This is a genomic window from Cetobacterium sp. (assembly GCF_051658645.1).
In the GTDB taxonomy this organism is placed as follows: Bacteria; Fusobacteriota; Fusobacteriia; order Fusobacteriales; family Fusobacteriaceae; genus Cetobacterium_A.
This window is the reverse complement of record NZ_JBOFMZ010000044.1, coordinates 57,672-170,033: the sequence shown is the minus strand read 5'-3', so window position 1 is coordinate 170,033 and position 112,362 is coordinate 57,672. Positions and strand designations below refer to the sequence as shown.

Here is a 112,362-nt window from a genome sequence, read left to right as displayed (position 1 = left end):
AAGAAAATAAAAAATATTGATTGGCAACGATAGCTATGGAGGTACACCCAGTAACATTTCGAACCTGGAAGTTAAGCCCATAAACGCTGAAAGTACTTGGGGGGCAGCCCCCTGGGAGGATAGGAAGTTGCCAATCTTTTTTTATTTTTTGTAAAAAAAAATTGGATAAAAAATAAAATTATCTAACTAATTCTTATTTTTAAAATATATAAATTAAATGACATAATTTAGTCACAAATATTTAATATAATATTTTTATAAAGAAAGAATTGAGTTGGAGGAAGTAAAATGAAGAAAATGAGTATAATGATGTTAATGGGAACTTTATTTATAGGAACACTAAGTTTTGCAGAAAGAGAAGTATCTTTTGATTATGAAAAAAATTTAAAACAAAGAAATGAAACAGACCAAAACAATATAAAAAAGTATGCAGAAAAAAATAAAGTTTCAATAGAAGTTTCTACAAAATTGTATAAAGAAAGATTAGAAAAAGAATTTAAAGAGAATGAAGTTATAAGACAAGAGATGATGATGAGTAATCTCTCAGATTAATCTTTAAAATCGTATTGTTTGACGATCAAATTTTTGTAAAAAAAATGTATTTTTTCCAATCAATTTATCTTGACTTTTTTCATTTAATTCTGTATATTAAATACAGAAACATAAAAAAATCAGGAGGTATATATTGTGCATATAATAGATAAAGACACTTGTATTGGTTGTGGAGCTTGTGAAGGAACTTGTCCAGTATCAGCAATATCAGCTGACGCTAACGGGAAATATGAAATTGCAGACGCTTGCGTAGATTGTGGAGCTTGTGCAGGAGTTTGTCCAGTATCAGCAATAACAGCGTAATTGAGTTAATGAAATTTTAAAGCTTAGGTTAAACCTAGGCTTTATTTTTTTTGCCTAATAAAATTAAAAAGGTGGTTGTTTATGAGTTTAAATGAAAGTCAAAAAGAAGCAGTTCAAAGTGTAGATGGCCCTTTATTGATAATAGCAGGTCCTGGCTCTGGAAAGACAAAAACTTTAGTAGAGAGAATGGTTTATATGATTAAAGAAAAAAATATAAAACCAGAAGAAATATTGGTTTCAACATTCACAGAAAGAGCTGCAAGAGAGCTATCAACAAGAATTGTAAATAGATTAAAAGAGGAAGAATTTCATTTGGAGGGGCTTTATATAGGAACAATTCATTCAATTTGCTTAAAAATTATTGATGAAAATATAGAGTTTTCAAATTTAAAAAAAGGTTATAGAGTTTTAGATAATATAGATCAAAAATTCTTTGTTTTTTCAAAATTAAAATATTTTAAAACTTTAGAACACTTTCAAAAATTCTTTGAAAAAAAACAATGCTTAAGTAGTTGGAAAATTGGTGAAACCCTTATTAAATGGTTTAATAAATTTAGCGAAGAAGGGCTTGAATTATTAGATGATAGTTTTTTATCAAAAAGTTATGAATTATATAAAAAAATGTTATACGAAGATAATGTAATAGATTTTTCAATGATTCAAAAAGAAGCACATTCAATATTAAAAAACAATGAAAAAGCTCTTCAGAAATTGAATGAAAAGATAAAATACATAATGATAGATGAATATCAAGATACAAATACAATTCAAGAAAAATTAATTTTTTTAATAGGAAACGAAAAAAAAAATATATGTGTTGTAGGTGATGACGATCAAGGGATTTATAGATTTAGAGGTGCTACAATTAGAAATATACTACAATTCGAAGAGAGAGTTGGTAAAAATTGTAAAGTTATAAAATTAGAAATAAACTATAGGTCAGAAAAAGATATTGTTAAATTTTGTAAAGAATGGATTCATAGTTTATATTGGGATAATTTCAGACATTCTAAAGAATTAGTTGTTCCTTTAGAAAAAGATAACAATGAAAAGAGAGTTGTAAGATTATCAGTAGAAGATTCTGAAACTAAGTGGCAAGAAAGAATAGCAAATTTTTTAATTTTTCTTAAAAGTTCTAAAAAAATAGTTGATTATAATCAGGTAGCATTTTTATTTAGATCTGTTAAAAATAAAAAGATAGTTTCTTTGGCCCATTATTTAGAATACAAAGGGATAGGAGTTTATTCTCCTAGATCTAATTTGTTTTTTAACAGAAGTGAAGTAATGAATGTAATAGGATTTTTATTATATATATTGATAAAACCAGAAAGTAAGATACACAATAATGAATATAAATTAGATATTTTAGATTATTATAAAAAATGTCTTAATATAATAGAGAAAAAAATTGTAACAGATTTAATTTTAAAAGAAGAAATTAAATTATTAAAAAAAGAATATGAAGAAATAAAGGAAGAGGTAGGTGGTCTACTGAATCTCTATTATAAAATAATAGGTTTAAGTATGTTTAAAGAAGGATTTCAGAAAAAAAGTGAAGGAGTTTTAGAAAATAGAGAACTTTACAATCTTGGAATCTTATCTAAAATAATTGGGAAAGCAGATAGTATATCTAAAGTAAGTAATTTAACTGATGAAAATATATTGAAAATTGGAGATTACTTTTTTACAATGCATTTAAAGTTTTTAAAACAAAATGGCGTTGATGAATATGAAGATATAAAAGAGTATGCTCCAGAAGGAGCAGTATCCTTTTTAACAATACATCAATCGAAAGGATTGGAGTTCCCAATAGTTATAGTTGGTTCTTTAGAAAGTGTACCTGAAGGAGAAAGAGTTGATGAAGAAGATATAGAAAAAGAATATATACCTTACAATGATTTTGAACCTAATTATAGAATAAAAGATTTTGACTTTTGGCGACTTTATTATACAGCTTTTTCAAGAGCTAAAAATTTATTGGTATTAACTTGTATTGAAACAAATAAAAGTAAAAAACAAATTCCATCACTACCTTTTAAAAGAGTGTATGAAGCTATTCCAGATATTCTTTCGGGAGAATTAGATTTTTCAAAATTAGAGATAGAGAAAACAAATAGTATAGATATAAAATGTAGTTATTCTTATACAGGAGGTTTGCTTAAATATAAAGAATGCCCATACAGATATAGATTAAATAAAATTTTAGATTTTCAAAGAATTAAAACTTCAGAAAATTTTTATGGAACGTTGGTTCATGAAGTTTTAGAATTAATCAATAAAAATATTATTAATAACGTAATATTGGATGATGACATTATAAAGATGAAATATTTTGAAATATATGAAATGATGAAAAAAAGAGATGGACTATCTCTAAAAAAAGATATTTTAGAAGTGGGATTAAAACAGATATTAAAATATTTTAAAAGTGATTTTATAAAAAGAAAATTTATATCAGCAGAAAAAAATATTTTTGTCTTAAGAGGAGATTATACAATAGAAGGAACGTTAGATTTAATTTTAGAAGAAAATGATCATTTGAAAATAGTAGATTTTAAAACAGGGATTGATAGTTTAGATACAGAAAATTTAGAAAAGTATATTTTACAGATAAAGTTATATTGTTATTTATTATCTTTAAATAGTTCAAAAAAAGTAGTTGGTGGAGAGATATACTTTATAAAAACTGAAAAAAAAATAGAGATTAAATACTCTATTGGAGATGAAAGTGAAATTTTAAAAGAGTTTGATAATATATCTCAAAAAATATTACAAGGTGAATTCTCTGAAAAAAGTACATCTAAAGAAAAATGTTTGAAATGTGAATTTAAAAAGCACTGTTTTGGTATAAATATGATATAATAATAATAAAAAAAATCAGGTGATAAGAATGTATATAGTGTTAAAGGAAAGTGCTACATATGAAGAGATTTTAAAATTAAAAAAGTTTATAAAAGAAACAGGACATGGAGCTTTAGAAATTTTAGATGGAAGTATAAAAAAAATTGGGATTATGGGAAGAAAAAGCGGGCTTACAAAAGAATCTTTGAAAGAATTTGGAATAGTAGAGAATGTATTACAAATAGCAAAACCTTTTAAATTTGTAAGTAGAGAATTCAAAAATGAAGATACAGTAATAGAGATAAAAGGTAGAAAAATAGGAAGTACAGATTTAGTTTTAATGGCAGGACCTTGTTCGATAGAGAATAGAGAAATGATAATTGAAATTGCAAGAATTGTTAAAGAGAATGGTGGAGAGTATTTAAGAGGTGGAGCTTTTAAACCAAGAACGTCACCCTATGATTTTCAAGGTTTAGGAGAAGAAGGATTGAAATATATGAGAGAAGCTTGTGATATTTATGATCTTTTAATGGTTACAGAAGTAATGGATACAAGAGATATTGAAATAATTGAAAAATATACAGATATATTTCAAGTTGGTGCTAGAAATATGCAAAATTTTAGTTTGTTAAAAGAACTTGGAAAAACTAAAAAACCAGTTTTATTAAAAAGAGGATTGAGTGCCACGATAAGAGATTTTTTAATGGCAGCAGAATATATCGTTGCTTTTGGTAACAAAGAAGTTATTCTTTGTGAAAGAGGAATAAGAACATTTGAGATTGCAACTAGAAATACTGTAGATATAAATGGAATAGCTTTATTAAAAGAAAAGACACACTTGCCAATTATAATAGATGCAAGTCATGGAACAGGAAAAAGGTCTTTAGTAGAACCAGTTACATTAGGATGTGTTTTAGCAGGAGCAGATGGAGCAATGGTTGAAGTTCATAAAAACCCTTCTTGTGCTTTATCAGATGGAGACCAAACTTTAACATTTGAAGAGTTTATAATTCTTTGTAAAAAGCTTAAAAAAACATTAGAATTTAAAGAAAGTTTAAAATGTTTGTAGAAAAAGATTTTTACTTTGAAGTTAAGGAACTAAAAGAAAAGGGTTTAAAAGCTATCTATACAAAAAAAGATTTTTGTGATGTAAAGTTAGATAGTGATAGAAAAAAGATTTTAGAATTATTAGGTATATCTCAAAAAAAAATATATTCTGGATTTCAAACTCATTCTTCAAATATAACTATAATAAAAAAAGATACATCGCAGTATTTGGAAGATACAGATGGCTTTTTAACAGATAGAGATGATGTTGTAATATTTACAAAATATGCAGATTGTTTACCAATATATTTTTATGATAAAATAAATAAAGCCTATGGATGTGTTCATTCAGGTTGGATGGGCAGTTTTAAGAAAATAGGAGAGAATGCTATAAAAATTTTAGAAACTAATTTTCATAGCAAATTGGAAAATATAATAGTTGTATTTGGAATTGGAATTTCTATTCAAAATTATGAAGTCTCTCAAGAATTTTATGAAAAGTTCAAAAAAGAATTTTCTGAAAATTTGTTGAAAGATGTATTTGTAAAAAAAGAAAAAAAATACTACTTTGATAATCAGAAATTTAATTATAATTTAATGATAAATTGTGGAATTAAAAAAGAAAATATTATCTCGAATACATTATGCACATTTGATGGGAATTTTCATTCTTATAGAAGAGAAAAAGAGAGTTCTGGTAGAAATGGAGCGTATATATTTATTGACAATTAAAGAGAATAATGGTACAATTATTTGCTAATAAAATGCACATTGATTATTTCTAAACAAGGTGCCCTTAGGGGATGTTTAGTTTTGAGATCAGTGGAAGAAAAAACCAAAAACTAGGAGGAATTAAAAATGGCAGTAATCACTATGAAACAATTACTTGAAGCTGGAGTTCACTTTGGACACCAAGCTAAAAGATGGAATCCAAAGATGTCTAGATACATATTCACTGAGAGAAACGGAATTCATGTAATCGATTTACACAAATCTTTAAAGAAAATAGAGGAAGCTTATGCTGTAATGAGAGAAATCGCATCTAACGGTGGAAAAGTTCTTTTCGTAGGAACTAAAAAGCAAGCTCAAGAAGCTGTAAAGGATCAAGCTGAGAGATCAGGAATGTACTATGTAAACAACAGATGGTTAGGTGGAATGTTAACAAACTACAAAACTATCGCAACTAGAGTACAAAGATTAAAAGAATTAGAAAAAATGGAAGCTGATGGAACTTTAGATACAGCTTACACTAAGAAAGAAGCTGCTAATTTCAGAAAAGAATTAGTTAAACTTTCTAAGAACTTATCTGGAATTAAAGAGATGAAACAAGCTCCTGCTGCTATATTCGTAGTAGACGTTAAGAAAGAAACTCTAGCAGTAGTAGAAGCTGCTAAATTAGGAATCCCTGTATTCGCTATGATCGATACAAACGTAGATCCTGATTTAATAACTTACCCAATTCCTGCAAATGATGATGCTATCAGATCAGTAAAATTAATCGCTTCAGTTATGGCTAACGCTATAATCGAAGGAAACCAAGGTAAAGAAACTGCAGCAGTTGCTTCTGACGAAATCGTTGTTGAAGAAGGATCAGCTAAGTAATTAATATTTAAATTTAGGAATTGAGTGCTAGCACTCAATTCTTTATACTATATAGATGTGAAGAATTCTAAAAAATTAGGAGGAAAAAATGGTAGAGATTACAGCAAAATTAGTAAAAGAACTAAGAGATAGAACTGGTGCTGGTATGATGGATTGTAAAAAAGCATTAGGAGAAACAAACGGAGATATCGAAAAAGCGATAGACTTACTAAGAGAGAAAGGAATTGCTAAGGCTGCTAAAAAGTCAGGAAGAATAGCTGCTGAAGGCTTAATATTCGAAGGTGTTTCTGCTGATAATAAAACAGCAGTAGTATTAGAGTTCAACTCTGAGACAGACTTCGTTGCTAAAAATGATGAGTTTAGAGCTTTAGGACAAGCAATGGTAGAAATAGCTTTAAGAGCTGGAATCAATACTGTTGAAGAGTTAAAAGCTACTGATTTAAATGGAGTTACAGTTGAAACAACAATAGCTAACTTAATCGCAAAAATTGGAGAAAATATGTCTCTAAGAAGATTTGATAAAGTATCTGCTGAAGGGTTTGTAACTACTTACAATCATTTAGGAGGAAAGTTAGGAGTTATTGTTGAAATGACTGGAGAAGCAACAGAGGCTAACGTAGCAAAAGCTAAAGATATCGCGATGCACGTAGCAGCTATGGATCCTAAATATGTAGATAGAGCACTTGTAACTACAGATGATTTAGATAGAGAAAGAGAAATTTCTAGAAAGCAATTAGAAGCTGAAGGAAAACCAGCTCAAATTATTGAAAAGATATTAGTTGGAAAAATGAATAAATTCTATGAAGAAAATTGTTTAGTTGACCAAATTTTCGTTAAAGCTGAAAATAAAGAAACAGTTGCAGCATACGCAGGAGATATTAAAGTAGTTTCATTCTCTAGATATAAAGTTGGAGAAGGAATCGAAAAGGGAGAGGTTGACTTCGCAGCAGAAGTTGCAGCTCAACTTAACGCGTAATTACAACAAAAAGTATAGGGGTGCGACTAAGCACCCCCTTTTTTTAAGCTAAACTAAGATAATCAAAGGAGAGTTTTGAAATGAAGCCAGTTTATAATAGAATTCTATTGAAATTAAGTGGAGAAGCTTTAATGGGAGATCAAGAATTTGGAATCTCTTCAGAAACGATAACTTCTTATGCAAGACAAATAAAAGAGATTGTAGAATTAGGAGTAGAAGTAGGAATTGTAATCGGTGGTGGAAATATCTTTAGAGGTTTATCTGGAACTGAGCAAGGAATAGATAGAGTAACTGGAGACCATATGGGAATGTTAGCAACAGTTATAAACTCATTGGCTCTTCAAAACTCAATTGAACTATTAGGGGTACCTACAAGAGTACAAACTGCAATTGAAATTCCAAAGGTAGCAGAACCTTTTATTAAAAGAAAAGCTCAAAGACATCTTGAAAAAGGTAGAGTTGTTATATTTGGTGGTGGAACAGGAAATCCATATTTCACAACAGATACAGCAGCAGCTTTAAGAGCTATTGAAATAAATGCTGATGTTGTTATAAAAGCAACTAAAGTTGATGGAATTTATGATATGGATCCTGTAAAGTTTGCCGATGCAAAAAAATACGCAGAGGTTACTTATACAGAAGTTCTAAATAAAGATTTGAAAGTTATGGATGCAACAGCAATCTCTTTATGTAGAGAAAATAACTTACCAATCGTTGTATTCGATTCAATAACAGAAGGAAATATAAAAAGAGTTGTTTTAGGTGAAAAAATCGGAACAACTGTAATAAACGGATAATTTTTAGGAGGATAAAAATGAGTTCACAAGTAATAATGAATGAATGTAAAGAAAAAATGACTAGAGCTATTGAATCTACAAAAGCTAAGTTTACAACTATAAGAGCAGGAAGAGCTTCGGTTTCAATGTTGGATGGAATTAAAGTTGAGCAATATGGATCTTTAATGCCTTTAAATCAATTAGGAACAGTATCAGCTCCAGAAGCTAGATTGTTGGTAATTGATCCTTGGGATAAGTCAGTTATACCTTTAATCGAAAAAATCATAATGACTTCAAACTTAGGATTAACTCCAAACAATGATGGAAAAGTTATAAGACTTGTAATTCCTGAGTTAACAGCTGATAGAAGAAAAGATTACGTTAAGTTTGCTAAATCAGAAGCTGAAAGTGGTAAAGTAGCAGCTAGAAATATCAGAAAAGATATGAATAACGCTCTAAGAAAGTTAGAAAAAGATGGAGAAATAACTGAGGACGATTTGAAGAGATTTGAAGATGACGTTCAAAAGTTAACAGATGCAACTATCAAAACAATTGATGAATTATTAGCTTTAAAAGAAAAAGAAATTACAACTGTATAGTTATAGATTTAAAGAGAGCTTTCAGCTCTCTTTTTTTGTTACTAAAATATATAATAATAGAAATAAACTACTAAAAATTAAAAGTAAGACTAAAATATTATTTGCAAGAATGTAATCTCCAGATTCAATAGCTGAATATAAAGCTAAAGGAAGAGTCTGAGTTTTTCCAGGGATATTTCCTGCAATTAAAATAGTAGCTCCAAACTCTCCAAAAGCTCTTCCAGCTCCTAATATAACTCCTGATAATATTTTTTTATAACCCATAGGGATATAGATATATCTAATCATATTTATAGTAGATATTCCAAGACATTGAGCTGTTTCGATATATACTTTGTCAATACTATCGAAAGTCACTCTAATACTTTGATAGATAATTGGCATAGATACTATAATTGCTGCTAAAGTAGCTCCTTCAAAAGAAAAAATAAATCTAAAATTAAAAAGTTGATAAAAAATTTTGCCTAAAAAACTATTTCTTCCGAGTTCAATAATTAAGATATAGCCAATAACAGATGGTGGAAGAAAAATAGGCAAAGTAACTATGAACTCTATAATTTTTTTTAACTTATTTTTTTTGTTAAAAAAGAAATAAATTATAATGCTAAATAAAATATTCCAAATAATAGAAATAGAAACAATAGATAAAGATATCTTTAATGAGTTAATCATTCCAATTTTTTCCTTTTAAAAACTTTATAAAGTTTTTAGCTTCTTCTTTATTTTTAGATGAACTTGAAATACCAATAGAATATTCTATTGGTGTGTGTAAATTTTTGTCAAATATTTGAATGACTTTAGAGTTTTTAAGAAATCTTGTATCAGTTAAATAAACAATTCCTAAATCAGCTTCTCCTAATTCGACATAAGATAGTACGCTTCGAACATCTTTTCCATAAACTAAAGAGTAATTGTTTAAAGAGTTATTTTTTAAAACTTCAGTAGCATAAGATCCAGCAGGAACATATTTTGGATCTCCAATAGCTAGAATTGGATTGCTTTTATTGCTATTTTTATTTTCTATTAAAGCTAAAGAATTTTCTAAAACAACCTCTTCATTTAGAATATATTTGTTGTTTTTTAAATCAATCATATACTTTCTATTTGCAAGAAAAATTATATCAACATCTCCACCTCTTTCGAGTTGTTTTTTTAGTGTGCCAGATCCACCTAGATTTAAAAATATATTCAGAGTAGGATTTATATTTTTATATTCTTTTATATTTTTTTCTAAGTATTCTTTTAAAGAAGCAGCACCACTAATTAAAATATCTTTAGAAAAACTATATTGAAAAGCAAAAATGAATAATAATAAAATAATTTTCATAAAATTCTCCTAAGTTATATGTTCATATGATAAAGAGTAAAAAGACCTCTTAAACTAAGCTCAGGACAATATTCATTAATTTCTTGAATTTCAGCTAAAAGAATTTTTCCAAGGCCACCAGTAGCAATGATATAAGGGTCAGGAACTATTTTTTTAATTTCTTCAATTATATTTTTTAATTGTCCAGCATATCCATAGAAAACACCTGCTTGTATTTGTTCAGCAGTGTTTTTTCCGAGAACGCTTTCTGGAGTACTAAATTTAACTTTAGGAAGTTTAGCAGTGTTTCCGAATAATGCGTTGATAGACATCTCTATTCCAGGTAGTATACCACCTCCGATATAAATACCGTCCTTAAGTACTTCGTAAGTTGTTGCAGTCCCTAAATCGAAGATAACAAGGTTTTTGTTTGGATGATCGACAACAGATTGTGCAATATCAATTATTCTGTCAGCTCCAAAACCATTAACTTGAAGATTTTTAGCAAATGTGAATGGAAGTTTTAAAGTTAAGTCGATTATCATAGGCTCAATTTTAAAATATTTTCTTCCTAAAAATTGAAATATTCCAATTAAGTTAGGAACAACAGATGAAATAACAATTCCATTTAATTTCTTTATCTCAACACCATTGAAGTCACAGATGTTTTTTAAATACGAAAAATATTCATCTTCAGTTAATTTTTCGTTAGAAGATACTCTAAAACTTAGTAGTACATCTCCGTTTGAATCAAGTAATCCAGTAACAATATGAGTATTTCCAATATCTACAGCTAAAAGCATATAATTCACCACCTAATAAAATTTATATAATCGATATTATAAACTATATTTTGAAAAATGTAAATTTTTCTCGGATAAATTATTAAAATTTCATATAATATAAGAAATAATAAAATGAGGTGTTTATATGAAAAAAGCAGTAGGTATAATAGTAGAGTATAATCCTTTCCACAATGGACACAAATATCATTGCTTGAAAGCTAGAGAACATGGAGATGTAGTAATAGCAGTTATGAGTGGAGACTTTGTCCAAAGAGGGGAACCTGCATTAATAAATAGGTGGGATAGAGCAGAGTTAGCATTAAAAAATGGAGTAGATATAGTGGTTGAGTTACCAGTATTTTATTCAACTCAAAGTGCAGAAATATTTTCTAGAGGAGCGGTAGGAATTTTAAATCAAATGAACGTGGATAAAATTGTTTTTGGATCAGAAATAGGAGATGTAAAAAGTCTAACAGATAGAGCAGACTTAGAAGAGAAAGAAGAGTTTAAAGATGAGTTAAAGAAACAGTTAAAAGAGGGGTATTCTTATCCGACAGCTTATTCAAATACTTTAAAAAAGTTAGAAGTAAACAAAGAATTAAATTCAAATGATATTTTGGGTGTTGAGTATATAAAAGCTTTGAAATTTTGGAATAGTAGTATAAAACCAGTTGCTATAAAAAGAGAAAAAAGTGGATATTATTCAGAAGGAATAGAAGATGGAATATCAAGTGCCACTGGAATTAGAAAAAAACTTCAATCTGGAGAAGATATTAAAGAAGTTGTTCCACATACAACTTATGAAGTTTTAAAAAATGCTTTAAATGAAAATAGATTCGCAAAAATCGAAGATTTTTATTCACTCATAAGACATAGAATTTTATTGGAGAGAGAAAATTTAAAAAATATTCAAGATGTTGAAATAGGATTTGAAAATAGATTATATGAAGCTGCTTTTTCAAGTTTAGATTTTGAAAGTTTTTTTCAAAAGATACAAACTAAAAGATACACATTAGGAAGAACACAAAGAATTCTAATACATATACTTTTAAATATAAAAAAAGAAGCAACAGAAGTAGTAAAAGTAAAAGTTCCCTATATAAGAGTTTTAGGATTTACAAAAGATGGTCAAAATTATTTAAAAAAGTTAAAAGAGAAAGAAATTATTATTTTAACAGCTTTAAAAAATATTCAAAAATTATTAAGTAAAGATGAATTGAGATTTTTAGAACAAAATGAAACAGGAAGTAAGATATATTCAATGATAAATTACTATCAAGAAAGAAAAGTCCCAATAATTATAAGGTAAGTGACATGAAAAAAATAAAATTAGTTGATGAAGTAAAGTGGGTTTTAAAAAAATTAAACCAATACGGAAAAGGATATGTAGTTGGAGGATATATTAGAGACTATCTTTTAGGAATAGAACCTAAAGACTGTGATTTTTGTACAGACATAGAGTATGAAAAATTAAAGGATATATTTAAAGAAAATTCTCCAAAAGAGATTGGAAAAGCTTTTGGAATAATACAGATAAAACATAAGGAAAAAAGTTATGAGATAGCTAAATTAAGAAAAGATATATCTTTTACAAAAGAGAGAAATGTTACAGAGGTAGAGTTTGTAAATGATATATATAAAGATTTAAAAAGAAGAGATTTTACAATTAATGCAATAGCATTTGATGGAAAAAAAATAATATATTCATCAAATAAATCTAAAGAGGATATAGAAAATAAAATTTTGAGATTTGTTGGAAATGCTAAAACACGAATTGAAGAGGACCCTCTTAGAATTTTAAGAGGTGTTAGAATAGCAGGAGAGAAGAAATTGAAAATTTTAAAAGAAACTGAAATTGCGATGAAAGCAAAAAAAGATGAAATAAAAAGAGTTTCAATTGAAAGAATTCAGGATGAATTTTTTAAAATTTTGAAAGGTAAGAATTCAAAAAAATCTTTTTCAATTTTAAATCAGATTGGAGTATTTGAAGAAATATTTCCAGAAACATATAAGAAAAATGAAATGTCTAAAATTCTAGATATTCTCAAAAAAATGGATACTTTAAAAGAAAAAAAAATAGGAAATAGTCTCAATATAAAATTAGCTGTTATTTTTGCTAAAACAAAAGAAGAGCTATCAACATTGAAGTTGGACAATAAAAGTAAAAAATCAATATTGAATATAATAGAAAATAAAGATAAGATAAAAGAAATTTCTGATAAATATAGTCTTAAAAAAATCATATTAAAAATAGGGATAGAGGATTTTAAAAATATATTAGTATTAGAAGAGTTAAGTAGTAATGTTTCTAATGTAAGAGATCTACTAGAGGAGATAATTTCAAAAAAAGAAGCTATATTTTTAAAAGATTTAGAAATTTCAGGAAAAGATTTAATAGATTTAGAAATTAAAGATAGAAAAAGATTTAAAATAATTTTAGATAAAATTTTAGATTTAGTTTTGAAAAATCCAGATTATAATAAAAAAGATTACTTAATAAAATTGATAGAGGGGGAAAAAATTTGAAACGAAGAATACCTTTAGCAACACAAATATTTTATGGAGTTGGGGTAAGTTATGCAATTGTAGATCAAATATTTGCGCAGTGGATACTTTACTTCTATCTTCCGCCAGAAAATTCTGGATTAAAACCATTTTTAACACCAGTTTTAATATCTTTAGCTTTGGCTATCTCGAGAGTTGTTGATATGATTTCAGATCCAGTTGTGGGATATTTATCAGATAAATTTGATAGTAGATGGGGAAGAAGAATACCTTTTATAGCTGTGGGAGCAATTCCACTAGGAATATCTACAATAGCATTTTTTTATCCACCGACATCAAGTGAAAGTGCTGCATTTATCTACTTGGCAATGGTAGGATCACTGTTTTTTACATTTTATACAATAGTAGGAGCACCTTATAATGCCTTAATTCCTGAGATTGGAGAAAATTCAGAGGAAAGATTAAATTTATCTACTTGGCAGTCTGTATTTAGATTAATATATAGTGCAATAGCTATGATATTACCAGGAATACTAATAAAGTTTTTTGGAAAAGGAGATACTTTAGTTGGTATTAGAGGAATGGTTATATCATTAAGTTTATTATGTGTTTTAGGAAGTTTTGTAACTGTATTTTTAGTACCAGAAAAAAAATATTCAAAACCTGTTCAAAATGTAGGAGCTATTAAAGATATTTTAAAAGAAGTTATAAAGGACAAAAATTTTAAATATTATCTTTTAGGATTGTTGTTCTTTTTTGTAGGATTTAACTCTCTTAGAGCGATGATGAATTATTATGTTGAAGATATTATGGGATATGGAAAAGAAACAATGACAATAGCCTCAGCATTATTATTTGGAGCCTCAGCATTATTTTTTTATCCAATTAACAAATTATCTAGAAAATTTGGATACAGAAAAATTATGCTGGCATCATTAATAGGATTGGTTATATTAACAATAGCGTTAGCTTTGTTAGGGAAAATTATTCCAGTGAAATATGGATTTTTAATATTTGGATTGTTAGGAATACCTATTTCAGGTGCAGCATTTATATTTCCACCAGCTATGATGAGCGATATAAGTGAAAAAATTAGTAAAAGAATAAATAATAGAATTGAAGGTGTTTGTTTTGGAATTCAAGGATTTTTTCTTAAAATGGCGTTTTTATTATCAATAGTAACGTTACCTTTAATGCTAGTTTTAGGAGGAAATGGAGAGGTAACAAAGTTTGGAATATACTCATCTGCAATATTTTCAGCAGTATCTTTTGTAATCTCATATATATTTTATTTTAAATATAGTGAATAGGAGAAGCAATTGAAAAAAATAGAAATTAGTACAATTGTTATAATTTTTATTACAATTTTCATATTTAGATTAAATTGGGTAAGTTTTAAAGGAGGTGTTGAGGTTGGTGATATAGTTCAAATTGTAGGTAGAGTAGATGCAGGAAATGGTCGAATTGAATCTATAAATGGAAAATATCCATCTCAATATATATATTTTATTGTTGATAAAGTTGAAGATGGAAATGTTAATATTTTAGGAACGATAAACAAAATAAATTATTCAAAATGGGGAACGAATTATAAAATTAATGTTGAAGAAATAAAAAATGTTGATAGTTTTTTTAAAGAATTTTTGATAAAAAAACTTAAAAGAATGACAAAAGAATACTCAATTGATTTATTGAATTTTTTAAGAGGAACACTATTAGGAGAAGGATACTTAATAGATGATCACTTGAAAGAAAGTTTTAGATATACTGGAACAGCTCATATATTAGTTATATCAGGTTTACATATAGGTGTAATAATATCAGGAGTATCATATGCATTGATGAAATTTAAAATACCAAAAAAAGAAAGGTGTATGTTAGTATTAATTATACTAACATTGTATGTTTTTTCTATAGGGAAAACACCTTCGGTATTTAGAGCTTATATAATGGCAGTTATATATTTGCTTGGAAATATTCTTTATGAAAAAGTTAACACAAAGAAATCTTTGATAGTAGCTTTTGTGATATCTCTTTTAATATATCCGACATGGATATATACAATATCTTTTTGGATGTCTTATACAGCAGTGTTTTCAATAGTGTTTATATATGATAAAATTCCTAAAATTAAAAGATTTAAAAAACAATATATAAATAATTTTATTAATACAATTTCACTAACTTTAGTGATTCAAATTTGTATGACACCAATATTTTATATTTATTTTAGCAATATTCCATTTTTGTCTTTTTTTAGTAATTTAATTGTAATTCCTATAGCTTCAGCATTTATAATAATTAGTTTTTTAACAATGTTATTATCGAATTTATATTTAGAGTTTTTAACAATGCCTTTGCTAAATATAAGTTATATATTTTTAATTGAAGTAGTTCAATTGTTGAGTGAAATTCCGTATTTGACTTTAGAATTATAGAAATGCTAAACTATTTAGGAGGTGGATTCGGATGTTTGTATTTAAAGTTATAATTTTATTATTTTCTTTAGTGTTGCATGAATTAGCACATGGATATATGGCTCTTTTTTGTGGAGATAAAACAGCTAAAATGTCGGGGAGATTATCTTTGAATCCTTTAAAACATTTAGATCCAGTGGGAGCTTTGATTCCAATTATTATGTTATTTAGTGGTAGTAATTTTATATTTGGATGGGCAAAACCAGTTCCAGTGAATTATTTTGCTTTTAAAAATGGTCGATTTGGAGAATTTTTAGTTGCAATAGCAGGAGTTTTAACAAATTACTCTTTAATGATATTAGGAGCTTTATTAATAAAATTTGAAATTGTTCCTTTTAATGATTTATCAGTTTACTTTATACTTATAAATATGGCTTTGGGAACATTTAATCTTTTACCAATCCCTCCTTTAGATGGATCAAGAGTTATAGCTTCGTTTTTAAATGATGAAAGTAGAATAAAATTATTTACAATAGATAGTTATGGAATAATAATTATATTAGGATTAAGTTATTTAGGAATTTTAAGTAAAGTAATGTCTCCTATATATAATTTTATGATAGGAGTTATAGAATTTATAATTAGGAGTTAGTAAGATGAAAAGTATAAAAAATGCAGTAAAAATAGAATTTGAAGAAAGGAAATCAAAATTTATAGGTTATGCAAAGCCTATTTCAACAAAAAAAGAAGCAGAAAAGTTTATAAATATAATTAGAGAAATGCATCATGATGCAACTCACAATTGTACTGTATATAGAGTTACAGATTGTGGGCAGGAATATTTTAAAGCAGATGATGATGGTGAACCAAGTGGAACAGCTGGAAAACCTATGGGAGAAGTATTAACTTATATGGATGTAAATAATATTGTTGTTGTTGCAACGAGATATTTTGGTGGAATAAAACTAGGTGCTGGTGGATTAGTAAGAAATTATGCTAAAACAGCAAAATTAGCAGTTTTAGAGGGTGAGATTATAGAGTTTGTAGAAAGATATGAGTGTTTAATAGATTTTTCTTATGAAAAAATAAACGAAATAGAAGCTATTCTTATAGCAGGAAAAGATGAATTACTTAACAAAGATTTTAATGAAAGAGTAACTTATAGAGTTAAAGTTTCTTCGGAAACCTTAGAAATATTACAAGAATTAAAAGATACACTAGTTATCATATAAAAAAAAAGCAGTTAAGGATTTTAACTGCTTTTTTTTGAAGATTTTTTTTTGAAAAAGAATAATAATAGTAATGTTAATATTATATAGATAACTTCAACAACTATTATATAATAAGGCCATTTGCCGAAAAAGTCTAAAGGCGACTTAAATGTTGGTTTTCTATTAATATATAGATAATTCGTTCCAAGTACACCATTAACGAAAAACACAGCAGACATAATAAGATTTATCCCTAAAAAACAAGCTGTCCAAGATTCTAAAGATACTTTTAATTTAAAAATTTTATGCTCAATAAAAGCAACAAAAATTATATAAAAATGAGTTGAAAAAAAGCTGATATTAAAAAAGCTAGGAAATGGTTCTCTAACCTCTGGTGTAAGAACAGCAAATAGTGCTCCAAATGACCAGAAAAATGTAGCGTATAAAAATGGTGTAAATCTAAAGATACTACCTAAAGCAGCAAAGATAAGAGTAATGTTGCAAAGGTGTAATGGAAGAAGCTCATACCAAGCTTCTCCAATTAGTTTATATCTAATAAAAAGTTCACCACATTTAATTAATAAAATAATAGAAGATATTATTCTCATAATTTTTTGAGCTTCTATTTTCTTATTTTCTCTACTCTCAGAATTAGATTTATAAATAATACTTAGATATAAAAAAGCAAAAACTAAAGAGTATCCTAAAAGGTAAAAAATATGTAAACTATCAAACAATTCAAACTCCATACAATCCCCCCTAAAACTATTTGTGAAAACCTAAATCTGCAGGATTAATATCTCCAGAGACATGTTTAATTAAACCACCAAGTTTCTCAAATTGCTCTCTTCTTATAGAAATTTTTTTTATCAGATTTATAGTTTTTTCATTTAAAGATGTTTTGTTATAGTGTCCTCTAGACCAGTAATCTATAATAAGTTTACTATCTCCAAAAATCTGTAAGTTTCTTTTTTTAATAGCAATATCTATAGCTAAATATGCTCCAATAAGTTCACCATAATTATTTGTACTTCCTTCTGGAGCCAAGTAGTTACCAAATTCATTGATCATTGTTTCGGGCATAATAACATCTAATAGAGAAAAACCAGATTTGTCAGTTACTCTAACTTCCACTCCAATTCCTCTACCTGTTCCAGCGTCAAAATAAATTCCATCAGTCAATTTTTCTTTAGCATCTTTAATTTTTTGTTTTTTATCTTCATAGATGCCACCATTAGCTAGCCATTCTTTAGCTTCTTTTTCAGTTTTAAAAGATTTATATCTTGCACTTTTATTTTTTATTAACCGTTGACATTCAGGCCAAGATGTAACAATAGCAGAGTAATTATCTCTGTCAATAATGAAAGCATAATATTTTGTAGCCATAATTCCCCTTTTATATTTTATTTATATTTTATTTATATTTTATCATAATTTTTTAAAAAAAAGAAAAAAAATAAGTTTTTTTTTTTCTTAACTATCAAAAAAGTGTTGCAAATCTCAAAAATTTATGATAAAATCTTTACGATAAATAGAAAGATTTTAGGGAAGGTGACAATAATGAAAAAGGGAATACATCCTGATTACAAACTAATAACTGTTGACTGTACTTGTGGAAATAGGTTCGTAACAAGATCAACAATGAAGGCAAAAGAAGATGAGCTTAAACTAGCTGTATGTTCAAACTGCCACCCATTCTACACTGGAAAAGCTAAGTTTAACGATGCTGCTGGAAGAGTAGAACAATTCAACAAAAAGTTTGGTATAAAGAAGTCATAAATAAAAAACGGGACTATGTCCTGTTTTTTTTTAAAACGCAAACAAATTGGAGGTCAAAATGGCTGTAATAGAGGTAAATCATCCGTTAATACAACATAAATTAACGATTTTAAGAAATAAAACTACTGATACAAAAGCATTTAGAGAAAGTTTAACTGAAATTTCTAAATTAATGACTTATGAAGTAACAAAAAACTTAGTTTTAGATGAAATAGAAGTTGAAACTCCTTTAATGAAAACAACTGGGTATGTATTGGGGACGAATATAGCAGTTGTACCTATTTTAAGAGCAGGATTAGGAATGGTGGATGGAATAGTTTCATTAATACCTACAGCTAAAATAGGGCATATAGGAGTTTATAGAGATGAAGAAACTTTGGAACCTGTATACTATTACTGCAAATTGCCTGTAGATATAGAAAGTAAGCAAGTGATATTAGTTGATCCAATGTTAGCAACAGGAGGATCGGCAATTTATGCTATAGATTACTTAAAGAAATCAGGTGTTAAAAATATAGTTTTCATGTGTTTAGTAGCTGCTCCAGAAGGAATTGCAAAAGTATTACAAACGCATCCAGATGTTGCAATATATGCGGCTAAAATAGATCAAGGCTTAGATTCAAATGGGTATATTTATCCTGGTCTTGGAGATTGTGGAGATAGAATTTTTGGAACTAAATAAATTATAAACGGGTGGTCTTATGTCCACCCGTTTATAATTTATTTAAATTTAAAAAAAAACTTAGAATTGCGGAGGCAAAATGTTAAGTGTTATAATTCCAGCTTATAATGTAGAGAAATATATAAAAAGATGCGTATATTCTGTTTTGAATCAAACTTTAAAAGAGATTGAAATCATAATAATAGATGATGGCTCAACTGATAGAACTTCTGAGATATGTTATGAATTAGTAGCTGAGAATAGTAAAATAATATATAAAAAAGTAGTTAATGGTGGATGTAGTAGGGCTAGGAATTTAGGTATAGAGGTTGCAAAAGGAGATTATATAGCTTTTTTAGATTCGGATGATTGGGTTGATGAAGATATGTATAAAGATATGTTAAATAAAGCAAAAAAAGAAAAAGCAGATATTGTAATCTGTGGATTTAAAAAACTTAATGAAACAGAAAAAATCTTATCAATAGTTGAAGTTCCCGAAAGAGATAGTAGTGAAAGCTATACTGATAGCAAAACAGAGTGGTTCTCTTCTCCTTGTAATAAAATATACAAAAAAGAAATAATAAAAATAAATACAATTAAATTCTTGTTGAATATTTATACTGGTGAAGATATGTTTTTTAATTTTATGTGTTTTTTCTTTAGTAGAAAGGTTGTATCTATTAATAAAACGTATTATAATTACTTTATGAATAGTAATTCTATTTCAAATAACTATAAAAATAGAACGGATATTTATATAGTTATAGATGAATTAGTATCTTTTTATAAAAAAAATGAAGTATATTATAAGAATATAGATAAGATTAGGGAATGTTTTAAGTACCATGGTATAATATATCCTTTTGATGTACTTCAAAAATTGAATGAAAATAAAATCAAAGATTGGCAGCAATTTTATAAAATTGTCAAAAAAAATATAAATAGATTTAAAAACTTAAAAACTTTAGATATACAATTGTGTTATTATTACAGAATTATAAGATTAAGAATGATTTTTTTAAAGAAATATAAGAAAATATTGATAAGGGAATAGGGTGAGGGAGATTGAAAAAAATATTAGTAAAAGCATATGCACACTTAAACTTAGGAGATGATCTTTTTATAAAAATGCTTTGTGAAAGATATGAGGAAACTCAATTTTATCTTTATGCTACTCCAGGATATGAAGAATTAAAGGGAATAGATAGTAATAATTTAAATTTGTTAACTAATAATACTTTTATAAAAAAGATATTATTTCGTTTGGGAAGAAAAATTGGGATTTCAAATATATTAGAAGATTATAAATCTAAAGAGTTAGATGGAGTTGTAAATATAGGGGGATCTATATTTATAGAAAATGATTTTTCTGAAGAAGATTTAAAAATTAGAGAGAGAAATTTGAAGTTTGGAAAGAATTATTTTATTTTAGGAGCTAATTTTGGTCCATATAAAAATGAAGAGTTTAAAGAAACATATACAGAATTTTTTAAGAAATGTAAAGATGTATGTTTTAGAGAAAAATATTCATATGAATTATTCAAAGACTTAGAAAATATTAGATGTGGCAGTGACATAGTCTTTAGTTTAAAGAAAGAAGAAGTTGAAAAAGAAAACTATGTATTGTTTTCTATAGTTCTTCCTTCAGGAAGACCAGGATTTAAAGGAGTAGAATCAGAATATTTCAATAGATTAAAAAGTTTAATTTTAGATATGATAAAAGATCAAAAAAAAGTTAAGTTGATGTCTTTCTGTCAAGAAGAAAGAGATGAAGAAGCAATTATAAAGCTTTTAAATATGATTCCTAATCAGCACCATAAAAATATATCAAAATATTTTTATAGAGGAGACATAAATGAAGCGATAGAAATCATTAATAAAGCAGAAAGTATTGTTGCAACAAGATTTCATGCTATGATTTTAGGCTTTGTATTGAAAAAACCAGTTTTTCCAATTGCCTATAGTAAAAAAATGACAAATGTTTTAGAAGATTTAGAATTTAAAGGTAATTTTGCATCATTAGATAATCTAAAAAATTTAAATTATGAAAAATTTAAAGAAAATGGTGTTTTGGAAGAACAATCTTTATTAAAAGCATCTCAAGATGGAGAAAAACATTTTTTTAAATTAGATGAATTTATAAATAAATAGAGGTTTGTATGAAAAAAAATGAATTAAAAATAGGAACATTATTATCTTTAGTAACTGTAATATTAAGCTCTTTAATTCAAATTATTTATACACCAATGTATATGAAGTATTTAGGACCAGGAGATTATGGAATTAATTCATTAGTTCAATCTATAATGGGTTATATATCTATTTTGAATTTAGGACTAGGAAATACTATGTTAAGATATACAGTCAGATATAGAGCAGAAGGTAAAATTGAAGAGGAAAAATCTTTAAATGGAATGTTTTTAACAATTTTTTCAATACTAATGCTATTTTCTTTAGCTATAGGAATATATATATATATAAATATATATAATTTTTTTGGAAGTAAATTCACATTTCAAGAATTAGAAAAAACAAAATCGATTTTTATAATAATGTTTTTAAATGTGGTTTTATCATTTCCATTAAGTATTTTTTCAACAAATATAACTTCAAGAGAAAAGTTTATATATCAAAGAGGAATAAAATTAATAACAATCATATTAAATCCTCTTCTGGGTGTATTTTTGATGTTAAATGGATTTGGATTATTAGAATTAACAATTTCAACTCTTATTTTTACACTTATATCTTATGGATTTGATATAATTTATTCAATATATTTAGGAATGAGAATAAAGTTTTCTAAATTTAATATGAGCATTTTAAAAGAAATTTTTACATATTCGTTTTTTATTTTTTTAAATGTACTAATAGATCAAATATATTGGGGAACAGATAGGGTTATTATAGGTAAATATGTTGGTATTGCTGGGATAGCAGTTTATTCGATAGGTGGTATTTTCAATACACTCTATATGGGGTTTGCAGCAGCAATATCAGGAGTTTTATTTCCAAGAATAAATAGATTGATAGTTGAAGGAAAAAATAAAGAGATAGACGAGATGTTTTTAAAAATAGGAAGATTACAATATATTGTTTTAGGATTAATATCTTCTGGATTTATACTTTTTGGTAAAGATTTTATAACTTTATGGGTAGGAAAAGATTATATAGAGGCGTACAAAATCGCTCTTTGGATTATGATTCCATTAACAATACCTTTGATTCAGAGCACTGGAGTAGCAATAATACAAGCTAAAAATATGCATCAATTTAGATCCATTATCTACTTAGTTATTGCTTTTTTAAATTTAGCTTTAAGTATTTTATTTGTGAAAAAATATGGAGCAATCGGTTGTGCTGTAGCTACAGGAATATCTTTTATACTTGGTCAAATTATTATTATGAATATATATTATAAAGTTGTAATAAAGCTTAATATTATAAGATTTTGGAAAAATATTTTAAAAATGACAATACCAATTGTTATAGCAATGTTATTTGGATATGTTTTAAATTTGTACTTGAGTGAAATAAAGTATTTAAACTTTATATTAAAAACAAGTTTATACACTTTTATTTACGGAATATTACTTTGGAATTTAGGGTTAAACTCTTATGAAAAATCTCAGATAAGATTATTTAGAAGATGAATATAAAGTGAAGTGATGATTAATCATCACTTTTTTTTATGTTTATATATTCTTCTGTTAAAAAGTGTATTCCTAAGAATAAAATATACCATCCAAAAACAATATAAACAGCTTTATCTGTAAGTAGAGGGAGAGTAATAATTAAAGATCCAAATAAAAAATGTAGAAGACCTTTAATAATAACAATAATTTTAATTTTAGCTTTTGTATTTTCCCAAGATGTGAGTTTATTATCTCTACCTAATATTAAAATTAATCCTTTTAAACAAAGTAAAATACCGATATAACTAGTAAAAAATAATTCATTGGTGAAAGTATTGAGAATGATAACAGCAACTGATATAAGTTCAATAACACCTTCTGCTAAAACAATTCCCCAATGAAAATATGGATCTTTTCTATTTGTTGTAGAATAAAAAAGATGATAAACTCCATTTAAAAATAAAATTGTACTTAAGATATATTCAATATTTTTATTGAAAAATCCTACACTACTAATACCTAAAGCTCCAATTAAAACATAAAAAATTCCTAATGATAAGAAGATTGATTTTAAATTTAATTTCATATTAAGTTCTCCTTTAAAGAATAGTTCTTGATATAATTATACTAAAGTTTAGATAACTATTCAATCAAAAAAAAACTTCACATAATTCTCATAGATTGATATAATATTAGAAAAAAGTTTGCCTAGGAGGGACAGATGTTTTCTAAAAATATTCAAAACTTAAAAACATCTCCAGTGAGAGAATTAATACCATATTCAAAAAAAGCCAAAGAAATGGGGATAGATATAATACATTTAAATATAGGACAACCAGACTTAGAAACTCCAAAAGAGTTTTTTAAAGCTATAAGTCATTTTAAAGAGGAAACAATAGCATATTCAGATTCTTCTGGAAGAAAAGAATTGATAGAATCAATCAAAAAATATTATGCAAATTTAGGGATGGATTATTTGAATGAAGAAATACTAATAACAGCTGGGGGAAGCGAAGCATTATTATTTACTCTAATGACACTTTTTAATGAAGGTGAAGAGGTTCTAATTCCAGAACCATATTATGCAAACTATAATAGTTTTTTTGCAATGTTAGGAATAAAAGTTGTAGGAATACCAACTAAATTTGAAGAAAACTTTAAATTGCCTAGTAAAGAAATAATTGAAACTTTAGTTACTGAAAAAACAAGAGCAATAATGTTTTCAAATCCAGGAAATCCTACGGGATCAGTTTATTCAAGAGAAGAGTTGTTAATGCTAAATGAAATTTCTAAAGAAAGAGATATATTTTTAATTAGCGATGAAGTTTATAGAGAATTTATTTATGATGGAAAAGATACAGTAAGTTGTGGTACATTTGTAGATAACTTAGAAAGAATAATATTGATAGATTCAATATCAAAAAGATTCTCAACTTGTGGAGCTAGAGTTGGAACTATTTTAAATAAAAATAAAGAGTTTATGAGCTATATTTTGAAATTATGTCAATCAAGACTTTCAATTTCAACATTAGATATGATAGGAGCAGAAGCTCTTTATAGATGTAAAGATAAAAGCTATTATAATGCTGTAAATAAAAAATATACTGAAAGAAGAGATTTTTTATTTGAAGGATTAAAAAATATAGAAGGTATAGTTCTTAATAAACCAGAAGGAGCATTTTATTGTATTGTACAGCTACCTGTAGAAGATGCAACAGAGTTTTCAAAATGGTTATTAGGGGAATTTTCATATGAAAATTATACAGTGATGCTAACACCAGCAAAAGGATTTTATCAAAGAGAAGAATTAGGATTAAATAAAGTTAGAATATCTTATGCATTAGATTTAGATATATTAGAAAAAGCTGTAAAAATTATAAAATTAGGTTTACAAAAATATAACAAAAAATAAAACAAAGGGTGACTAGAATAAATTCCTAGCACCTTTTGTTTTATTTTTTTAATAAAAGTTCTTGAAATTCTTTTGCAGTCATTCTATTACTTTTAACTTCTTTTTCTATTTTAACATTAACTGAAACTTTAGGAGTGTATAAAGAGTTAGTAAGAGAATTAATATGTGTTATTGCAACAGCGATAGCATCAGCTGCATCATCTGGTTTTGGAATTTCATCTAATTTCAATATTTTTTGAACCATTGATTGAACTTGTTTTTTATCAGCTTTACCATATCCAGTAATCCCCATTTTAACTTGAAGTGGAGTATAACTTTCAATTTTAAGATTTTTTTTTCTTCCTGCAAGGATAAGAACTCCTCTCGCTTGTCCAACACTAACAATAGTTTTATTATTTTTAAAGAAAAAAAGATCTTCAATAGCCATATGCTCTGGTGAATATAAATCAATAATTTTTTCTAGTTCGTCAAAAATTTGTAAAAGTCTATCTTCCATAAGAAGATTTTTATCTGTAAAAATACAACCATATTTTATAAGATTAATTTTATTTTTTGTGTAATCAACAATTGAATATCCGACAATAGCTGTACCTGGATCAATACCTAAAACTCTCAAAAAAATCACCTCTTAATATTTTATCATGTTCAAAGAAAAAAAACTAGCACATGTACATAAGCTTTAAAAATTATGGTATAATAAAAATAAAATTAAGGTTACAGGAGAGAAAGGTATGATTTTAAAAAGAGCTATAGCACAAGAGTTGATAGAAGAATTAAAAAAGCAAAATAAAAAAGTAGTATTTACAAATGGTTGTTTTGATATTTTACATGTAGGACACTTAACTTATTTAAATGAAGCAAAAAAACAGGGAGATATATTAATTGTTGGAGTAAATTCAGATGCTTCAGTAAGGAGATTAAAAGGCGAATCAAGACCAATAAATGGAGAGATGGATAGAGCAGAAATGCTTTGTGGACTAAAAGCAGTTGATTATACAGTTATATTTGAAGAGGATACTCCTTGTGAGCTTTTAGATGATCTAAAGCCATCGATACATGTAAAAGGAGGAGACTATACTAAAGATGATTTACCCGAAACTAAAATTGTAGAAAAAAATGGTGGAGAAGTTAGAATTTTAGGTTTTGTAGAAGGGAAATCAACAACGAATATAGTTAATAAAATCCAAGGGTAGGTGAGTTTTTTATGAAGAAAGTATTAACGTTTGAAGAGATAAATAGATTAGCAAAAAAATTAGCAAATTATGTTTCACCAAATACAGTAGTAGCATTGATAGGTGATTTAGGAACAGGAAAAACAACATTTACTAAAAATTTTGCAAAAGAATTAGGAATAGAAGAAAATTTAAAAAGTCCAACATTTAATTATGTATTAGAATATTTAGATGGAAGACTACCATTGTATCACTTTGATGTTTATAGACTTGGAAGTTCAGAAGAAATTTATGAAATAGGATATGAAGACTATATAAACAATGATGGAGTTGCATTAATAGAGTGGGCAAATATAATAGAGAGCGAACTACCTAAAAAATATATAAAAATAGAATTTCAATATTCTTTAGTAGATGATGATTTAGAGGTAAGAGCTTTAGATTTACAATATATAGGAGATAAAGAAAAAGAGGAGGAGATGTTAAAGTATGTTGATTTTAGCAATTGATACATCTACAAATATAGGGACGGTAGCTTTGTATGATGACAAAATAGGAATGGTTGGAGAGATAACTTTAAATGTGAAGCAGAATCATTCTGCAATAACAATGACAACAATAGATACTTTATTTAAATTAAGCTCAGTAGATAAAAAATCTGTGGATAAAATAGCTGTAAGTACAGGACCAGGATCATTTACAGGAATAAGAATAGGTGTAGGTTTAGCAAAAGGTTTAGCATATGCATTAAAAAAACCAATAGCAGGAATAAATGAACTAGATTTATTAGCTCAAATATACACTGGAGATAAAAAAGTAATCTCTATGTTAGATGCCAGAAAGGAAAGAGTTTTTTGTGGAGTATATAGGAAGCATGAAGATGCGTTTGTTTTAGATGGTGATTATATGGCTGAAGATTTAGAAAATATATTGATTTCTGTAGAAGAGGCGACTGTTTTTGTTGGAGATGGAGCTATTGTTTACGAGGAATTAATAAAAAATAGACTGGGTGAAAAGGCAATTTTTATTAAGAAATCATTAAATGTATCAAGAGCTTCATTATTGGCTGAACTAGCAGTAATTAAAGAGGATAACTTATTCACTCTAGAACCATATTATGTAACAAAATCACAAGCTGAAAGAGAAAAAGAAGCTAAATAGAAAAAGTGAGGTGAAGAATGAAATCGTTTAAACTAAAAAAAGATATCCATTGGGTAGGTTCTTTAAATCCAGATTTAAAAGTATTTGATGTAATAATGGAAACAGAATTTGGAACAACTTACAACTCATATTTAGTAAAGGGTGATAAGAAAACAGCTCTTTTTGAAACAGTAAAAGAGGTGAAATTTCCAGAATTTTTAGAAAGACTAAAAACATGTATAGATGATATAAAGTCTATAGATTATATAGTTTTAAACCATACAGAACCGGATCATTCAGGATCTGTTGGAAAACTTTTAGACTTAGCTCCTAATGCGAAAGTTGTAGGTTCTAAAAATACGATTCAATTTTTAAAAGAAATACTAAACAAGGATTTTGCTTATATAGTTGTTGACCAAGGAGATATAATATCTTTAGGAAATAAAACTCTTAAATTTATAATGGCTCCATTTTTACATTGGCCAGATTCTATGTATACATATATAGAAGAGGATAAAATATTAGTTACTTGCGATTCATTTGGATCTCATTATAGTTTTGAAGAACTTTTAATTTCAAAACTACCAGTAGAAAAACAAAAAGACTATAAAGTTGCATTAAGATATTATTACATGTCCATATTTTCACCATTTAGAAAATATGTGTTAGAAGGCATCGAGAAAATTAAAGGTTTGAAATTAGAAATGATTCTTCCAGGTCATGGTCCTATTTTAGATATTGATATAGAGAAAATTCTAGAAACATATAAAAATTGGTCAACAGTAAAAAATCCAAATGAATTTAAAAGTGTAATAATACCATATGTGACATCTTATGGATATACAAGAGAGTTGGCTTGTGAAATAGAGAAAGGAATTAAAGATTATAACAGCACAATTGAAGTAAAAATGTATGATTTAGATGTACAAAATTTTCCTAAGTTAGAGGGAGAGATTTTAAGAGAATTTCTTTGGGCAGATGGAATAATATTTGGAAGTTGTACTATAAATGGAGATACGCTTCCAATAATATGGGATTTATTAGCATCATTAAATCCGATTGTTCATGGAGGGAAATATGTATCAGCATTTGGAAGCTATGGATGGAGTGGAGAAGCTGTTCAGAATATAATAGATAGATTGAACCAATTAAGAATGAATGTTATTGATGGATTTAAAGTTAATTTTAGAGCTTCACGTAAAGACTTAGATTTAGCATTTCAATTTGGAAGAGAGTATGCAAAACATATGATTTTAAAAACAATTCCAGAAAAAAAACATAGTTTTAGAATTGAAAATTTAAATCCAGATAAAAAAGTTATGAAATGGACTTGTAGTGTTTGTGGGCAATCATATACTCAAATAGATGCACCAGATATATGCCCAGCTTGTGGAGTAGGGAAAGAATTTTTTATACCTTCTTCTTTGGAAACAAAGTTAGAAAAGGTAGTAAATAAAGAAAATATAATAATAATTGGTGGAGGAATAGCTGCTTTGTCAGCTGCCAAAATAATTAGAGAACGAAGTGAAGAATCAAAAATAACAATTTTATCAGATGAAAAAGAATATCCTTATTACAGAACTCTTTTATCAGAAATGATAGGTGAAGAGATATCTAGAACTAAGTTTTTAGTTAAGCCAGAAAATTGGTATAAAGACAAGAATATCAATATAAAGCTAAATGTTACTATTGAAAATATTGTGACAACAGATAAAAAAATTAGAACTTCAGATGGTGACTATATAAACTATGATAAATTGATAATTGCTACTGGAGCAAGATCAATGGTCCCAAGTATAGGGAATTCACACTTAGATGGTATTTTTACAGTTAGAAATGAAAAAGATATTGATAAAATAAAAAAATATTGTATTGGAAAAAGAAAAGCAGTAGTTATAGGTGGTGGAGTTTTAGGATTAGAATCAGCTTGTGGACTTCAAAAATTAGGGATGGATGTATCTGTAATTGAAATGATGCAAAGAATATTACCGAGACAGCTTGATGAAGAAGGATCAAAATTATTTGAAACTTGTATAAGTAATAGTGAGATAAAATTATATAAAAACTCTAAAGCAGAAAGATTTACAGGAACTGAAATGGTAGAAGGAATATACTTAGACAGTGGTGAATTGATTAAGACAGATGTTGTTATAATAAGTTCTGGAATAATACCAAATAAAGAGTTGGCTCATTCTGCTGGAATAAAAATTAATAGAGGTATTGTAGTAGATGAGAAGATGAAAACATCAGAAGAATTTATATATGCATGTGGAGATGTTGCAGAATATAAAGGAAATGTAATCGGTCTTTGGCAGGTTTCGTCTGACCAAGGGAAAATAGCAGGATTAAATTCAATAGGAATAGATGAAAAATACGAAGATAAAATTCAACCTGTGACTTTTGAAGGTGCAGGAACAAAGATATTTTCAGTAGGTGGTATTTTAGAAAGTGGAGATTTTATTTCAGAAACTTCATCAGAAGAGCTATCATATAAAAGATTAAATTTTAAAGATGGTGAAATAACTTCTGGAATTTTAATAGGCGATGTCGAAAAAGGAGCCTTACTTATTAAATCTTTAAAAGATAAAGAGAAAAAAGGAAATATATTAAAAAGCTTCTATAAATAGATAACAAATTAAAATTGACAAAATAGAGTCGTTTATGTTAAAGTACAAATATATTTAAGGGAGTGTTCTCCATCTTGAGGAGGTTAAAATGGGAAAAGTATTAAGTTTAAACAATTCAAATTTCAAAAATGAAGTAACAGAATCTAAAGGAATAGTTTTAGTTGATTTCTGGGCTGATTGGTGCGGACCTTGTAAAATGTTAGCTCCAATTTTAGAGGAGTTATCAGAAGACACAATAGCTAAAATATGTAAAATAAATGTAGATGAGAGTGGAGATTTAGCTGGAGACTATGGAATAAGAAGTATTCCGACAATGATTGTTTTTAAAGATGGAATTAAAGTAGATCAAATTGTTGGATTAAGACAAAAATCAGAGCTTTTAGAAAAATTAAATTCTTACTAAAATAATAAATAAAAGGGTTGCTGCTAGTGGCAACCTTTTTTGTTTTATGGTATAATTGAACTCAATATAAAAGTGAAGATGGGAGGGCTGATGAAAAGAAAAATCTATTTAATTTTAGCTTTAATGGTTGTCGCTGTCACAAATTTAAAAGCAGAAATACAAAATTCTGAAGATATACAAAACGAAGTTGATATAGATTTAAACTCCAATACTATGACTTCAATAGATGGAGTAAATGTTAGATATGGATCATTAAAGTTAAAAGCTTTTGAAGTTAGAGTAGATAGAGATAAAAATAAAGCTTATGTTCCAGGGGAATTTTTCTTAGAGGTTGATGAGCCTACAGGAAAATTAAAAATTGATTCATCAAATGGAGAGTTTGACACTGAAAAAAATATAGGTAATTTTGGAAAGAGTTTTGGTTATCTAGAAATAGGTCAAGTAACAGGAGCTGAAAAACCAAATGATAGAATATATTTTGGCGGAAACAAAACTGAATACTTAGATGGAAAAACTTATTTAAGAGACGCATGGTTTACTACAGATCCCAAAATTATTGAAACTAGAAATCCTGCAGAAGTTGGATATCATTTACAATCAGATACTATAGTAATAGAAGCTGATAAGCAGGTAACTTTTAAAAATACAAATTTATTAATAGGCCAAACTGATATAATTCCATTTTCATTGCCATGGTATAGATTTAATATAAGGCAAGGATCAGAGGTACCTCTATTTCCAAGTTGGGGTTCTGATGATGACTATGGTTGGTATATAACTTCAGGAGTTTTATGGGGTGATAAAGATAGTAAATTTAAAGGTGGAATATCTCCGAAATTTGGAGATAGAATTGGACTTTTAATTGGGAGAATGGAAAATTGGTATGATTTAGGTAGTTATGGAAGTGGACAATTGAATGTGAACGATTGGCTTATACATAAAAAAGCAGATGAAGATGAAATAGAAAGAAACTTTAATAGATGGGATACAAATTATAATCATAACTACTCAGGAGAGTATGGATTCTTAAATTTAAACTATCAAAATTCAACATATAATATGATTTCAACTTTAGATGACGGAATTGATAATTATTTTGGTGGAAAGAAAAATGAAGATTGGCAATATGTAGATGATGTGCCAAATAAAGGTGGAAATTTAGGATTTTATAATCTAGATACAGAGCTTACAAATTTAGGGAGCGATGGAGATATAACTTTAAAAGCGAAACTAAATTTAGTTTCAGATAAAGAAACATATGGAGTAATAGTAGCTGAGCAGCTTGATGATATGGATTATGGATCATCAGCAGATTATGATTTAAGTAGTGATGTTTCAATAAATAAAGAGAATGATAGATATTCAATGGGAGCTTATTATAATTATCTTTATGATATGGATCCTGGTTCTACGAAAAAGGATTTGCAATCTAGAGCAGAAAATTTTGGATTTAACTTTAATGACAAAGAGAATAAAATTTCACTTTCTTATGATGATAAATCAGGAGATAAATTTAGAGAACTAAACTCTTGGGAAAGAGACCCTAATTTTAGTAAGTTAAATAGAGAAGGATTCTATGGAATAGAGTTTGACTATACTCCTTGGACAGTTTCACAGTATGATATCTATGATAGTAAAGATTTAAAAACTTCACTTGGGGAGTATCATCTATATAAGAATTTGTTCTATAAAGTTGGATACGATTATAGTGAGTTTGAGTATAAGTTAAATCTTCAAAGTGATCAATTTAGAAAAACAGCTTTGATCGAAGGAAAAACTAGCAACTATAGAGATACTCAATATAATAGATACGAAAATATAATTTACAATAGAACTATAGAAAATAGAGGTTACATAGATTTTATTTATGATAACTATAAATTTACTGTAGCTGGTGGTAATACGAAAGAGGAAATCTGGGATAGAGAAGGAATTTATAATATTTATAGTGACTCTGATAGAATTCTAGATAGAGAAGCATATAGAGTTTATAGAAATGAATCAGATTTCTATGAAGTAGGATTATCTAATGAGAAGCTAGCTTTAGGAACTTTGGGAGATTTAGAGTTGTATGGAAACCTTAGATTTGATCAGTATGATAAAGGCTATGACGATGAAAAATCAAAAGAGCTATCAACAGATGATAAATCGACGAGAATTAGAGCTGGATTTGCACATGATATGACATTGTTTGATAATAGTGATAATAAAAATAGATCTACAGACTTAGCTTTAAATAATAGATTTACATATATGTATCAAGATTATTCTTATAGCTCTGATTCTAAGATGATGAGTGATAGAAGAATGTTCCATAAAGAAAATGTAAATGAAGTATCAGATATGTTAACATTTGATTTAGGAAATACACAAACTATCTATACAGTTGATTACAAAGATGTTAAAAGAGCAAGTAATGATAATAAAAAAGGTGAGATTTTAAATCAAAATTTAGAGTTCTTGATTGATGATGAAAATAGTTTTGGTCTAAACTATGGTTTAGATAAGAGGTTCACAGATATTAATACAGAAAAAGAGAATCATAATGATTTAACACTTCAAAACTACGGAACAAATTATAGATATAGTAATAATAATTTTTATTATAAAAATCGTAGAATAGAATCGAGCATATGGAATATTGATAAAATAAGTGATGCTGAAGAAAAAATTAGAGAAGATGTTTATGGATATACATATGACTTTGGTAAAAATAAGTTAAACTTAGAATATATTCAAGGTAGAGATGAAAGAGAAGAAGTAAGTTCTAAAGTAATAGATACTAAGAATAGAACATACTCGGTATCATACTCGGTAGGTGGAGATGTAGAACATCTATACAGGGCTAGTTATGAAGATTATAAAAATGCTGGAGAATGGAATAGTTCGTTATCAAACTATAACTCAGATGTAGTTTATTTATCTTATACTTATAAAGATAAAAGATTTACAGATACAGAGTTAGTTTCATATGCAGCTTCTGAATATAAAAAAACACCAGATCAACTATCACAAGTTGAAATAGATAGAATAAGACAAGTTTTAGAAGATAGAGAAAATTCTAGAGTTAAAACATTTAATCTAAATAGAATTGTAGATGATAGAACTTATTTTGGTGATTACAAAAGAGGATTTAATACATCACTTATGATGCAAAGAAACGATAAAAGATATGAAGAAACTGGAGATTATTTAAAATCTTTAGAAGAATTAGAAGGAAGATTATTCTATTCTTATAATAGAATAGGATTGGGATATATCTATAATCAAAAATCAGCTTTCGGAGATTATAGCAATTTAAGTACTTGGAAAGATACAGAAAGAGAGCATGAATTTAGTTTAAATGCAAAAATTGGAAAACCAAGTGAAGGATGGAGAACAAAAGCATATGTTAAATTCTATGATCAATTAGATGGAGAGTCAGGAGAAAATGGAAGAAGTGCTTTTGATGGATTTGGTGTAGAGTTAGGAAAAGAGTTTGGGTACTATGAATGGGCTGTTGCTTATGAAAGAGATTATTCATATAAAACAAAAGATTATGAATGGAGTATGGCACTTCAATTTAGATTGTTAACATTCCCAAATGCCAATATATTTGGATTAGGAGCATCAACTGATAAAGATAAAAAGACGTCCCCTGATACATATCTATTTAATGGAATAAAAATAGATGATTTAGAGGATTAATATAATTATTTGAAAAGAGGAGAGAGAAATGAGAATAACATTACCAAGCGGAGATATAAAAGAATTTGAAAACAGTGTGAACATGTTTGAAATTGCAAAATCAATAAGTAATTCTTTAGCTAAAAAAGCTATAGGAGCAAAAGTAGATGGAAAAGAAGTAGATATGAGCTACTTATTAGATAGAGATGCTGATATTGAAATAATAACTCCCGAGAGTGAGAAGGGAGAAGAGATCATAAAACATTCAACTGCTCATTTATTAGGACAAGCAGTTACAAGATTATTTCCAGGAACAAAGGTAGCTATAGGACCTTCAATTGAAAATGGATTCTATTATGATTTTGATCCTGAAAATCAATTTACAGATGAAGATATACAAAATATTGAACTTGAAATGAAAAAGATTGTAAAAGAAAATATAAAAATTGAAAGAATAGAGATGGTTAGAGAAGAGGCTATAGAGCACTTTAAGAACTTAGGTGAAACTTATAAAGTAGAGATAATAGAAAGTATTCCAGCTAATGAAATGTTAACATTTTATAAGCAAGGCGATTTTATAGACTTGTGTAGAGGACCACACGTACCATCTACATCTTATTTAAAAGCTTTTAAACTGAAATCAGTAGCGGGTGCATATTGGAGAGGGGATTCTAATAACAAGATGTTACAAAGAATCTATGGTTTTGCATTTGCAACTGAGCATGAACTAAAAGCACATTTAAAGTTTTTAGAAGAAGCAGAAAAAAGAGATCATAGAAGATTAGGTAAAGAGTTAGATTTATTCTTTACAAGTGATTTTGGGCCAGGATTCCCATTCTTTTTACCGAATGGTATGAAAATGAGAAATGTTTTAACTGATCTATGGAGAAAAGAACATGAAAAAGCTGGATATGAAATGATACAAACTCCAATTATGTTAAACAAAGAGCTTTGGGAAACATCTGGTCATTGGATGAACTATAGAGAACATATGTATACTTCAGAAATAGATCAGGGTGAATTCGCTATAAAACCTATGAATTGTCCAGGTGGAATTTTAGTTTATAAACATGGAAAGCATTCATACAAAGATTTGCCAATAAGAGCTGGTGAGTTAGGAATAGTTCATAGACACGAGTTTTCAGGAGCTCTTCATGGACTTATGAGAGTAAGAAACTTTACTCAAGATGATGCACATATATTTATGACGCCAGATCAAATTGAAGATGAAATTGTAGGAGTAGTAAACTTAATTGATAAATTCTATAGAGGATTATTTGGATTTGAATATTCAATTGAATTATCAACAAGACCAGAAAAAGCTATTGGCTCTAAAGAGATTTGGGATAAGGCTGAATCAGCTTTGGAAGGAGCTCTAAAAAAATTAGGAAGAAACTACAAACTAAATCCAGGAGATGGAGCTTTTTATGGTCCTAAATTAGACTTTAAAATAAAAGATGCTATTGGAAGAACTTGGCAATGTGGAACTATTCAATTGGACTTTAACTTACCTGAGAGATTTGATGTTTCTTATATAGGAGAAGATGGAGAAAAGCATAGACCAGTAATGATTCATAGAGTTGTTTATGGTTCACTAGAAAGATTTATGGGTATTTTAATAGAGCACTATGCAGGAGCATTCCCTACTTGGTTAGCACCATGTCAAGTTAAAGTATTAACTATAAATGACGAAGTAATTCCTTATGCAAAAGAGTTAGTAGCTATATTAAAATCAGAAGGAATTAGAGTTGAAATGGATACAAGAGCTGAATCTATTGGATATAAAATAAGAGAAGCAAATGGAAAATATAAAATACCAGTTCAATTAATCATTGGTAAAAGTGAAGTAGAAAATAGAGAAGTGAATATTAGAAGAATTGGTTCTCAAAACCAGGAATCTATGTCGTTAGAAAATTTTGTAGCTATGATAAAAAAAGAAGCAGCACCAAAATTTAACAACTAATTATAAAGGGATTGAGCAGGATTTTTTCCTGCTCTTTTCTATATTTAAGTAAGGAGAAAAAATGGGAATTAGATATAGTAAAATTGAAAATAAAAATAAAAGAGAGATTGTATTATTAAAAGGATTACCATGTAAATATGGAAAGTGTAAATTTTGTAATTATATAGAGGATAATTCAACAAATTTAGAAGAAATAGATCGGGTTAATAAAGTAACGTTAGAAGAAGTAACAGGAGAATTTGGAGCTTTAGAAATTATAAACTCAGGATCAGTATTTGAATTACCAGAATCAACATTAGAAAGAATTAGAGAAGTTGTGAAAAAAAAGAAGATTAAGTTAATTTATTTTGAAATTTATTATGGTTATAAAAATAGATTAGATGAAATAAAAGATTTTTTTAAAGGTGTAGATATTAGATTTAGAATGGGAATGGAAACCTTTGATGATGAATTTAGAATTAATTCATATGGAAAAAACTTTAAATTAACAAAAATAGATTTAGAAGATTTGAGTGATAAATTATATTCGATTTGTCTTTTAATTTGTGTTAAAGGTCAAACGAAAGAGATGATTCAAAATGATATTGAATTAGGATTGAAATATTTTAAAAGTATAACAATAAATATTTTTATAAATAATGGAACTGAAGTTGAAAGAGATGAAGAGTTAGTAAAATGGTTTGTAGATAAATATGCATACTTACAAGAAGATTTGAGAGTGGAGTTATTAATAGATAACAAAGATTTGGGAGTCTTTGAGCAATAAATTTTACGTTCTAAAATAAAAAAATATAAATTAGGAGGAAAAAAATGAAAGTAGTAATTGCAATTGATTCATTCAAAGGAAGTTTAAGTTCAGCAGAGTTGGGAGAAGCAATAGAACAAGGAGTAAAAAAAGTTTATCCAGAAGTAGAAATAGTTAAAGTTCCTATAGCTGATGGTGGAGAAGGAACTGTATCTTCTTTAGTTGAAGGAACAGCTGGAAAATTAATAAAAGTTATTGTTAATAATCCACTAATGGAGAAAATAGAGGCAACATATGGAATAATGGGAGATGAAACAGCTGTAATAGAAATGGCGGAAGCATCTGGATTACCATTGTTAAGCTTAGAAAGAAGAAATCCAATGAAAGCTACAACTTACGGAACAGGTGAATTAATAAAAGATGCAATTTTAAAAGGGTGTCGTGAATTTATAATAGGAATTGGTGGAAGTGCTACAAACGATGCAGGTCTTGGAATGTTACAAGCATTAGGGTTTAAGTTTTTAGATGAAAATAGAAAAGAACTAGGTTATGGTGGAGAAATTTTATCTAAAGTTAAATACATAGATTCTTCGATGAAAATGTCTCAGCTGAATGAATGTAAATTTTTAGTAGCTTGTGATGTTGACAATCCTTTTTATGGATCAAAAGGAGCAGCCGAGATATACTCAAGACAAAAAGGTGCAACAGAAGAGATGGTAAAAGAGTTGGATAAAGGATTAAAAGATTTATCTGAAGTTATAAAAAAAGAGTTAGGAATAGATATCTCTAATCTTTCTGGTTCTGGAGCAGCAGGAGGATTAGGTGGAGGATTAGTAGCATTCTTAAAAGGAGAATTAGCTCCAGGAATAGATATGATTTTAGAAAAAGTTGGCTTAGAAAAAGAACTTTCAAATGCAGATTTTGTTATAACAGGAGAGGGAAGGCTGGATCATCAAACAGCTATGGGAAAAGCTCCAGTTGGCGTTTCAAAGATAGCTAAGAAGTTTAATATACCAGTTATAGCATTAGCAGGAGGATTAACAGATGAAGCTTCACAAACTCATGAAAAAGGAATAGATAGTTTCTTTTCAATAATAAATTATCCAATTACATTAGAAGAAGCTATGAAAAAAGAGACAGCCCATAAATTTGTAAAAGGAAATGCAGAAGAAATATTTAGATTAATAAAAGTTTGTGAAAAAAAATATTCAAAGTAATTAGGAGGGTAAAATGACAGCAATAGGGGCAGTATTAGGTTTGGTAATAGCAATAATATTAATTATTAGAAAAGCAAATCCAGCATATAGTTTAATTTTAGGAGCGATATTAGGTGGAATAATAGGTGGGGTTTCACTTTCTGAAACTGTTAATCTGATGATAAGTGGAGTAAAAGATGTAACTCCAGCTATAGTTAGAATTTTGACAGCTGGAGTTTTAGCTGGGATTTTGATAAAAACAGAAGCAGCAACAAAAATAGCAGAAACAATAATAGATACTTTAGGTGAAAAAAGAGCTATTTTAGCATTGGCTTTATCAGCTCTTATTTTAACATCAATAGGTGTATTTGTAGACGTTGCAGTAATAACAGTTTCTCCAATAGCATTAGCTATTGCAAGAAAATTAAAAATGTCAAAAATGTCAATGTTACTAGCTATGGTAGGTGGAGGAAAATGTGGAAATATAATCTCTCCAAATCCAAATACAATATCAGCAGCAGAGAATTTTGGAGCTTCGTTATCATCAGTTATGTGGGTAAATATAGTACCTGCAATAATTGGATTAATAGCGACTGTTTTTATAGCTAATCTTTTAGTTGAAAAAGGAGAAAAGGTTTTAGATGTAGAAAACGTAGAAGAAAAGACTGATTTACCTAGTTTTTTTGGAAGTATAATAGGTCCAGTTGTAACAATTTTACTTTTATCATTAAGACCAATAGCAGGAATAAATATTGATCCTTTAATAGCTTTACCTGTTGGAGGATTAGTTGGAATAATTATCATGGGTAAAACAAAAAAATTAAAAGAATCGATGGAGTATGGGTTACAAAAAATGTCAGGAGTAGCAATCTTATTAGTTGGTACAGGAACAGTAGCGGGGATTATAAAAAATTCGACATTAAAAGATGTAATTCTTTCTGTTTTAGAGAAAACTCATATTAATGAACATTTAATAGCACCAATAGCAGGGGCTTTGATGTCAGGAGCAACAGCTTCAACAACAGCGGGAGCAACAATAGCTTCAGCAACATTCTCAGGAGCTATTTTAGCTGCAGGAGTAAGTGCTGTATGGGGAGCTGCGATGGTAAATTCAGGGTCTACAGTTTTAGATCATCTTCCACACGGATCGTTTTTTCATAGTACTTGTGGTGCAAGCAATATGAGTCTAGAAGAAAGATTAAAATTAATACCTTATGAATCTGCAATAGGATTAATAATTGCAGTATCATCATTTTTAACATATTTAGTAGTAGGATAAAAAAAAACTGGAGAAAAATTTCTCCAGTTTTTTTAAATTTCTATATCTTCTCGAGATATCTCTTTTACTTCACCAGGAAGCATACCTTCTAAAGTAAGATTTCCAAAAGTAACTCTTTTTAAATATACAACTTTATTTTTTACAGCCTTAAGCATTTTTTTTACCTGATGATATTTTCCCTCTGTAATTGTTAAGTAAATACTTTTTGAAGATATATATTCCACTTTACTAGGTAGAGATGTATAATCAGTATCTAATTTAACACCTGATTCTAAAGAGATGATATCATCTTTTGAAATATCTTTATCAAGTTCAACATAATAAGTTTTCTCCATATTTCTATCGGGGTGTGCCATAGCATGGCTTAAATCACCATCACTTGTGAAAAGTAATAATCCCTCTGTATCTTTATCTAATCTTCCAACTGGGGCAACAGAATTTTTATTAATATAATCAGGTAAAAGTTCAGCAACAGTTTTTTTATTGTCATCCCACATAGCTGTAATATATCCTGAAGTTTTGTACATGATATAATATTTTAATTCTTTTTTCTCAGGAATAAGCCCGTCAAAAGTAATAATATCTATATTCCATTCAACTTCGGTTGCATCATTTACTTCAATAGCACCATTAACAGTTACTCTACCTTCAGCAATAGCTTTTTTAATTTTTCGTCTACTACATACACCACATTCAACTAAGTATTTTTCTAATCTTAATTTCAACTTTAATTTCAACCTCACCTTTTTTGTTTTCTTTTTATAAAGATGTTAACATATTTATCATATTTTTGCAAAACTAGCTATTTTTTTAGAAAGAATTGTGTTAATTTATAGTAGGAGTAAAAAAAAGTAATTCAGGAGGAAAAATGAGTTTTTTATTAGAGAAATTTTTAGAATACGTAAAAATTGATACAACAGCAGATTCAAAGAGTAAAACATGTCCAAGTACAGATATTCAGTGGGATTTAGCAAAAATTATAGTTAAAGACTTAGAAGAGATAGGATTAATGGATATAACTTTAGATGAAAATGGATATATAATGGCGACATTAAAATCAAATTCAAAAAAAGATATTCCTACAATAGGATTTATTGCACATATGGATACAGCACCATCTTTTAATGGAACTAACGTGAAGCCAAGAATAATAGAGAACTATAATGGAACTGATATTGTTTTAAATAAAGAACTCAATATAGTTATGCATACAAAAGATTTTCCAGAATTAAAAAAATATATTAATCAAGATTTAATAGTAACTGATGGAACAACTCTTTTAGGAGCAGATAATAAAGCTGGAATAGTCGAAATTATGACTGCTTTAAAATATTTAAAAGAAAATCCACAGATAGAGCATGGAGAGATTAAAATAGGAATAACTCCTGATGAAGAGATTGGTAGAGGGGCAAATTTGTTTAATATAGAAAAATTTGGAGCTGAATTTGCATATACAATCGATGGCGGAGAGTTAGGAGAGTTAGAATTTGAAAACTTCAATGCAGCATCAGCAAATATAGTTATAAAAGGAAGAGATATTCATCCAGGAGCGTCAAAAAATAAAATGATAAATGCAATGCTTTTAGGAATGGAGCTAAACTCAATGTTGCCTGTAAATGAAAGGCCTGAATATACTGATGAATACGAAGGTTTTTTCCTATTAACTAATTTTAAAGGAACAATTGAATTAACAGAGATAGATTATATAATAAGAGATCATTCAAAAGAAAAATTTTTAGAGAAAAAAGAATTGATATCTAATGCAACAAAATATTTACAGAAAAAGTATTGTGATGCAGAGTTAGTTTTAACTTTAACAGATAGCTATTATAATATGAAAGAGATGATTGAACCAGTTTATCATATAGTTGATTTAGCGAAAAAAGCTATGTTAGAATTAGAGATAGAACCCATAATAAAACCTATAAGAGGTGGAACTGATGGAGCTAGATTATCATTTAAAGGATTACCTTGTCCAAATGTTTTTACAGGTGGACATAATTTTCATGGAAAATTTGAATTTATTCCAATTCAATCAATGGAAAAATCTGTAAAAGTAATTTTAAAAATAGTTGAAATTATTTCAAGATAATATTCTGAGGTGGCGAATGAAGACATATCATTTTATAATTAAAGGTAAAGTTCAAGGTGTTGGCTATAGAATAACAACTCAGCTTAATGCCCAAAGATTTGGAATTAAAGGAAGTGTTAGTAATTTGCTTAATGGAGATGTTGAAATTTTTGCTCAAGGTGATGAAATTATAATTAAAAATTTTAAAAAGTATTTAAAAATAGGCTCAATAATGAGTAAAGTAGAGATTGTAGAAGAATCAATTTTGGACAAAGATAATTTTGAAAACTTTAAAATAATTTATTGAGAAAGTGGTGATAGAAATATTCTGTCACCACTTTATTATTATTCTGGAAATAAGATATTGTTTAAAAGCATAGCTAAATCAGCTGCACTACATTCAACAATATGAGCCATAATTATTTCATTATTATCACTCTCTATATTTAAGAAAACTCTATTATTTTGTAAAAGAATGTCTTTGACTATACCTGCTCCAACTTTATAAGATCCTGAAGCTTTAGAGATAGCTAAAACCTCATACTCTTCATCTAAGATACTTAAAGATTCAAGATTTAAATTTTGTAAATGTTCTCTGATTAATTCTTCTGACTGGATATAAAAATTTTCTAAGATTCCAACATATTTATCTTTTTTTATCAATTTGTCAACTAAAACAGCTAAAGAGAAAGAATGAAAAATATCTTCAATGTTATATGCAGAAGGAGTTTCTTCTTTGTTTTTTAAAAAGATTTCGATCCCATTATCACCCTGTTTAATTGTTTCTATAATAGGGGTTTTGGTACCATCTAAATAATCAATAACATCAACTTCTAAGTTAAGAACAGAGAGTTTTTTCGCCTTTTCTTTTTTTATAAGCATTTCAAATTCAAGTTCAATCTTTTCGTAAAAATTAACAATAAAATCCTTAAAAAAGTTTTGTTTCATAAATTAATCACCACCATAATTTTTAGGATATTATAACATAAAAACTGTGATATAATATATAAAAGATAAAAAAAGTGAGGTATATAAAATGATAGTTTGTCCTGTTTGTAGTAAGAAAATGCAAAAAATTGAAAGAAAATATATATGTGAGGGAAATCATAATTTTGATATTTCAAAGTTTAATCATGTAAACTTATTGCTATCTAGTCAAAAAAATAGTAAACTCCCAGGAGATAATAAAGAGATGGTTCTGAGCAGAAAAAATTATTTAGAGAAAGGTTATTATAAAGGAATATCTGACGCTATAAATGAAATTGTAAATAAAAATTTAAAAGGATTAAAAGAAGTTAATATTTTAGATATTGGTTGTGGTGAAGGATATTATACAAGCAGATTAAAAAATAACTTAGATGATTTAGGTGTTGAAAGTAATATAATAGGAATCGATATATCGAAAGAAGCAATTATATCAGCAGCAAAATCATACAAAAAAATAGAATGGATTGTAGCTAGCGCAAGCTCATTACCAATAGAAGATGAATCTTTAGACTTTATAGTATGTATGTTTGCAAAAATAATTCCAGAAGAAAAAATGAGGACTTTAAAAAAAGGTGGAAAATTAATAATAGTTTCAACAGGAGAAAATCATTTGCTTCAATTAAAAGAGATTGTTTATGAAACTGTTAGAAAAGATTATTATTCTCCAGTGGAAGATTTAAATATATTTAGCCATTTAGAAACTTTAAATGTAAAATATGATAAAGAAATTTTAGAGAAAGATAGCATTGAAAATTTGTTTAATATGACACCATATAGATGGAGAAGCCCTCAATCAGGAGTTGAAAAGTTATTCTCTTTAGATAAATTAAAAACAACAATTGAAGTAAATATAGATGTTTTTGAAAAAAATAAAAAAAATAAAACTTTTATCAACTTATTCTCGTCAAAAAAGTGTAATTAGAAAATAAGAAGTTTTGTAATTGCATGAAACTTTATACAAATAATAAAAGTGTTATTTAATCCCCCCCTGTAAACGACCTTCTACCCCCCCAGAAGGTCGTTTGTTTTTTTTGAAAAAATTAATACAACATAAAATTTTAGAAGTGTTTTTTTTTAGTAAATTCTATTGTATAATATAGTTAAAAATAAAAACCATTCAGAGGAGGAATTAATGAATAAAAACTTTGTTCACTTACATTTACATACAGAGTACAGTCTTCTAGATGGGGTTGGAAAGATTGATGAATATTTAGATAGAGCTAAAGAATTAAAAATGAAAGCTATGGCAATAACAGATCATGGAAATATGTATGGAGCTATAGAATTTTATAAAAGTGCAATGGCTAGAGGGATAAAACCAATTATAGGAATTGAAGCATATATTTCAGAGTTTGAAATGACTAAAAAAGAGGGTAGAAATTTTCATTTGGTGTTATTAGCAAAAAACTTAATTGGTTATAAAAATCTTTTGAAAATTTCATCAAGTGGTTTTTTAAATGGATTTTACTACAGACCTCGTGTGGATAAAGATTTTTTAAAAAAACATAGTGAAGGAATAATTGCTTTATCTGCTTGTATGCAAGGTGAAGTTTCAAGAGCAATATTAGAGAATGAATCCGAAGAGATAATAAACGAAAAAATAAATAGTTATATAGAAATATTTGGGAAAGAGAATTTTTATTTAGAAATACAAGGAAATGGTATAGATGGACAAAAAGAATTAAATAAAGAACTTTTTAGTTATGCTAAAAAACATTCTATTCAATGTAGTGCAACAAATGATACACACTATGTTTATGAAGGTGATCATATATTACAAGACTTGGTGATCTGTATTCAGACTGGAGCGAAGGTTTCAGATAATAATAGAATGAAGATAGATACAAAAGAACTTTTTTTTAAAAGTAGAAGTGAAATGATAATTTCTTTGGGTGAAGAGTTTATAGATGCAATTAATACAACAGAAGATATAGCAAATAGGTGCAATTTAGAGTTAGAATTTGGAAAATTAAAATTTCCAGAATATGAAATTCCTAATTGTGTAGAAAGTTCTGCAGATTTTTTAAGAAAAATAGTATATAAAGGTTTAGCAGAGAGATATCCCGCAGGATTAACTGAAGAGTTGTTAAAAAGAATAGAATATGAATTAGATGTAATTTTAAAAATGGGATATGAACAATATTTTATAGTTGTATGGGACTTTATAACTTATGCGAAAGGTATAAATATACCTATAGGGCCAGGGAGAGGTTCAGCAGCAGGAAGTTTAGTTGCCTATTCGTTACGAATAACAGATTTAGATCCAATAAAATATAATCTTATTTTTGAAAGGTTTTTAAATCCCGAAAGAATTTCAATGCCAGATATAGATATAGATATTTGTCAAGAGAGAAGAGGAGAGGTAATAGAGTATGTAACTAAAAAATATGGTGAAGATAAAGTTGCTCAAATAATAACATTTGGAAGAATGAAAGCAAGAGCGGCTTTGAGAGATGTTGGAAGAGTTTTAGATATTAATTTAGCTAAGATTGATAGAATAACAAAATTAATTCCTGCATTTTCAACTTTAGCAGAAGCCTTAAAAGAAAATACAGAGTTTAGAGAGATGTATACAGAAGATTTAGAAGTAAGGAATTTAGTTGATTTATCTCAGCGTTTAGAAAATAAAGTGAGACACGCATCAATACACGCAGCGGGAGTAGTAATAACTAAAGATCCTTTGACAGATATAGTTCCTTTATATGGAGACAATAAAACAAGAGCAATTTCTACTCAATACCAGATGAAAGAATTAGAAGATTTAGGATTGTTAAAAATGGATTTTTTAGGTTTAAGAAATTTAACAAATCTTCAAAGGACAATTGATTATATAAAAGAAAGTAAAGAAAAAAACATAAAATTAGATGACATACCTTTAAATGAAAAATTGGTTTATGAAATGTTATCAAAAGGGGATAGTTTAGGAGTATTTCAATTAGAATCAGCAGGAATAAGAAGAATATTAATTCAATTAAAGCCAACTCATTTTGAAGATGTAATCGCATTATTAGCTCTTTATAGACCTGGTCCATTAGGGTCAGGTATGGTAGAAAACTTTATAAATTGTAAAAATGGTTTAGAAGAGATAAAATATCCACATCCAAGTTTAGAGAAGGTTTTAAAAGAAACTTATGGTGTCATTCTTTATCAAGAACAAGTAATGAAAATAGCCAATATAATGGCGAGTTATTCTTTGGGAGAAGCAGATTTGCTGAGAAGAGCTATGGGAAAAAAAGAAGCTTCTACAATGGATGAAAATAGAGAAAAATTTGTAAAAAGATCTGAAGGAAATGGATATTCAAAAGAAAAAGCAGAAGAGATATTTTTCTTGATAGATAAATTTGCAGGATACGGATTTAATAAGTCGCATTCAGCTGCCTACGCATTAATAGCTTATTGGACAGCCTACTTCAAATGTTTTTATCCAGAGGAGTATTATGCAGCTATAATGACCTCTGAAAAAAGTAATGTAGAGAATGTTGCTTTTTATATAGAAGATGCTAAAGCTCATAAAATTAAATTGAAATTGTCAGATGTAAATAATCCCGAATCAAAGTTTACTATAGAGAATGGTGGAATAAGATTCTCTTTAGCAGCTATAAAAAATGTAGGTGAAAGTTTAGCTCAAAAAATAAAAATCGAATTTGAAAAAAATGGGAATTTTTTCAGATATGAAGATTTTATCTACAGAATGAGAGGGCAAGGTTTAAATAAAAAAAATATAGAAGCTTTAATTTATGCAGGAGCTTTAGATTCACTATCAGGAAGTCGTAAACAGAAGATAGAATCTATTGAACAAGTAATAGATTATACAAACAAAAAAATAAAAGAAGATGATATTCAACAGATGAATCTTTTCGGTGGTGCAAAGTCAGAGGTAGTAAATTTTGCATTTCCAGAAGTGACAGATTTTACTTCTGAAGAAAAATTAGATGGCGAAAAAGAATATTTAGGATTTTATTATAGTGCTCATCCTTTAGATAAATATAGTTGGATAAGTAGAACATATAAAATGAACAAAATTTTAGATATAAAATTAGAAAATTCACTGCATATAGTGAAAACTTATGGTATACTAAGAGATGTAAAAAAAATATTAACAAAGAAAAATAGAGAGCCTATGTGTACTTTTATTCTAGAAGATTACTATGATAAAATATCTGGAATTGTTTTTCCTAGAGAATACAAAACACTACTAAATATAGAGTTAGAAGGAAAAGCAGTAATAATAGATGGCACTATTCAAGTAGATTATTTTAATGGTAATGAAACTAAGAAATTAGTTGTAAAAAATATTAAATTTTTAAATTCAATTGAGTTTAATGAAAAAAATCGAGTTTATATTTTAATAAATGATAAATCAAAGGATAAATATAGTCGGTTGAAGGAACTATTATTAAGTTCTAAAGGTGAAGTGCCATTAAGTTTTGCTATAGATATAGATGGAATTAAAGAAGTTAAAAAATCAAAAATAACTATAGAGATAACTGCTGATTTAATAAAAAAAATAAAATATTTATTAGGAGAAGAGAGCATAGTTATCAGGTAATATAACGCATGTTATCTTGATTCATTTTTTAAATTATGTTAGAATAGGTTATAAAAAATGATGGAGGAGTTATGAAAAAAGATGAGCTTCAAATAGAAGATTTAATTAATATACTTAGTGAGTCTGGACTTACAGAGATTTGTTATGAAGAAAATGAAAATATAAAAATAAATATAAAAAAATTACCACACAAAAAAAATGTTGTACCAAAAGAAATTCTACAAGTAAAAAAAGAAATTAAAAAAGTTGAAGAAAATATAAAAATGATAACATCTCCAGGGATAGGAAAATATTTTTATACTAACTCTGTAGAAGTTGGCAACAAAATAAAGGTTGGACAGGATCTTGGATATATTTATGTAATGGGATTAAAAACTCCTTTAAAAGCTACAGTTACTGGTGAAATAATAGAAATAACAGTACAAGATGGTGGAGTGGTTGATTATGGAAAAGTATTACTTAAAGTAAAAGCTATAGCAAGATAATTGGGAGGATTTTATGTTTAAAAAGATATTAATTGCTAACAGAGGTGAAATAGCTGTTAGAATAATAAGAGCTGCAAAAGAGCTAGGAATAAAGACAGTTGCTGTTTATTCTGAAGCTGATAAAGAAAGTTTACACGTAAGATTAGCTGATGAAGCTGTTTGTATTGGTGGGCCTTTAAGTACAGATTCATATTTAAAAATTCCAAATATATTAGCAGCAGCAGAAATAACAGGAGCAAATGCAATTCATCCAGGATATGGATTTTTATCTGAAAATGCTAGGTTTGCAAGAATATGCCAAACACATAATATAACTTTCATAGGACCAAGTCCAGAAGCAATTGAAAGTATGGGTGATAAAGCTACAGCAAGAAAAACTGCTATTGAAAATTCAGTTCCACTTACAAATGGAACAGGAATTATTAGAAGTATAGAGGAAGCTAGAAAAGAAGTAGAAGAAAGAATTGGGTATCCAGTAATGATTAAAGCTACTGCTGGTGGCGGTGGAAAAGGTATGAGATTTGCTAGAACTGAAGAGGAGTTAGAAAGTAAAATAATAGCTGCCCAAACAGAAGCAGAAGCGGCGTTTGGAAATCCAGACGTATATATAGAGAAGTTTGTTGAAAATCCTAGACATGTTGAAATTCAAATAATTGGAGATAAGCATGGAAATGTTATTCATTTAGGAGAGAGAGATTGCTCTATTCAAAGAAGACATCAAAAATTAATTGAAGAAGCTCCTTCTTATAAATTACCATCAAAGGTTAGAAAAGCTATGGGAGAAGCAGCTGTAAAATTAGCTAAGTCAATTAGTTATGATTCAGTAGGAACATTAGAATTTTTAGTTGATAAAGATGATAACTACTACTTTATGGAAATGAATACAAGAGTTCAAGTTGAACATACTGTTACAGAAATGGTGACAGGAATAGATATTATTAAATTACAAATTAAAGTTGCAGAAGGTGAAAGAATAAATATATCTCAAGAAGATGTTGTTTTATTTGGGCATGCAATTGAATGTAGAATAAATGCAGAAGATACAAAATCAGGATTTTTACCCTCGCCAGGAATACTTGAAACTTATATAGTTCCAGGTGGACCAGGAGTGAGAGTAGACTCTCATTCATATCAAGGATATGAAATTTCACCTTATTATGATTCGATGATTGGAAAGCTTATTGTCCATGGAATTACTAGAGAAGAAGCTATTGAAAAAATGAAAAGAGCATTGAATGAGTTCATTATAGAGGGCATAGATACAACTATTCCATTTCACTTAGAAGTTTTAGATAATAAAATTTATAGAGCAGGAAGAGTTACAACAAAGTTTATTGAAGATAATTTTGAAAAAAATTAAATAAATAGCTAGGAAAAAAATTAAATAAATGTAATAATATATGTATAATATCTACGGAGGTGTTTTATATGAACGAATTAGGAAATATAAAAATAGCAGATGATGTAGTAAAGACAATATCAGCAAAGGCAGCACAGGATGTTTCTGGAGTTTATAAGCTAGCTGGTGGAGTAGCAGATGAAGTTAGTAAGATGCTAGGAAAGAAAAGGCTTACAAACGGTGTCAAAGTAGAAGTTGGAGAAAAAGAATGTAGTGTTGAAGTATATATAATAGTTGAATATGGTTATCAAATATCTGAAGTAGCTCAAAATGTTCAAAAGAATGTTTTAGCAGCAGTAAGTACAATGACTGGCTTAAAAGTAGTAGAGATAAATGTATTTGTACAAGATGTAAAAATTTTAGAAGAAGAACAAGAAGATAATCAAGAAAATATAGATATAATATAATTAATAAAAAAGAGGCGTTTTATTACGCCTCTAATCTTTCTTTACAGGGGTGAGTTTATTGATAAAAAAAATAGTGTTTTTCTTTGCATGGTTGGGTATGTTTACTATATCTTCATTAGGTATAGGTTATGTTACAATGCCACAATATTTTTCAACAATAGATACAAGCTCACTTATGTTTAAAGTAGTAATTTTTAATATATGTTTAGCTTATATATGTGTAACAATATTAAAATTATTATCTAATTTTTCAAAACAAAAAGATTATGTTATAAAAAATGATCATGGATCAGTGCATATTTCAACAGATACAGTAAAAAATCTAATTAGAGAAATATTATCAAAAGATAATGATATAAAGGGTTTAAGAATAGATTGTGGAAATAGAGGTAGTAAGTATTTTGTTAAGTTAAATTTAGATATGATATCAAATAATAATTTATCTATAAAAACTGTAGATATTCAGAATTTAGTAAAAAATTCATTGGAAGAAAAACTCGATTTAAAAGTTGATTATATAGAGGTAAAAATTTCAAAATTATCAATAAAAAAAGATGTAGTTGGATAATAGGGGGCAAATATGATGTTAGAAAAGATTATTGAAAACTTTATTCTTAATTTCAAAAAATATCTATATGCTGTCTTGGGTTTAATATGTGGAGTTCTTTTAGTGCAATATGGATTATTAAAAACAATATTTATATTGCTTTTAATGGTCATAGGGTATAAACTAGGAGATAGAGATTTTCAAAATAAGTTAAAAAAACAAATATTAAATAGATTAAAAGAATAGAAAGGAAATAATAATAATGAGTAGAAGAGTAGCGAGAGAAGAATTGTTTAAAATAGTATTTGAAGCGGAGTTGACTGAAGTTAAGATAAACGAAACTTTAGAAAGTTACCTATTAAGAGATGAAACTAATTTAAACACAAATGAGAAAGAGTTTATAGAAAAATACTGTAATGGTATGACTTTAAACGATGAAAAAGTTGTAGAGACTTTAAAAAGTAATATAACAGGATGGAACTTAGAAAGAATTGGAAATGTAGAAAAGGCTTTATTAAAAATATCTACATATGAGCTTTTATTTGAAGAAGTTCCAGAAGAAATAATTGTAAATGAAGTTGTAGAATTAGCTAAAAAATACGGTGATGATAAATCACACGAATTCATAAATGGAGTTTTAGCTAAAATAGTTGTAGAAAAAAATAGCTAAGAATTAAAAAAGAGGATAACATTTTATAAAATGTTATCCTCTTTTTTAATTTTTTCTAAAACTGAGAGCTTCTAACAGATGTTTTTTTTCAATATTAGGAGCATTATCTAAATCAGCAATAGTTCTAGCTACTTTTAATATTTTATGATATGTTCTCATAGATAAATTTAAGCTTCGGATAGATGTTCTAATTGTATTTTCACATTCATCATTTAAAAAGCAGAAGGTTTCAATATCATTATTGTTCATATCTCGATTTAGTTTATCAGATGAAAACCTAGATTTTTGTATTTCTCTTGCTTTAATAACTCTTTCTTTTATTATTTTTGATGAATCACCGACCTCTTTATCTAAAATTTCTCTATCATCTAATCTGTTAATTTGAACATACAAATCAATTCTATCTATTATTGGACCCGATAATTTTTTAGTGTATCTTCTTAAATCATAAGGAGTACAGGTGCATAACTCTTCATTAAATTTATTTCCACAAGAACATGGATTACAAGCAGCAACAAATATTAATTTAGCAGGGAATTCCATTTTACCTAAGCTTCGAGTAATTGAAATTCGTTTTTCTTCAAGTGGTTCTCTTAAGCTTTCAATAACAACTCGATCAAACTCTGTAAATTCATCTAAAAAAAGTACGCCATTATTTGCTAAGCTAATCTCACCAGGTTTTGGAGTTCGGCCACCACCAATTATAGAGGTAGTTGTTGAAGTGTGGTGTGGATCTCTGAATGGTCGATTTATAACAATCGGAATTCTTTCATTTAATTCGCCAGCGATGCTATATATTTTAGTAGTTTCAATAATTTCATCTTCAGACATAGATGGTAATATTGTAGGAATTCTTTTAGCAAGCATTGATTTACCACTTCCAGGGGCACCAACCATTATAATGTTATGCCCACCTGCTGCAACAATTTCTAGAGCTCTTTTACCAAGAATTTGAGCTTTAACATCTAACATATCTAAATTGTTTTTAATTTCATTAATAGGATTAATAACTCGTTTACTTCTGATTGTTCCTTCTTCAATAAATTTAACGACATCTCTTAAATTTTTAACAGGAATTATATCAATATTTTTGATAATAGATGCTTCTTCTAAGTTTTCTTCAGGAATAATAACTCCTTTAAATCCCTTGCTCTTTGCTAATAAAACACCACTAATAATTCCATCAGCTCTTCTAATTTCTCCAGTTAAAGAAAGCTCTCCCATTAATAAATAATCTTTTAATATTCCTCGATAATCAGATATGAATCTCATACCTATCATAATTCCTATAGCAATTGGTAAATCAAAATGGGATCCTCTTTTTTTTATATTAGCAGGAGTTAAATTCACAACAATTCTTCGAGGTTCTAAAAGATATCCCATATTTTTTATTCCTGACCGAATACGATCTCTACTTTCGGATATAGTTGCGTCACCTAATCCTACAATATTAAAAATTGGTAATCCATTTGTTACATCAACTTCAACCTCAACCAAAAATGGTTCAATACCCAAATAACTTGAACTTAATACTTGAACTAACATAAAACCTCCTTGTTATAAAAAATAAACTTACTTATTAGAAATAATAGTTATTTTATTGTATGTACTCAGGATTCATTTCTTTCTTTTTTTTAACTTAAAAAACAAATAAAAAAGATTTGACATATTTTCAAAAAAGGTGTATATTATATTTATAAACAAATTTGTAACAATTACAAATAAGTAATGGAAACAATTAAATGAAAATTAAGTGTATTATATATAGAAATCGAGGAGGATTAAAATGTCAAAAGTAAAATGTACAGTATGTGGAGAAGTATTTGAAGAGGCTTTAGGAGCTTGCCCTTTATGTAAAGTAGGATTAGATAAATGTGTTCCATTTGATGAAACAGCAGGAAGAGTATGGGCTACTGAACATAAAGTTGGAGAAGGTCTATCTTGCGGAGATCAAGAAATAATCGAAGGATTGAGAGCAAATTTCAATGGTGAATGTATGGAAGTTGGAATGTACTTAGCGATGGCTAGAGTAGCAGACAGAGAAGGGTATCCAGAAGTAGCAGAAGCTTACACAAGAATAGCTTTTGAAGAAGCTGGTCATGCTGCAAGATTTGCAGAATTATTAGGAGAAGTAGTAACTGATTCTACAGAAGAAAACTTAAAAAGAAGAGTAGAAGCTGAATATGGAGCAACTTCAGGAAAGTTTGACCTTGCAAAAAGAGCAAAACAATTAGGATTAGATGCAGTACATGATACAGTTCATGAAATGGCAAAAGATGAAGCTAGACATGGAAGAGCTTTCTTAGGTTTATTAGAGAGACATTTCCAAAAAAAATAGATAAAAAAGTAGAGTGCTTGATTTAATCAAGCACTCTTTTTCGTTTATTGAAGTTTTGGTAATATTATGGTACTATTAAAGTATTATAAGGGATAAAGGTGATAAATTTGGGAAGAATAACATATGTTACAGGTGGGGCAAGAAGCGGAAAAAGTTATTTTGCTGAAAAAAAGGTTTTTGAAACTAAAAAAGAAAGAATATATATAGCAACAGCTTTGTCTTTTGATGATGAAATGAAAGAAAGAGTTCATTTGCACAAACTTCAAAGAGGTGAAAAGTGGATAACAATAGAAAAATATAAAAACATCACCGAATTATTGGAAGAGTATAAAGAATCAGATAAAATTATTCTTTTGGATTGTTTAACTAATTTAGTAAGTAACAATATGATTATGGATAGAGAAATAGATTGGGATAATTTTCCTCAAAAAGAAGTTCAGAATTTAGAGAGTGAAATAAAAATAGAAGTTCAAAAATTAATAAAATTTATAAAAGAAAGTAATCTTGATATGGTTATAGTTTCAAATGAAGTTGGAATGGGATTAGTTCCAGCATATGCTTTAGGAAGATGTTTTAGAGATATCGCTGGAAGAATAAACCAGTTAGTAGCAAAAGAAAGCGATGAAGCTTATCTTATAGTTTCAGGACTAGAATTAAAATTAAAATAGAATTGGAGGAAAACATGAACGGTTTAGCATTACTTTTTAAATTTATGACAAGATTACCATTTCCTGGAGGAAATAGATTTGATTCAAAAGCTTTAGGAAATTCTATAAAATGGTTTCCAATAGTTGGATTAGCAATAGGTATCATAAATTTATTTACAGCATCAGTATTAGAGTTGATTATTCCATCCCCTCTTTTAATAGGTATAATATTGGTTACGTTAGATGTAATAATAACAGGTGGACTACATTTGGATGGGTTAGCTGATACTTTTGATGGAATATTTAGCTATAGAAGTAAACACAAAATGTTAGAGATAATGAAAGATTCTAGAGTAGGAACAAATGGAGTTTTAGTATTAGTTCTTTATTTTATATTTAAAATAGCATTTTTAGTTGAAACATCAGAATTGCTTGGAATAAATCAAGGGGTAATAATGTTGTTAGTTCCAATTTTATCTAGAATAGTTGGAGTTGTAAATTGTGCTTTCGAACCATATGCAAGAGCAACTGGAATGGGAAAAACATTTGTAGAAAATACAAATAAAAATGGAGTTTTAATATCTTATATGACAATATTAATTATTTTATTTGGAGTATCTAATTATTATGGACTATCTTTTAAAAATTTATTTATTATTTTAAATATTTTAATGATATCTGCTTTTTTATTTGGGAAATTAATGACAAGAAAGATAGGTGGAATAACAGGTGATACTTTAGGAGCTTTATTAGAATTATCTTCAGTATTATCATTAATACTAATGTATCTATTTTTATAGAAAAGGAGTTGTGGATGGGGAAAGTTATTTTGATTAGGCATGGAGAATCAGAATTAAATGCTAAAGGAGTTTATTATGGATCGTTAGATCCATCATTAACTGAATTAGGAAAAGAACAAGCAAAAAATACGAGAAATATTTTAAAAAATATTGATTATCACAGAATATATGCGAGTGATTTAAAAAGAGCTTTTGATACAGCTTCAATAGTAAATTTTAAAGATTTAAATATAGTTGTAGATAAAGGATTAAGAGAGCTAAATTTTGGAGTTTTTGAGGGTTTTACTTTTGAAGAGATCCAAACAAAATATCCAAAAGAATTAGAAGAAAGTCAAAAAAATTGGAAAGACTATAATTATGTAACAGGTGAGAGTGTAGTTGAACTTCAAAATAGAGCTATTGATTTTATAGCTCAAAATATTAATTTAAATGAAAATACAGTTTTAGTTACTCATTGGGGAGTCATAAATACTATTTTAAGTCATTATTTTTCAAAAGGATTGGATGCTTATTGGAAATTTAGTGTTAAGAATGCAGGTGTTGTTATAATTGAGTTTTCGGATGGTTATCCAATATTAAAAGGCTTAAATATAGGGGTATGAAATGAATAGAATAAAAGAAATTCAAAATAAAATAAAAGCTGTAGATATAACTGCTATGGAAAACTGTAAAAAAATTTTAGATACTAGAATGAAGCCAGAAAAAAGTTTAGGTGTTTTAGAAGAGTTAGCAATAAAGGTTGCAGGAATTACAGGAAAATCATTGAATTCTTTAAATGCAGGGTGCCATTTTATAGCATCTTCAGACAATGGAGTCATAGAAGAAGGTGTTTCTTCTTGTCCCTTAGAGTATACAAGAATAGTTTCAGAAGCTATGTTGGATTCTTTTGCCGCTATAGGTATTTTATGTAAAAATTTAAAAATTCCATTAAATTTAATAGATGTTGGAATAAAAGGTGATATTAATAAAAAATATACAAATTTATATAGAAAAAAAATAGCTTATGGAACAAAGAATTTTGTAAAAGAACCTGCTATGAGCTTAGAAGAAGTTATATCCGCTATAAATATTGGAATAGAGATGATTAAAGAGAAAAAAGAGTATGATTTTTATTCAAATGGAGAGATGGGAATTGCAAACACAACTACAAGTTCAGCAATATTGTATGCTTTAACAAAAGAAGACATAGATAATGTTGTAGGTTATGGAGCAGGACTTTCAGATAAAGGTTTAAAAAGAAAAAAAGAAATTATTAAGATCGCAGTAGAGAGTTATAATCTATTTAATAAAGAGCCACTTGAAGTTTTAAGATGCGTAGGAGGATTAGATATAGCTTGTATGGTTGGATTGTATTTAGGAGCAGCTATTGAACGTAAACCTATGTTGATAGATGGATTTATATCAGCAGTTGCAGCTTTAGTTGCAACAAGAATTGAACCAAAGGTAGAGGGATATTTAATAGCAACACATATGAGTGAAGAACCTGGAATGAAAACAGTTATGAAAGCCTTAGGCTTAAAAACATTTTTACAGATGGAGATGCGTTTAGGAGAGGGAACAGGAGCAGTATTAGCATATCCTATTTTAAAAGCAGCAGTAGAAATACCTAAAATGATGAAAACAAAAGATGAAATTTATAAAATGTTCCAATAAAGATGTAGTAGGGGTGATTAATTTGGAAAAAAGCCAAATGCAAGGACACCGAAAGAGATTACGGGAAAAGTATTTAAAAATTGGATATAAAGGTCTAGAAGATTATGAGATATTAGAGCTTATTTTGACATATTCTATAAAGATTAAGGATTGCAAAGGGATATCCAAAGATTTATTACATGAATTTAAGACGATTGATGCAGTTGTAAAAGCTGAGATTAACGACTTGAAAGAAATAGAAGGTGTTGGAACAGAAACAGCGTTGCAATTAAAACTTATTGGTGATGTAATATCAAATCATTATTTTAAAAGTGTAAAAACAGCAGATCTTAAAACATTAAAAGGAAAAACAGATTTGATAAACTATTTAAAAGATGATGTTGGTTCTTTGAAAAATGAAGAGTTTAAAGTTGTTTATTTGAGTACAGATAATAGAATTGTTGCTGATGAAGTTCTTTTTAAAGGAACAATTGATAGAAGTGTTGTTTACCCAAGAAAAATAATGGAACAAGCAATACACAATAGAGCAAAAGGAATTATATTTGCCCATAATCATCCAAGTGGAAATTTAACGCCTTCAAAAAAAGATATTGAGCTTACTTTAGAGATGCAAGAGCTGTTTGAAAAAGTAGACATAAAGCTTTTGGATCATATTATAGTGAGTGATGAATCATATTATAGTTTTTATGAGAATGGACTAATTGAATATTATTAAAAATTGACCCTCTTAGTACTAAGAGGGTCTTTTCAAAAAAGGATTAAAGGGAGTGAAATAAAAATGTTTGAATATTTAAATGGAGTAATTAAAATAAAAAAAGCTGAATATTTAGCGGTCGATGTAAATGGGATTGGATATAGAGTTTATATAACTTTAAAAACATATGATAAAGTAAAAATTGGAGAAAAAAAAGAGCTTTACATATATAATGTTATAAAAGAAGATACTTTTAAACTTGTTGGTTTTTTGGAGGAGAGAGAAAGAATGTTGTTTGAAATGCTAATTGGAATAAGTGGAATAGGATTATCTTTAGCATTGTCAATTATGTCAACTTTTACAATTGAGAATATAAGAGAAATTGTTTTAAATGAAGATTTTAAAACTTTGAAAAGAGTTCCGAAATTAGGAGAAAAGAAATCAAAGCAAATAATAATAGATTTAAACAATAAAATAAAAACATTGAATTTAATGTCGACAGAAGAGCCATCAGGAGAAATTTTAAACAATGCAATTGAAGAGGAACTTTATATGGCTTTAGAGTCTTTAGGATATAGTAAAAAGGAAATAGATTCACTTATAAGTAAAGAAGAGTTAAAAGATTATACAACTTTAGAAAGTGCGATTAAAGGAGTTTTAAAAAAAATTCAGTTAAGGAGATGATTTTGTGAGAAAAATTTATGTTCTAGATACGAATGTTTTAATTCATGATCACCGAAGTATTTATAGTTTTGAAGATAATGAAGTGATTGTTCCAATTTTTGTTATAGAGGAAATAGATAAATTAAAAAGAAATACCACAACAGCAATTCAAGCTAGGTTAGCGGCAAGAGAATTAGATTCTATAAGAAAAAAAGGTTCAATAGCAAAAGGTGTTCAATTAGAAAAAGGAATTTTCTTTAAAGTTGAAATCGAAAACGATTTAGATTTGTTACCTACTGCTTTAAAGAAAGATTCTACAGATAATATGATAATATCTTCAGCTTTAGGAATAAAGAAAAAAAATCCAGAAACAAAGGTTATATTAATAACGAAAGATATAAATATGAGAATTAAAGCTGATTCTTTAGGATTGGAAGTTCAAGATTACGAGAGTGATAGAACAGATTATACAACATTAGATGATGGTTTTGTAGAGGTAGAAGTACCGAGAGATATATATATGAAATTTGATAAATCTGGAAAAATAAATGTATGGGAGCTTGGAAAAGAATATCATTTTACTGAAAATATGTTTATTAGATTCAAGTGTGGAGAAGAAAAAACTTCAGGAAGATATATTGGAGGAAAAATCAGAAGAAACTTAGAAGGACAGATATCAGCTTGGGGTGCTAGAGCTAGAAATTATGAGCAGGAATATGCAATGGAACTTCTAATGGATGAAAGCATAAAAGTTGTGACTTTAGTAGGTAAAGCAGGAACAGGAAAAACACTTTTAGCTATAGCGGCAGGGTTGGAACAGGTTGTAGAAAAAGGAAAGTATAAAAAATTACTGATTGCTAGACCAATAATTCCTATGGGGAAAGATTTGGGATATCTTCCAGGAAGTGAAGAGGAAAAATTAAGACCTTGGATGCAACCAATATATGACAATATAGACTATTTAGCAGTTGAGAAGGGTGAAAAAACAGGTGAAAAAGTAATTTTAGGGCTTCAAACAATGGGACTCTTAAAAATAGAAGCACTAACTTATATAAGAGGTAGAAGTATTCCTAATGGATTTATTATAATAGATGAAGCACAAAATTTAACTCCGCTTGAAGTTAAAACAATAATAACTAGAGCAGGAGAAAATACTAAAATTGTATTAACAGGAGATCCAGAACAAATAGATAGTCCATATCTAGATGCAGATACAAATGGATTAACGTACTTGGCAGATAAATTAAAAAATGAATTAATAGTAGGGCATATTACTTTGAAAAAAGGAGAACGTTCAGCTTTAGCTGAATTAGCAGCAAAACTTCTATAATTTTTTCTTTTATTTTATGAATATATATATTATAATAAAGTGTAAGATTAAAGACGGGATTTGGGAGGAGTAAAGTTATGGAAACACTTTTAACAGTATTTTTATTTGTATTTGCTTTGGCTTTGATAATATTAGTTCTTGTTCAACCAGATAGAAGCCATGGAATGTCAGGTAGCATGGGAATGGGGGGGTCAAACACAGTATTTGGAGTTTCAAAAGATGGAGGACCATTAGCTAGAGCAACTGAAGTAGTAGCATTTTTATTTATAGTATCAGCACTTCTTCTGTATCTAGTAAAATAGTTGAAAGAATTAAAGGCGTGTTGGGGTACACAATACGCTTTTTTATTTTAAAAAATAGGTTGTGATTAGATGAAAAGTATATTTGGTGGAAACTTTGAAAAGGCAAAACCTTTGTCAATTCGTTTAAGACCTCAAAATTTTATTGATTTTCAAGGTCAAGATAAAATTTTAGGAGAAAATGGTGTTTTAAGAAAAATAATAGAGGGTAAAAGTATATCTAATATGATTTTATATGGACCATCAGGTTGTGGCAAAAGCTCTTTGGGAGAGATTATTTCAAGAGAGTTAGATTATAACTTTGAAATATTGAATGCTACTGTAGCTAGTTTAAATGACTTAAAAGAGATTATAGAAAAAGCTAAAAAAAAAATAGAGTTGTATGGGAAAAAAACTATTTTATTTTTAGATGAAATTCATAGGTTTAATAAAACCCAACAGGATGCCTTACTTTCTTATACAGAATCAGGAATATTGATTTTAGTTGGGGCTACTACAGAAAATCCTTATTATAGTTTAAATAATGCACTTCTATCCAGATGTTTAATTTTTGAATTTAAACCTTTAACACGAGAAAATATATCTCAGATTTTACTTAAAGGTGAAAAACTTTTAGAAGTTAATTTACCTATAGAGATAAAAGAAGTTGTTTTGGACATATCAAGAGGTGATAGTAGAATAGCTTTAAATTACTTAGAGCTTTATAAAAGTAGTTGCATAGGATATAGTAAAGAAGAAATTATAGATATTTTTAGAGATAGAAAAGCTTCTTATCACAAAGAAGAGGATAAATATAATCTTATTTCTGCCATGATAAAAAGCATAAGGGGAAGCGATCCTGATTCTGCAGTATATTGGTTAGCAAGACTTCTTCATGGAGGAGAGGACCCGAGGTATATAGCTAGAAGAATATGTATTCATGCAAGTGAAGACATAGGAATGGCTAATCCAGAAGCTATGATGATAGCTAATAGTGCTATGAATGCAAGTGAAAAAATAGGGATGCCAGAAATAAGAATAATTTTATCTCAAGCTGTGATATATTTATCGATATCAACAAAAAGTAACTCAAGTTATTTAGCTATTGATGAAGCTTTAAAAGATATTCAAAATGGGAATTTAGAATTTGTACCAATGCACATAGAAGATAAAGCTGTAGGTTATAAGTACCCACATGATTATAAAAATAATTTTATTGAGCAAAAGTATAGAGAAAGTAGAAAAAGATATTATATTCCTGGGAATAACAGAAACGAAAAATTAATTGAAGAAAAGTTAGAAAAATTATGGAAATTAAAATAATTGAGGTGATCAAATGAAACTAATTAAAGCAGTAAGAGGAACTAAAGATATATATGGAGATGATGGGATAAAGTATGACTTTATAACAAAAACAGCTCAAGAATTTTTTAAAAATTATGGATATTCATTAATAAAAACTCCAATATTTGAGGAAACAGATCTTTTCAAAAGAGGAGTAGGAGAAGGAACTGATATTGTTGAAAAAGAAATGTATACTTTCCAAGATAGAGGAGAAAGAAGTATAACTTTAAGACCTGAAGGAACGGCAGCAGTTGTAAGATGTTATTTAGAGAATAAAGTATATGCAAAAGAGGATGTTTCTAGATACTTCTATGCAGGTTCTATGTTTAGATATGAAAGACCTCAAGCAGGAAGACAAAGAGAGTTTAATCAAATTGGAGTTGAAGTATTAGGAGAAAGCTCTCCAATATTAGATGCTGAAGTAATTTCAATGGGATACTCTTTTTTAAATAAAATAGGGATAACAGATTTAGAAGTAACTATAAATTCTGTAGGAGAAAAAGAGAGTAGAGTAAAATATAGAGAAGTACTATTAAATTTTTTGAATCCAATGAAAGAAGATTTATGTGATGATTGTAGAATGAGAATGGAAAAAAATCCACTAAGAGTTCTAGATTGTAAAATAGAAAAATGTAAAGAACTAACAGCACTAGCACCAATTATAACAGATTCATTAACAGAAGAAGAAAGAAATCATTATGAAACAGTAAAAAAATATTTAAACTTATTTGGTGTGAAATATAAAGAGGATCCAAGGTTAGTTAGAGGGTTAGATTATTATTCAAGTACTGTTTATGAAATTGTAACAAATAAATTAGGGTCACAAGGAACTGTTTTAGGAGGAGGAAGATATGATAACCTTTTAAAGCAACTTGGTGATAAAGAAATACCAGCATTTGGATTTGCAGCTGGAGTTGAAAGAATAATGATGCTTCTAGGAGAAGATTTTCCTAAAAGAGATTTAGATGTATATATAGCTTGGCTAGGAGAATCAACAATGGATCCTGCATTTAAAATAGCAAATGATTTAAGACTTTCAGGGAAATCTGTGGCAATTGATTATAATTCTAAAGGAATGAAATCTCATATGAAAAAAGCCGATAAAGTTGGAGCTAAAAATGTAATCATAATAGGTGAGGATGAGATGAGTAAAGGTGTTGTTATGCTTAAAGATTTTGTTAATAGAACACAAGAAGAAGTAAGTATAGAAAATTTAAAAAATATATTAAAGTAAAAGAAGGAGAAAAAAGAGATGACGTATTATAGAACGCATAACTTAGGAGAATTAAGAGCTTCAAATATTGGTGAAACAGTTACTTTATCTGGATGGGTTGATACAAAAAGAGATTTAGGTGGGTTAACTTTTATTGATTTAAGAGATAGAGAAGGAAAAACACAAATAGTTTTCCACACAGATATAGCAGAAATTTCTGTTGTAGAAAGTGCACAAAAGTTAAAAAATGAATCAGTTATAAAAGTAATTGGAATTGTAAAAGAAAGACAGAGTAAAAATGCCAATATTCCAACTGGAGATATAGAGGTATTTATAACAGAATTAGAAGTTTTAAATAGTTGTGATGTTTTACCTTTCCAAGTTACTGGAGATGAAAATTTAAGTGAAAATATAAGATTAAAATATAGATATTTAGATTTAAGAAGAAATCATATGTCTAGAAATTTAAAAATGAGACATAAAATGATAATGTCTATAAGAAACTATATGGATGAAAAAGGGTTTTTAGATGTTGATACTCCAGTTTTAACAAAATCAACACCAGAGGGAGCAAGAGATTTCTTAGTTCCAAGTAGAACAAATCCAGGAGAATTTTATGCGTTGCCTCAATCACCGCAACTTTTTAAACAATTATTGATGATTTCTGGAATAGAAAAATATTTCCAAATTGCCAAATGTTTTAGAGACGAAGATTTAAGAGCAGATAGACAGCCTGAATTTACTCAATTAGATATAGAGATGTCATTTATTGAGCAGAAAGATATTATGAATGAAATAGAGGGTCTAGCAAAAAGAGTATTTAAAAATGTAACTGAGGAATCAGCAGACTATGATTTCCCTAGAATGCCTTATTCAGAAGCTATGGAAAGATTCGGATCAGATAAGCCAGATGTAAGATTTGCTGTAGAGTTAAAAGATTTAACAGATATAATGGCTAATTCACAATTTAAAGGATTTAAAAGTGCAGTAGAAGCAGGTGGAGTTGTTAAAGCTGTAGTTGCTCCAGGTGTGGCAGAGCAATTCTCAAGAAAAATTTTAACAGAGTATGAAGATTATGCAAAAACATACTTTGGTGCAAAAGGAATGGCTTGGATAAAAGTAACTGAAGAGGGAGTAAATTCTCCAATAGCTAAATTCTTCTCAGAAGAAGAGATAGCTACAATTATCTCTAGAACTGAAGCAAAAGTTGGAGATGTGATTATGATAGTTGCTGATAAAGCTAAAGTAGTTTATGGTGCTTTAGGTGCAGTAAGATTAAAGTTAGGAAAAGAGTTAGGCTTAATAAATAATGATGAATTCAAATTCTTATGGATTGTAGATTTCCCAATGTTTGAATATGATGACGAAGACCAAAGATATAAAGCTCAACATCACCCGTTCACATCTATAAAAGAAGAGGATATGCAATTGTTCTTAGAAGGTGAAATGGATAATGTTAGAACGAATTCTTATGATTTAGTATTAAATGGATCAGAGATTGGTGGAGGGTCAATTAGAATATTTAACCCTGAGATTCAGAGTAAAGTGTTTGAAAAGTTGGGATTATCTAAAGAAGAGGCACAAGATAAGTTTGGATTCTTTGTAGATGCATTTAAATATGGAGCACCACCACACGGAGGATTAGCATTTGGAATTGATAGATGGTTAATGGTTATGCTAAAAGAGCAATCAATAAGAGATGTAATTCCATTCCCTAAAACAAATAAAGGACAATGCTTGATGACTGAAGCACCAAGTAAAGTTGATGACAAACAATTAAAAGAACTTCATCTAGATTCAACATATAATTTAGAAATAGTTTAAGTATAAAAAATATACTGTTTAGAATGAATTTTTAATTGAAAAAATAATATAGAAGTGATATAATTGTCTTAAGAATAAATATTTCTGGTCTATTCGCTATTTCCGGAGGTTTTGGGCCTAAGGTCGCTATTGGGATTGGCGCTTTTGTTTATAAGTCAGATTCGTCACGGAAACCCTTGTTTCACGGACCCTGAGTGTAAGCATTAACTGGTTACCACGTATATGAAACGGCGACCAAAACCGTATGGAAGGCGGTAGACTGGAGTTATTCTTTTAGGACTTTAGGGTCCTTTTTTTTATTTCACAACAAAAGGAGAAATATATGTTAATTGTTGAAAAACAAATAGAATTAATTTTATTAAATACAGTAAATAATCTTTATTCAGATAAAGAGTTAAAATCAATAGAGATAACAGTTGCAACAAATGAAAAGTTTGGAGATTTTCAATCAAATTTTGCTATGATGAACTCTAAAATAATTGGAGGAAATCCAAGAGCTATTGCAGAAAATGTTGTAAATAATTTAGAAGAAAATAATGTAATTGAAAAAATTGAAATTGCAGGTCCAGGATTTTTAAATATATTTTTAAAAGATTCACATTTAGGAGATTCAGTAAAAAGAATCACTAAAGAAAGCTATGAATTCAAAGATTTAGATATAAAAGGAGATGTAATAATAGACTACTCTTCTCCAAATATAGCAAAAAGAATGCATATAGGTCATTTAAGATCAACTATAATTGGTGATTCTATAAAAAGAATGCATAAATTCTTAGGGTTTAACGTTATAGCAGACAATCATATAGGCGACTGGGGAACTCAATTTGGTAAATTAATTATAGGTTACAGAAATTGGTTAAACCAAGAGTCTTACAAAGCTAATGCTATTGAAGAGTTAGAAAGAGTGTATGTTGAATTTGCAAGACAAAGTGAAGAGTATCCAGAGTTAGAAGATGAAGCTAGAGAAGAGTTAAGAAAACTTCAAAATGGTGATGAAGAAAACTTTAGACTATGGCAAGAGTTTATAAAAGTTTCGTTAGATGAGTATGGAAAGTTATACACAAGAATGGGAATTAGCTTTGATACATATTATGGAGAATCATTCTATCATGATTTAATGCCAGGTGTATTAAAAGAGTTAGAAGAGAAAAAAATTGCAATAGAAAGTGAAGGAGCAAAGGTAGTATTTTTCCCTGAAGAGGAAAAAATTAATCCTTGTATTGTTCAAAAGAGAGATGGAGCATTCTTATATGCAACTTCTGATATAGCTACAGTTAAATTTAGAATAAATAACTATAATGTAAATAAATTAATATATGTAACAGATGAAAGACAGCAAGATCACTTTAGACAATTTTTTAGAATAACTAATATGTTAGGATGGAATGTAGAAAAGCAGCATGTTTGGTTTGGAATTATGAGATTTGCTGATGGGGTATTCTCAACTAGAAAAGGAAATGTAATTAGATTAGAAGAACTTTTAGATGAAGGAAAAAGAAGAGCATATGAAATTGTAAATGAAAAAAATCCTACTTTGTCAGCTGAAGAAAAAGATAATATAGCAGAAGTTGTAGGAACAGGAGCTATAAAATATGCTGATTTATCTCAAAATAGACAAACAGCAGTTGTTTTTGAATGGGATAAAATTCTAAGCTTTGAAGGAAATACAGCGCCTTACTTACAATATTCTTATGCAAGAATTAAGTCTATTTTAAGAAAAGCAGATGAACAAGGTAAAAATTTAAAAGAAGATATAATTATTAAGGTTTCTGATAAAACAGAAAGAACTTTAGCTCATCATTTAACTCAATTCCCAGGAGTTGTATTAAAAGCAGCAGAGACTTGTAGACCAAACTTATTAGCAGATTATTTATTTGAATTATCAAAGAAATTTAATGGTTTTTATAATGCATGTCAAATATTAAATCAAGAAGACGAAGTTCTTTATTCGAGATTATTATTAGCGGAAAGAACGTCATCAGTATTAAAAGAGGGATTAAATCTTTTAGGAATTGGCACATTAGAAAGAATGTAATATTTATAGAGTTAAAGCCAGTATTTTGATATACTGGCTTTTTCTTTTTAAAAGAACTACAGAAAAATAGAGTATAAAGATTGTAAAGAATAAAATATGAGGTGATTTTTATGGAAATATTTCATACTATTTACAATGTAGCAATGGATTCATTTTTTAGAGTTGGTGTTTTTGTTTCTTTGTCCTTATTATTCATAGGATTTGTAGATTATAAGTTTAATGATATTTTAATAAAGTTGTTAGAGAAAAATAAAAAAAATGGAGTGTATTTTTCAACGATACTTGGTTTAATACCTGGCTGTGGTGGAGCAATAGTCATTGTTCCATTATTTATTTTGGGGAAAGTTAGTTTTGGAGCTTTAGTTGCAGCGTTTATAACAACGATGGGAGATGCAGCATTTGTATTGATAGTTGGAGATATTGAATCATATTTTAAAATTTTAATAATAAGTGGTTTTGTAGGAGTTGCTTCTGGATTACTTATAGATAAATTGAAAATTGGTCAAAATATTATTCTAAATAAAAATTTAGAAAAAAAAGATTCAGAAGAGCTATTGAATGAAGAGAGTGGCCACAAAAATCATCATCATATAATTCACGAAAAGGGGGATATAATAGATAAGATTTTACATAAAAAGTCGAGTTTAAAATATATATATATATTGACTCATAAAGTTTGGTATAAATTATTTTGGTTATTAGTAATAATTTCAATACCTTTTGCTTTTAAACATCTTTTAGAAGGGCATTCACACGTAGAGGATCATATAAATCCGATTGAATTAGTAGGAGTAGTAGGAACCTTACTTTGTATATTATATACAATACTAAGTAGAAAAGTAATAAAAGGAAGTGATTTTGATAAAACAGAAAGTAAATTAGGCTCAATTATAGAAACCTTTATTCACACAGCTGAAGAGGCAGCATTTTTAGTAACATGGGTTTTTATAGCATTTTTAAGTTATGAAATATTTTTAGTGTATATAGGTGGAGAAAATTCATTGAAAATGCTTTTAAATAATACTGGATACTTAGTTGTAATAGGAGCAACTTTAGTAGGATTAATACCTGGATGTGGTCCACAGATACTTTTAGCAGCATTATATATTTCAGGTGGAATACCATTCTCAGCTTTAGTAGCAAATGCTATTTGTAATGATGGAGATGCTCTTTTTCCTCTTTTAGCTCTAAGTAAAAAATCAGCTTTAATTGTAACTTTATATAATATAATACCAGCGCTATTAGTTGGTGGAGTTATATATTTATTAGAAAAATAGAAAACAAAAATGGAAGTTAACTATATAAGTTATAGTTTAACTTCCATTTTTTTTATTTTTTAAAGTATGGTTGGAGTAAGTTGTCTATAATAGGATTAACACCTAAAAATTCAATATATCTATCATATTCTAATCTTTTTTTAACTAACTTATCTTCTGAAGGAGCTCCTTTTATAGCTTTTATAAGAATATTTTTAGGAGTATGCTCCATATCTATAAATTCTATAACTTTTGTATTAAAACCACAAAGTTCAAGTGCAAGTGCTCTTAAAGCGTCAGTAGCTAAAGAACTAAATTTTTCTTGTAAAATACCATGATTTCCAAATGGAGATAAAATACCTTTTATTTCGGTAGTTGAAGACTTATCAATTTTTTGATTAATTTCAGATTGACAACAAGGAACAGCTAAGATTGCTTTAGCTCTAAGTTCTAGACCTTTTAATAAAGAGTAATCTGTAGCATTATTACAAGCATGTAAAGAGAAAATCATATCAACATTATCAAATTGGTTAAACTCTTTAATATCTCCTTTTAAAAACTTTAAATTATTAAATTTTAAATCATTTGCAATAGAATTACAGTGATTAATAACATCCTCTTTTAAATCAAGTCCAATAATTTCAACATTTAGATTTTTAATATTTTTTAAGTAATGATAAAGAGCAAATGTTAAATATGATTTTCCACAACCAAAATCTACAATTTTCATACTGTTATCAACAAGCTTTTTTTCTTGCAACTCTTTTAAAGTATCCTCAATAAATTCAAGATATTTATTAATTTGTCTGAATTTGTTAAATTTATCTTTTGTAACTTTACCATTTTCAGACATAACACCTAATTTTATTAAAAATGGTATTTCAGTATTATCTTGAAGAATATAATTTTTTTGTTTGTTATGAGAAAATTCTAATTTTTTACTAGTAATAGCTTTTCTTTTTAAAGAGAAACCTTTTTTATTTTGTAAAATTTGAATCTCTTGTTTAGATGTAGTTATAAGTATTTGTTTAAAATCTTTAATTATCTCTATTAAATAGGTAAAAGTTTCTTTTAGTGAAAGATTTTTATGAAAAGCTTTATTATCTTTAAAACTTTCAAATTGTATAAAAATATCTCCTTTTATTTCTACGGGCTTTAAATTTATTTTTTTGTATAAATTAGGATTAGAAGGATTTGAGAAAACACCCCTAATAAATTCCAGATTGCTAATATTTTCTTTAAAAATATCTATGATATCATGAACTATAATTTTCATACTAAACTCCTTTTTTCAATAATTTATATTATACTATTTAAATTGAAAAGATTCAAAAAAATTTTGACAAAAAATATAAAATGTGGTATTTTAAAATATAGATATAGGGGGTATGGGTATACCCGAAAAGGAGATATAAATGAAAAAAGAATATGAAATTATAAATCTTCATTGTGGAGGTTGTGCTTCAAAAATCCAATATGAATTGGAAAGGTTAGATGAATTGAAAGAAGTGAATGTAGATTTTTATACAAAAAAACTAAAATTTACATTAGTAAAAGATATTGATGAAAATATTATTTTGGAAAAATTAAATAAAGTTGCAGATAAAATTGAACCTGGAACATATTTCAAAGATAATATATCAAATACAAAAGAAGAAAACCAAGGTCATAAACACAAAGATTCACATGAGGAAGGCATATTTTCTAAAGTTAATTTAATAATTTTAACAATAGGATTGACTTTGTTTATTGTAGGATTGACTTTACCAAAAGGATTACAAAAAGATATTATTTTAATTATATCTTATGGATTATCAGGATATGATATATTATTTAGTGCTTTTAAAAATATAAAAAGAGGAAAATTTTTAGATGAAAATTTTTTAATGTCAATAGCAACAATAGGAGCTTTAGGTCTTGGAGATTTTGGAGAAGCTGCAGGAGTTATGATATTTTACAAATTAGGTGAGTTTTTCCAAGATATGGCTATAAATAACTCTAAAAAATCAATTGAAAAACTTATGAGTATAAAACCAGATTATGCAAATCTAAAAAATAAAAATGGAACAGTAGAAGTAGTTAATCCATCAATGATAAAAACAGGTGATATTTTACTTGTTAAACCAGGAGAAAGAGTTCCGTTGGATGGAATAATAATATTAGGAACAACAACTTTAGATAAATCAGCACTGACTGGAGAGGCTGTTCCTGTAATAGGAGAGGTTGGATGTGAAATTCTAAGTGGTTCTATAAATATAAATGGAACAATTGAATTTAAAGCGACTAAAAATTATTCTGAATCAACTGTAAATAAAATAATTGAGATGGTAGAAAGTGCAGGAAGTAAAAAAGCATCTGCAGAAAAATTTATAACAAAATTTGCAAGATACTATACACCTTTAGTTGTATTTTTATCAATTGCAATAGCAATTGGAGTACCGATATTGCATGATGGGAATTTTAAATTATGGTTTAGTAGAGCATTAATATTTTTAGTTATATCTTGTCCATGTGCATTGGTGTTATCTGTACCTTTAACTTTCTTTAGTTCTATAGGAAAAGGTTCAAAAGAGGGAATATTAATAAAAGGTGGAAATTATTTAGAAAGATTAAAAAATATTGATACTGTTGTATTTGATAAAACAGGAACTTTGACAAAAGGAAGTTTTAAAGTAACAAAAATTGAAGTTTTAAAAGGAACTGAAAATGAACTTATAGAATATGCAAAAGCAGGAGAATTTTATTCAAATCATCCTATAGGAAAAGCTATTTTAAAATATGGAGATGTTGAAGTATCAGAATGGGACATTCAAGGACACAATGAAAAAGCAGGATATGGAGTAAATACTCTTTATTGTGGAAAAGAAATTTTAGTAGGAAGTAAAAAATTTTTAGAAAATAATGATATTTTTGTAGAGTTAGAAGAAGATTTTGGGACTGTTGTATATGTAGCTTTAAATTCAGAACTTATAGGAAAATTTACTGTTGAAGACGAAATAAAAGAAACATCTAGAAAAACTATAGATGAATTGAGTGCTCAAGGAATAAATGTATATATGTTAACAGGAGATAATGAAAAAACTGGAAAACATATAGGTCATATTTTAGGAATAGATGAAGATAAAATATGTACAAATCTTTTACCAGAAGATAAAGTAACAAAATTAGAAGAGATTAAAGCTAAAAGTCAAAAGGGAACAATATTTGTTGGAGATGGAATAAATGATGCTCCAGTATTAGCAATGGCTGATATAGGAATATCTATGGGTATGATAGGAAGTGATATAGCCATAGAAAGTTCAGATATAGTTTTAATGAATGATGATCCTTATAAGGTTATTATAGCATTGAATTTAGCGAAAAAAAATAATCAAGTAGTTTTAGAAAATGTAGGGTTTGCACTAGGTGTGAAAATAGTGGTTATGATTTTGGGTATTCTTGGAGTTGCTAATTTATGGTTAGCTATTTTTGCAGATGTTGGAGTTTCGGTTTTAGCAGTATTAAATGCTTCGAAGATTTTAACTAAAAAAGATTAAAAAAAAAAGAGAGTTAGTCTCTCTTTTCTTTTTTATGTTATAATATATAAAAAAGAAAAGAGGGAGAAAAAGATGTTTTATTTTATTTATGGTGATACGCCTCTACCATTAAAATATGAGGAGTTAATGGAAAAAATAAAGAAGTCAAATCCTTGTATCCCAGTTAAGATTTTTGATGCTTCTCAAGGCGAAGATGAAAAATTTATGGAAAGTATATCTATAAATTCAATGTTTGTTGAAAAAGAATTAATAGTTTTAAAAAGATCAGAAAAATTAAAAAAATTGGATAATTTTCTTAAAATAATCGCTGATTATGATTTGACAAAGAAAGAAGTAGTTGTTACTTATGAAGAAGAATTGAATGATTATGGAAAAGCTATAAATGAAATTGGAAAAAGAGTGGTAACAAATGCTGAAAAAATAGGGGAAACAATAGTAGCTAGGAAAGCTTTAGAAAAAAAAGGAATTCATTTTTTCATTGAAAAGGAGTTAGAAATCTCTGAATACGAATCTGAAAAATTAGCTGAGATTTTAGGAGATGATTTTTTTAAAGTAAGAAATGAAGTTCAAAAAATAAAGAATTTTTTAAATGGAGACTCTTTTATTTTAGAGAAAGTGTTGGGTATTATATCGATAAGTGATGAGTATAATATAAAAAAAATGGTAGAAAATTATATGATTTTAGATAATGTGAAGCTTATTATAGAATATCTAAAAAAGACAAAAGAGTATATGATATTTATATACCTTATAACAGAGGAATTAAATTTAGCATTAAAATTAGTAGCATTAAATAAATTGGGAAATATTAAAGAAAATATATCTTATAATGAATTCAAAGCTTCGAATTATGAAAAAATAAAGAAAAACTTTAAAACTAATAAAGGTTATTTAAGAGAATATCCTATATTTTTAAAATTAAAATATATATCATTATTTAATGAAGAATTTTTATTAGATATGATAGAAAAAATATTACTAGTTGAACACTCTATTAAGACTGGTAGAATAGAAGAAAGTATAGGTATTGAGAAATTTATAATGGAATTTAAAAGAGGATAGTTGATTTCAACTATCCTCTTTTAATTTGAAAAAAGCTAGAATTGATATCATTTATAAATGGAGTAGGAGTTAAAAATAATCCATAGTTATTGTAAAAAGATAGTGGATAAGATAAAAAAAGTTCTTTTTTAGCACGAGTTAAAGCTACATAAAAAAGTCTTTTTTCTTCTTCTAAATTAATGGGATTACCAATAGACGTTGGAATTATTCCATCTAAAAGAAGGGGTAAAAATACATAGTCCCATTCAAGGCCTTTAGAACTATGAATGGTTAATAAAGCTAGATTTGTATTATCATTAACTGTTCTATCTTTAAAAATATTTTCTAGAAAAATATTTTGACTAATATTATAACTTAATTTATAGTGGTCGAAAATGTTAACGAACTCTTGCATATATGAGAAATTTCTAAAAAGTATAGATATACTCGCATCTGGAGTATTATTTAAAATAACTTTAATTTTATTGTAAATAGCTTTAACTTCTTCTGTATGTGTTTTAAAAATATTTAAACTAGGTAATTCATTAGAAGTATTGTTACATAGTAAAGTTTTTCTAAAAGAATTTCTTAATTTTTTTGAAAATTCATTTGATAGTTTTAAAATATGATTAGAACTTCTATAGTTTTCTTTTAATAAAAAAATTTTAGTATTTTCAAAATCATTTGAAAAATTAATTATATTATCAATTGTAGCTCCTTTAAAACTATAAATACTTTGATAATCATCACCTACAGCCATTAGATAACTTTTTTGAGAAAGTAATTTCAAAATTTCAATTTGTAAATTATCAGTATCTTGGTATTCATCAACCATAATATATTCAAAAGATATTGGTATTATATTTAATTTTAAAAAATTATACAATTGACTTAATAGATCATCAAAAGAATAAAGATTTTGATTTTTTTTTAATAAGTCAATAGTTTCTAAAAAATTTAAAATTATTTTTTTAGAGTGGGTTTCTAAATTTTTAAAAAAATCAGAATTAAAATAATGTGTTCTTGAAGATATGGTAGCTTTAATAATTTCTTCTTTTGAAATTACATTTGAAATTTCATTAAAAAAAAATGATTGTTTTGCTAAACTTAATGCACTATCCATAGTTAAAACCTGAAATGTTTTATTTTGAGTATACTTTCTCAAAATTTTATAAGCTAAGGAATGAAAGGTTTCAATATTAACATTTGAATTTGGAATAAAAGTTTCTATACGTTTTTTAATTTCATTACAAGCTTTTCTTGTAAATGTTAAAATTAAAATTTTTTCAGGTTTTGTTTGTAATTTTAGTAACAAAAGAGTTCTATAAATAATAACTCTAGTTTTACCAGAACCAGCGCCAGCAAGAAGTAAAAAATTACCATTTAAATTTGTTACGGCAATTAATTGCTCAAAATTTAGATTAGAAATCAAGAATTCTTTAAAAATATTGTTAATATTACAAAAATTTAAACATTCATTTTTTAAATAGTTTTTTTTCATTTTAAATATAGACCTCCTTAGAAAAATAAAGGTTAATAGAGTATACTATAAAAGAAAATAAAAAGCTAATAAAAATACAAAAAAATTGAATCGCGGGTCTAAAATTGTGAAATGGTTAAAACTTGACGGTTAAAAATTGTAAAAGTTGCCAAAAAAAAATTTTCAAAAAATGGAAAACACAAGTATACTAGGATTATAAAATAAAAATTCACATAGGAGTGATGGTTTATGACACTAATAAATACAATAGAAAAAGTAAGATTAGCTCAAAAAGAGTATTCAAAGTTTACTCAAGAGCAAGTAAATGAAATTTTTAGAGAAGCTTCATTAGCTGCAAATAACGCTAGAATTAAATTAGCTAAAATGGCAGTAGAAGAAACTGGAATGGGAATCGTAGAAGATAAAGTTATAAAAAACCATTTTGCTTCTGAATATATATATAATGCATATAAAGACACAAAAACTTGTGGAATTATAGAAGAAGATATGTCTTATGGAATACAAAAAATCGCTGAACCGATTGGAGTTATAGCTGGAATTGTACCTACGACTAATCCAACTTCAACAGCAATATTTAAAGCTTTATTAGCATTAAAAACAAGAAATGCAATCATTTTCTCTCCACACCCAAGAGCTAAAAATGCAACTATAGAAGCAGCAAGAATAGTTCTAGAAGCAGCAGTAAAAGCAGGAGCACCAAAAGATATCATTGCTTGGATATCAGAACCTTCAGTTCAAGCTTCAAATGATTTAATGAAAATGGCAGATTTAATATTAGCAACTGGAGGACCAGGAATGGTTAAAGCTGCTTATTCATCTGGAACCCCTGCAATTGGAGTTGGAGCTGGAAATACACCGGTAATAATAGATGAAACTGCACATATAAAGATGGCAGTAAACTCAATATTACTATCTAAAACTTTTGATAATGGAGTTATATGTGCTTCTGAGCAAGCAGTTATAATCCAATCATCTATTTATGATAAAGTAAAAGCTGAATTCGCAGCTAGAAATGCTTATATTTTAAAAGGTGAAGAAGTAGATAAAGTAAGAAAATTAATAGTAATAGATGGGCATTTAAATGGTGACATTGTAGGTCAATCAGCTTATAAAATAGCTAAAATGGCTGGAGTAAATGTTCCTAAAGAAACAAAAGTAATTATTGGAGAAGTTGAATCAGTTGAGTTAGAAGAAGCATTCTCTCATGAAAAGTTATCGCCAGTATTAGCAATGTACAAAGCTGTAAATTTTGAAGAAGCTTTGAAGAAAGCAGACAGATTAATAGAGCTTGGTGGAATGGGACATACTTCAGTTTTATATGCAGATGAGTTAGTTGCAAAAGATAAAATTGATTTATTTGCAAGAACAATGAAGACAGGAAGAACATTAATAAATATGCCAGCAGCTCAAGGAGCAATTGGAGATGTATTTAACTTCAAATTAGCACCTTCTTTAACACTTGGATGTGGATCTTGGGGAGGAAATGCTGTTTCTGAAAATGTTGGAGTAAAACATTTAATTAATATAAAGACTATTGCTAAAAGGAGAGAAAATATGCTTTGGTTCAGAATACCTGAGAGAGTTTACTTTAAATTTGGATCTCTTCCAGTAGCTTTAGAAGAATTAAAAGGAAAGAAAAAAGCTGTCATAGTAACAGATAATCAATTAGCAAAATTAGGATATACAGACCATATAACATCAGTTTTAGATAACATAGGAGTAGATTACAGAGTTTTCTCTGATGTTGAAGCAGATCCAACTTTAAGTGTAGTACAAAAAGGTGCAGAGTTAATGAGAAACTATAATCCAGATGTTATTATAGCTCTTGGTGGAGGTTCAGCGATGGATGCTGCTAAGATTATGTGGGTTATGTATGAACACCCAACTGTAAACTTTAAAGACTTAGCTATGACATTTATGGATATCAGAAAAAGAATAGTTAAATTCCCTAAAATGGGAAGTAAAGCTGAGTTCTGGGCAGTAGCAACTTCAGCTGGAACAGGATCAGAAGTAACTCCATTTGCAGTTATAACTGATGATGCTACAGGAGTGAAATATCCTTTAGCTGATTATGAAATTACACCAAATGTAGCAGTAGTAGATCCACAATTAATGTTAACAATGCCAGCTGGGTTAACAGCAGCATCAGGAATAGACGTTGTAACGCATGCTGTTGAAGCATACGTATCAGTATTAGCTTCTGAATTCACTAATCCTTTAGCATTAGAAGCTACAAGATTAACATTCAAATATCTTCCAGAATCAGTAAAGGGAGGAGCAACAGCAGTAAAAGCTAAGGAAAAAATGGCAAATGCATCATGTATGGCTGGAATGGCTTTCTCAAATGCTTTCCTAGGAATATGCCACTCAATGGCTCATAAATTAGGAGCAGCTTTCCATATACCACATGGAGTAGCAAATGCACTATTACTTGATGAAGTAATAAGATTCAATGCAACAGATAAGCCTTTTAAAATGGCAGGATTTGCACAATATAAATATCCAAATGCAAAAGAGCGTTATGGAAAATTAGCTGACTATTTAGGATTAACAAAAGGAAACGAAACACCTGAAGAGAAAGCAAAATTATTTAGAAAGAAAGTATCTGAATTAAAAACTGAAATTGGAATAAAACCAACAATCGCTGAATACGGAATTTCTGAAGAAGAATTCTTATCTAAATTAGATACAATGGTAGATGCAGCATTTGATGACCAATGTACAGGAGCAAATCCAAGATATCCATTAATGAGTGATTTAAGAGAGATGTACTTAAGAGCTTATTATGGAGCAGACAAGTATGTAGCTATGCAAAAAAAGAGTGTAGAAAAAACTGAAAAAAAAGCAAAATAAATTGAGCCACCTTAATTAAATTTAATCATATAATAGATAGAACCTCCTAATTTATAGGAGGTTCTATTTAATTTAAGCGCCCTTTCATAAAATGAAAATAAATTTCCTTTTTTTTATTTTATGAAAATAATTCATTTTGTGAATAGGGCGTATTCATTAAATAAATTTGATTTGTTATATATAAAAGGTTATATTCTATTAACAATATTAATTTATTTAATAATGTACAAAACTAAAACATAGGGGGATAAAAATGAATAAAAAAATACTTTTACTGAGTGCTTTTACAATTTTCTTAGGAATGAACTCAGAAGTGAAAGCGGATAAAAATACATTGATTATAGCTCAAGGAGCTGATGCAAAAGTTTTAGATCCACATGCATCTAACGATCAACCTTCATCTAGAGTTGCAGGGCAAATTTATGATTCGTTAGTAAAACAAGATGCTAATATGAATATAGTTCCTGGATTAGCAGAAAGTTGGACTCAAATTGACGATACAACAATAGAGTTTAATTTAAGAAAAGGTGTAAAGTTTCACAATGGAGAAGAATTAACGGCAGATGATGTTAAATTTACTTTGGATAGAATGAAAGCCTCGCCTCAAGTATCTCACATCATATCAGCGGTAAAATCAGTTGAAATAGTTAGTGATTATGTAGTTAGAGTAAAAACAGAAAAACCTTTTGGAGCTTTATTGAGTCATTTAGCTCATACAGCAGCATCGATTTTAAATAGAGAAGCTGTGGAAAAGTTAGGTGGAAGTTATGGACAAAACCCTGTAGGAACAGGACCATATAAATTTACTAGTTGGCAAGCTGGAGATAGAATAAATTTAGAAGTAAATTCGGATTACTATATGGGAAAAGCACCAATAGATAAAGTTATTTTTAGAAGTATAGTAGAAGGAACAAATAGAACAATTGGATTAGAAACAGGAGAAATAGATATTGCTTATGATTTAGAACCTGTAGATAAAGGAATAGTTCAAGATAATTCATCGTTAGATTTTGTAGAGGAACCATCATTATCAATGTCTTATATTGGATTTAATGTTAATAAAGAGTCTTTAAAGGATAAAAGAGTGAGACAAGCAATTTCTTATGCAATTAACGTTCAAGATATAATAGATGTAGCTTATCAAGGTTCAGCAATAAAAGCAAATTCGCCTATAGGACCTAAAGTATTTGGATATAACCCAAATGCAAAATCTTACGAGTTCAATCCAGAAAAAGCAAAAGAATTATTAAAAGAAGCAGGATATGAAAAAGGATTAAAATTAAAACTTTGGACAAATGACAATCCAACAAGAAGAGATATTGCTGTAATTGTACAAGATCAATTAAAACAAGTTGGCGTTGATGTGATTATAGAAACTCTTGAGTGGGGAGCATACTTAGATGGAACTGCAAGAGGAGATCACGATATGTTCATATTAGGATGGGTATCAGTAACAGGAGATGCTGATTATGGATTGGATCCATTATTTAATTCTGCCAATAAAGGTGGTGCTGGAAATAGATCATTCTATACAAACCCTAAAATTGATGAATTGCTAACAAAAGCAAGAAGTTCAACAAATACAGAAGAAAGAAAAAAATATTATTTTGAAGCTCAAGATATTTTGCAAGAAGATGCACCAATATTTACGATAGCATATACATCACAAAATATAGGAAAACAAAAGAATGTAGAAGGATTTAAAATGCATCCAGCAGGACATCATAAAATTTACGGAACTTATAAGACTAAGTAAAATAGATATTAATTCAGAAAGGAAACTGTAATGGTTTTCTTTCTGATATAAATGAAATAAGGGGGTTTAGAAAATGCATAAATATATATTAAAAAGAATATTATTGTTAATACCAGTATTATTAGGGGTATCTTTTCTAGTGTTTACAATAATGTCCTTAACACCAGGGGATCCAGCACAACTAATATTGGGTGAAAGTGCACCAAGAGAAGCAATTGAACAATTAAGAAGAGAAATGGGATTGAATGATCCATTCTTTATTCAATATTTCAAATTTATTAAGAATGCAGTTGTAGGAAATTTTGGATATTCTTATACTACGGGCCGAGAGGTATTTGGAGAGATATTTTCAAGATTTCCAAATACATTAATATTAGCAGTTGTAGGAATAATTATAGCTGTGTGCATAGGAATACCTTTAGGAATAATTTCAGCAACAAAACAATATACACTAATTGATAGTGTAAGTATGATTGGAGCGCTATTAGGAGTATCAATGCCAGTATTTTGGCTAGGATTAATGTTAATATTAACATTCTCAGTAAATTTGAGATGGTTACCATCTGGTGGATTTGATGGTTTTAAAAGTTTGATTTTACCATCATTAACTTTAGGTGTTGGATCAGCCGCAATAATCACTCGTATGACTCGTTCTTCTATGCTTGAAGTGATAAGACAAGACTATATTAGAACGGCAAGAGCAAAAGGAGTGTCAGAGAAAGTTGTAATAAATAGACATGCATTGAAAAATGCGTTAATCCCAGTTATAACAGTAGTTGGATTACAGTTTGGTGGGCTTCTAGGGGGAGCTGTATTAACAGAATCAGTTTATTCATGGCCAGGTGTAGGAAGAATGATGGTTGATGCCATTCGGCAAAAAGATACACCAACAGTTTTAGCTGCGGTAATTTTCTTGGCTGTTACGTTTAGCATTGTAAATTTAGCAGTAGATATATTATATGCATATGTAGATCCAAGAATAAAATCGCAATATAAGTAAAGGGGTGGGTAAAATGACAGACATAAAAAATGAAAATGTTATAAAAAAAAGAAGTCAATGGGCAGAGTTATGGAAAAATTTAAAAAGAAATAAAATGGCCTTGTTTGGTTTAGTGATTTTAGTTATAATAATCTTACTTGCGTTATTTGCAGATCAAATAGCAAATTATGATCAGGTGGTAATAAAGCAAAATTTAAGAATGAGATTAAAACCACCGTCAAGTGAGCATTGGTTAGGAACTGACGAGTTTGGTAGAGATATTTTTGCAAGATTAATTCATGGAGCAAGAGTATCTTTGAAAGTTGGAATGTTGGCGGTTGGAATAGCAATAATAATTGGTGGTTTTTTAGGTTCTCTTGCAGGATATTATGGCGGAAAGCTTGATAACGTAATAATGAGAATAATGGATATATTTTTAGCAGTACCAAGTATATTGTTAGCAATTGCAATTGTATCTGCATTAGGACCAAATTTATTAAATTTGATGGTTGCAGTAAGTATTTCTTCAATACCTAGGTATGCCAGAATAGTAAGAGCTTCTGTCTTATCAATTAGAGATCAAGAGTTTATAGAAGCTGCAAGAGCGATAGGAGCAAGTGACGCAAGAATAATATTCAGTCATATTATTCCAAACTCATTAGCACCAGTAATTGTACAAGGTACACTAGGAGTTGCAAATGCTATACTAGCAACAGCAGGGTTAAGTTTTATAGGATTAGGAATTCAACCTCCAGCGCCTGAATGGGGTTCTATGTTATCTGGTGGTAGACAATATTTAAGATATGCATGGTGGGTAACAACATTCCCAGGTGTATCTATAATGATAACAATATTATCTTTAAATCTTTTAGGAGATGGATTAAGAGATGCATTAGATCCAAGATTAAAACAATAATTACAGTGGGGGAGATGAGCGCAAATGGAAAAATTATTAAGTATAAAAAATTTATCAATAAATTATGAAACGAACGATGAAAAAGTACGAGCTGTAACAGATTTAGAAATAGAATTAAATGAAGGAGAAACATTAGGATTAGTAGGAGAAACTGGAGCTGGAAAAAGCACAACAGCTTTAGGTATTATGAGATTAGTCCCAAATCCACCAGGAAAAATTATATCCGGAGAAATAATTTTTGAAGGAAGAAATTTATTGACTATTTCAGAAGATGACATGAGAGCTATTAGAGGAAGAGAGATAAGCATGATTTTTCAAGATCCAATGACATCTTTAAATCCTGTATTAACTGTTGGAGATCAAATTGCTGAAGTTATACAAATACATGAAAAGCTATCTTTTAAAAATTCAATGCTAAAAGCTAGTGAGATGTTAGAGTTAGTTGGAATACCTGGAAATAGATTAAATGATTACCCACATCAATTTTCTGGTGGAATGAAGCAAAGAGTTGTAATAGCTATAGCTTTAGCTTGTAATCCTAAATTGTTAATAGCAGATGAGCCAACAACGGCCTTAGATGTAACAATACAAGCTCAAGTATTAGATTTGATGAATGATTTAAAAAAGAAGTTAAAAACATCGATGATATTAATAACTCATGATTTAGGAGTTGTTGCACAAGTTTGTGATAAAGTAGCAATAATGTATGCTGGTGAGATTGTAGAATCGGGAACTTTATATGATATTTTTGAAAATCCAAAACACCCTTATACACTTGGATTATTTGACTCAATACCAAGCTTAGATGAAGAAGTTACAAGATTAAAACCAATAAAAGGATTAATGCCTGATCCAACAAACTTACCATCAGGATGTAGATTCCATCCGAGATGTCCATATGTACAAGATGAGTGTTCAAAAAGAACTCCAAGAACATCTGATGAAAGCGGTCATAGAGTTAAATGTTTAGTTTATGAGGGATTAATAGATGTACCAGAACTACAAGGAGGGGAAAATGGCAGATAATATACTAGAAGTAAGAAATCTGAAGAAATACTTCAACACACCAAAAGGACTTCTGCATGCGGTAGATGGTGTTACGTTTTCAATTGAAAGAGGGAAAACTTTAGGGATAGTTGGAGAATCTGGTTGTGGAAAATCAACAACTGGTAGAGTTGTTTTAAGATTGTTAGAAGCGACCGATGGAGATATAATATTTGAAGGAAAGAATATTAGAGAGTATGGAAAAGCTGAAATGGTAAAATTGAGAGAAGAGATGCAAATAATTTTTCAAGATCCATATGCATCGTTAAATCCAAGAATGACTGTTAGTGAAATAATAGCAGAGCCTCTAACAATACATAAAAAATTTGAAAATAAAAAAGATTTACAAGAAAAAGTTAAGAAACTTATGGAAACTGTAGGTTTGAGTGAAAGACTAACAAATACTTATCCACACGAATTAGATGGGGGAAGAAGACAAAGAATTGGAATAGCAAGAGCTCTGGCTTTAAACCCAAAATTTATAGTTTGTGACGAACCAGTTTCAGCTTTAGATGTTTCTATTCAAGCTCAAGTTCTAAATTTGATGAAAGACTTGCAAGAAGAATTTGGTTTAACATTTATGTTTATAACTCATGATTTATCAGTAGTTAAACATTTTTCTGATGATATAGCTGTAATGTATTTGGGAGAACTCGTTGAAAAAGCACCAGCGAGAGAATTATTTAAAAATCCAGTGCATCCATATACGAAAGCTTTATTATCAGCAATTCCTATTGCAAGTATAAAACATAAAATGAATAGAGAGATGTTAAAAGGTGAGATAACTTCTCCTGTTAATCCTGGAGAGGGTTGTAGATTTAGAAAAAGATGTAGTATAGCAGTTCCAAATTGTGGAAATTCGACACCAATTCTAAGAGAAATTTCACCTGGACACTTTTATGCATGTCATTTAATTGAAGAAAATACTAAAAAATAAAAAGGATAACTCTAGATTATGTTAAATACTAATTTAGAGTTATTTTTATTAGAGGAGGATTTTATGGAGAAGTTTGAAAGTAGAAAATATCACTTAACTGCAAAGTTAGTTTTATTGAAAGCTATAAGTGATATTTATCCAGATTATGAATTAACTTTTAGAAACTCTTTAAATAATGGAGTATATATAACCGTAAATGGGAAAGAATATGTTTGTGAAGAAGATGTAGAAAAAATAAAAGAAAGAATGAATGAGATAGTGTCAAAAAAGATAAAAATAAAAAAGACACATTTTAATTCAGAAAGAATAAATAAGAGTAACCTTCAAAATATCAGAGCTGATTTAAAAGAACTTTTAGAAACAACAGGAATAGTATCATTTTTTATTTATGAAATAGATGATTATAAAAGTTATTTTATTGAAGAACTTTATGAAAATACATCTTTTGTAAATTTATTTGAAATATATTCATATGACGAGGGATTCATTTTTAAAACTTTAGAAAATATAAATGATGTAATCCAAATACCGCCTATGATAGATGATAAAAAACTAGCTAAAGTTTATAAAGAAAGTTCTAAATGGAACGATATTATGAAAGTTTCATGTGTTGGAAGTTTAAATAGGATAAACTTAGAAGGTGATATTGTAGGGCTTATAAGGGTAAATGAAACTTTACATGATAAAAAAATAACTAAAATTGCGGAAAAAATATTAGAAGATAGAGATATAAGAATTGTAACAATAGCGGGACCAAGTTCATCTGGAAAAACGACATTTAGCAATAGATTAAAACTTCAGATGATGGCTTCTGAAATAAAACCATTAATGATATCTCTAGATGACTATTATATTGATAGAGATATCATTCCTGTAGATGAAGATGGAAAAAAAGATTTTGAAACTATAAGAGCTTTAGATGTTGTATTATTAAATAAAAATTTGAAAGAGTTGATGTTAGGAAGAGAAGCAGAAATTCCAAAATATGATTTTAGTACTGGAAAAAGAAAATCTAAAGGAGAAAAAGTAAAAATACAAAAAGATACAATTGTAATATTAGAAGGAATACATGGTTTAAATAGTAGTCTACTAGAAGGTATTTCTCAAAATCATATTTTTAAGATTTATATTAGTTGTTTAACACAACTTAATATAGATTCACATAATAGAATGAAAACAAGTATTGTTAGAAAAATGAGAAGAATTGTTAGAGACAGCATATCTAGAAACTTTAATGCTGAAGAAACTCTGGAAATGTGGGATCGAGTTAGAAGAGGAGAGGAGAAGAATATCTTTCCTTATCAAGAAAATGCAGATATTATATTTGACACCAGTTTGGCTTATGAAATAGGAGTTTTAAAACCTGCAGTAGAAAGGGAATTGATTAAAATTAAAATGACTAGTCCACATTATGAAGAAGCTAGAAAACTTTTGAGGCTTTTGAATTATTTTACAACAATTTCAGATAGATATGTTCCAGACGAATCTATTTTAAAAGAGTTTATTGGAGGAAGTTATTTCTACAATTATTAAATAAAAATGAGCTTAGAAATTTAATTCTGAGCTCATTTTTATTTAATAATTTTTATTGAAATAGATTATTTTATCTATGATAGAAAGAGCTTTTTTGTGTTCTAAAACATTATGAACCCTTAAAATTTTAGCACCTTTATATACAGCAAGAGTATTCACAGCTATTGTTCCTTCAATTCTATCATTTGGAGATAAATTTAAGGGTTTACCTATAAATCCTTTTTTAGATACTCCAATAAGAATAGGAGCAATAAAAGATAATTCATTTAATCTATTTAAAACTTCAATATTTTCTTCGTATCCCTTTCCAAAACCAATACCAGGATCGATAATAATATTATTTATATTCATGCCATTTTCTTCAGCAACTTTAAAAGTAGTTTTAAAAAAATTTTTCATAGATATAATGATATCATTATCGTAAATTTTTGAGTTTTGATTATGCATTGCTATAACGACACAATTATATTTTGCAGCTATTTTAGCCATTTCACCAGAATCTTTTTGTAAACCCCAGACATCATTTATAATGTGTGCGCCAGCTTTTATTGCAGCTTCAGCAACCTCATATCGATAAGTATCGATTGAAATTATACAATTTAGTTCTGTAGAAACTTTTTTTATAATAGGAACTACTCTGCTTATTTCAGTTTCTAAATCTACTTCAATATGTCCTGGTCGAGTTGATTGCCCGCCTATATCAAGAATATGTGCTCCATCAGCAATTAGTTTTTTTGCATGTTCAAAAGCAGCGGTGAGAGAGTTGAAATTTCCACCGTCAGAGAAAGAGTCTGGAGTAACATTAAGTATTCCCATAATTAAAGTTTCATTATTTAAATAAAATGTTTTGCCTAATGAAGAAAAAGTCATGAAAACCTCCTATAAAGATTTATATAAATCTCTTTTTAATCTTGAAATATATTTTTTTTCTAAAGGATGAATAAGATTTGGAGCGATTTCATTTAAAGGATCTAAAACAAATGAACGTTCACACATCCAAGGATGAGGAATAGCAAGATTTTCATCTTGAACAATAAGGTCGTTAAAGAGAAGTATGTCCAAATCAATTACTCTAGGTCCCCATTTAATCTCTCGTGTTCTACCTAGAATATTTTCAATATTTAGTAGTTCCTTAAGAAGCTCTTGAGGAGTAGAGAGAGTTGTTATTTCTAAACAAGCATTTAAAAAATTGTCTTGTTCAATATTTCCGAAAGGTTTAGTTTCTAAAAAAGTACTAGTTTTTGTAATGGTAGTATTTTCTAAAGTTGAAATTGCAGAAATAGCATTCTTTAGATTTTCTTTCAAATTACCAATGTTTGAACCGATTGAAAGATAGGCTATATTTCTCGAACGATATATTTCTATGGCGACAAAATCAAAGTGTTTTTTTATTGGAGCCCAAGGTTTTTTAACGATTACTTTTACATTCTTTATAAGCGAATATTTAATTAAAATTGTTTTTGCTATATTTTCGGCAAGAGCTTCAATTAAATCAAAAGATTGTGAAAAAAATACTTTTTCAATATCTTCAGCAACAAATCCATAATGTGTAGAGTGGTTTAAATCATCATCAACCCCAGCTTTTCGAGTAGAGGTTTCCATTTCAACAGAGATAATAAATTTTTGTTGAAGAAATTTTTCTTCTGGGAAAACACCATGGTTTCCTATAAACTCTAAATTTTTAATATATATTTTATCCATAAGAGCACTCCTAATTATTTGATTAAGTTTAAAAATTCCATTTTTATATTTTCATTTTGATTGAATATTCCTTTAGCTGAAGTTGTAATAACTTTAGAACCCAAAGCTTTAACACCTCTCATAGTCATACATGTGTGTTCTGCTTCAATGATAACGTAAACGCCTTGGCACTTTAATCCCTGATAAATAGATTCAGATATTTCATTGCAAAGTCTTTCTTGAAGTTGAGGTCTTTTAGTATAAGCTTCAATAACTTTAATAATATCTCCAAATCCAATAATTCTACCGTTTGGAATATATCCAATTGATATTTTTCCAAAGAAAGGTAGAAAGTGATGTTCGCACATTGAATGGAAAGTGATATTTTTTTCAATAACTAAATCATTGCTTTTAACTGGAAATGTTTTTTCTAGAAAAGTGTAAGGATTAATATGAAGACCAGAAAAAATTTCTTTGTAAAAAAGCTCGATTCTTTCAGGAGTATTATCTATAACTTCTTTTGAAATCAGATTATTATTGTTATCTATTTCAATAATAATTTTTTTTATATGTTCTTTTAGATTCACTTAACCACCTCGTAAAATTTGATATATATTAATTATAGCATAGAGATAAAAGTAAAAAAACTTAAACTTTTGTAAAGAAAAAATGCTTGACAAAAATTGTAAGAATAGATATAATATCTTGGTGATGTTATGGAATTGAATGAGATGCTAGAAGTATCTATTTTGCTTGACTATTATAGTAATCTTTTAAGTGAGAGACAAAAGGAGTATTTGTTAGAGCACTTTGAAGGAGATCAATCTCTTACAGAGATTGGAAAGAAGTATAATATAACTAGACAAGCTGTCTATGATAACATAAAAAGAGGAATAAAAATTTTAAGAGATTATGAAGAAAAGATAGGTTTCTACAAAAGAGATCTAGAACTTCTTAAACAGTTGAAAGATTTAAAGAAAGACTTTAAAATTGAAAAACTTGAAGAAATAATCGAAAAAAACTTTTAGTAGGGGTGCCCATGTTAGAAAATTTAGGAAATAGATTCCAAGACATAATGAAAAAAGTAAGAGGTCATGGAAAACTAAGCGAAAGTAATATAAAAGAGGCTTTACGTGAAGTTAGAATGTCTTTACTAGAGGCCGATGTAAACTACAAAGTTGTAAAAGAATTTGTTGTAAAAATTCAAGAAAAAGCTGTTGGAGCAGAAGTTTTGACTGGAGTTAATCCAGGTCAGCAGTTTATCAAGATAGTTAACGATGAGTTGGTAGAGCTTTTAGGAGGAACAAACTCAAGGTTGACAAAAAGTGTTAGAAATCCAACAGTAATAATGTTAGCAGGACTTCAAGGAGCTGGAAAAACAACATTTGCTGGAAAGTTGGCAAAACATTTAAAAAAGCAAGGAGAAAAACCTTTTTTAATAGGAGCGGATATTTATAGGCCTGCAGCTATGAAACAATTAGAAGTTTTAGCTCAACAAGTAGGAGTAGATGTTTACTTTGAAATAGGAAGTAACGATGCTATAGGTATTTGTGAAAGAGGATTACAAAAAGCTAAAGAGTCTGGAGCAACATATCTAATAATAGATACTGCTGGTAGATTACATATAGATGAAAAATTAATGGAAGAATTAAAAGAAGTTAAAAAAGTAGTTAGACCACAAGAGATTCTGTTAGTAGTGGATGCAATGATAGGACAGGATGCAGTAAATCTTGCTCAATCTTTTAATAATGCATTGAGTATTGATGGAGTAGTGCTTACAAAGTTTGATGGAGATACTAGAGGTGGAGCAGCTTTATCAGTAAAAGCAGTAGTTGGAAAACCAATTAAGTTCGTAGGAACCGGTGAAAAAATAGATGATTTAGAATTATTCCATCCTGAGAGATTAGCATCAAGAATACTAGGTATGGGAGATGTTGTTTCATTAGTTGAAAAAGCTCAGGAAGCAATTGGTGAAGAGGATGCAAAGTCTTTAGAAGAAAAAATTAGAACTCAAAAATTTGATTTAGATGATTTCTTAAAGCAATTACAGAACATAAAGAAGTTAGGTTCAATTGGAAATATCTTGAAAATGATTCCAGGTATGGGTCAATTAGGGGATTTAGCTCCAGCTGAAAAAGAGATGAAAAAAGTAGAAGCTATTATTCAATCAATGACAAAAGAAGAAAGAAAAAAGCCTGAGATATTAAAAGCTAGCCGTAAACAAAGGATTTCTAAGGGTAGTGGATCAGATGTAGCTGATATAAATAAATTGCTAAAGCAATTTGAGCAGATGAAAGAAATGATGAAAATGTTTTCAACTGGAAAGTTCCCACAACTTCCTGGAATGGGTGGAAGAAAAGGTGGAATGAAGTTTCCATTTTAAATAGAGATTAGATTAGTGATACCAAAATAAAAAAATAGAAAAAATAAAAGGAGTGATTTTAAATGTTAAAATTAAGATTAACTAGAATGGGAAGCAAAAAGAAACCTGTATACAGAATAGCTGCAATGGAAGCTTTATCAAGAAGAGATGGAAAGGCAGTAGCTTATTTAGGAAACTACTTCCCATTAGAAGATGGAAGAGTATCTCTTAAAGAAGAGGAAATTGTTAAATTCCTTATGAATGGAGCACAACCTACAAGAACAGTAAAGTCTTTATTAGATAAATCTGGTGTTTGGGCAAAGTTCGAAGCTGCAAAGAAAAACTAATTGCATGAATTTAGGTGCCTGAAAAGGCACCTTTTTTTCTGTTTGTGTTAGACATTGATTATTAAAATATGGTATAATACGTTGTAAATTCAACTGTGCAGAGGAGGATTAATGAATACACTCTTTAATAGAATCGCAAAAGAAACAGGATTAAAAGTTGAACAAATAATTAATACTGTTAAACTTTTGGATGAAGGATCAACAGTACCGTTCATCGCAAGGTATAGAAAAGAAATTACTGATAATCTAGATGAAACAAATATTTTAAAAATATCTGAATTAGTGACTTACTTAAGAAACTTAGAGATAAGAAAGCAAGAGGTTATTAGATTAATTGAAGAACAGGGAAAGTTAACAGAGGAATTAAAAATAAAAATAAGTTTAGCTCAAAAACTTCAAGCTGTAGAGGATATCTATTTTCCATACAAGAAAAAAAGAAAAACAAAAGCTGATGTAGCTAAAGAGCAAGGCTTAGAATTATTATCTCAAAAAATATATACTTTTACTTCGCTTGAAGAACTTCAAAAAGAAGCTCAGAGTTTTATAACAGAAGAAGTTGAAAGTGTTGAAAAAGCAATTGAAGGAGCAAAATTAATTGTCGCTCAAAATCTATCCGAAACTTTAGAGTATAGGCAGAAATTAAGAGATGATATGTTAAAAAAGGCTTCTATAAGTGCTAAAAAAAGTAAGAAAGCAGAAGAGTTAGATTTAAAACAACTGTATAAAGATTACTATGAATATACAGAACCTGTAAACAAAGTACTGTCTCACAGAGTTTTAGCTTTAAATAGAGGAGAAAATGAAAATATACTAACGATTTCTTTGAATTTTGAAGATAAAGATAGGAATGATATCGAGAAATATCTATTAAAAGATTTTAAAAATAAAGAGATGAATTTTTTGCATACAGAGATTATAATAGATGCTCTAGATAGATTAATTTTACCTTCTATTGAAAGAGAAGTTAGAAACATATTAACAGAAAAAGCAGAAGATGAAGCAATACTAGTATTTAAAGAGAATTTAAAGAATCTTTTAATGCAACCACCGTTACATGAGAAAAACATATTGGCTTTAGATCCTGGTTATAGAACAGGATGTAAAGTAGCAATTATAGATAAAAATGGATTTTTTAGAGAGAATACGGTTTTCTATCTTGTAAAAGAAATGCATCATGAAAATCAACTTAAAGATGCTGAAAGAAAAATGAAAGATTTCATAAAAAGATATAATATAGATATAGTTGTTATTGGAAATGGTACTGCATCAAGAGAAACAGAAAGTTTTGTTGCAAGCGTTTTAAAAAGTGTTGATACAGATGTAAAGTATTTAATAGGAAATGAAGCAGGCGCTTCAATTTATTCAGCTTCGAAAATAGCTGTTGAAGAATTTCCAGAATTAGATGTAACAGTAAGAGGAGCTATTTCAATAGGCAGAAGAATTCAAGAGCCTTTAGCGGAATTAGTGAAGATAGATCCCAAATCAATTGGAGTGGGAATGTATCAACATGATGTAAATCAGAAAAGATTAGATCAATCTTTAGAAGAGGTAATTCAGCTTGTTGTAAATAGTGTAGGAGTAAATGTAAATACAGCTTCATGGGCATTATTGGCATATGTTTCAGGGGTTAAAAAAGGTGTTGCTAAATGTATTGTCGATTATAGAAAAGATAACGGAAACTTTAAAAATAGAAAAGAATTGTTAAAAGTTAAGGGTTTAGGAGCGAAAGCTTATGAACAGATGGCTGGATTTTTAATAATACTTGATGGAGAAAATCATCTTGATAACACAGTAATTCATCCAGAATCTTATAAAGTAGCAGAACAAATATTAAAATGTGTAGGTTTGTCTTTAAAAGATTATGGAAAAGATTTAGCAAAAGCAAAAGAAATTCTGATAGAATTTGATTATGGAAAGTTTTCTATTGAAAATGGTTATGGTTATGAAACTGTAAAGGATATTTACGATGCATTGGTAAAAGAAAGAAGAGATCCTAGAGATAGCATTCAAAAACCAATTCTAAAATCCGATATATTAAAAATAGATAATCTCAAACCAGGAATGGAACTTGAAGGAACAGTTCGAAATGTTATTAAATTTGGAGCATTCATAGATATAGGTTTAAAAAATGATGCTTTACTTCATATATCTGAAATATCAGATAAATTTGTAGATGATCCAAATAAAGTATTAGCAGTTGGTCAAATCATAAAAGTAAAAATCAAAGATATTGATAAAGAAAGAGAAAGAGTAGGGTTGACTAAAAAGGGGCTTTAAAAGATGAAGATAAAAAACAATTCATTGTTAATAAAAATAATCTTTTATAATGATATCGCAATATTTTTAACTTCAATTTTAATTGCAATAGTTGTAGCTTTGACCTCTTTCCAAGATATGGAAAGAAGGATAGAAGATACAACAAAAAATAAAATGGATTTACTTATGAGTAATTATAAATCTTATTTTGGTGATATTAGAAATGATGTTTATAAAGAGATAGGTAAATACAGAATAAATGAAGGAAATCAACAGGTTGCAGAAATTATAAAATATAATCTTTTAAAAGAAGATTTTAGAAGTTACTATAACTCAGTTATTACTATAATTTCTTCAAAGGGAGAGCTTTTAGGTGAGTATGGAAACAAAGATAATCTAGGAACTTTGACAGAAGATAATATTCATATTTTGTTAGAAACATCCGCAAAAAAAGAATTTGAAACGAATGGATACTACTTGGCAAAAGTACGTGACAAAATTTATGCAAGAATTGTAATTCCTTATGGAAATGAAATGACAACGTACTATTTAGTTGTTTCAATACCAATAAACAAAGATTTTTTAACTTCTTTAACAGAGGGATTAGAATTAAGTTCAAAGGATAAAATATACTTTGTGACGAATACTTCTGATAAAAATGAGCTTCAAGCTAAATATTTCTTTTCTTATAAAATATATAGAGATATATTAAAAAAAGATTATAAAAATTATTATTTGAATAAAAAAATAAATGGGTTATCATATTATGTAGGAATTTACAATTTAATAGGTTATAATGATATTTATTTAGGAAGTTTTGTGATATCACTTTCTAAAGAAAGAATAACCCAAGAGAAACTAATGACAGCTTTATATATTGGGATTTTAGTTCTTTTGATAATGGTTATAAGTTCAACAGTATCCAGTAAGGTTTTGAAAAAACTATTGATGCCTTTAACACAAATAGCTGATTTAGCAGATAAAATTTCGAATGGTCAAAAAGTTGAAGACATAAAGGTTGTAGGTCAAGGAGAGATAAAAACATTATCAGTTTCTTTTAAAGAGATGATTGAGAAACTAAATGTTGCACAAGAAGATTTAACAATTCAAAATAAAGAATTAGTTACAAATATCGAAAAAATAGAAGCAATTGATAAATTGTTGATGGGCATTAATATTGAACAAGACACCTTCAAAACTATAGAAAAACTAGTTTCTGGATTTACTTCAGAAGTTGGACTTGGTTATAGCAGGGCGATGTATTTTAGATATAGTAGAGAAAATGACTATTTAATAGGCCAAGATATTTCTATAAATTCAAGTTTAAAAGAAGATAGTAAAAAAGGATTTAAGTTTCAGCTAAAAAATTTAAAAGAATTAATATTGTTTACCAAAATACCTATAAATAATGATAATTTATTAGCAAAATCTTTTAAAGAGAAAAAAATAATATATAAAAATGATATGGGTTATAAATATGATTTTGGAAATGATGTTCTAAAAGCTGTGGGATTAAAAAATTTCTTTATATTCCCAATTCACGGCGCAGGAAAATATTCTGGAGTAATAGTTGTGGACAACTATACAAAAGATACTCGAATAAATCAAGAAGAGTTGGAACTTTTAAATTTACTTTCAATGAACTTTTCAATAGGAATAAATAATAAAGAAATTGCAATAGATAATATAGAAAATGAACGAGTAAATACAATAGAAAAATTAGCAACAAGATTCTTAAGTCTACGAGGAGATGTTGTTAATCAACTTTTAAAGTGTATTAATTCAGAAAATCCAGGGCAAAAAATAATAGAGGAACTAACAAAAATAAAACCATATTTAGAAAGAATTAAAGAGGATAATGAATCTTTAAAATTCTATTCAGAAGAAAAAGAAACTAAATATGAAGGTGTTTGTTTAGATAAAATCATAAGTGAAGTTATAACTAGCTATAGTCAAAAATTTAAAAATGCAAATATTTCGATATCTTTCTTTAGCACTACAAATGGAACTGTTTTAGGAAGTAGAGATCAACTTAAAAAAGTAATAAAGGAGATTATAGATAACTCATATAATACTCTTTTAAATAAAAAAAATAATAGAAGAATTGATATTATTCTATCTAAAAGAAGAATTAATGAAAAGATAGAGTTGAAAATCATAGATAATGGAGAGGGAGTATCTCCAAATCAATTAGAGAATATCTATGAACCTTTTATAAGTTATTCTACTCAAAGATTAGGACTTGGACTATTCTTTGTACGAAAAATTATAAAGGATCATCGTGGAGTAATTAAACACTTCTCAGAAGAGGGGAATAGTACAGAAGTAAAAATAACATTAAATGTATATAAGGAGGAAGTCTAATGGAAGAAAGAGATTATGCTAAAACGCTAAACCTTCCGAAAACAAGTTTTCAGATGAGAGCAAACTTACCGACGAAGGAACCAAATATTTTAAAAAAATGGGATGAACAGAAGATTTATGAAAAGGGGTTAGAAAAAGGGGGAGAATCATTTATCCTTCATGATGGCCCCCCGTATGCTAACGGTGGAATTCATATAGGTCACGCTTTAAATAAAATATTAAAAGATATTATTTTAAAGTATAAAAGATTAACAGGTTATACAGTACCTTACGTTCCAGGATGGGATACTCATGGTTTGCCAATTGAATTAAAAGTAAGTGAAGAGTTAGGGTCAAAAATGAAAGAAATGTCAGCTCTTGAAATAAGAGAAAAGTGTGCAGAATATGCTAAAAAATGGGTAGAAATTCAAAAAGAAGGATTCCAAAGATTAGGAATTTTAGGAGAGTGGGACAAACCTTACTTAACTCTAAACCCAGAGTATGAAGCAAAGCAACTAGAAGTATTTGGAGAGCTTTACGAAAACGGATATATCTTTAAAGGATTAAAGCCAATTTACTGGTCACCAGTAACTGAAACAGCATTAGCAGAAGCTGAAATTGAATATAAAAATCATATTTCACCATCGATCTATGTAAAAATGGAAGCTAACAAAGAAATCATGGAAAAGTTAGGAATGACTGAGTCTTTACACTTAGTTATTTGGACAACAACTCCATGGACTTTACCAGCGAATACTGGAATAGCTTTAAATGGTGAGTTTGAATATGGGATATATAAAACAGAAAAAGGAAATCTGATTTTAGCGAAAGTTTTAGCAGATAAAGCTTTTGTTGATATGGGAATAGAAGAAGTAGAGTTAGTAAAAGAATTTTTAGGAGCAGATTTAGAGAATTTAACTTATAAACATCCGTTTTTAGATAGAACTGGAAAAGTTGTTTTAGGAACTCATGTAACAGCAGAAGCTGGAACAGGAGTAGTTCATACAGCTCCTGGGCATGGACAAGATGACTATGTTGTAGGAGTTAGATATGGATTACCTATAATATCTCCAATTAACAACAAAGGAGTTTTAACAGAAGAGGCTGGACAATTTGCTGGGTTATTCTATAAAAAAGCAAACAAAGTAATATCTGCTTATTTAACAGAAACAGGGCACCTATTAAGTTATAAAGAGTTTGAACATTCTTATCCACATGATTGGAGATCAAAAACTCCAGTAATTTTTAGAGCTACAGAGCAGTGGTTTATAAGATGTGAAGGTTCTGATTTAAGAGAGAAAGCTTTAAATGCTTTAGATGATGTTAAATTTGTTCCAGATTGGGGAAAAAATAGAATAGGTTCAATGTTAGAGTCAAGACCTGATTGGTGTATCTCAAGACAAAGAACATGGGGAGTTCCAATTCCTATATTCTATAATGAAGCAACTGGAAAAGAGATTTTTGAAAAAGAAATTTTAGATAAAGTAATTGAAATAGTTAAAACCGAAGGATCATCAGCTTGGGTAAAGTATTCAGCTGAAGAATTAATAGGTGAAGAACTATTAGTAAAATATAACTTAAAAGGCTTAGAATTAAGAAAAGAAACAAATATAATGGACGTTTGGTTTGATTCGGGAGTTTCTCATAGGTCAGTATTAGAAACTAGAGAAAATCTTCATAGACCAGCAGATCTTTATTTAGAAGGATCTGATCAGCATAGAGGATGGTTCCAAACATCGCTATTAACATCTATTGGTTCAACAGGAGATGCACCGTTTAAAATGCTTTTAACTCATGGATTCGTAAATGATGGAGAAGGTAAAAAAATGTCAAAATCTGTAGGAAACGTTGTTGCACCTCAGGATGTAATAAAAGTTTATGGAGCAGATATTTTAAGATTATGGTGTGCTTCAGTTGATTATAGTGAAGATGTAAAAATTTCTGATAATATTTTAAAGCAAATGGCAGAAGCTTACAGAAGAGTAAGAAATACAGCTAGATATATATTAGGTAACTCTGCGGATTTCAATCCAGCAACAGATGCAGTAGCGTATGAGGACTTAATGGAAATTGATAAATGGGCATTAAATAAATTAGAGAGATTAAAAAGAGCAGTAACACAATCATATGAGAAATATGAGTTCTATAATCTGTTCCAAGAGATACATTACTTCTCAGGAATTGAAATGTCAGCATTTTATCTAGATATAATCAAAGATAGATTATATACTGAAAAAGCTGATTCAAAAGAAAGAAGAGCAGCTCAAACAGTAATGTCAGAAGTCTTAGTAACATTAACTAAAATGGTAGCACCAATTCTATCATTCACAGCTGAAGAGATTTGGGAAACTTTACCAGAGTCTTTAAAAGATTCTGAATCAGTTTTATTAACTGATTGGTATACAAATAATGATCAGTATTTAAATGATGAATTAGATATGAAGTGGGAAGAAATCTCTAAATTAAGAAAAGATATAAATAAAACTTTAGAGATGGCAAGACAAGGTGAAAATAAGATAATTGGAAATTCTTTAGATGCAAAAGTGACATTGAATTCTACAGATGAAACTTTAGAGAAATTCTTAAAAGATAATAAAGAAGTTTTAGAAGAAGTATTAATTGTTTCTCAATTACTAGTTACTAATGAAAAAAATGATTCATTTGTAAAAGGAGAGGAGCAAGAAAATCTATTTGTTAAAGTTGAACATGCAGACGGAGAAAAATGTGAAAGATGTTGGAAGTATTCTACAAAGTTAGGAACTAATGCAGAACATCCAACAATTTGTCCAAGATGTACATCAGCATTGATTGATTAATTTCTAAAAGAGGTGAGCTGTGTTATACATAGGAATAATAGCTATATTGGTTATTTTAGATCAAATCTCAAAGTATGAAATAGACACTTGGTTGATAGAAGGAGACACATTCCCCTTAATAGGGGAATTTTTCCATCTAACATATGTTAAAAATAGAGGAATAGCTTTTGGAATGTTTCAAGGTAAATTGGATATAATATCTATTTTAACAGTTACAGTAATATTAGGACTGAGCTATTATTTTTATAAAAATAATAAAAAGTTTTCAGTTTATGAAAAATTAGGATATTCATTTATTCTAGGAGGAGCTATTGGAAACATAATCGATAGAATATTTAGAGGTTTTGTTATTGATATGGTCGATTTTAGAGGAATATGGGTATTTGTATTTAATCTAGCTGATGTTTGGATAAATATAGGCGTTATTTTAATAATAATTGATAGCTTATTAGAAAATAAAAGGAAAAAGAAAAATTAGGAGGAAGTAAAATGACATTTCAAGAGATGATATTTGCTCTTCAACAGTATTGGAGTTCAAAAGGGTGTATCATTGGAAATCCATATGATATAGAGACAGGAGCTGGAACATTTAATCCAAATACATTTTTAATGTCTTTAGGACCAGAGCCTTGGAATATAGCGTATGTAGAGCCATCAAGAAGACCAAAAGATGGAAGATATGGAGAAAATCCAAATAGAGTTTATCAACATCATCAGTTTCAAGTTATAATGAAACCATCACCAGATAACATTCAGGAGTTATACTTAGAATCACTAAAGGTTTTAGGGATAGATCCATTGAAGCATGATATTCGTTTTGTTGAAGATGACTGGGAATCACCAACTCTAGGAGCTTGGGGATTAGGGTGGGAAGTATGGTTAAATGGAATGGAAGTAACTCAATTTACATATTTCCAACAAGTTGGAGGTTTAGAATTAGAGATTATTCCAGTAGAGATAACATATGGATTAGAAAGACTAGCATTGTATATCCAAAACAAAGAAAGTGTTTATGATTTAGAATGGGCTCCAGGAATTAAATATGGAGATATGAGATACCAATATGAATATGAAAATTCAAAATATTCATTTGAAATAGCAGACCTAGAAAGTCACTTTAGATGGTTTGACGATTATGAAAAAGAAGCAGATAGAGCACTAAATGAAAACTTAGTAATGCCAGCATATGACTATGTTTTAAAATGTTCTCACGTATTTAATGTTCTAGACTCAAGAGGAGCGATATCTACAACAGAAAGAATGGCTTATATTTTAAGAGTTAGAAACCTAGCAAAAAGATGTGCAGAAGTATTTGTGCAAAATAGAAAAGAACTTGGATACCCTTTACTAAAAAAGAAGTAAAAGGAAAAAAGAGGAGGAATACAAAGTGAGATTACTTTTTGAAATAGGAATGGAAGAGTTACCTGCAAGATTCCTTGTTCAAACTCTGAAAGAGATGAAAGAGAACTTAGAAGGTAAATTAAAAGATAGAAGAATAAAGTTTGAAAAGATAAAAACTTTTGGAACACCGAGAAGACTTGTTGTTTTAGTTGAAGGATTATCAGAAACTCAAGCAGATTTAGATATATTAAATATGGGACCTGCAAAACAGGTTGCATTTGGTGAAAATGGAGAGATTTCAAGAGCAGGATTAGGTTTTGCAAAGTCTCAAGGGGTAGAAGCCACTGATTTAGAGATAATAGAAACTCCAAAAGGTGAGTATATAGCAGTTAAAAAATTTATGAAAGGTGATTTTACAAAAAAATTACTTTCAGAACTATTGAAAGAGCTAGTACTTGAAATCAATTTCCCAAGATCAATGAAATGGGGAGAGAAAAAGTTGAAGTTTGCAAGACCTATTCAATGGTTCTTGGCATTAGTAAACGAAGATGTAATAAATTTTGAAATTGAAGGAATTAAAAGTGGAAGATCATCAAGAGGACATAGATTCTTTGGAAGTAATTTTGAAATTTCAACAATAGATGAATATTTTGAAAAAATAAAAGAAAACAATGTAATAATCAATATTGAAGAAAGAAAAGAATTAATTAGAAAACTAATCAAAGAAAATTGTGAAGAAACAAATGAGCAAGTTTTAATAGATGAAGAGTTGTTAAAAGAAGTTTCGAATTTAGTGGAATATCCATTCCCAATAGTTGGAACATTTAACTCAGATTTCTTAGAAGTTCCTCAAGATGTATTAATAATATCAATGCAAGTTCACCAAAGATATTTTCCTATTTTAGATTTAGATGGAAAACTATTACCTAAGTTTGTAGTTGTTAGAAATGGAATAGAAGGTTCTGATAATGTAAGAAAAGGAAATGAAAAAGTATTATCAGCTAGACTTGCTGATGCAAGATTCTTCTATCACGAAGATTTAAAGAAGCCATTAATTGAAAGTGTTGAAAAATTAAAGCAAGTTGTTTTTCAAAAAGATTTAGGAACAATTTACAATAAGATAGAAAGAGCACAAAAAATAGCAGATTACTTAATACAATCTACAGGAATGGAAAGTAGAAGAGAAAGTATTGAGAGAACTTTACTTTTAGCAAAGGCAGATTTAGTATCTAATATGATCGGTGAAAAAGAATTTACAAAATTGCAAGGATTTATGGGAGCTGATTATGCACTTAAATCAGGAGAATCAGAGTTAGTATCAAAAGGAATAGAAGAGCATTACTATCCTAGATACCAAGGAGATTTATTGCCAAAAGGAATAGAGGGGATAATAGCAGGAATATCAGACAGATTAGATACTTTGTGTGGATGTTTTGGTGTTGGAATTATTCCGAGTGGATCTAAAGATCCATTTGCTTTAAGAAGATCTGCTTTAGGAATTGTGAATATTATATTGGATTCAAATTTAAAAATCTCTTTAAAAACTTTAGTTGAAAGAGCTCTAGATACTCTTCAAAATTCAGGAGTACTAAAGAGAGAAAAAGCTGGAGTTTTAAATGAAGTTTTAGAATTCTTTAAACAAAGAGCTTTAAATGTATTTACAGAGATGGGATATTCGAAGGATGTTGTATCAGCAGTGGTAGATAAAAGTTCAGATAACCTAGTAGATACTTTATTAAGAATAAAGTCTGTGGATGAGTTTACAAAGATGGATAGCTTTAACAATTTAGTTTCATTAATGAAAAGAGTTGGAAATATCTCTAAAGAATTTGATGGAGTAATCGTTAATTCAGATTTATTAATAGAAGATGTTGAAAAAGAATTATTTGAAAAGTCTGAAGAAGTAGCAAGAGTAGCAGAAGAAATGTTATCTTCTAAAAATTACATAGGTTATCTAAATACTATTCTATCAACTGAAGAAGTTATAAATAGATACTTTGAGTCTGTTATGGTAATGGATAAAGATATAACTATTAAAAACAATAGACTTTCTCAGCTTAATTATATTGCAACTATATTTAATAAAATGGTTAACTTAACACTTATTGAAGAAAAAAAATAAAATGGATTGACTTTTTGATAAAAAAAGAGTATAATCACAAATATAAAAATAAATTCATCAAGAGAGACTGAGGGACTGGCCCTATGACGTCTCAGCAACCTACCTTAGAGGTGTGGTGCTAATTCCAGAAAGATGACCTATAAAGAGCCCTAAGCCTTTTATCTTTCTGGAAAGATAAAAGGCTTTTTTTATCTCTTTTGATAAATATTTAGGAGGAATAAAATGAAAAATTTAACTTACTTTACTTCAGAGTGTGTATCACCAGGACATCCAGATAAAATAGCAGATCAAATATCAGATGCAGTATTGGATGCATGTATAAAAAATGATCCTGCAGCAAGAGTAGCATGTGAAGTTTTCTGTACAACAGGACAGGTAATTGTTGGTGGAGAAATAACAACAACAACTTATATAGATATTCAAGAAATTGTTAGAAATAAAATAGATGAAATTGGTTACAGACAAGGAATGGGATTTGACTCTGACTGTGGAGTTTTAAATGCTATTCATTCACAATCACCAGATATATCTATGGGTGTAGATGTTGGAGGGGCAGGAGATCAAGGAATAATGTTTGGAGGAGCAGTAAAAGAAACTCCAGAATTGATGCCTTTAGCTTTAGTATTGTCAAGAGAGATAATTGTGAGATTAACAAAATTAACAAGATCAAAAGAATTGGTTTGGGCTAGACCAGATGCAAAATCACAAGTTACATTAGCTTATGATGAAAATGGAAAAGTAGTAGGAGTAGATACAGTTGTAGTTTCAGTTCAACATAATCCAGAAGTAACACAAGAGCAGATACACAATGATGTAAAAGAGTTAGTGATAAAACCAGTTTTAGAAGCTTATAATCTAAACTCAGATGAAGTTAAACATTACCATATTAATCCAACAGGAAGATTTGTAATTGGAGGACCTCATGGAGATACAGGATTGACAGGAAGAAAGATAATTGTAGATACTTATGGAGGATTTTTCAGACATGGAGGAGGAGCATTTTCAGGAAAAGATCCTTCGAAAGTTGATAGATCAGCAGCATATGCAGCAAGATGGGTAGCTAAAAATATTGTAGCAGCAGATTTAGCTGATAAATGTGAAGTTCAATTATCTTATGCTATAGGTGTAGCAAAACCAACTTCAGTAAAAGTAGAAACTTTTGGAACGGGAAAATTTGAAGAAATAAAATTAGCTGAAGCAGTACAAAATATATTTGATTTAACACCAAGAGGAATTGAAAGAGATTTAGAGTTAAGAAGTGGAAACTTTAGTTATCAAGATTTAGCAGCTTTCGGACACATTGGAAGAACTGATTTAGATTTACCTTGGGAAAGAATAAATAAAGTAGAAGAATTAAAAAAATATTTAAATAAATAAGAATGGATTAAAAAAGGAGATGATACTTTGAAGTATTTATTTTTGAATTATCCAAAGTGCTCAACATGTATAAAAGCAAAAAAATGGTTAGATGAAAATAAAATTCAATTTGAATCAAGGCATATTGTAGAAAATAATCCAAATAAAGAAGAATTAAAAAAATGGTTAGATTTAAGTGGGTTGCCTATAAAGAAACTATTTAACAGTAGTGGATTACTTTATAGAGAGATGAACCTAAAGGAAAAAATAACTAAAAGTAGTGAAAATGAGCTTTTAGAAATTTTATCATCGAATGGGATGTTGATAAAAAGGCCTTTGCTTATTGGAATTGAAAAAGTTTTCGTAGGTTTCAAGGAAGAAGAATGGGAAACTGTTAAAAACAAATAAAAGATATGGACAAATTATAAAAAATATGGTACTATTATTAAGTAGCAATAACGCATTAGCGGAAATTGCCCCGTTCGTTCAACGGTTAGGACAATAGATTTTCACTCTATAGACAGGGGTTCGATTCCCCTACGGGGTACCATTTTGGAAGCATAGCTCAGTTGGGAGAGCACCTGCCTTACAAGCAGGGGGTCACTGGTTCAAGTCCAGTTGTTTCCACCATATAGAAATTTTAAGCACTTAGGTGCTTTTTTTTTATTTCAAATAAAAAAAGGGTTTATATTTTTAAATAGCCCCCATTTTTTATAACTGTTTTTTTAGAAGATTAGTTGTATCTAGTTTATAAGAGTCTCTGTTATTTAAAAAATTAATAACATCATCAGTTAAATCTACTCCTCCAAAAATTGTAGCACTTTTTTCGATAACCATTTCTAAATTTTTCTGTTTTCCAATTAGAATAGCAACAGAATCAATTTCAAATTTGATATCATAAATAAAATTTTGTTGATCTTCTTGAAAATGTCTTTCAGAAATTTCGATTTTGTCTTGAAATTGTTTTTTTAGATTAAGTAATTTCTTTTTATCTGATTCAGTAATTTTAGATTTACTTTTAATAATTTTTTCTTGTTTTAATAAACTTTGTCTTAATCCTTCGATTTCTGAATTTAATTTTAGTCTTTTGTTTTCAAGAATTTCTTCCATGTCATAACGTTTATTATATTGATTAAAAATATATTCCGAATCAATTACTCCGATATTAAGCCCAAAAGCTGAAGTGGTTATAAAAAGTAATAGAAATAAAACATTCATACAATTACTCCTTTTGTGGAATTTTATTCTTATTATACCTTATTTTGCTAATATTTGATATAATATTTAAAAGAAAAATAAAAAAGAGGATGGACGAATGAATAAGAAACTAAAGATACTTTTACTTTTATTACAAATACTTACTATAGGGCTTTCTTTATATTATAAAAAGTTCCTGTTAAGTGTAGCGGTTGTTTTAATGTTAATTTTTAATTTGTATATATTTTTTAAATGGAAAAAAATAAAAATGAAAAATAATTTTATTTTAAGATCATTTATAGTATCAGATGTTATTTTATTTTGTTTTTTTATATTGATGTTTAGAATGATTCAAATACAACTTTTTGATTCTGAAAATTATAAAGAAGCAATTAATAAACAGGTTAATATTGAAAGAAAAGAAGGTGGACAAAGAGGTAATATTTATGATTCAAAAGGAAAGGGATTAGCTTATAGCATAAATATGTACGAATTATCTGTAGATCCTAAAAGGTTTATAAAGTCAGAAGAAGCTCCTAAAGTTTTAAAAGAACTTGTAAATAAAAAATATGTAAAAGAAAATTATAAACCATTATTAAACGCTATAAATAAATTAGGTAAAGATGAAAGAATTTACAAAAGACTAAATCGAAATATAGATGATGTAGAAAAAAAAGAGATTGAAGATATTTTAGAAAATTATAAAATAAAAGGAAAAAATATTATATTTTTAAATGGAAGAAAAGAAAGACGTTATTATAAACCAGATCAGTACTTCTTTTTAGTAGGAAATATTGGGTTTAAAAAAACAAGTGAAAAAGAAGGAATATTTGGAATTGAACTTTTTTATGAAAAATATTTGAAAGGGGATAAATCTTCGAAGATAGTACCAAGTATAAGAAGCTTAGGAATTGGATTGCCAACAGCAGGAGCTGGATCAAAGGTTAATTTAGATGGAATGGATATTCATTTAACAATAGACAATGATCTACAGTATATACTAAATGATGAAATGGAAAAGCAATTCAAGAAAACAAATTCAGAAGAAGCTCATGCAATTATGATGGATCCAAATACTGGAAAAATTTTGGCTACTTCATTTTTTAGAAAAAATAAGAAAAATGTAGCTAACCCAGTATTTCAATCACAACTTGAGCCAGGCTCAATATTTAAACCGTTAATAATTGCAGCAGCACTACAAGAAAAAAAAATCAAAAGATATACAAACTTTGATATAGGCGACGGAACAATAACAAAATATAAACATACAATTAGAGAGAGTAGCAGAAGTATGAAAGGAATTATAACAACAGAGGAAGTTTTAAAAAAATCAAGTAATGTAGGAATGGTTTTGATAGGTGATAAATTTACAAATGAAGAATTTGATAAATATCTAGAAAAATATGGAATGTATGATAGAACAGGAGTAGATTATCCTTATGAAAAAAAGACAAGAAGAGAAGCAGTTAAAAGTTGGAATGGATTAAAAAAAAGTACAATGTCATTTGGTCAAGGTATTGCAGTTACTCCAGTACAAATGATTACAGCATTTTCCTCTGTAATAAATGGGGGGATACTCTACAAACCTTATATAGTAGATCATATAACAGATAAAGATGGGATGATAATCAGAAGAAATTTACCTACAGCAAAACAGAAAATTTTAGATGAGGTAGTTTCTAAAGAGATGAGAAGTATGTTAGAATTAGCAGTATTAGAAGGTACAGTAAAAAAAGCACATGTAGATGATTATAGAATTGGTGGAAAAACAGGAACCGCTCAATATAGTGAAAACGGAAGATATGTAAAGCATGAATATCTTTCATCAGTTATGGGTTTTTTTCCTGTAGATAAACCTCAATATATACTTTTAGCAATGTTTTTCAAGCCACAAGGAGATGTTTTATATGATAAGTTTGGAGGAACAGCAGCAGCACCTGTTTTGGGAGAAGTTGTAAAAAGAGTTACTAAAGTAAAAAATATACATTCACAAAAAGTAGAAAATATAAAAATAACTAGCAAAAAAACGTTGAGAAGTATTGAAAATAATGAAGAGTTATTTTTAATGCCAGATTTAAAAGGATTAAGTGCTCGAGAGGTAATTGAAATATTTAAAGGTAGTAGTATAGAATTGGAAATAACTGGAACAGGAGTAGTGTTGACACAGAGTTTAGAAGCCCACAAAGAGCTATTAAATGTAAAAAAAATAAAAATTAAATTAAATTAGGAGAAAGTAATGAGATATTTTAGTGTCTACATAGAAAAGACAAACGATTTCTATACTTATGCGAGTGATGATAAAAATATAGGTATTGGAGACAGGGTATTAATATCTTTTAGAAATAGAGATAAAGTTGGCTTGATTGTAGAAGAAGAAACTTTGAAAGAATATTCTTTCAAAGTTTTAAAAATAAAGAGAAAAATGCACGAAGAGTTAAGTTTTTCAAAAAGTTTTATAAAGCTTTTAATTTGGATAAAAGACTATTATATGAGTCCTTTTGAACAAGTTTTCTCAACAGCTGTTCCAGCTGGAATAAAAATTAAATATGAAGATGTTTATAGAGTTAAGAATATAGAAGATGTTTTAATTCGAGATGAATTATTAGAATATTTTTTTCAAAAATTGAAAACAAGAAAAAAAGCATTGGTTGATAGATTTTCAAAAGATAAATTAAAAGAGTTTGAAGAAAAAGGATACTTAAAAAAAACAGATGAATGGTACACTTTAACAAGTGATGTATGCAAAGATGAATTAGAATTAATTCAGTATTTTCAGAATAGAGGAGAAGTTGGAAAAGCAACATTGAATAAAAAATTTGATAAAAAAATAATAGAGAAAAATTTAAAAGAAGAAACTTTAATATTTGAAAGAAAAATAAAAACATTTGATGAAAATAAATTAAAAAGAGAGAGTGAGATAGAAAAAATACAAGAGGATACAGAATTAAATCCAGAGCAACAGAAAATAAAAGATGGAATTGAAAATTCAAACAAGAAACATTTTTTAATTAGAGGGGTAACTGGTTCAGGAAAAACAGAGATATATATTCAATTAATAAAAAGAGCTTTAGAAAGAGGTAATGGTTCTATATTTTTGGTTCCTGAAATATCTTTAACTCCTCAAATGGTGAAAAGATTTAAAATTGAGTTTGGAGAGGGAGTAGCAATTCTACATAGCAGATTATCAAATGTTGATAGGGCAAAAGAATGGTATAGTATTTATGTAGGAGATAAAAAAATAGTTTTAGGAGTTAGGTCAGCTATTTTTGCTCCAGTAAAAAACTTGGAGTATATAATAGTAGATGAAGAACATGAAAATAGTTATAAACAAGACTCTACTCCAAGATATAATGCTAAATATGTAGCAATAAAAAAAGCTGAACTAGAGAATGCAAAGGTTGTTTTAGGATCAGCTACTCCGGCAATAGAAAGTTACTATTATGGAAAAAAAGGGATATTTAAATTGTTTGAAATTGATGGAAGATATAATGATGCACAATTACCTAAAATTGAAATTATAGATATGAAAGAAGAAGAAGATACTTTCTTTAGTGAAGTTCTTTTAAATGAAATAAGAGCAACATTATTAAAAAAAGAGCAAATAATTTTACTTTTAAATAGAAAGGGTTATTCTACTTTAATTCAATGTCAAGACTGTGGATATATGGAAGAGTGTGAACATTGTTCAATAAAGATGAATTACTATGCTAGTAATAGTAGTTTAAAATGTAATTATTGTGGAGTATCTAAAAGGTTTGTTGGGAAATGTTCAAAATGTGGAAGTAAAAAACTTTCTTTTAGCGGACGCGGAGTAGAAAGAATAGAGGAAGAGTTAAGAAAAAGGTTTCCAGTAAATATAATAAGGGTAGATGGAGAAGTTTCTAAAGAGAAGAATTTCTACGAAAATATGTATAATGATTTTTTAGATGGAAAATATGATATTATGGTTGGAACTCAGATGATATCTAGAGGTCTACATTTTCCAAATGTAACATTGGTAGGAGTTATAAATGCAGATACAATAATGAGTATACCTGATTTTAGATCAGGAGAGAGAACTTACCAAATGATAACTCAAGTAGCTGGAAGAGCTGGAAGAGGAGAAAAAAAAGGTAAAGTGATAATTCAAACATATCAGCCAGAGAACTATATAATTGAAAAAATTCAAGAAAATAGTTATATAAATTTTTATAAAAAAGAAATAGAAAAAAGAGAGATACTTTTTTATCCGCCTTTCTCTAAAATAATAAATATAGGAATTTCATCTGAAGAAGAAAAAGGATTAGAAGAGTATTGTGATCTTGTATTTAAGTCAATAGAAAATAATAGTGTTGAGTTGTATGGGCCTATGAAATCTTTGGTATATAAGGTTAAAGGGCGGTATAGATATAATATTTTCATAAAAGGAAGTAGGAATAATATAAATTTATATAAAAAAGAATTAGAAGAAAAAATAAAAAAAGTTGAAAATAAAAAATATAGAGTAATTGTTGATATAGACCCTATTAACCTAATATGATATAATACATATTAGGTAAAAAGAGATGTGGAGGAAAAGTATGGTATATGAAATCAAAATATATGGAAATGAATCTTTAAGAACTATGGCAGAGCCTGTTCAGGAAATTACCCCAGAGATACTTGAGGTTCTAAATAATATGGTAGAAACTATGCATAATGTAAATGGAGTGGGTCTTGCAGCTCCTCAAGTAGGTATAGCTAAAAGAATGTTTGTTATCGATATTGGAGATGGGATTGTAAGAAAAATTATAAATCCAGAACTTATAGAATTATCAGACATTATTGAAAATGAAGAAGAGGGATGTCTAAGTGTACCTGGAATTTATAAAGCAGTAAAAAGATCAGTTACAGTTAAAATAAAATATTTAAATGAAAAAGGTGAAGAAGTAATAGAAGAAGGAACAGATTTATTAGGAAGAGCATTCCAACACGAATATGATCATTTAGAAGGGATTTTATTTGTAGATAAAATATCACCAGTTGCTAAAAGAATGGTTTCTAAAAAATTACAACTTTTAAAGAAGGAATTCGGTAAAAACTAATGAAAAATTTATTTTTAATAGTTCCATTAGCTATACATTTTGCATTTTTAGGGCAAAATATTTTTAGATCCTTTGTAAAGATTGATAAACTAAAAATAGAACAAGAGATAAAGTTAAAGCACCAAAAAGAGATTGAAAGCTTAGTCCTTAAATATGATAATATGATTAAGGATATAAATAATCCATTTTACAGAGAGAAAGTAGCTAGGAATCAACTTCAAATGGTTTTGCCAGGAGAAAAAATTTATAGATTGATTGAAACAAAGTAGGAGGAAGAAATGAAAAGAGAGTTAGCTTTAGAGTTTGCTAGAGTAACAGAAGCAGCAGCCTTAGCCGCTTACAAATGGGTTGGAAGAGGAGATAAGAATGCAGCAGATCAAGCAGCAGTAGATGCTATGAGAACTGTGCTGAACGGAATAAAGATTCAAGGGGAAATTGTAATAGGAGAGGGAGAGATCGATGAAGCTCCAATGCTATTTATAGGAGAAAAAGTTGGTTTAGAGACTATCGATAAAGATAGATATTCGAAAGTTGATATTGCTGTAGACCCTGTTGAGGGAACAAGAATGACTGCTCAAGGTCAAGCTAATGCAATAGCAGTTTTAGCAGTAGGAAATAAAGGAAGTTTTTTAAAAGCTCCAGATATGTATATGGAAAAATTAATTGTTGGACCAGAAGCAAAAGGTGTTATTGACTTGTCTAAACCATTAATGGAAAACATAAATAATATATGTATTGCTTTAAAAAAACCTTTAAATGAGCTTACTGTTGTTATATTGGATAAGCCCAGACATAAAGAAATTATAAAAGACTTACAAGATTTAAATATAAAAGTTTATGCACTTCCAGATGGAGATGTTGCAGGATCAATTTTAACATCAGTTGTAGATTCAGAAGTAGATGTTTTATATGGAATTGGTGGAGCCCCAGAAGGAGTTATTTCAGCAGCTGTAATAAAAGCTTTAGGTGGAGATATGCAAGCTAGATTAAAATTGAGAAGTGAAGTTAAGGGTGTTTCTTTAGAAAATGACAAAATTTCAGCTTATGAAAAATCTAGATGTGAAGAAATGGGACTTAGAGTAGGAGATGTTTTAAAGTTAGATGATCTTGTAAAAGATGATGAAGTTATTTTTTCAGCAACAGGAATAACAAGTGGAGATCTTTTAGAAGGTGTAAAGAGAAAAGGAAATATAGCTAGAACTCAAACTTTAGTAATTAGAGGGAAAAGTAAGACGGTAAGATATATAAATGCTGTTCACAACTTAGATTATAAACCTGAAGGTATAATGGAATTAGTAAAATAAATAAATAGAAAAGTAGAGATTTATCTCTACTTTTCTTCTTTAACAAGGAGGTAACATGTTTTTTTTTGATGACTTTATAAAAAAAATAGCAAAAACAAAGATAGAGTTTAAACCAGTTAGAAAATATTCTTTAGAAAGTAAAAAACTAATTATGTGGTTAGGAACAGGATTTCCACTTATATTAATTGGAATACTTCAAGGATATATAGGATATATAAAAGGATTTAGCATTCCATATTTAGCAATAGCAGGAGTATTATTATTTTTAGGATTAAAACATTTAAAAAAAATATTTATGTATAAGATAGTTTTAGATTGTGAAAAGAAAAAAATAATAGGTCAGGGATTAGATTTAGCTTTTGATGATATTGAAACTTGTGTTTTAAAAGAAGATGTTGTAGGAAAAGGAAATAAATTACAAGTTATTGTTAGAATAATTACAAAAGATAAAAGAGAGATTATAGTTCCACTTATAATGGGGAAAAAAATAGAATTTATTTGTACTTTAAGAGATGAATTGAAAGAAAAGTTTTCAATGGTAAAATAAATTACTAAAGGAGATTTCATGAAAAAATCAGTTTTTTTTATTTTTTTATTTTTGATAAGTTTATCAGTTGAATGTTCAAAAATTAGTGATAGAGAATTTAGAGGTGTATGGATAGCTACTGTAGACAATATAAATTGGCCTTCTAAACAGGGATTGACAATAGCTGAACAGAAAAATGAATTTATAGAGATATTAGATGAAATTAAAGATTTAAATATGAATGCTGTTATTATGCAAGTTAGACCAACAGCTGATAGATTTTATAAAAAAGTTAAAAGTGAACCATGGTCGAAATATATAACAGGAGAGTTGGGAAAAGATCCTGGTTATGATCCTTTAGAATTTTTTATAGAAGAAGCACACAAAAGAAATATAGAATTTCATGCATGGTTTAATCCTTATAGAATAACTTTAAAAAAAGGAGAAGTTCTTTCAAGTGAGCATATAGCTAAAAAAAATTCAGATTGGGTAATAGAATATGATAAAAAACTTTATTATGATCCAGGAAATCCAAAAGCAAGAGAATTTACTGAAGATGTTATAGTGGATGTTGTTAAAAATTATGATATAGATGCAGTTCATATGGACGACTATTTTTATCCATATCCAGTTCTAGATAATAATAAAAAAATAATTCCTTTTGAAGATAATAAAACTTATAATTTGTATGGAAAAGGAATAACTAGAGAAGACTGGAGAAGAAAGAATACAGATATTTTTGTAAAAGAATTATCTACAAAAATAAAAAAAGCTAAGCCATATGTAAAATTTGGAATAAGTCCATTTGGTGTATGGAGAAATAATGATAAAGATCCTACAGGATCTGCAACAAGAGCAGGAGCTGAGAATTATGATACTTTATATGCCAACACAAGAAAATGGATAAAAAATGAATGGATTGATTATATTGTCCCACAAATATATTGGGATTTTGATTTGAAAGTAGCTCAATATGATATTTTAGTTGATTGGTGGAAAAATGAAGTCAAAGATAGTAATGTAAATCTTTATATAGGCCATGCAGCTTATAAATTAGATACAACAAAAGCTTGGAAAAATGAATTTGAATTGATTAATCAAATAAAATATAATAGAAAAACGAAGGGTATAGATGGAAGTGTATTCTTTGGATTTGATAAATTACAAAAAAATATATTAAATATAAAAACTAATTTAAAAAAAGAGGTATACCAAAATCAAATCTTACCTCCTACAACTCCATGGATAGATAAAGTTGCACCAAAAATGATAACAAATTTAGTTGGAAAGGTTACAAAAGAAGGTATTCTTTTAACTTGGGATGATCCTGCAAGTAATTATTCCAATTATTATGCTATCTATAGAAGTCTAGATAAAGATTTTGAAAAAGTAGAATCAAAGTATTTACTTGCAACTGTGAAAAGAAAATATGGATTAAAATTTTTAGATAAATCAGTGGAAAATAATAAAAAATACTATTATAAAATAACACCAGTTGATAAACTTCACAATGAAGGAATAGCAAAAGAAAAAATAATTTTTTAAAAAATAAAAAAAGTTTGTTGACAAACTACAGAAGTTATGGTACTATATATTTGTAAGTGATGCGGGAGTAGCTCAGTTGGTAGAGCGTCAGCCTTCCAAGCTGAATGTCGCGAGTTCGACCCTCGTCTCCCGCTCCATACAAATTGCGTTATTAGCTCAGATGGTAGAGCACACGACTTTTAATCGTGTTGTCACTGGTTCGAGCCCAGTATGACGCACCATTTATTTGCCCCGTTCGTTCAACGGTTAGGACAATAGATTTTCACTCTATAGACAGGGGTTCGATTCCCCTACGGGGTACCATTGGAAGCATAGCTCAGTTGGGAGAGCACCTGCCTTACAAGCAGGGGGTCACTGGTTCAAGTCCAGTTGTTTCCACCATATACAACTTAATGGGGGTGTAGCTCAGTTGGTTAGAGCGCATGCCTGTCACGCATGAGGTCGCGAGTTCGACCCTCGTCACTCCCGCCATTAATTTAAAAATAGAATAAAAGCCGCTTTAGCTCACCTGGTAGAGCAACTGACTTGTAATCAGTAGGTAATTGGTTCGACTCCGATAAGCGGCACCACTGCGAGGGTGGCGGAATTGGCAGACGCACCAGACTTAGGATCTGGCGTTTCGACGTGAGGGTTCAAGTCCCTCTTCTCGCACCATTTTATAGAATTCAACAGTAGACTTTAAATAAGTCTACTTTTTTTTTATTCAAATCTTAATTGCTTGAAAACTCTATATCTCTATGGTACAATAATATGAAAAAAAAATTAATAAAAAGGTGTTCAAATGAAAAAGATAAGAATGTTATTTAATTTTAAAATTATATACACTATTTTTTTGACTTACTTTTTTTTAGGATATTTTTATCCTAATTTTTTACAAATAAACGATGTTTACTTATATTTATTTCAATATTTAGGAATATATGAAAAAATGTTGTGGATATTTTTAATAGCTTATGGTTTTTCTATGTTTATGAAGAACCCAGAAAAAAAAATTGTTTTAAAAATAAGACTGTTTTTTCTGGTGATCTTAGGAGTAGCCACAGGGTACCTTTATTTATTACAAAGCTTAAAAGAATTAAATGAGTCGTCATTAAAAGCTATTCAAGACTTTGTAATTGAAGTTGGATTGTTGAATATAAACTTAGGATATATTGAATTGTATACATTTTTAAAGATTTTTCCACAGATTAGAACAGATATATTTTTATGGGTTTTAATTTTTATAATTTTTATATCTTTATTCATGGTTTGTGGAAAAATAATAACAGCAACAATTTTATCAATAATAAATTTCTTTAAGAGAAAAATTTCTAAAGCAAAAGAAAGTAAAAGATTAAAAAGAGATAAAATTAGAATTCAAAAACAAGCTAAGTTGGAAAAAGAAATATATGATGAAATTTGTAATATTCAAAAAATATATAAAGAAAAAGATGAAATGAAACAAATTGTAGAAAAAAAAGAAAAAAGGTTAGAAGAAAATCTATCTAAAGCTCAACAGAATTTTGAAATTGTTAAAACTGAAGAGAAAAATAATTTAGAAGATAAAGAAAGGAAAGAGTCTAAAAATGATATTAGCATCGAAATCTCCGAGAAGGAAAGAGATATTACAGCAACTGGGATTTCAGTTGAACATAAAGACTAAAGATATAGAAGAAATAAGTGATAAACTTTTGATTGTTGATCAAATAAAAGATATATCAACGAAAAAAGTAATGGCTGTTGCAAAAGAAAATAAAAGTGAATACGTTGTTGGTGCTGATACTGTTGTCGAGTTGGAAGGAGTAATATTTGGAAAACCAAAATCTAGGCAAGATGCAAGAATGATGCTAGAAGCTCTTTCTGGAAAAGCTCATAGAGTTATAACTGCATATACTCTTATAAATTTAGAGAAAAATATAAATATAACCAAATCTGTTGAAAGTATTGTTTATTTTAAAAATATTAGTGATGAAGAGATAAAGTGGTATATAGAGAGTGGCGAACCAATGGATAAAGCAGGATCTTATGGCATTCAAGGGTTGGGATCTATTTTTGTAGACAAGATAGATGGAGATTTCTTTGCAATTATGGGGTTTCCAATAAATCATTTTATAAAAACTTTAAACGATTTAGAAATAACGGTAGAAAGTTTAGATAAAATATAAATCAATTTAAGGAGAGTTATAATGAAAAAAATGTTTGGAAAAATTTTGGGAATATTTTCAGATGATTTAGGAATAGATTTAGGAACTTCAAACACTTTAATATGTGTAAAAAATAAAGGTATCATAATGAATGCACCATCAGTTGTAGCTATTAATACTAAAACAAAAGAAATTTTTGAAGTTGGTGATAAAGCAAAACAAATGATTGGAAGAACTCCTCACACAGTAGAAGCTATCAGACCCCTTAAAAATGGAGTTATTGCAGATTATGAAATAACAGAAAAAATGTTAAGGGAGTTCTATAAAATTGTAAATAGAGGAAAAACATTATCAAGCCCAAGAGTAATAATATGTGTTCCTGCAGGAGTAACTCAAGTTGAAAAAAGAGCAGTTATGGATGTTACAAGAGAAGCAGGTGCAAGAGAAGCATATTTAATTGAAGAACCAATGGCTGCTGCTATAGGAATTGGATTAAATATATTTGAACCAGAAGGAAATATGGTGGTGGATATCGGTGGTGGAACTACTGAGATAGGAGTAATATCTTTAGCAGGAATAGTAAAGACATCATCATTAAAAATGGCTGGAGATAAGTTTGATTCATTAATCATAGATTATATAAGACAAAAACATAACTTGTTTATAGGAGAAAAAACAGCTGAAGAAATTAAAATAGCTGTTGGAGCTGTAATAGATTTAGAAGAAGATATTTTTATAGAAATAAGTGGAAGAAATGCATTAAGCGGATTACCAAAGAATGTAAAAGTTTATTCATCAGAGATAGCGGAAGCATTAGAAGAAGCTATGGTACTCATTATAGAAGAGATAAAAGGAATACTTGAAAAAACACCACCAGAATTATCATCTGATATAAAAAGAAAAGGAATCTATTTAGCTGGTGGCGGAGCTCTTTTAAGAGGTGTGGACAAGAGAATATCTGAAAGCTTAAGTTTAGAGGTAACTATTGCGGAGGATCCTTTAAATGCTGTTGTAAATGGTATTCAACAACTTTTAAAAGAATTTGATAGATACAAGAGGGTTTTAATTTCACCAGAAAGTGATTATTAAAAAGAGTAATTATGAAAAAAAAACTATTTTTATTTCTATTTTTATATTCATTATTGAGAGCAGACTATCTCATCACTAACGGTGAGATAGCTCTTTTTTATGATGTCCAAAATAATATTTTAAAAAATGTAAGAGATAAAAAAATTGAAAAAGATATATTATCAAATTTACAAATACTTTTAATTAAAGATTATAAAGTGTATAGAGCAAAAAAATATTATGCAGAAACAAAGTTTTTAAATGGTAAAAATATTTTTCATATAAAGTATTATATAGAAAATGAAATATTAGAGGTTTATATTGTACTTTCGAATGAACAAAAAAATAGTATATACATATATACTAATTTAAATAAGTTAACTTGGAAAGCACCTTATGATTTGGTCTACAAATTTTCAGTTTTAAATTTAGAAGGAAATATACAAAATAAAGATGGGTATTATAAATATGATAATTTAAATATTTTAAAAAATGATAGTTCTAAATTAATTGTTTCTACTGAACAAAA

The 112,362-nt window shown here is 28.3% G+C and carries 102 protein-coding genes, 9 tRNA genes, 1 rRNA gene and 1 riboswitch (1 of these 113 cut by a window edge); of the genes, 96 read left to right on the top strand and 16 right to left on the bottom strand.

Annotated elements, in window-relative coordinates; all coding sequences use genetic code 11:
* The first annotated feature begins 19 nt into the window (after positions 1 to 19).
* The 10 genes from rrf (at position 20) to frr (ending at position 8,696) form a co-directional block, all read left to right on the top strand.
* Positions 20 to 136: ribosomal RNA gene (gene rrf / locus ACRCZX_RS05160) — 5S ribosomal RNA — on the top strand.
* 152 nt (positions 137 to 288) lie between these two features.
* Positions 289 to 552, top strand: a complete 264-nt coding sequence (locus ACRCZX_RS05155) for a hypothetical protein (RefSeq protein WP_438581861.1) — start codon at positions 289 to 291, stop codon at positions 550 to 552.
* 135 nt (positions 553 to 687) lie between these two features.
* Entirely contained in the window at positions 688 to 855 is a 168-nt protein-coding gene (locus ACRCZX_RS05150) for a 4Fe-4S binding protein (RefSeq protein WP_438581860.1), read from the top strand.
* A gap of 81 nt (positions 856 to 936) precedes the next feature.
* A complete protein-coding gene (locus ACRCZX_RS05145; protein WP_438581859.1) occupies positions 937 to 3,717 on the top strand; it encodes an ATP-dependent DNA helicase in 2,781 nt (926 codons plus the stop codon).
* Between the two features lie 28 nt (positions 3,718 to 3,745).
* Complete coding sequence (gene aroF / locus ACRCZX_RS05140; protein WP_438581858.1) at positions 3,746 to 4,765, top strand: 3-deoxy-7-phosphoheptulonate synthase; 1,020 nt, start codon at positions 3,746 to 3,748, stop codon at positions 4,763 to 4,765.
* On the top strand, positions 4,756 to 5,475 hold the full coding sequence (gene pgeF / locus ACRCZX_RS05135; protein ID WP_438581857.1) for a peptidoglycan editing factor PgeF: 720 nt from the start codon (positions 4,756 to 4,758) through the stop codon (positions 5,473 to 5,475). The genes aroF and pgeF overlap by 10 nt, the downstream gene beginning before the upstream one ends.
* A 126-nt stretch (positions 5,476 to 5,601) precedes the next feature.
* The gene (gene rpsB, locus ACRCZX_RS05130) at positions 5,602 to 6,345 is read left to right on the top strand and encodes a 30S ribosomal protein S2 (protein WP_438581856.1); all 744 of its coding nucleotides are present in this window, start codon (positions 5,602 to 5,604) and stop codon (positions 6,343 to 6,345) included.
* Positions 6,346 to 6,433: 88 nt separating this feature from the next.
* Positions 6,434 to 7,321 carry a translation elongation factor Ts gene (tsf, locus tag ACRCZX_RS05125; RefSeq protein ID WP_438581855.1) on the top strand — a complete coding sequence of 296 codons (888 nt, stop codon included), beginning with the start codon at positions 6,434 to 6,436 and terminating at the stop codon, positions 7,319 to 7,321.
* Positions 7,322 to 7,401: 80 nt separating this feature from the next.
* Complete coding sequence (pyrH, locus tag ACRCZX_RS05120; protein ID WP_438581854.1) at positions 7,402 to 8,118, top strand: UMP kinase; 717 nt, start codon at positions 7,402 to 7,404, stop codon at positions 8,116 to 8,118.
* Between the two features lie 17 nt (positions 8,119 to 8,135).
* Positions 8,136 to 8,696: a ribosome recycling factor gene (gene frr, locus ACRCZX_RS05115; RefSeq protein ID WP_438581853.1), complete on the top strand. Its 561-nt coding sequence runs from the start codon at positions 8,136 to 8,138 to the stop codon at positions 8,694 to 8,696.
* A 21-nt stretch (positions 8,697 to 8,717) separates the two neighbouring features.
* On the opposite strand, the gene modB is transcribed toward frr, so the two are convergent.
* Genes modB through ACRCZX_RS05100 form a run of 3 tightly spaced genes read right to left on the bottom strand, consistent with a single transcriptional unit; the run spans position 8,718 to position 10,805 of the window.
* Entirely contained in the window at positions 8,718 to 9,368 is a 651-nt protein-coding gene (gene modB, locus ACRCZX_RS05110; protein WP_438581852.1) for a molybdate ABC transporter permease subunit, read from the bottom strand.
* Positions 9,361 to 10,023, bottom strand: a complete 663-nt coding sequence (gene modA, locus ACRCZX_RS05105; protein ID WP_438581851.1) for a molybdate ABC transporter substrate-binding protein — start codon at positions 10,021 to 10,023, stop codon at positions 9,361 to 9,363. The genes modB and modA overlap by 8 nt, the downstream gene beginning before the upstream one ends.
* Positions 10,024 to 10,037: 14 nt before the next feature.
* On the bottom strand, positions 10,038 to 10,805 hold the full coding sequence (locus tag ACRCZX_RS05100) for a type III pantothenate kinase (RefSeq protein WP_438581850.1): 768 nt from the start codon (positions 10,803 to 10,805) through the stop codon (positions 10,038 to 10,040).
* A 127-nt stretch (positions 10,806 to 10,932) separates the two neighbouring features.
* Between ACRCZX_RS05100 and ACRCZX_RS05095 the strand changes: the two genes are divergently transcribed.
* Genes ACRCZX_RS05095 through ACRCZX_RS05070 form a run of 6 tightly spaced genes read left to right on the top strand, consistent with a single transcriptional unit; the run spans position 10,933 to position 16,941 of the window.
* On the top strand, positions 10,933 to 12,096 hold the full coding sequence (locus ACRCZX_RS05095) for a nucleotidyltransferase (RefSeq protein WP_438581849.1): 1,164 nt from the start codon (positions 10,933 to 10,935) through the stop codon (positions 12,094 to 12,096).
* A 5-nt stretch (positions 12,097 to 12,101) separates the two neighbouring features.
* A complete protein-coding gene (locus ACRCZX_RS05090; RefSeq protein ID WP_438581848.1) occupies positions 12,102 to 13,313 on the top strand; it encodes a CCA tRNA nucleotidyltransferase in 1,212 nt (403 codons plus the stop codon).
* Complete coding sequence (locus tag ACRCZX_RS05085) at positions 13,310 to 14,602, top strand: MFS transporter (RefSeq protein WP_438581847.1); 1,293 nt, start codon at positions 13,310 to 13,312, stop codon at positions 14,600 to 14,602. Before ACRCZX_RS05090 ends, ACRCZX_RS05085 begins: the two co-directional genes overlap by 4 nt.
* Positions 14,603 to 14,611: 9 nt before the next feature.
* Positions 14,612 to 15,730 (top strand): ComEC/Rec2 family competence protein, encoded by a 1,119-nt coding sequence (locus ACRCZX_RS05080; RefSeq protein WP_438581846.1) that lies wholly within the window; start codon positions 14,612 to 14,614, stop codon positions 15,728 to 15,730.
* Between the two features lie 31 nt (positions 15,731 to 15,761).
* Positions 15,762 to 16,361 carry a site-2 protease family protein gene (locus ACRCZX_RS05075; protein ID WP_438581845.1) on the top strand — a complete coding sequence of 200 codons (600 nt, stop codon included), beginning with the start codon at positions 15,762 to 15,764 and terminating at the stop codon, positions 16,359 to 16,361.
* 4 nt (positions 16,362 to 16,365) lie between these two features.
* Entirely contained in the window at positions 16,366 to 16,941 is a 576-nt protein-coding gene (locus ACRCZX_RS05070; RefSeq protein WP_438581844.1) for an IMPACT family protein, read from the top strand.
* A gap of 20 nt (positions 16,942 to 16,961) precedes the next feature.
* Here the strand turns inward: ACRCZX_RS05070 and ACRCZX_RS05065 are convergent, their stop codons facing one another.
* Positions 16,962 to 17,669, bottom strand: coding sequence for a TMEM164-related integral membrane acyltransferase (locus ACRCZX_RS05065; RefSeq protein ID WP_438581843.1), 708 nt, complete (start codon positions 17,667 to 17,669; stop codon positions 16,962 to 16,964).
* Between the two features lie 16 nt (positions 17,670 to 17,685).
* Positions 17,686 to 18,306 carry a ribonuclease H1 domain-containing protein gene (locus ACRCZX_RS05060; protein ID WP_438581842.1) on the bottom strand — a complete coding sequence of 207 codons (621 nt, stop codon included), beginning with the start codon at positions 18,304 to 18,306 and terminating at the stop codon, positions 17,686 to 17,688.
* Between the two features lie 174 nt (positions 18,307 to 18,480).
* On the opposite strand from ACRCZX_RS05060, the gene rpmE reads away from it, so the two are divergent.
* The 5 genes from rpmE to ACRCZX_RS05035 all read left to right on the top strand — a co-directional run bounded on the left by rpmE (position 18,481) and on the right by ACRCZX_RS05035 (position 23,013).
* Complete coding sequence (gene rpmE / locus ACRCZX_RS05055; protein WP_438581841.1) at positions 18,481 to 18,699, top strand: 50S ribosomal protein L31; 219 nt, start codon at positions 18,481 to 18,483, stop codon at positions 18,697 to 18,699.
* A gap of 58 nt (positions 18,700 to 18,757) precedes the next feature.
* Positions 18,758 to 19,381, top strand: a complete 624-nt coding sequence (gene upp / locus ACRCZX_RS05050; protein WP_438581840.1) for a uracil phosphoribosyltransferase — start codon at positions 18,758 to 18,760, stop codon at positions 19,379 to 19,381.
* A gap of 79 nt (positions 19,382 to 19,460) precedes the next feature.
* A complete protein-coding gene (locus tag ACRCZX_RS05045) occupies positions 19,461 to 20,414 on the top strand; it encodes a glycosyltransferase family 2 protein (RefSeq protein WP_438581839.1) in 954 nt (317 codons plus the stop codon).
* A gap of 11 nt (positions 20,415 to 20,425) precedes the next feature.
* A complete protein-coding gene (locus ACRCZX_RS05040) occupies positions 20,426 to 21,511 on the top strand; it encodes a polysaccharide pyruvyl transferase family protein (protein ID WP_438581838.1) in 1,086 nt (361 codons plus the stop codon).
* Positions 21,512 to 21,519: 8 nt separating this feature from the next.
* Entirely contained in the window at positions 21,520 to 23,013 is a 1,494-nt protein-coding gene (locus tag ACRCZX_RS05035; RefSeq protein WP_438581837.1) for a lipopolysaccharide biosynthesis protein, read from the top strand.
* Positions 23,014 to 23,032: 19 nt separating this feature from the next.
* Here ACRCZX_RS05035 and ACRCZX_RS05030 read toward each other — a convergent pair whose 3' ends face one another.
* On the bottom strand, positions 23,033 to 23,581 hold the full coding sequence (locus ACRCZX_RS05030; RefSeq protein ID WP_438581836.1) for a DUF308 domain-containing protein: 549 nt from the start codon (positions 23,579 to 23,581) through the stop codon (positions 23,033 to 23,035).
* Positions 23,582 to 23,716: 135 nt separating this feature from the next.
* On the opposite strand from ACRCZX_RS05030, the gene ACRCZX_RS05025 reads away from it, so the two are divergent.
* Positions 23,717 to 24,907, top strand: a complete 1,191-nt coding sequence (locus tag ACRCZX_RS05025; protein ID WP_438581835.1) for a pyridoxal phosphate-dependent aminotransferase — start codon at positions 23,717 to 23,719, stop codon at positions 24,905 to 24,907.
* 40 nt (positions 24,908 to 24,947) lie between these two features.
* On the opposite strand, the gene ruvC is transcribed toward ACRCZX_RS05025, so the two are convergent.
* Entirely contained in the window at positions 24,948 to 25,523 is a 576-nt protein-coding gene (gene ruvC / locus ACRCZX_RS05020) for a crossover junction endodeoxyribonuclease RuvC (RefSeq protein WP_438581834.1), read from the bottom strand.
* A gap of 115 nt (positions 25,524 to 25,638) precedes the next feature.
* Here ruvC and rfaE2 point away from each other — a divergent pair, with 115 nt between their 5' ends.
* The 10 genes from rfaE2 to ACRCZX_RS04970 all read left to right on the top strand — a co-directional run bounded on the left by rfaE2 (position 25,639) and on the right by ACRCZX_RS04970 (position 39,098).
* Positions 25,639 to 26,100, top strand: a complete 462-nt coding sequence (gene rfaE2, locus ACRCZX_RS05015) for a D-glycero-beta-D-manno-heptose 1-phosphate adenylyltransferase (protein WP_438581833.1) — start codon at positions 25,639 to 25,641, stop codon at positions 26,098 to 26,100.
* An 11-nt stretch (positions 26,101 to 26,111) separates the two neighbouring features.
* Entirely contained in the window at positions 26,112 to 26,588 is a 477-nt protein-coding gene (gene tsaE / locus ACRCZX_RS05010) for a tRNA (adenosine(37)-N6)-threonylcarbamoyltransferase complex ATPase subunit type 1 TsaE (RefSeq protein WP_438581832.1), read from the top strand.
* Positions 26,569 to 27,240, top strand: coding sequence for a tRNA (adenosine(37)-N6)-threonylcarbamoyltransferase complex dimerization subunit type 1 TsaB (gene tsaB / locus ACRCZX_RS05005; RefSeq protein WP_438581831.1), 672 nt, complete (start codon positions 26,569 to 26,571; stop codon positions 27,238 to 27,240). The genes tsaE and tsaB overlap by 20 nt, the downstream gene beginning before the upstream one ends.
* A gap of 17 nt (positions 27,241 to 27,257) precedes the next feature.
* Positions 27,258 to 29,846 (top strand): FAD-dependent oxidoreductase, encoded by a 2,589-nt coding sequence (locus ACRCZX_RS05000; RefSeq protein WP_438581830.1) that lies wholly within the window; start codon positions 27,258 to 27,260, stop codon positions 29,844 to 29,846.
* Between the two features lie 88 nt (positions 29,847 to 29,934).
* A complete protein-coding gene (gene trxA, locus ACRCZX_RS04995; protein ID WP_438581829.1) occupies positions 29,935 to 30,249 on the top strand; it encodes a thioredoxin in 315 nt (104 codons plus the stop codon).
* Positions 30,250 to 30,339: 90 nt separating this feature from the next.
* Positions 30,340 to 33,936, top strand: a complete 3,597-nt coding sequence (locus tag ACRCZX_RS04990; protein WP_438581828.1) for a hypothetical protein — start codon at positions 30,340 to 30,342, stop codon at positions 33,934 to 33,936.
* A gap of 28 nt (positions 33,937 to 33,964) precedes the next feature.
* Positions 33,965 to 35,878: a threonine--tRNA ligase gene (gene thrS / locus ACRCZX_RS04985; protein ID WP_438581827.1), complete on the top strand. Its 1,914-nt coding sequence runs from the start codon at positions 33,965 to 33,967 to the stop codon at positions 35,876 to 35,878.
* A gap of 61 nt (positions 35,879 to 35,939) precedes the next feature.
* The gene (locus tag ACRCZX_RS04980; protein WP_438581826.1) at positions 35,940 to 36,644 is read left to right on the top strand and encodes a radical SAM protein; all 705 of its coding nucleotides are present in this window, start codon (positions 35,940 to 35,942) and stop codon (positions 36,642 to 36,644) included.
* 44 nt (positions 36,645 to 36,688) lie between these two features.
* Positions 36,689 to 37,840, top strand: coding sequence for a glycerate kinase family protein (locus tag ACRCZX_RS04975; protein ID WP_438581825.1), 1,152 nt, complete (start codon positions 36,689 to 36,691; stop codon positions 37,838 to 37,840).
* A gap of 13 nt (positions 37,841 to 37,853) precedes the next feature.
* Positions 37,854 to 39,098, top strand: a complete 1,245-nt coding sequence (locus ACRCZX_RS04970; protein WP_438581824.1) for a GntP family permease — start codon at positions 37,854 to 37,856, stop codon at positions 39,096 to 39,098.
* A gap of 32 nt (positions 39,099 to 39,130) precedes the next feature.
* On the opposite strand, the gene ACRCZX_RS04965 is transcribed toward ACRCZX_RS04970, so the two are convergent.
* Positions 39,131 to 39,823: a pseudouridine synthase gene (locus ACRCZX_RS04965; RefSeq protein ID WP_438581823.1), complete on the bottom strand. Its 693-nt coding sequence runs from the start codon at positions 39,821 to 39,823 to the stop codon at positions 39,131 to 39,133.
* Positions 39,824 to 39,966: 143 nt separating this feature from the next.
* On the opposite strand from ACRCZX_RS04965, the gene pepT reads away from it, so the two are divergent.
* Together pepT and ACRCZX_RS04955 are read left to right on the top strand one after the other, a co-directional pair.
* Positions 39,967 to 41,190, top strand: a complete 1,224-nt coding sequence (gene pepT, locus ACRCZX_RS04960; protein WP_438581822.1) for a peptidase T — start codon at positions 39,967 to 39,969, stop codon at positions 41,188 to 41,190.
* A 16-nt stretch (positions 41,191 to 41,206) separates the two neighbouring features.
* The gene (locus tag ACRCZX_RS04955; protein WP_438581821.1) at positions 41,207 to 41,476 is read left to right on the top strand and encodes an acylphosphatase; all 270 of its coding nucleotides are present in this window, start codon (positions 41,207 to 41,209) and stop codon (positions 41,474 to 41,476) included.
* A 38-nt stretch (positions 41,477 to 41,514) separates the two neighbouring features.
* Here the strand turns inward: ACRCZX_RS04955 and ACRCZX_RS04950 are convergent, their stop codons facing one another.
* Positions 41,515 to 42,117, bottom strand: coding sequence for a hypothetical protein (locus ACRCZX_RS04950; protein ID WP_438581820.1), 603 nt, complete (start codon positions 42,115 to 42,117; stop codon positions 41,515 to 41,517).
* Positions 42,118 to 42,205: 88 nt separating this feature from the next.
* Here ACRCZX_RS04950 and ACRCZX_RS04945 point away from each other — a divergent pair, with 88 nt between their 5' ends.
* From ACRCZX_RS04945 to nusB, 8 genes are all read left to right on the top strand, one after another.
* Complete coding sequence (locus ACRCZX_RS04945) at positions 42,206 to 43,078, top strand: methyltransferase domain-containing protein (RefSeq protein WP_438581819.1); 873 nt, start codon at positions 42,206 to 42,208, stop codon at positions 43,076 to 43,078.
* 210 nt (positions 43,079 to 43,288) lie between these two features.
* Positions 43,289 to 46,705: a DNA polymerase III subunit alpha gene (locus ACRCZX_RS04940; protein WP_438581818.1), complete on the top strand. Its 3,417-nt coding sequence runs from the start codon at positions 43,289 to 43,291 to the stop codon at positions 46,703 to 46,705.
* 71 nt (positions 46,706 to 46,776) lie between these two features.
* Complete coding sequence (locus ACRCZX_RS04935) at positions 46,777 to 47,190, top strand: acetyl-CoA carboxylase biotin carboxyl carrier protein (RefSeq protein ID WP_438581817.1); 414 nt, start codon at positions 46,777 to 46,779, stop codon at positions 47,188 to 47,190.
* Positions 47,191 to 47,203: 13 nt separating this feature from the next.
* Positions 47,204 to 48,550 carry an acetyl-CoA carboxylase biotin carboxylase subunit gene (accC, locus tag ACRCZX_RS04930; protein ID WP_438581816.1) on the top strand — a complete coding sequence of 449 codons (1,347 nt, stop codon included), beginning with the start codon at positions 47,204 to 47,206 and terminating at the stop codon, positions 48,548 to 48,550.
* Positions 48,551 to 48,618: 68 nt separating this feature from the next.
* Positions 48,619 to 48,996 (top strand): Asp23/Gls24 family envelope stress response protein, encoded by a 378-nt coding sequence (locus tag ACRCZX_RS04925; protein ID WP_438581815.1) that lies wholly within the window; start codon positions 48,619 to 48,621, stop codon positions 48,994 to 48,996.
* Between the two features lie 58 nt (positions 48,997 to 49,054).
* Positions 49,055 to 49,564 (top strand): alkaline shock response membrane anchor protein AmaP, encoded by a 510-nt coding sequence (gene amaP / locus ACRCZX_RS04920; protein ID WP_438581814.1) that lies wholly within the window; start codon positions 49,055 to 49,057, stop codon positions 49,562 to 49,564.
* 12 nt (positions 49,565 to 49,576) lie between these two features.
* A complete protein-coding gene (locus ACRCZX_RS04915) occupies positions 49,577 to 49,789 on the top strand; it encodes a DUF2273 domain-containing protein (RefSeq protein ID WP_438581813.1) in 213 nt (70 codons plus the stop codon).
* Between the two features lie 16 nt (positions 49,790 to 49,805).
* Entirely contained in the window at positions 49,806 to 50,213 is a 408-nt protein-coding gene (gene nusB / locus ACRCZX_RS04910; RefSeq protein WP_438581812.1) for a transcription antitermination factor NusB, read from the top strand.
* Positions 50,214 to 50,258: 45 nt separating this feature from the next.
* On the opposite strand, the gene ACRCZX_RS04905 is transcribed toward nusB, so the two are convergent.
* Positions 50,259 to 51,758 (bottom strand): YifB family Mg chelatase-like AAA ATPase, encoded by a 1,500-nt coding sequence (locus ACRCZX_RS04905; RefSeq protein ID WP_438581811.1) that lies wholly within the window; start codon positions 51,756 to 51,758, stop codon positions 50,259 to 50,261.
* Between the two features lie 241 nt (positions 51,759 to 51,999).
* Between ACRCZX_RS04905 and ACRCZX_RS04900 the strand changes: the two genes are divergently transcribed.
* From ACRCZX_RS04900 to ACRCZX_RS04835, 14 genes are all read left to right on the top strand, one after another.
* Positions 52,000 to 52,551 (top strand): ferritin-like domain-containing protein, encoded by a 552-nt coding sequence (locus ACRCZX_RS04900; protein ID WP_438581810.1) that lies wholly within the window; start codon positions 52,000 to 52,002, stop codon positions 52,549 to 52,551.
* 107 nt (positions 52,552 to 52,658) lie between these two features.
* Positions 52,659 to 53,219, top strand: a complete 561-nt coding sequence (gene cobU, locus ACRCZX_RS04895; protein ID WP_438581809.1) for a bifunctional adenosylcobinamide kinase/adenosylcobinamide-phosphate guanylyltransferase — start codon at positions 52,659 to 52,661, stop codon at positions 53,217 to 53,219.
* Between the two features lie 14 nt (positions 53,220 to 53,233).
* Positions 53,234 to 53,998, top strand: coding sequence for an adenosylcobinamide-GDP ribazoletransferase (cobS, locus tag ACRCZX_RS04890; RefSeq protein ID WP_438581808.1), 765 nt, complete (start codon positions 53,234 to 53,236; stop codon positions 53,996 to 53,998).
* Positions 53,999 to 54,012: 14 nt separating this feature from the next.
* On the top strand, positions 54,013 to 54,600 hold the full coding sequence (locus ACRCZX_RS04885) for a histidine phosphatase family protein (protein WP_438581807.1): 588 nt from the start codon (positions 54,013 to 54,015) through the stop codon (positions 54,598 to 54,600).
* 1 nt (position 54,601) lies between these two features.
* Positions 54,602 to 55,651: a nicotinate-nucleotide--dimethylbenzimidazole phosphoribosyltransferase gene (cobT, locus tag ACRCZX_RS04880; protein WP_438581806.1), complete on the top strand. Its 1,050-nt coding sequence runs from the start codon at positions 54,602 to 54,604 to the stop codon at positions 55,649 to 55,651.
* A gap of 22 nt (positions 55,652 to 55,673) precedes the next feature.
* Positions 55,674 to 56,366, top strand: coding sequence for a RadC family protein (gene radC / locus ACRCZX_RS04875; protein WP_438581805.1), 693 nt, complete (start codon positions 55,674 to 55,676; stop codon positions 56,364 to 56,366).
* Positions 56,367 to 56,429: 63 nt separating this feature from the next.
* Positions 56,430 to 57,029: a Holliday junction branch migration protein RuvA gene (gene ruvA / locus ACRCZX_RS04870; protein WP_438581804.1), complete on the top strand. Its 600-nt coding sequence runs from the start codon at positions 56,430 to 56,432 to the stop codon at positions 57,027 to 57,029.
* Positions 57,030 to 57,033: 4 nt separating this feature from the next.
* Positions 57,034 to 58,338, top strand: coding sequence for a PhoH family protein (locus tag ACRCZX_RS04865; protein ID WP_438581803.1), 1,305 nt, complete (start codon positions 57,034 to 57,036; stop codon positions 58,336 to 58,338).
* Between the two features lie 77 nt (positions 58,339 to 58,415).
* Positions 58,416 to 58,640: a preprotein translocase subunit SecG gene (gene secG, locus ACRCZX_RS04860; protein ID WP_438581802.1), complete on the top strand. Its 225-nt coding sequence runs from the start codon at positions 58,416 to 58,418 to the stop codon at positions 58,638 to 58,640.
* A gap of 69 nt (positions 58,641 to 58,709) precedes the next feature.
* The gene (locus ACRCZX_RS04855) at positions 58,710 to 59,939 is read left to right on the top strand and encodes a replication-associated recombination protein A (RefSeq protein WP_438581801.1); all 1,230 of its coding nucleotides are present in this window, start codon (positions 58,710 to 58,712) and stop codon (positions 59,937 to 59,939) included.
* 13 nt (positions 59,940 to 59,952) lie between these two features.
* Entirely contained in the window at positions 59,953 to 61,194 is a 1,242-nt protein-coding gene (hisS, locus tag ACRCZX_RS04850) for a histidine--tRNA ligase (RefSeq protein WP_438581800.1), read from the top strand.
* 18 nt (positions 61,195 to 61,212) lie between these two features.
* Entirely contained in the window at positions 61,213 to 62,997 is a 1,785-nt protein-coding gene (gene aspS, locus ACRCZX_RS04845; protein ID WP_438581799.1) for an aspartate--tRNA ligase, read from the top strand.
* A 322-nt stretch (positions 62,998 to 63,319) separates the two neighbouring features.
* Complete coding sequence (gene argS, locus ACRCZX_RS04840) at positions 63,320 to 65,032, top strand: arginine--tRNA ligase (RefSeq protein WP_438581798.1); 1,713 nt, start codon at positions 63,320 to 63,322, stop codon at positions 65,030 to 65,032.
* Positions 65,033 to 65,142: 110 nt separating this feature from the next.
* Positions 65,143 to 66,309, top strand: a complete 1,167-nt coding sequence (locus tag ACRCZX_RS04835) for a putative manganese transporter (RefSeq protein WP_438581797.1) — start codon at positions 65,143 to 65,145, stop codon at positions 66,307 to 66,309.
* Between the two features lie 52 nt (positions 66,310 to 66,361).
* Here ACRCZX_RS04835 and ACRCZX_RS04830 read toward each other — a convergent pair whose 3' ends face one another.
* Positions 66,362 to 67,564, bottom strand: a complete 1,203-nt coding sequence (locus tag ACRCZX_RS04830; protein ID WP_438581796.1) for a class I SAM-dependent methyltransferase — start codon at positions 67,562 to 67,564, stop codon at positions 66,362 to 66,364.
* Between the two features lie 139 nt (positions 67,565 to 67,703).
* Here ACRCZX_RS04830 and ACRCZX_RS04825 point away from each other — a divergent pair, with 139 nt between their 5' ends.
* Together ACRCZX_RS04825 and ACRCZX_RS04820 are read left to right on the top strand one after the other, a co-directional pair.
* Positions 67,704 to 69,824, top strand: a complete 2,121-nt coding sequence (locus ACRCZX_RS04825) for a heavy metal translocating P-type ATPase (RefSeq protein ID WP_438581795.1) — start codon at positions 67,704 to 67,706, stop codon at positions 69,822 to 69,824.
* 72 nt (positions 69,825 to 69,896) lie between these two features.
* Positions 69,897 to 70,886: a hypothetical protein gene (locus ACRCZX_RS04820; protein ID WP_438581794.1), complete on the top strand. Its 990-nt coding sequence runs from the start codon at positions 69,897 to 69,899 to the stop codon at positions 70,884 to 70,886.
* Between the two features lie 10 nt (positions 70,887 to 70,896).
* Here the strand turns inward: ACRCZX_RS04820 and ACRCZX_RS04815 are convergent, their stop codons facing one another.
* Complete coding sequence (locus ACRCZX_RS04815) at positions 70,897 to 72,366, bottom strand: ATP-dependent helicase (RefSeq protein WP_438581793.1); 1,470 nt, start codon at positions 72,364 to 72,366, stop codon at positions 70,897 to 70,899.
* A gap of 228 nt (positions 72,367 to 72,594) precedes the next feature.
* Between ACRCZX_RS04815 and adhE the strand changes: the two genes are divergently transcribed.
* The 7 genes from adhE to ACRCZX_RS04780 all read left to right on the top strand — a co-directional run bounded on the left by adhE (position 72,595) and on the right by ACRCZX_RS04780 (position 82,384).
* Positions 72,595 to 75,219: a bifunctional acetaldehyde-CoA/alcohol dehydrogenase gene (adhE, locus tag ACRCZX_RS04810; RefSeq protein WP_438581792.1), complete on the top strand. Its 2,625-nt coding sequence runs from the start codon at positions 72,595 to 72,597 to the stop codon at positions 75,217 to 75,219.
* A 253-nt stretch (positions 75,220 to 75,472) separates the two neighbouring features.
* Positions 75,473 to 76,975 carry a glutathione ABC transporter substrate-binding protein gene (locus tag ACRCZX_RS04805; protein ID WP_438581791.1) on the top strand — a complete coding sequence of 501 codons (1,503 nt, stop codon included), beginning with the start codon at positions 75,473 to 75,475 and terminating at the stop codon, positions 76,973 to 76,975.
* 73 nt (positions 76,976 to 77,048) lie between these two features.
* On the top strand, positions 77,049 to 77,975 hold the full coding sequence (nikB, locus tag ACRCZX_RS04800) for a nickel ABC transporter permease (protein ID WP_438581790.1): 927 nt from the start codon (positions 77,049 to 77,051) through the stop codon (positions 77,973 to 77,975).
* A gap of 13 nt (positions 77,976 to 77,988) precedes the next feature.
* Positions 77,989 to 78,870 carry a nickel transporter permease gene (gene nikC / locus ACRCZX_RS04795; RefSeq protein WP_438581789.1) on the top strand — a complete coding sequence of 294 codons (882 nt, stop codon included), beginning with the start codon at positions 77,989 to 77,991 and terminating at the stop codon, positions 78,868 to 78,870.
* 24 nt (positions 78,871 to 78,894) lie between these two features.
* Positions 78,895 to 79,896: an ABC transporter ATP-binding protein gene (locus ACRCZX_RS04790; RefSeq protein ID WP_438581788.1), complete on the top strand. Its 1,002-nt coding sequence runs from the start codon at positions 78,895 to 78,897 to the stop codon at positions 79,894 to 79,896.
* The gene (locus tag ACRCZX_RS04785) at positions 79,886 to 80,851 is read left to right on the top strand and encodes an ABC transporter ATP-binding protein (protein ID WP_438581787.1); all 966 of its coding nucleotides are present in this window, start codon (positions 79,886 to 79,888) and stop codon (positions 80,849 to 80,851) included. The genes ACRCZX_RS04790 and ACRCZX_RS04785 overlap by 11 nt, the downstream gene beginning before the upstream one ends.
* Before the next feature lie 63 nt (positions 80,852 to 80,914).
* On the top strand, positions 80,915 to 82,384 hold the full coding sequence (locus ACRCZX_RS04780) for a uridine kinase family protein (RefSeq protein ID WP_438581786.1): 1,470 nt from the start codon (positions 80,915 to 80,917) through the stop codon (positions 82,382 to 82,384).
* 42 nt (positions 82,385 to 82,426) lie between these two features.
* Here the strand turns inward: ACRCZX_RS04780 and folP are convergent, their stop codons facing one another.
* The 3 genes from folP to folE are packed head-to-tail and all read right to left on the bottom strand — an operon-like array spanning position 82,427 to position 84,651.
* A complete protein-coding gene (gene folP / locus ACRCZX_RS04775; protein ID WP_438581785.1) occupies positions 82,427 to 83,254 on the bottom strand; it encodes a dihydropteroate synthase in 828 nt (275 codons plus the stop codon).
* A gap of 9 nt (positions 83,255 to 83,263) precedes the next feature.
* A complete protein-coding gene (gene folK / locus ACRCZX_RS04770; protein ID WP_438581784.1) occupies positions 83,264 to 84,085 on the bottom strand; it encodes a 2-amino-4-hydroxy-6-hydroxymethyldihydropteridine diphosphokinase in 822 nt (273 codons plus the stop codon).
* Between the two features lie 14 nt (positions 84,086 to 84,099).
* Positions 84,100 to 84,651 (bottom strand): GTP cyclohydrolase I FolE, encoded by a 552-nt coding sequence (folE, locus tag ACRCZX_RS04765; protein ID WP_438581783.1) that lies wholly within the window; start codon positions 84,649 to 84,651, stop codon positions 84,100 to 84,102.
* A gap of 129 nt (positions 84,652 to 84,780) precedes the next feature.
* On the opposite strand from folE, the gene ylxM reads away from it, so the two are divergent.
* The 13 genes from ylxM (at position 84,781) to ACRCZX_RS04700 (ending at position 99,637) form a co-directional block, all read left to right on the top strand.
* Positions 84,781 to 85,092 carry a YlxM family DNA-binding protein gene (gene ylxM / locus ACRCZX_RS04760; protein ID WP_438581782.1) on the top strand — a complete coding sequence of 104 codons (312 nt, stop codon included), beginning with the start codon at positions 84,781 to 84,783 and terminating at the stop codon, positions 85,090 to 85,092.
* Between the two features lie 11 nt (positions 85,093 to 85,103).
* Complete coding sequence (ffh, locus tag ACRCZX_RS04755) at positions 85,104 to 86,447, top strand: signal recognition particle protein (protein ID WP_438581781.1); 1,344 nt, start codon at positions 85,104 to 85,106, stop codon at positions 86,445 to 86,447.
* A 62-nt stretch (positions 86,448 to 86,509) separates the two neighbouring features.
* Positions 86,510 to 86,773 (top strand): 30S ribosomal protein S16, encoded by a 264-nt coding sequence (rpsP, locus tag ACRCZX_RS04750; protein WP_438581780.1) that lies wholly within the window; start codon positions 86,510 to 86,512, stop codon positions 86,771 to 86,773.
* A gap of 111 nt (positions 86,774 to 86,884) precedes the next feature.
* On the top strand, positions 86,885 to 89,050 hold the full coding sequence (locus ACRCZX_RS04745; protein ID WP_438581779.1) for a Tex-like N-terminal domain-containing protein: 2,166 nt from the start codon (positions 86,885 to 86,887) through the stop codon (positions 89,048 to 89,050).
* A 3-nt stretch (positions 89,051 to 89,053) separates the two neighbouring features.
* Positions 89,054 to 91,393 (top strand): ATP-binding protein, encoded by a 2,340-nt coding sequence (locus ACRCZX_RS04740; protein WP_438581778.1) that lies wholly within the window; start codon positions 89,054 to 89,056, stop codon positions 91,391 to 91,393.
* Positions 91,393 to 94,188 (top strand): isoleucine--tRNA ligase, encoded by a 2,796-nt coding sequence (ileS, locus tag ACRCZX_RS04735; RefSeq protein ID WP_438581777.1) that lies wholly within the window; start codon positions 91,393 to 91,395, stop codon positions 94,186 to 94,188. Before ACRCZX_RS04740 ends, ileS begins: the two co-directional genes overlap by 1 nt.
* Before the next feature lie 19 nt (positions 94,189 to 94,207).
* Complete coding sequence (gene lspA / locus ACRCZX_RS04730) at positions 94,208 to 94,666, top strand: signal peptidase II (protein ID WP_438581776.1); 459 nt, start codon at positions 94,208 to 94,210, stop codon at positions 94,664 to 94,666.
* Positions 94,667 to 94,677: 11 nt separating this feature from the next.
* Positions 94,678 to 95,550 carry a glycine--tRNA ligase subunit alpha gene (glyQ, locus tag ACRCZX_RS04725; RefSeq protein ID WP_438581775.1) on the top strand — a complete coding sequence of 291 codons (873 nt, stop codon included), beginning with the start codon at positions 94,678 to 94,680 and terminating at the stop codon, positions 95,548 to 95,550.
* A gap of 25 nt (positions 95,551 to 95,575) precedes the next feature.
* Positions 95,576 to 97,651, top strand: a complete 2,076-nt coding sequence (gene glyS, locus ACRCZX_RS04720; protein ID WP_438581774.1) for a glycine--tRNA ligase subunit beta — start codon at positions 95,576 to 95,578, stop codon at positions 97,649 to 97,651.
* A 51-nt stretch (positions 97,652 to 97,702) separates the two neighbouring features.
* A riboswitch (SAM riboswitch) is annotated at positions 97,703 to 97,790 on the top strand.
* Positions 97,791 to 97,873: 83 nt separating this feature from the next.
* Complete coding sequence (metK, locus tag ACRCZX_RS04715; RefSeq protein WP_438581773.1) at positions 97,874 to 99,028, top strand: methionine adenosyltransferase; 1,155 nt, start codon at positions 97,874 to 97,876, stop codon at positions 99,026 to 99,028.
* A 27-nt stretch (positions 99,029 to 99,055) separates the two neighbouring features.
* Positions 99,056 to 99,415 (top strand): arsenate reductase family protein, encoded by a 360-nt coding sequence (locus ACRCZX_RS04710; protein WP_438581772.1) that lies wholly within the window; start codon positions 99,056 to 99,058, stop codon positions 99,413 to 99,415.
* A 67-nt stretch (positions 99,416 to 99,482) separates the two neighbouring features.
* Positions 99,483 to 99,557: transfer RNA gene (locus tag ACRCZX_RS04705), tRNA-Glu, on the top strand.
* Between the two features lie 4 nt (positions 99,558 to 99,561).
* A tRNA-Val gene (locus tag ACRCZX_RS04700) sits at positions 99,562 to 99,637 on the top strand.
* A gap of 81 nt (positions 99,638 to 99,718) precedes the next feature.
* On the opposite strand, the gene ACRCZX_RS04695 is transcribed toward ACRCZX_RS04700, so the two are convergent.
* Positions 99,719 to 100,225 carry an OmpH family outer membrane protein gene (locus ACRCZX_RS04695; protein WP_438581771.1) on the bottom strand — a complete coding sequence of 169 codons (507 nt, stop codon included), beginning with the start codon at positions 100,223 to 100,225 and terminating at the stop codon, positions 99,719 to 99,721.
* Between the two features lie 247 nt (positions 100,226 to 100,472).
* On the opposite strand from ACRCZX_RS04695, the gene ACRCZX_RS04690 reads away from it, so the two are divergent.
* From ACRCZX_RS04690 to ACRCZX_RS04605, 18 genes are all read left to right on the top strand, one after another.
* Positions 100,473 to 102,431: a penicillin-binding protein gene (locus tag ACRCZX_RS04690; protein WP_438581770.1), complete on the top strand. Its 1,959-nt coding sequence runs from the start codon at positions 100,473 to 100,475 to the stop codon at positions 102,429 to 102,431.
* Positions 102,432 to 102,440: 9 nt separating this feature from the next.
* Positions 102,441 to 104,723: a replication restart helicase PriA gene (priA, locus tag ACRCZX_RS04685; RefSeq protein ID WP_438581769.1), complete on the top strand. Its 2,283-nt coding sequence runs from the start codon at positions 102,441 to 102,443 to the stop codon at positions 104,721 to 104,723.
* 40 nt (positions 104,724 to 104,763) lie between these two features.
* Entirely contained in the window at positions 104,764 to 105,267 is a 504-nt protein-coding gene (def, locus tag ACRCZX_RS04680) for a peptide deformylase (RefSeq protein ID WP_438581768.1), read from the top strand.
* Positions 105,267 to 105,536 carry a septum formation initiator family protein gene (locus ACRCZX_RS04675; RefSeq protein WP_438581767.1) on the top strand — a complete coding sequence of 90 codons (270 nt, stop codon included), beginning with the start codon at positions 105,267 to 105,269 and terminating at the stop codon, positions 105,534 to 105,536. Before def ends, ACRCZX_RS04675 begins: the two co-directional genes overlap by 1 nt.
* A 9-nt stretch (positions 105,537 to 105,545) precedes the next feature.
* A complete protein-coding gene (gene glpX, locus ACRCZX_RS04670) occupies positions 105,546 to 106,571 on the top strand; it encodes a class II fructose-bisphosphatase (protein ID WP_438581766.1) in 1,026 nt (341 codons plus the stop codon).
* 55 nt (positions 106,572 to 106,626) lie between these two features.
* Positions 106,627 to 107,118, top strand: a complete 492-nt coding sequence (locus tag ACRCZX_RS04665) for a hypothetical protein (RefSeq protein WP_438581765.1) — start codon at positions 106,627 to 106,629, stop codon at positions 107,116 to 107,118.
* An 18-nt stretch (positions 107,119 to 107,136) separates the two neighbouring features.
* Positions 107,137 to 108,642 carry a glycoside hydrolase family 10 protein gene (locus tag ACRCZX_RS04660; protein ID WP_438581764.1) on the top strand — a complete coding sequence of 502 codons (1,506 nt, stop codon included), beginning with the start codon at positions 107,137 to 107,139 and terminating at the stop codon, positions 108,640 to 108,642.
* A 61-nt stretch (positions 108,643 to 108,703) separates the two neighbouring features.
* A tRNA-Gly gene (locus ACRCZX_RS04655) sits at positions 108,704 to 108,779 on the top strand.
* Between the two features lie 8 nt (positions 108,780 to 108,787).
* A tRNA-Lys gene (locus ACRCZX_RS04650) sits at positions 108,788 to 108,863 on the top strand.
* Positions 108,864 to 108,870: 7 nt separating this feature from the next.
* Positions 108,871 to 108,945, top strand: a tRNA-Glu gene (locus tag ACRCZX_RS04645).
* Between the two features lie 2 nt (positions 108,946 to 108,947).
* Positions 108,948 to 109,023: transfer RNA gene (locus ACRCZX_RS04640), tRNA-Val, on the top strand.
* Between the two features lie 13 nt (positions 109,024 to 109,036).
* Positions 109,037 to 109,113 (top strand) — tRNA-Asp (locus ACRCZX_RS04635).
* A gap of 22 nt (positions 109,114 to 109,135) precedes the next feature.
* Positions 109,136 to 109,211: transfer RNA gene (locus ACRCZX_RS04630), tRNA-Thr, on the top strand.
* A 2-nt stretch (positions 109,212 to 109,213) separates the two neighbouring features.
* Positions 109,214 to 109,296: transfer RNA gene (locus tag ACRCZX_RS04625), tRNA-Leu, on the top strand.
* Between the two features lie 127 nt (positions 109,297 to 109,423).
* On the top strand, positions 109,424 to 110,284 hold the full coding sequence (locus ACRCZX_RS04620) for a hypothetical protein (RefSeq protein ID WP_438581763.1): 861 nt from the start codon (positions 109,424 to 109,426) through the stop codon (positions 110,282 to 110,284).
* Entirely contained in the window at positions 110,208 to 110,786 is a 579-nt protein-coding gene (locus ACRCZX_RS04615; protein ID WP_438581762.1) for a Maf family protein, read from the top strand. Before ACRCZX_RS04620 ends, ACRCZX_RS04615 begins: the two co-directional genes overlap by 77 nt.
* Before the next feature lie 21 nt (positions 110,787 to 110,807).
* Positions 110,808 to 111,854, top strand: a complete 1,047-nt coding sequence (locus ACRCZX_RS04610) for a rod shape-determining protein (RefSeq protein ID WP_438581761.1) — start codon at positions 110,808 to 110,810, stop codon at positions 111,852 to 111,854.
* 11 nt (positions 111,855 to 111,865) lie between these two features.
* Positions 111,866 to 112,362, top strand: the 5' portion of a protein-coding gene (locus tag ACRCZX_RS04605; RefSeq protein ID WP_438581760.1) for a hypothetical protein. The gene runs 1,012 nt beyond the window's last position; 497 of the gene's 1,509 nt are visible here — the first part of the coding sequence; it begins with the start codon at positions 111,866 to 111,868; its stop codon lies beyond the right edge, outside the window.

Excerpts from the sequence above, each read along its gene's own strand:
- nusB (WP_438581812.1), top strand. The coding sequence starts at position 49,806 with ATGAGTAGAAGAGTAGCGAGAGAAGAATTGTTTAAAATAGTATTTGAA.
- ylxM (WP_438581782.1), top strand. The coding sequence starts at position 84,781 with ATGGAATTGAATGAGATGCTAGAAGTATCTATTTTGCTTGACTATTAT.
- ACRCZX_RS05045 (WP_438581839.1), top strand. The coding sequence starts at position 19,461 with ATGTTAAGTGTTATAATTCCAGCTTATAATGTAGAGAAATATATAAAA.
- ACRCZX_RS05155 (WP_438581861.1), top strand. The coding sequence starts at position 289 with ATGAAGAAAATGAGTATAATGATGTTAATGGGAACTTTATTTATAGGA.
- tsf (WP_438581855.1), top strand. The coding sequence starts at position 6,434 with ATGGTAGAGATTACAGCAAAATTAGTAAAAGAACTAAGAGATAGAACT.
- nikB (WP_438581790.1), top strand. The coding sequence starts at position 77,049 with ATGCATAAATATATATTAAAAAGAATATTATTGTTAATACCAGTATTA.
- cobS (WP_438581808.1), top strand. The coding sequence starts at position 53,234 with ATGAACGGTTTAGCATTACTTTTTAAATTTATGACAAGATTACCATTT.
- ACRCZX_RS04970 (WP_438581824.1), top strand. The coding sequence starts at position 37,854 with ATGACAGCAATAGGGGCAGTATTAGGTTTGGTAATAGCAATAATATTA.
- ileS (WP_438581777.1), top strand. The coding sequence starts at position 91,393 with ATGGAAGAAAGAGATTATGCTAAAACGCTAAACCTTCCGAAAACAAGT.
- ACRCZX_RS04955 (WP_438581821.1), top strand. The coding sequence starts at position 41,207 with ATGAAGACATATCATTTTATAATTAAAGGTAAAGTTCAAGGTGTTGGC.
- ACRCZX_RS04695 (WP_438581771.1), bottom strand. The coding sequence starts at position 100,225 with ATGAATGTTTTATTTCTATTACTTTTTATAACCACTTCAGCTTTTGGG.
- glyQ (WP_438581775.1), top strand. The coding sequence starts at position 94,678 with ATGACATTTCAAGAGATGATATTTGCTCTTCAACAGTATTGGAGTTCA.
- ACRCZX_RS05025 (WP_438581835.1), top strand. The coding sequence starts at position 23,717 with ATGTTTTCTAAAAATATTCAAAACTTAAAAACATCTCCAGTGAGAGAA.
- ACRCZX_RS05090 (WP_438581848.1), top strand. The coding sequence starts at position 12,102 with ATGAAAAAAATAAAATTAGTTGATGAAGTAAAGTGGGTTTTAAAAAAA.
- ACRCZX_RS05030 (WP_438581836.1), bottom strand. The coding sequence starts at position 23,581 with ATGAAATTAAATTTAAAATCAATCTTCTTATCATTAGGAATTTTTTAT.
- ACRCZX_RS05075 (WP_438581845.1), top strand. The coding sequence starts at position 15,762 with ATGTTTGTATTTAAAGTTATAATTTTATTATTTTCTTTAGTGTTGCAT.
- folP (WP_438581785.1), bottom strand. The coding sequence starts at position 83,254 with ATGACTTTTTCTTCATTAGGCAAAACATTTTATTTAAATAATGAAACT.
- rpmE (WP_438581841.1), top strand. The coding sequence starts at position 18,481 with ATGAAAAAGGGAATACATCCTGATTACAAACTAATAACTGTTGACTGT.
- pyrH (WP_438581854.1), top strand. The coding sequence starts at position 7,402 with ATGAAGCCAGTTTATAATAGAATTCTATTGAAATTAAGTGGAGAAGCT.
- hisS (WP_438581800.1), top strand. The coding sequence starts at position 59,953 with ATGAAACTAATTAAAGCAGTAAGAGGAACTAAAGATATATATGGAGAT.
- ACRCZX_RS04925 (WP_438581815.1), top strand. The coding sequence starts at position 48,619 with ATGAACGAATTAGGAAATATAAAAATAGCAGATGATGTAGTAAAGACA.
- ACRCZX_RS04665 (WP_438581765.1), top strand. The coding sequence starts at position 106,627 with ATGTTTTTTTTTGATGACTTTATAAAAAAAATAGCAAAAACAAAGATA.
- ACRCZX_RS05060 (WP_438581842.1), bottom strand. The coding sequence starts at position 18,306 with ATGGCTACAAAATATTATGCTTTCATTATTGACAGAGATAATTACTCT.
- ACRCZX_RS04885 (WP_438581807.1), top strand. The coding sequence starts at position 54,013 with ATGGGGAAAGTTATTTTGATTAGGCATGGAGAATCAGAATTAAATGCT.
- adhE (WP_438581792.1), top strand. The coding sequence starts at position 72,595 with ATGACACTAATAAATACAATAGAAAAAGTAAGATTAGCTCAAAAAGAG.
- ruvA (WP_438581804.1), top strand. The coding sequence starts at position 56,430 with ATGTTTGAATATTTAAATGGAGTAATTAAAATAAAAAAAGCTGAATAT.
- cobT (WP_438581806.1), top strand. The coding sequence starts at position 54,602 with ATGAATAGAATAAAAGAAATTCAAAATAAAATAAAAGCTGTAGATATA.
- modA (WP_438581851.1), bottom strand. The coding sequence starts at position 10,023 with ATGAAAATTATTTTATTATTATTCATTTTTGCTTTTCAATATAGTTTT.
- ACRCZX_RS05000 (WP_438581830.1), top strand. The coding sequence starts at position 27,258 with ATGAAATCGTTTAAACTAAAAAAAGATATCCATTGGGTAGGTTCTTTA.
- ACRCZX_RS04900 (WP_438581810.1), top strand. The coding sequence starts at position 52,000 with ATGTCAAAAGTAAAATGTACAGTATGTGGAGAAGTATTTGAAGAGGCT.
- ACRCZX_RS04990 (WP_438581828.1), top strand. The coding sequence starts at position 30,340 with ATGAAAAGAAAAATCTATTTAATTTTAGCTTTAATGGTTGTCGCTGTC.
- def (WP_438581768.1), top strand. The coding sequence starts at position 104,764 with ATGGTATATGAAATCAAAATATATGGAAATGAATCTTTAAGAACTATG.
- ACRCZX_RS04940 (WP_438581818.1), top strand. The coding sequence starts at position 43,289 with ATGAATAAAAACTTTGTTCACTTACATTTACATACAGAGTACAGTCTT.
- ACRCZX_RS04835 (WP_438581797.1), top strand. The coding sequence starts at position 65,143 with ATGGAAATATTTCATACTATTTACAATGTAGCAATGGATTCATTTTTT.
- ACRCZX_RS04620 (WP_438581763.1), top strand. The coding sequence starts at position 109,424 with ATGAAAAAGATAAGAATGTTATTTAATTTTAAAATTATATACACTATT.
- rpsP (WP_438581780.1), top strand. The coding sequence starts at position 86,510 with ATGTTAAAATTAAGATTAACTAGAATGGGAAGCAAAAAGAAACCTGTA.
- ACRCZX_RS04980 (WP_438581826.1), top strand. The coding sequence starts at position 35,940 with ATGGGAATTAGATATAGTAAAATTGAAAATAAAAATAAAAGAGAGATT.
- ACRCZX_RS04690 (WP_438581770.1), top strand. The coding sequence starts at position 100,473 with ATGAAAAATAATTTTATTTTAAGATCATTTATAGTATCAGATGTTATT.
- ACRCZX_RS05065 (WP_438581843.1), bottom strand. The coding sequence starts at position 17,669 with ATGGAGTTTGAATTGTTTGATAGTTTACATATTTTTTACCTTTTAGGA.
- rfaE2 (WP_438581833.1), top strand. The coding sequence starts at position 25,639 with ATGATTTTAAAAAGAGCTATAGCACAAGAGTTGATAGAAGAATTAAAA.
- ACRCZX_RS04820 (WP_438581794.1), top strand. The coding sequence starts at position 69,897 with ATGTTTTATTTTATTTATGGTGATACGCCTCTACCATTAAAATATGAG.
- pepT (WP_438581822.1), top strand. The coding sequence starts at position 39,967 with ATGAGTTTTTTATTAGAGAAATTTTTAGAATACGTAAAAATTGATACA.
- ACRCZX_RS04610 (WP_438581761.1), top strand. The coding sequence starts at position 110,808 with ATGAAAAAAATGTTTGGAAAAATTTTGGGAATATTTTCAGATGATTTA.
- ACRCZX_RS04825 (WP_438581795.1), top strand. The coding sequence starts at position 67,704 with ATGAAAAAAGAATATGAAATTATAAATCTTCATTGTGGAGGTTGTGCT.
- metK (WP_438581773.1), top strand. The coding sequence starts at position 97,874 with ATGAAAAATTTAACTTACTTTACTTCAGAGTGTGTATCACCAGGACAT.
- ACRCZX_RS05095 (WP_438581849.1), top strand. The coding sequence starts at position 10,933 with ATGAAAAAAGCAGTAGGTATAATAGTAGAGTATAATCCTTTCCACAAT.
- folK (WP_438581784.1), bottom strand. The coding sequence starts at position 84,085 with ATGGATAAAATATATATTAAAAATTTAGAGTTTATAGGAAACCATGGT.
- thrS (WP_438581827.1), top strand. The coding sequence starts at position 33,965 with ATGAGAATAACATTACCAAGCGGAGATATAAAAGAATTTGAAAACAGT.
- nikC (WP_438581789.1), top strand. The coding sequence starts at position 77,989 with ATGACAGACATAAAAAATGAAAATGTTATAAAAAAAAGAAGTCAATGG.
- ACRCZX_RS05145 (WP_438581859.1), top strand. The coding sequence starts at position 937 with ATGAGTTTAAATGAAAGTCAAAAAGAAGCAGTTCAAAGTGTAGATGGC.
- ACRCZX_RS05035 (WP_438581837.1), top strand. The coding sequence starts at position 21,520 with ATGAAAAAAAATGAATTAAAAATAGGAACATTATTATCTTTAGTAACT.
- aroF (WP_438581858.1), top strand. The coding sequence starts at position 3,746 with ATGTATATAGTGTTAAAGGAAAGTGCTACATATGAAGAGATTTTAAAA.
- ffh (WP_438581781.1), top strand. The coding sequence starts at position 85,104 with ATGTTAGAAAATTTAGGAAATAGATTCCAAGACATAATGAAAAAAGTA.
- ACRCZX_RS04905 (WP_438581811.1), bottom strand. The coding sequence starts at position 51,758 with ATGTTAGTTCAAGTATTAAGTTCAAGTTATTTGGGTATTGAACCATTT.
- glpX (WP_438581766.1), top strand. The coding sequence starts at position 105,546 with ATGAAAAGAGAGTTAGCTTTAGAGTTTGCTAGAGTAACAGAAGCAGCA.
- ACRCZX_RS04815 (WP_438581793.1), bottom strand. The coding sequence starts at position 72,366 with ATGAAAAAAAACTATTTAAAAAATGAATGTTTAAATTTTTGTAATATT.
- ACRCZX_RS05070 (WP_438581844.1), top strand. The coding sequence starts at position 16,366 with ATGAAAAGTATAAAAAATGCAGTAAAAATAGAATTTGAAGAAAGGAAA.
- modB (WP_438581852.1), bottom strand. The coding sequence starts at position 9,368 with ATGATTAACTCATTAAAGATATCTTTATCTATTGTTTCTATTTCTATT.
- priA (WP_438581769.1), top strand. The coding sequence starts at position 102,441 with ATGAGATATTTTAGTGTCTACATAGAAAAGACAAACGATTTCTATACT.
- trxA (WP_438581829.1), top strand. The coding sequence starts at position 29,935 with ATGGGAAAAGTATTAAGTTTAAACAATTCAAATTTCAAAAATGAAGTA.
- ACRCZX_RS04745 (WP_438581779.1), top strand. The coding sequence starts at position 86,885 with ATGAATACACTCTTTAATAGAATCGCAAAAGAAACAGGATTAAAAGTT.
- aspS (WP_438581799.1), top strand. The coding sequence starts at position 61,213 with ATGACGTATTATAGAACGCATAACTTAGGAGAATTAAGAGCTTCAAAT.
- rpsB (WP_438581856.1), top strand. The coding sequence starts at position 5,602 with ATGGCAGTAATCACTATGAAACAATTACTTGAAGCTGGAGTTCACTTT.
- ACRCZX_RS04935 (WP_438581817.1), top strand. The coding sequence starts at position 46,777 with ATGAAAAAAGATGAGCTTCAAATAGAAGATTTAATTAATATACTTAGT.
- ACRCZX_RS04945 (WP_438581819.1), top strand. The coding sequence starts at position 42,206 with ATGATAGTTTGTCCTGTTTGTAGTAAGAAAATGCAAAAAATTGAAAGA.
- tsaB (WP_438581831.1), top strand. The coding sequence starts at position 26,569 with ATGTTGATTTTAGCAATTGATACATCTACAAATATAGGGACGGTAGCT.
- ACRCZX_RS04805 (WP_438581791.1), top strand. The coding sequence starts at position 75,473 with ATGAATAAAAAAATACTTTTACTGAGTGCTTTTACAATTTTCTTAGGA.
- ACRCZX_RS04830 (WP_438581796.1), bottom strand. The coding sequence starts at position 67,564 with ATGAAAATTATAGTTCATGATATCATAGATATTTTTAAAGAAAATATT.
- ACRCZX_RS04740 (WP_438581778.1), top strand. The coding sequence starts at position 89,054 with ATGAAGATAAAAAACAATTCATTGTTAATAAAAATAATCTTTTATAAT.
- ACRCZX_RS04950 (WP_438581820.1), bottom strand. The coding sequence starts at position 42,117 with ATGAAACAAAACTTTTTTAAGGATTTTATTGTTAATTTTTACGAAAAG.
- secG (WP_438581802.1), top strand. The coding sequence starts at position 58,416 with ATGGAAACACTTTTAACAGTATTTTTATTTGTATTTGCTTTGGCTTTG.
- tsaE (WP_438581832.1), top strand. The coding sequence starts at position 26,112 with ATGAAGAAAGTATTAACGTTTGAAGAGATAAATAGATTAGCAAAAAAA.
- ACRCZX_RS04790 (WP_438581788.1), top strand. The coding sequence starts at position 78,895 with ATGGAAAAATTATTAAGTATAAAAAATTTATCAATAAATTATGAAACG.
- ACRCZX_RS04975 (WP_438581825.1), top strand. The coding sequence starts at position 36,689 with ATGAAAGTAGTAATTGCAATTGATTCATTCAAAGGAAGTTTAAGTTCA.
- ACRCZX_RS04660 (WP_438581764.1), top strand. The coding sequence starts at position 107,137 with ATGAAAAAATCAGTTTTTTTTATTTTTTTATTTTTGATAAGTTTATCA.
- ACRCZX_RS05100 (WP_438581850.1), bottom strand. The coding sequence starts at position 10,805 with ATGCTTTTAGCTGTAGATATTGGAAATACTCATATTGTTACTGGATTA.
- ACRCZX_RS04780 (WP_438581786.1), top strand. The coding sequence starts at position 80,915 with ATGGAGAAGTTTGAAAGTAGAAAATATCACTTAACTGCAAAGTTAGTT.
- upp (WP_438581840.1), top strand. The coding sequence starts at position 18,758 with ATGGCTGTAATAGAGGTAAATCATCCGTTAATACAACATAAATTAACG.
- ACRCZX_RS04855 (WP_438581801.1), top strand. The coding sequence starts at position 58,710 with ATGAAAAGTATATTTGGTGGAAACTTTGAAAAGGCAAAACCTTTGTCA.
- argS (WP_438581798.1), top strand. The coding sequence starts at position 63,320 with ATGTTAATTGTTGAAAAACAAATAGAATTAATTTTATTAAATACAGTA.
- accC (WP_438581816.1), top strand. The coding sequence starts at position 47,204 with ATGTTTAAAAAGATATTAATTGCTAACAGAGGTGAAATAGCTGTTAGA.
- frr (WP_438581853.1), top strand. The coding sequence starts at position 8,136 with ATGAGTTCACAAGTAATAATGAATGAATGTAAAGAAAAAATGACTAGA.
- ACRCZX_RS04615 (WP_438581762.1), top strand. The coding sequence starts at position 110,208 with ATGATATTAGCATCGAAATCTCCGAGAAGGAAAGAGATATTACAGCAA.
- pgeF (WP_438581857.1), top strand. The coding sequence starts at position 4,756 with ATGTTTGTAGAAAAAGATTTTTACTTTGAAGTTAAGGAACTAAAAGAA.
- ACRCZX_RS04675 (WP_438581767.1), top strand. The coding sequence starts at position 105,267 with ATGAAAAATTTATTTTTAATAGTTCCATTAGCTATACATTTTGCATTT.
- ACRCZX_RS04915 (WP_438581813.1), top strand. The coding sequence starts at position 49,577 with ATGATGTTAGAAAAGATTATTGAAAACTTTATTCTTAATTTCAAAAAA.
- ACRCZX_RS04785 (WP_438581787.1), top strand. The coding sequence starts at position 79,886 with ATGGCAGATAATATACTAGAAGTAAGAAATCTGAAGAAATACTTCAAC.